This is a genomic window from uncultured Roseibium sp. (assembly GCF_947499295.1).
In the GTDB taxonomy this organism is placed as follows: domain Bacteria; phylum Pseudomonadota; class Alphaproteobacteria; order Rhizobiales; family Stappiaceae; genus Roseibium.
In genome coordinates, this window is sequence record NZ_CANMNP010000010.1 from 57,672 (window position 1) to 173,014 (window position 115,343).

General features: G+C 53.8%; 97 protein-coding genes and 1 tRNA gene (2 of these 98 cut by a window edge). 48 read left to right on the forward strand and 50 right to left on the reverse strand.

The features are described from left to right. Positions 1–231, forward strand: partial view of a tRNA guanosine(34) transglycosylase Tgt gene (gene tgt, locus Q0835_RS16320; protein WP_298962991.1) — the final stretch only. The gene continues 921 nt to the left of window position 1, outside the view; the window shows 231 of its 1,152 coding nt (coding positions 922–1,152); its start codon lies beyond the left edge, outside the window; its stop codon occupies positions 229–231. A 45-nt stretch (positions 232–276) separates the two neighbouring features. Here tgt and Q0835_RS16325 read toward each other — a convergent pair whose 3' ends face one another. From Q0835_RS16325 to galU, 3 genes are all read right to left on the reverse strand, one after another. Continuing rightward, complete coding sequence (locus tag Q0835_RS16325; protein WP_298815496.1) at positions 277–711, reverse strand: DUF4864 domain-containing protein; 435 nt, start codon at positions 709–711, stop codon at positions 277–279. Between the two features lie 183 nt (positions 712–894). Next, complete coding sequence (locus tag Q0835_RS16330) at positions 895–2,199, reverse strand: nucleotide sugar dehydrogenase (RefSeq protein ID WP_298962994.1); 1,305 nt, start codon at positions 2,197–2,199, stop codon at positions 895–897. 105 nt (positions 2,200–2,304) lie between these two features. After that, a complete protein-coding gene (gene galU / locus Q0835_RS16335) occupies positions 2,305–3,198 on the reverse strand; it encodes a UTP--glucose-1-phosphate uridylyltransferase GalU (RefSeq protein WP_298815500.1) in 894 nt (297 codons plus the stop codon). Positions 3,199–3,588: 390 nt separating this feature from the next. On the opposite strand from galU, the gene kdsA reads away from it, so the two are divergent. Together kdsA and eno are read left to right on the forward strand one after the other, a co-directional pair. After that, entirely contained in the window at positions 3,589–4,437 is an 849-nt protein-coding gene (gene kdsA / locus Q0835_RS16340) for a 3-deoxy-8-phosphooctulonate synthase (RefSeq protein WP_298962997.1), read from the forward strand. A gap of 142 nt (positions 4,438–4,579) precedes the next feature. Next, a complete protein-coding gene (gene eno, locus Q0835_RS16345) occupies positions 4,580–5,854 on the forward strand; it encodes a phosphopyruvate hydratase (RefSeq protein ID WP_298815504.1) in 1,275 nt (424 codons plus the stop codon). 76 nt (positions 5,855–5,930) lie between these two features. Here eno and Q0835_RS16350 read toward each other — a convergent pair whose 3' ends face one another. From Q0835_RS16350 to Q0835_RS16365, 4 genes are all read right to left on the reverse strand, one after another. Continuing rightward, the gene (locus tag Q0835_RS16350) at positions 5,931–6,605 is read right to left on the reverse strand and encodes a DsbA family oxidoreductase (RefSeq protein ID WP_298815506.1); all 675 of its coding nucleotides are present in this window, start codon (positions 6,603–6,605) and stop codon (positions 5,931–5,933) included. A gap of 93 nt (positions 6,606–6,698) precedes the next feature. After that, positions 6,699–7,880 carry a hypothetical protein gene (locus tag Q0835_RS16355; protein ID WP_298963000.1) on the reverse strand — a complete coding sequence of 394 codons (1,182 nt, stop codon included), beginning with the start codon at positions 7,878–7,880 and terminating at the stop codon, positions 6,699–6,701. A gap of 9 nt (positions 7,881–7,889) precedes the next feature. Continuing rightward, the gene (locus Q0835_RS16360; RefSeq protein ID WP_298963004.1) at positions 7,890–9,521 is read right to left on the reverse strand and encodes a class I adenylate-forming enzyme family protein; all 1,632 of its coding nucleotides are present in this window, start codon (positions 9,519–9,521) and stop codon (positions 7,890–7,892) included. A 24-nt stretch (positions 9,522–9,545) separates the two neighbouring features. After that, complete coding sequence (locus Q0835_RS16365; RefSeq protein ID WP_298963007.1) at positions 9,546–11,417, reverse strand: extracellular solute-binding protein; 1,872 nt, start codon at positions 11,415–11,417, stop codon at positions 9,546–9,548. A gap of 265 nt (positions 11,418–11,682) precedes the next feature. On the opposite strand from Q0835_RS16365, the gene Q0835_RS16370 reads away from it, so the two are divergent. Then, entirely contained in the window at positions 11,683–12,294 is a 612-nt protein-coding gene (locus Q0835_RS16370) for an invasion associated locus B family protein (protein ID WP_298815514.1), read from the forward strand. An 83-nt stretch (positions 12,295–12,377) separates the two neighbouring features. Here the strand turns inward: Q0835_RS16370 and hspQ are convergent, their stop codons facing one another. The 3 genes from hspQ to Q0835_RS16385 form a co-directional block, all read right to left on the reverse strand. After that, entirely contained in the window at positions 12,378–12,701 is a 324-nt protein-coding gene (gene hspQ / locus Q0835_RS16375; protein ID WP_152501751.1) for a heat shock protein HspQ, read from the reverse strand. A gap of 102 nt (positions 12,702–12,803) precedes the next feature. Beyond that, the gene (locus tag Q0835_RS16380; protein ID WP_298963014.1) at positions 12,804–13,847 is read right to left on the reverse strand and encodes a CoA ester lyase; all 1,044 of its coding nucleotides are present in this window, start codon (positions 13,845–13,847) and stop codon (positions 12,804–12,806) included. Between the two features lie 92 nt (positions 13,848–13,939). Continuing rightward, positions 13,940–14,905 carry a lysophospholipid acyltransferase family protein gene (locus Q0835_RS16385; protein ID WP_298963016.1) on the reverse strand — a complete coding sequence of 322 codons (966 nt, stop codon included), beginning with the start codon at positions 14,903–14,905 and terminating at the stop codon, positions 13,940–13,942. A 228-nt stretch (positions 14,906–15,133) separates the two neighbouring features. Between Q0835_RS16385 and Q0835_RS16390 the strand changes: the two genes are divergently transcribed. Beyond that, positions 15,134–16,084, forward strand: coding sequence for an AEC family transporter (locus tag Q0835_RS16390; protein ID WP_298963019.1), 951 nt, complete (start codon positions 15,134–15,136; stop codon positions 16,082–16,084). Between the two features lie 27 nt (positions 16,085–16,111). Continuing rightward, entirely contained in the window at positions 16,112–16,534 is a 423-nt protein-coding gene (locus Q0835_RS16395) for a DUF1801 domain-containing protein (protein ID WP_298963021.1), read from the forward strand. Positions 16,535–16,549: 15 nt separating this feature from the next. Here the strand turns inward: Q0835_RS16395 and Q0835_RS16400 are convergent, their stop codons facing one another. Then, complete coding sequence (locus Q0835_RS16400) at positions 16,550–17,752, reverse strand: UbiH/UbiF family hydroxylase (RefSeq protein ID WP_298963023.1); 1,203 nt, start codon at positions 17,750–17,752, stop codon at positions 16,550–16,552. Between the two features lie 233 nt (positions 17,753–17,985). On the opposite strand from Q0835_RS16400, the gene Q0835_RS16405 reads away from it, so the two are divergent. The 13 genes from Q0835_RS16405 (at position 17,986) to Q0835_RS16465 (ending at position 33,068) form a co-directional block, all read left to right on the forward strand. Then, positions 17,986–18,906 (forward strand): DUF2182 domain-containing protein, encoded by a 921-nt coding sequence (locus tag Q0835_RS16405; protein WP_298963025.1) that lies wholly within the window; start codon positions 17,986–17,988, stop codon positions 18,904–18,906. A 188-nt stretch (positions 18,907–19,094) separates the two neighbouring features. Next, positions 19,095–19,811 (forward strand): CDP-alcohol phosphatidyltransferase family protein, encoded by a 717-nt coding sequence (locus tag Q0835_RS16410; RefSeq protein WP_298963027.1) that lies wholly within the window; start codon positions 19,095–19,097, stop codon positions 19,809–19,811. Positions 19,812–20,003: 192 nt separating this feature from the next. Beyond that, complete coding sequence (locus tag Q0835_RS16415; RefSeq protein ID WP_298963029.1) at positions 20,004–20,981, forward strand: quinone oxidoreductase; 978 nt, start codon at positions 20,004–20,006, stop codon at positions 20,979–20,981. 66 nt (positions 20,982–21,047) lie between these two features. Continuing rightward, positions 21,048–21,947: a LysR family transcriptional regulator gene (locus Q0835_RS16420; RefSeq protein WP_298815530.1), complete on the forward strand. Its 900-nt coding sequence runs from the start codon at positions 21,048–21,050 to the stop codon at positions 21,945–21,947. Positions 21,948–22,051: 104 nt separating this feature from the next. Then, the gene (gene uraH / locus Q0835_RS16425) at positions 22,052–22,402 is read left to right on the forward strand and encodes a hydroxyisourate hydrolase (RefSeq protein ID WP_298815532.1); all 351 of its coding nucleotides are present in this window, start codon (positions 22,052–22,054) and stop codon (positions 22,400–22,402) included. 3 nt (positions 22,403–22,405) lie between these two features. Then, positions 22,406–23,890 carry a xanthine dehydrogenase small subunit gene (xdhA, locus tag Q0835_RS16430; protein ID WP_298963032.1) on the forward strand — a complete coding sequence of 495 codons (1,485 nt, stop codon included), beginning with the start codon at positions 22,406–22,408 and terminating at the stop codon, positions 23,888–23,890. Further along, positions 23,874–26,210 carry a xanthine dehydrogenase molybdopterin binding subunit gene (xdhB, locus tag Q0835_RS16435; RefSeq protein WP_298963034.1) on the forward strand — a complete coding sequence of 779 codons (2,337 nt, stop codon included), beginning with the start codon at positions 23,874–23,876 and terminating at the stop codon, positions 26,208–26,210. Before xdhA ends, xdhB begins: the two co-directional genes overlap by 17 nt. Next, the gene (gene xdhC / locus Q0835_RS16440) at positions 26,210–27,217 is read left to right on the forward strand and encodes a xanthine dehydrogenase accessory protein XdhC (RefSeq protein ID WP_298963036.1); all 1,008 of its coding nucleotides are present in this window, start codon (positions 26,210–26,212) and stop codon (positions 27,215–27,217) included. The genes xdhB and xdhC overlap by 1 nt, the downstream gene beginning before the upstream one ends. Before the next feature lie 60 nt (positions 27,218–27,277). Then, positions 27,278–28,825, forward strand: coding sequence for an ABC transporter ATP-binding protein (locus tag Q0835_RS16445; protein ID WP_298963239.1), 1,548 nt, complete (start codon positions 27,278–27,280; stop codon positions 28,823–28,825). Continuing rightward, positions 28,825–29,913, forward strand: coding sequence for an ABC transporter permease (locus tag Q0835_RS16450; protein ID WP_298963242.1), 1,089 nt, complete (start codon positions 28,825–28,827; stop codon positions 29,911–29,913). The genes Q0835_RS16445 and Q0835_RS16450 overlap by 1 nt, the downstream gene beginning before the upstream one ends. Next, positions 29,906–30,820, forward strand: a complete 915-nt coding sequence (locus tag Q0835_RS16455; RefSeq protein WP_298963038.1) for an ABC transporter permease — start codon at positions 29,906–29,908, stop codon at positions 30,818–30,820. The genes Q0835_RS16450 and Q0835_RS16455 overlap by 8 nt, the downstream gene beginning before the upstream one ends. Positions 30,821–30,917: 97 nt before the next feature. Continuing rightward, positions 30,918–31,982, forward strand: a complete 1,065-nt coding sequence (locus Q0835_RS16460) for a BMP family ABC transporter substrate-binding protein (RefSeq protein WP_298963040.1) — start codon at positions 30,918–30,920, stop codon at positions 31,980–31,982. Positions 31,983–32,126: 144 nt separating this feature from the next. Then, on the forward strand, positions 32,127–33,068 hold the full coding sequence (locus Q0835_RS16465; protein ID WP_298963042.1) for a patatin-like phospholipase family protein: 942 nt from the start codon (positions 32,127–32,129) through the stop codon (positions 33,066–33,068). An 18-nt stretch (positions 33,069–33,086) separates the two neighbouring features. Here Q0835_RS16465 and Q0835_RS16470 read toward each other — a convergent pair whose 3' ends face one another. Further along, complete coding sequence (locus Q0835_RS16470; protein WP_298963044.1) at positions 33,087–34,736, reverse strand: alpha/beta-hydrolase family protein; 1,650 nt, start codon at positions 34,734–34,736, stop codon at positions 33,087–33,089. An 809-nt stretch (positions 34,737–35,545) separates the two neighbouring features. On the opposite strand from Q0835_RS16470, the gene Q0835_RS16475 reads away from it, so the two are divergent. Next, complete coding sequence (locus Q0835_RS16475) at positions 35,546–36,709, forward strand: EAL domain-containing protein (protein ID WP_298963046.1); 1,164 nt, start codon at positions 35,546–35,548, stop codon at positions 36,707–36,709. A 75-nt stretch (positions 36,710–36,784) separates the two neighbouring features. Here the strand turns inward: Q0835_RS16475 and Q0835_RS16480 are convergent, their stop codons facing one another. From Q0835_RS16480 to Q0835_RS16555, 16 genes are all read right to left on the reverse strand, one after another. Continuing rightward, on the reverse strand, positions 36,785–36,994 hold the full coding sequence (locus Q0835_RS16480; protein WP_298963049.1) for a hypothetical protein: 210 nt from the start codon (positions 36,992–36,994) through the stop codon (positions 36,785–36,787). Next, positions 36,991–37,461, reverse strand: coding sequence for a hypothetical protein (locus tag Q0835_RS16485; RefSeq protein ID WP_298963051.1), 471 nt, complete (start codon positions 37,459–37,461; stop codon positions 36,991–36,993). Before Q0835_RS16485 ends, Q0835_RS16480 begins: the two co-directional genes overlap by 4 nt. A gap of 4 nt (positions 37,462–37,465) precedes the next feature. Continuing rightward, positions 37,466–38,704 carry an agmatinase family protein gene (locus Q0835_RS16490; RefSeq protein ID WP_298963054.1) on the reverse strand — a complete coding sequence of 413 codons (1,239 nt, stop codon included), beginning with the start codon at positions 38,702–38,704 and terminating at the stop codon, positions 37,466–37,468. Next, positions 38,701–39,546 carry an ABC transporter ATP-binding protein gene (locus Q0835_RS16495; protein WP_298963056.1) on the reverse strand — a complete coding sequence of 282 codons (846 nt, stop codon included), beginning with the start codon at positions 39,544–39,546 and terminating at the stop codon, positions 38,701–38,703. Before Q0835_RS16495 ends, Q0835_RS16490 begins: the two co-directional genes overlap by 4 nt. Next, entirely contained in the window at positions 39,543–40,364 is an 822-nt protein-coding gene (locus Q0835_RS16500) for an ABC transporter permease subunit (protein WP_298822539.1), read from the reverse strand. The genes Q0835_RS16495 and Q0835_RS16500 overlap by 4 nt, the downstream gene beginning before the upstream one ends. A gap of 71 nt (positions 40,365–40,435) precedes the next feature. After that, complete coding sequence (locus tag Q0835_RS16505; protein WP_298822540.1) at positions 40,436–41,503, reverse strand: putative urea ABC transporter substrate-binding protein; 1,068 nt, start codon at positions 41,501–41,503, stop codon at positions 40,436–40,438. A 559-nt stretch (positions 41,504–42,062) separates the two neighbouring features. Continuing rightward, positions 42,063–42,248 (reverse strand): hypothetical protein, encoded by a 186-nt coding sequence (locus tag Q0835_RS16510; RefSeq protein WP_298963058.1) that lies wholly within the window; start codon positions 42,246–42,248, stop codon positions 42,063–42,065. 35 nt (positions 42,249–42,283) lie between these two features. Next, positions 42,284–42,892 carry a carbon monoxide dehydrogenase subunit G gene (locus tag Q0835_RS16515; protein ID WP_298963060.1) on the reverse strand — a complete coding sequence of 203 codons (609 nt, stop codon included), beginning with the start codon at positions 42,890–42,892 and terminating at the stop codon, positions 42,284–42,286. A 22-nt stretch (positions 42,893–42,914) separates the two neighbouring features. Beyond that, the gene (locus Q0835_RS16520) at positions 42,915–43,787 is read right to left on the reverse strand and encodes an XdhC/CoxI family protein (protein WP_298963063.1); all 873 of its coding nucleotides are present in this window, start codon (positions 43,785–43,787) and stop codon (positions 42,915–42,917) included. An 18-nt stretch (positions 43,788–43,805) separates the two neighbouring features. Further along, entirely contained in the window at positions 43,806–45,005 is a 1,200-nt protein-coding gene (locus Q0835_RS16525; RefSeq protein WP_298963245.1) for a VWA domain-containing protein, read from the reverse strand. Positions 45,006–45,008: 3 nt separating this feature from the next. Further along, complete coding sequence (locus Q0835_RS16530) at positions 45,009–45,890, reverse strand: MoxR family ATPase (protein ID WP_298822547.1); 882 nt, start codon at positions 45,888–45,890, stop codon at positions 45,009–45,011. Positions 45,891–46,047: 157 nt separating this feature from the next. Further along, on the reverse strand, positions 46,048–48,468 hold the full coding sequence (locus Q0835_RS16535) for an aerobic carbon-monoxide dehydrogenase large subunit (RefSeq protein ID WP_298822548.1): 2,421 nt from the start codon (positions 48,466–48,468) through the stop codon (positions 46,048–46,050). Further along, a complete protein-coding gene (locus Q0835_RS16540) occupies positions 48,465–48,965 on the reverse strand; it encodes a (2Fe-2S)-binding protein (protein ID WP_298822594.1) in 501 nt (166 codons plus the stop codon). Before Q0835_RS16540 ends, Q0835_RS16535 begins: the two co-directional genes overlap by 4 nt. Positions 48,966–48,995: 30 nt before the next feature. Beyond that, positions 48,996–49,862: a xanthine dehydrogenase family protein subunit M gene (locus tag Q0835_RS16545; RefSeq protein ID WP_298963065.1), complete on the reverse strand. Its 867-nt coding sequence runs from the start codon at positions 49,860–49,862 to the stop codon at positions 48,996–48,998. A 422-nt stretch (positions 49,863–50,284) separates the two neighbouring features. Then, on the reverse strand, positions 50,285–51,538 hold the full coding sequence (locus Q0835_RS16550) for an MHYT domain-containing protein (protein WP_298963067.1): 1,254 nt from the start codon (positions 51,536–51,538) through the stop codon (positions 50,285–50,287). Between the two features lie 133 nt (positions 51,539–51,671). Beyond that, complete coding sequence (locus tag Q0835_RS16555) at positions 51,672–52,598, reverse strand: LysR family transcriptional regulator (RefSeq protein ID WP_298963069.1); 927 nt, start codon at positions 52,596–52,598, stop codon at positions 51,672–51,674. A 79-nt stretch (positions 52,599–52,677) separates the two neighbouring features. Between Q0835_RS16555 and tcuA the strand changes: the two genes are divergently transcribed. Together tcuA and tcuB are read left to right on the forward strand one after the other, a co-directional pair. Then, positions 52,678–54,063, forward strand: coding sequence for an FAD-dependent tricarballylate dehydrogenase TcuA (gene tcuA, locus Q0835_RS16560; RefSeq protein WP_298963072.1), 1,386 nt, complete (start codon positions 52,678–52,680; stop codon positions 54,061–54,063). Beyond that, positions 54,053–55,120: a tricarballylate utilization 4Fe-4S protein TcuB gene (gene tcuB, locus Q0835_RS16565; protein WP_298822556.1), complete on the forward strand. Its 1,068-nt coding sequence runs from the start codon at positions 54,053–54,055 to the stop codon at positions 55,118–55,120. The genes tcuA and tcuB overlap by 11 nt, the downstream gene beginning before the upstream one ends. A 9-nt stretch (positions 55,121–55,129) precedes the next feature. Here the strand turns inward: tcuB and Q0835_RS16570 are convergent, their stop codons facing one another. Together Q0835_RS16570 and Q0835_RS16575 are read right to left on the reverse strand one after the other, a co-directional pair. After that, complete coding sequence (locus tag Q0835_RS16570) at positions 55,130–56,509, reverse strand: sensor histidine kinase (RefSeq protein WP_298822557.1); 1,380 nt, start codon at positions 56,507–56,509, stop codon at positions 55,130–55,132. Next, entirely contained in the window at positions 56,506–57,177 is a 672-nt protein-coding gene (locus tag Q0835_RS16575; protein ID WP_298963074.1) for a response regulator transcription factor, read from the reverse strand. Before Q0835_RS16575 ends, Q0835_RS16570 begins: the two co-directional genes overlap by 4 nt. Before the next feature lie 128 nt (positions 57,178–57,305). Here Q0835_RS16575 and Q0835_RS16580 point away from each other — a divergent pair, with 128 nt between their 5' ends. The 6 genes from Q0835_RS16580 (at position 57,306) to Q0835_RS16605 (ending at position 63,668) form a co-directional block, all read left to right on the forward strand. After that, positions 57,306–58,412, forward strand: coding sequence for a tricarboxylate transporter (locus Q0835_RS16580; RefSeq protein WP_298822559.1), 1,107 nt, complete (start codon positions 57,306–57,308; stop codon positions 58,410–58,412). A 76-nt stretch (positions 58,413–58,488) separates the two neighbouring features. Beyond that, positions 58,489–60,516 (forward strand): tripartite tricarboxylate transporter permease, encoded by a 2,028-nt coding sequence (locus Q0835_RS16585; RefSeq protein WP_298963076.1) that lies wholly within the window; start codon positions 58,489–58,491, stop codon positions 60,514–60,516. 65 nt (positions 60,517–60,581) lie between these two features. Then, complete coding sequence (locus tag Q0835_RS16590) at positions 60,582–61,673, forward strand: 4-oxalomesaconate tautomerase (protein ID WP_298963078.1); 1,092 nt, start codon at positions 60,582–60,584, stop codon at positions 61,671–61,673. A gap of 41 nt (positions 61,674–61,714) precedes the next feature. Then, positions 61,715–61,954: a hypothetical protein gene (locus Q0835_RS16595; RefSeq protein ID WP_298822562.1), complete on the forward strand. Its 240-nt coding sequence runs from the start codon at positions 61,715–61,717 to the stop codon at positions 61,952–61,954. Then, complete coding sequence (locus Q0835_RS16600; RefSeq protein ID WP_298963080.1) at positions 61,951–62,922, forward strand: D-2-hydroxyacid dehydrogenase family protein; 972 nt, start codon at positions 61,951–61,953, stop codon at positions 62,920–62,922. Before Q0835_RS16595 ends, Q0835_RS16600 begins: the two co-directional genes overlap by 4 nt. A 206-nt stretch (positions 62,923–63,128) precedes the next feature. Further along, on the forward strand, positions 63,129–63,668 hold the full coding sequence (locus Q0835_RS16605; protein WP_298963082.1) for an N-acetyltransferase: 540 nt from the start codon (positions 63,129–63,131) through the stop codon (positions 63,666–63,668). A 158-nt stretch (positions 63,669–63,826) separates the two neighbouring features. Here the strand turns inward: Q0835_RS16605 and Q0835_RS16610 are convergent, their stop codons facing one another. Beyond that, positions 63,827–65,236: a nucleotide sugar dehydrogenase gene (locus Q0835_RS16610; protein ID WP_298963084.1), complete on the reverse strand. Its 1,410-nt coding sequence runs from the start codon at positions 65,234–65,236 to the stop codon at positions 63,827–63,829. Between the two features lie 480 nt (positions 65,237–65,716). On the opposite strand from Q0835_RS16610, the gene Q0835_RS16615 reads away from it, so the two are divergent. After that, positions 65,717–66,556, forward strand: a complete 840-nt coding sequence (locus tag Q0835_RS16615; protein WP_298963087.1) for a hypothetical protein — start codon at positions 65,717–65,719, stop codon at positions 66,554–66,556. 1 nt (position 66,557) lies between these two features. Further along, on the forward strand, positions 66,558–67,130 hold the full coding sequence (locus tag Q0835_RS16620; protein ID WP_298822567.1) for an NUDIX hydrolase: 573 nt from the start codon (positions 66,558–66,560) through the stop codon (positions 67,128–67,130). A gap of 39 nt (positions 67,131–67,169) precedes the next feature. Here Q0835_RS16620 and Q0835_RS16625 read toward each other — a convergent pair whose 3' ends face one another. From Q0835_RS16625 to Q0835_RS16675, 11 genes are all read right to left on the reverse strand, one after another. Further along, on the reverse strand, positions 67,170–68,660 hold the full coding sequence (locus tag Q0835_RS16625; RefSeq protein WP_298963089.1) for a sigma-54 dependent transcriptional regulator: 1,491 nt from the start codon (positions 68,658–68,660) through the stop codon (positions 67,170–67,172). A 37-nt stretch (positions 68,661–68,697) separates the two neighbouring features. After that, complete coding sequence (locus tag Q0835_RS16630) at positions 68,698–72,195, reverse strand: PAS domain S-box protein (protein WP_298963090.1); 3,498 nt, start codon at positions 72,193–72,195, stop codon at positions 68,698–68,700. 68 nt (positions 72,196–72,263) lie between these two features. Next, positions 72,264–74,228, reverse strand: coding sequence for a hypothetical protein (locus tag Q0835_RS16635; protein WP_298963092.1), 1,965 nt, complete (start codon positions 74,226–74,228; stop codon positions 72,264–72,266). A gap of 11 nt (positions 74,229–74,239) precedes the next feature. Then, the gene (locus tag Q0835_RS16640) at positions 74,240–75,748 is read right to left on the reverse strand and encodes an MBOAT family O-acyltransferase (protein ID WP_298963094.1); all 1,509 of its coding nucleotides are present in this window, start codon (positions 75,746–75,748) and stop codon (positions 74,240–74,242) included. Between the two features lie 3 nt (positions 75,749–75,751). Next, complete coding sequence (locus Q0835_RS16645; protein ID WP_298963096.1) at positions 75,752–76,978, reverse strand: tetratricopeptide repeat protein; 1,227 nt, start codon at positions 76,976–76,978, stop codon at positions 75,752–75,754. Beyond that, positions 76,975–77,190, reverse strand: coding sequence for a hypothetical protein (locus Q0835_RS16650; RefSeq protein ID WP_298963098.1), 216 nt, complete (start codon positions 77,188–77,190; stop codon positions 76,975–76,977). The genes Q0835_RS16645 and Q0835_RS16650 overlap by 4 nt, the downstream gene beginning before the upstream one ends. Next, complete coding sequence (locus tag Q0835_RS16655) at positions 77,183–78,451, reverse strand: hypothetical protein (protein ID WP_298963100.1); 1,269 nt, start codon at positions 78,449–78,451, stop codon at positions 77,183–77,185. Before Q0835_RS16655 ends, Q0835_RS16650 begins: the two co-directional genes overlap by 8 nt. A 166-nt stretch (positions 78,452–78,617) precedes the next feature. After that, positions 78,618–80,228, reverse strand: coding sequence for a glycosyltransferase (locus Q0835_RS16660; RefSeq protein WP_298963102.1), 1,611 nt, complete (start codon positions 80,226–80,228; stop codon positions 78,618–78,620). After that, a complete protein-coding gene (locus tag Q0835_RS16665) occupies positions 80,228–81,817 on the reverse strand; it encodes an HlyD family efflux transporter periplasmic adaptor subunit (RefSeq protein ID WP_298963104.1) in 1,590 nt (529 codons plus the stop codon). Before Q0835_RS16665 ends, Q0835_RS16660 begins: the two co-directional genes overlap by 1 nt. Before the next feature lie 274 nt (positions 81,818–82,091). Next, positions 82,092–83,987, reverse strand: coding sequence for a DUF4114 domain-containing protein (locus Q0835_RS16670; protein ID WP_298963106.1), 1,896 nt, complete (start codon positions 83,985–83,987; stop codon positions 82,092–82,094). A gap of 281 nt (positions 83,988–84,268) precedes the next feature. After that, positions 84,269–84,358 (reverse strand) — tRNA-Ser (locus tag Q0835_RS16675). 756 nt (positions 84,359–85,114) lie between these two features. Here Q0835_RS16675 and Q0835_RS16680 point away from each other — a divergent pair. The 7 genes from Q0835_RS16680 to Q0835_RS16710 all read left to right on the forward strand — a co-directional run bounded on the left by Q0835_RS16680 (position 85,115) and on the right by Q0835_RS16710 (position 91,692). Beyond that, positions 85,115–86,233 carry a septal ring lytic transglycosylase RlpA family protein gene (locus Q0835_RS16680; RefSeq protein WP_298822579.1) on the forward strand — a complete coding sequence of 373 codons (1,119 nt, stop codon included), beginning with the start codon at positions 85,115–85,117 and terminating at the stop codon, positions 86,231–86,233. Positions 86,234–86,380: 147 nt separating this feature from the next. Then, entirely contained in the window at positions 86,381–87,514 is a 1,134-nt protein-coding gene (locus tag Q0835_RS16685) for a D-alanyl-D-alanine carboxypeptidase family protein (RefSeq protein ID WP_298963248.1), read from the forward strand. A 93-nt stretch (positions 87,515–87,607) separates the two neighbouring features. Then, positions 87,608–88,294 carry a dTMP kinase gene (gene tmk, locus Q0835_RS16690; RefSeq protein WP_298963109.1) on the forward strand — a complete coding sequence of 229 codons (687 nt, stop codon included), beginning with the start codon at positions 87,608–87,610 and terminating at the stop codon, positions 88,292–88,294. Beyond that, entirely contained in the window at positions 88,294–89,364 is a 1,071-nt protein-coding gene (locus tag Q0835_RS16695) for a DNA polymerase III subunit delta' (protein WP_298963112.1), read from the forward strand. Before tmk ends, Q0835_RS16695 begins: the two co-directional genes overlap by 1 nt. 150 nt (positions 89,365–89,514) lie before the next feature. Beyond that, entirely contained in the window at positions 89,515–90,321 is an 807-nt protein-coding gene (locus Q0835_RS16700) for a TatD family hydrolase (RefSeq protein WP_298963115.1), read from the forward strand. Next, a complete protein-coding gene (locus tag Q0835_RS16705; protein ID WP_298963118.1) occupies positions 90,318–91,154 on the forward strand; it encodes an MBL fold metallo-hydrolase in 837 nt (278 codons plus the stop codon). The genes Q0835_RS16700 and Q0835_RS16705 overlap by 4 nt, the downstream gene beginning before the upstream one ends. Continuing rightward, on the forward strand, positions 91,144–91,692 hold the full coding sequence (locus Q0835_RS16710; protein ID WP_298963120.1) for a RecX family transcriptional regulator: 549 nt from the start codon (positions 91,144–91,146) through the stop codon (positions 91,690–91,692). The genes Q0835_RS16705 and Q0835_RS16710 overlap by 11 nt, the downstream gene beginning before the upstream one ends. 543 nt (positions 91,693–92,235) lie before the next feature. Here the strand turns inward: Q0835_RS16710 and Q0835_RS16715 are convergent. Further along, positions 92,236–92,661, reverse strand: a complete 426-nt coding sequence (locus Q0835_RS16715) for an Lrp/AsnC family transcriptional regulator (RefSeq protein WP_298963122.1) — start codon at positions 92,659–92,661, stop codon at positions 92,236–92,238. A 127-nt stretch (positions 92,662–92,788) separates the two neighbouring features. Between Q0835_RS16715 and ctlX the strand changes: the two genes are divergently transcribed. After that, positions 92,789–93,718, forward strand: a complete 930-nt coding sequence (ctlX, locus tag Q0835_RS16720) for a citrulline utilization hydrolase CtlX (RefSeq protein ID WP_298822590.1) — start codon at positions 92,789–92,791, stop codon at positions 93,716–93,718. Positions 93,719–93,769: 51 nt separating this feature from the next. On the opposite strand, the gene Q0835_RS16725 is transcribed toward ctlX, so the two are convergent. Beyond that, positions 93,770–94,297, reverse strand: coding sequence for an invasion associated locus B family protein (locus tag Q0835_RS16725; RefSeq protein ID WP_298963125.1), 528 nt, complete (start codon positions 94,295–94,297; stop codon positions 93,770–93,772). Between the two features lie 50 nt (positions 94,298–94,347). After that, positions 94,348–98,559: an autotransporter-associated beta strand repeat-containing protein gene (locus tag Q0835_RS16730; protein WP_298963127.1), complete on the reverse strand. Its 4,212-nt coding sequence runs from the start codon at positions 98,557–98,559 to the stop codon at positions 94,348–94,350. 347 nt (positions 98,560–98,906) lie between these two features. Here Q0835_RS16730 and Q0835_RS16735 point away from each other — a divergent pair, with 347 nt between their 5' ends. Then, entirely contained in the window at positions 98,907–100,694 is a 1,788-nt protein-coding gene (locus Q0835_RS16735) for a helix-turn-helix domain-containing protein (RefSeq protein WP_298963129.1), read from the forward strand. 113 nt (positions 100,695–100,807) lie between these two features. Here the strand turns inward: Q0835_RS16735 and arfB are convergent, their stop codons facing one another. Further along, a complete protein-coding gene (gene arfB, locus Q0835_RS16740; protein ID WP_298821887.1) occupies positions 100,808–101,269 on the reverse strand; it encodes an alternative ribosome rescue aminoacyl-tRNA hydrolase ArfB in 462 nt (153 codons plus the stop codon). After that, positions 101,266–101,946 carry an HTH-type transcriptional regulator RutR gene (rutR, locus tag Q0835_RS16745; RefSeq protein ID WP_298821888.1) on the reverse strand — a complete coding sequence of 227 codons (681 nt, stop codon included), beginning with the start codon at positions 101,944–101,946 and terminating at the stop codon, positions 101,266–101,268. The genes arfB and rutR overlap by 4 nt, the downstream gene beginning before the upstream one ends. A gap of 484 nt (positions 101,947–102,430) precedes the next feature. On the opposite strand from rutR, the gene Q0835_RS16750 reads away from it, so the two are divergent. The 9 genes from Q0835_RS16750 to Q0835_RS16790 all read left to right on the forward strand — a co-directional run bounded on the left by Q0835_RS16750 (position 102,431) and on the right by Q0835_RS16790 (position 112,741). After that, the gene (locus Q0835_RS16750) at positions 102,431–103,777 is read left to right on the forward strand and encodes an aspartate aminotransferase family protein (RefSeq protein ID WP_298963131.1); all 1,347 of its coding nucleotides are present in this window, start codon (positions 102,431–102,433) and stop codon (positions 103,775–103,777) included. Between the two features lie 48 nt (positions 103,778–103,825). Next, on the forward strand, positions 103,826–105,082 hold the full coding sequence (locus Q0835_RS16755) for a Zn-dependent hydrolase (protein WP_298821891.1): 1,257 nt from the start codon (positions 103,826–103,828) through the stop codon (positions 105,080–105,082). Next, positions 105,082–105,861 carry an endo alpha-1,4 polygalactosaminidase gene (locus tag Q0835_RS16760; RefSeq protein ID WP_298963133.1) on the forward strand — a complete coding sequence of 260 codons (780 nt, stop codon included), beginning with the start codon at positions 105,082–105,084 and terminating at the stop codon, positions 105,859–105,861. The genes Q0835_RS16755 and Q0835_RS16760 overlap by 1 nt, the downstream gene beginning before the upstream one ends. A 56-nt stretch (positions 105,862–105,917) precedes the next feature. Further along, positions 105,918–107,375 carry a dihydropyrimidinase gene (gene hydA, locus Q0835_RS16765; RefSeq protein ID WP_298821895.1) on the forward strand — a complete coding sequence of 486 codons (1,458 nt, stop codon included), beginning with the start codon at positions 105,918–105,920 and terminating at the stop codon, positions 107,373–107,375. A 95-nt stretch (positions 107,376–107,470) separates the two neighbouring features. Next, positions 107,471–108,310: an ABC transporter ATP-binding protein gene (locus tag Q0835_RS16770; protein WP_298821896.1), complete on the forward strand. Its 840-nt coding sequence runs from the start codon at positions 107,471–107,473 to the stop codon at positions 108,308–108,310. Between the two features lie 120 nt (positions 108,311–108,430). Beyond that, on the forward strand, positions 108,431–109,300 hold the full coding sequence (locus Q0835_RS16775) for an ABC transporter permease (RefSeq protein ID WP_298963251.1): 870 nt from the start codon (positions 108,431–108,433) through the stop codon (positions 109,298–109,300). Then, complete coding sequence (locus tag Q0835_RS16780; RefSeq protein ID WP_298963135.1) at positions 109,297–110,442, forward strand: ABC transporter permease; 1,146 nt, start codon at positions 109,297–109,299, stop codon at positions 110,440–110,442. Before Q0835_RS16775 ends, Q0835_RS16780 begins: the two co-directional genes overlap by 4 nt. 76 nt (positions 110,443–110,518) lie before the next feature. Next, positions 110,519–111,346: a nucleoside triphosphate pyrophosphohydrolase gene (mazG, locus tag Q0835_RS16785; protein WP_298963138.1), complete on the forward strand. Its 828-nt coding sequence runs from the start codon at positions 110,519–110,521 to the stop codon at positions 111,344–111,346. A gap of 135 nt (positions 111,347–111,481) precedes the next feature. After that, complete coding sequence (locus Q0835_RS16790) at positions 111,482–112,741, forward strand: MFS transporter (protein ID WP_298963140.1); 1,260 nt, start codon at positions 111,482–111,484, stop codon at positions 112,739–112,741. A gap of 57 nt (positions 112,742–112,798) precedes the next feature. On the opposite strand, the gene hflX is transcribed toward Q0835_RS16790, so the two are convergent. The 3 genes from hflX to Q0835_RS16805 form a co-directional block, all read right to left on the reverse strand. Then, on the reverse strand, positions 112,799–114,115 hold the full coding sequence (gene hflX, locus Q0835_RS16795) for a GTPase HflX (RefSeq protein ID WP_298963254.1): 1,317 nt from the start codon (positions 114,113–114,115) through the stop codon (positions 112,799–112,801). 120 nt (positions 114,116–114,235) lie between these two features. Next, a complete protein-coding gene (gene hfq / locus Q0835_RS16800; RefSeq protein ID WP_173006241.1) occupies positions 114,236–114,493 on the reverse strand; it encodes an RNA chaperone Hfq in 258 nt (85 codons plus the stop codon). Positions 114,494–114,680: 187 nt separating this feature from the next. Next, on the reverse strand, positions 114,681–115,343 hold the 3' portion of the coding sequence (locus Q0835_RS16805; protein WP_298963141.1) for a D-amino-acid transaminase. 201 nt of this gene lie beyond the right edge of the window; 663 of the gene's 864 nt are visible here — the last part of the coding sequence; its start codon lies beyond the right edge, outside the window; it ends in the stop codon at positions 114,681–114,683.

The following is a 115,343-nucleotide window of genomic DNA, read 5'->3' on the forward strand; positions in this document are numbered from 1 at the left end:
CTAGATGAAGAGAGCAGCTGTCCTGCATCAAGCACTTACAGCAGGGCCTATCTGCATCACCTTGTTCGCTCTGGCGAGGGGCTCGCGGGCATGCTGTTGACCTGGAACAACATTGCTTACTACCAACAGCTTATGCAGGGCATGCGCGATGCCATTGAATCTGGACGTTTTGACGACTTTTATTCAAAAACCAAAGAGGATTGGGCACGGGGAGATATTCCCGCACTCTAGAGCGGCGTTTTTGGAACGACAGTAAAGCGCTTTTATCAAACGAGGCTAAGCCGAAATACCGTCAGATTTGGTCAGGTAGCAGCCTGATATGCGCCAAGAGCCGTCATCCTGTTTTTCGAAACTATACAGCGCGAGCCAGTTTTTGCCCTTGGGCCCAGTTACATAGACCTCCTGGGTCGGTCCCAACTTCGTCATCTTGGATTGTCCGAAAGTAACACTCTTGGGTCGATACACCGGTTGATATCCCTGACGTACCATTTCCATGAAAAATTCAGGTGTCTGGAATTGTTGCTGAAGGGAATTTGTCGCGAAAGAGAACGCCGCTTTGGCATTTCCGGAGGCAAAGGCTGTCATCTGGTTCTTGATGATTTTTTGCAATATGCCACTGTCTGGCGCTTCCTCGGCCTGCGCGCCACCCAGACACAAAAAAACGCCAAGACCCGCAGCTGCAACTGTCTTCCAGAAATGAGTTTGAGCCATGATCGGTGTCTCCTTTTCTGAACCCGATCAGTATACGGCGCATTTGTTTAACCAGATCGCAAAATGAGAGTAATCCCCGACGTCAACAGGCAGACTTCTTTTGCCAAAAACGAAACAATAGTCATACAAGTGTCAATAAATTACAGATTTTACTCAGTTTCTGATCTAAAAAAGCTTGAAAAATCAAAGACGCCACAGCGTGACGTTGTCGGGCACGGTTTCGCGATCAAGAACAGCCGGTATGTCCGCCACAAGGCCACTGCCGTTCATAAGAACTGAAGTGGCCATTTGCCAGCTGCCATCACCTTGTAAAAATTGACTATGCGGAACTGCCAGAACCACCACGTGTGATTCTCGTAACTGCTCAAGATCGCTCAAGTTGATCCCATACTCCTCTTTAACCTGATCATGGTCGGCAAGCGGATCGTGGACGAGGACCTCGGCGCCGAACTTCTCAAACTCGTGGATCAGGTCGACCACCTTTGAGTTTCGAGTATCTGGAACATCAGCCTTGTAGGTAATTCCGAGAACGGCAATTTTCAGCGGCATTGGCTGACCAAGTTTAACGCTTTCCTGAATAACTTTCCCGGCAACAAATCCAGGCATCGCTTCATTGGTGCCTCGACCGGCCAGGATCACTTGCGGTGTCATGCCGATTTCATGTGCTTTGTGGGTCAGGTAATAGGGGTCAACCCCAATACAGTGACCACCGACCAGTCCAGGCTGAAACGGCAGAAAGTTCCATTTCGTTGCGGACCCAGCCAACACATCTCGAGTGTCGATCCCTATCTGGTGAAACATCATCGACAATTCATTCATCAATGCGATGTTCAAATCGCGCTGAGTGTTTTCGATCACCTTTGATGCTTCCGCCACCTTGATGGAAGGAGCTTTGTGAATGCCGGCGCTGACGACGCTGCCATAGAGGTCTGCAAGCAGCTCTGTTGCTGCTTCTGAAGATGCGGAAACGATCTTGGTTATGTCAGCAAATCCACGCTGGCCGTCGCCGGGGTTTATTCGTTCGGGAGAATAACCAACTTCAAATCCGTCACGCACTGTCAGCTTTGAAACGCGTTCGAGCAGGGGCACGGCAACCTCTTCGGTTGCTCCAGGAAAAACTGTCGATTCAAAAACGACTATTGAGCCGCGTTTCATGTTGCGACCGACCGTTTCCGCTGCACTCTTGAAAGGTGTCAAATCCGGTCGTTTTGCGTCATCCACCGGTGTGGGGACTGCAACAATGAAGACTTCGCAGTGTTTCAGTGAATTCTCGTCTGAGGAAAAAGACAGGCAGTCTTGATTGAGTTCTTCTGCAGAAACCGAGGCTGTACTGTCGTGTCCGGCTATCAACTCATCAAGCCTGCTCTGGCTGATATCAAATCCAAGAACATCATAGCCTTTCCCAGCAAAGGCAACTGCCACCGGTAGGCCGACATATCCGAGACCGATCACGGCTATCTTGAGCTGGGAAAGATTACTACTGGTCATGGAGGTTCCTGAACAAGGGAAGAGCCGAACCACCTGTTGGTGATCCGGCTCTGTCCTAATCCGTTCTTCGAAGTCTTTTCAAGCCCACTGGCAATCAGGAAGCTATTATTCGGCGGCCAGAGGTTGCTGGATCATTTCCTTCATGAATGGAACCAACTCTTCCGCAAGAGCCGGGTCGTCCATTCCGAAGGCGATGTTAGCCGACAGAAAGCCGGGTTTGCTGCCGCAATCGTAGCTGCGGCCTTCAAACTTCAGCGAAGCAAAGGACTGCTCTTTCATCATTGAAAGCATACTATCTGTCAGCTGAATCTCGCCACCTGCACCTTTGGTCTGATTTGACAAGAGTTCAAAAATCTCAGGCTGCAGAATGTATCTTCCGGTGATCATCAAATTTGAAGGTGCGGTACCTGGTGCCGGTTTTTCAACCATGTTTGAGATCTTGCTGGCATTGTCGTTGATTTTTGCGGCGAGCTCGACAATTCCGTATTGATGGGTCTGATCATCCGGCACTTCTTCAACGGCAATGACGTTGCCGCCCGTCTGATCGTAGAGATCAACCATCTGCCTGAGGCAACTGACTTGCGATTTGATGATTACGTCAGGCAACAGGATCGCAAACGGCTCATCACCGATAATATCTCGTGCGCACCAAATCGCATGCCCCAGACCGAGTGGCGCTTGCTGGCGGGTGAAACTTGTAGAACCGGGCTCAGGCCGGTGCTTTTCCAAAAGTTCGAGCGCAGCGTCCTTGTTACGGGACCGGAGAGTATCTTCAAGCTCGTATGCCACGTCGAAATGATCTTCGATGACATGCTTGTTGCGACCAGTCACAAAAACAATGTGCTCAATTCCAGCCGCCCTTGCTTCATCGACAACGTACTGGATGATCGGCCGGTCAACAATTGTGAGCATTTCCTTCGGCACGGCTTTCGTAGCCGGCAGAAATCTTGTCCCGAGTCCGGCCACAGGCAGCACGGCCTTGCGAATTGGCTTTTTCATTTTTGCCTTCCAATGCTTTGCGTCAGCTGTTTTTGAAGCGGAGAGGCCGGTGCACGACCCCATTGTTCAAACTACGGATCTAAAATCGCTAACAAAGGGTTATCTACTGAATGTCGATCTTTGCGATTAAGAGAATATGACCGCATGAGACATTTGTCGATTTCATTTTGTGCAACGCAATATTTTTGCTGGTTGTAAATTTGTCCGCAGGCTTGGAAATGTCGGCATTGCCGGGTTCTCGTTTCATTACATCTTCCAGGCGTTGGCATGTGCGAACCGCAGTTGCAGCAGACGCAAAAGAAGGCTATGCAATGCCGGAATCCTGTCCGAGGCCAACGTTTGCTAAGACAGGCGCGAACCGCGCCTTCTTATGCTAAAAAATGGTGATTGATGTCCGAGCCTAATCGCGAAGTATCTGTTGGAAACGTAACTTTCAGCAATTCTGCTCCATTCAGTCTGATTGCCGGGCCATGTGCAATGGAAAGCCGTGATCACGCCATGGAATGTGCAGAGGCAATCAAAGGAATTGCCGATGGCCTCGGTATTGGACTGGTCTATAAGAGTTCCTTTGACAAAGCCAACAGGACCTCACTCTCTGGAGGTAGAGGCGTCGGACTGAAAGACGCTTTGCCAATCTTTGCCGAAGTCAAAGAGAAATTTGGGCTTCCGGTTATTACAGACGTTCATTCCGCCGATCAATGCGCTTCAGTCGCTGAGGTGATCGACGTGCTTCAGATCCCAGCGTTCCTATGCCGGCAAACGGATCTTCTGGTTGCAGCAGCCAAGACCGGTAAGGCCGTCAATGTTAAGAAGGGACAGTTTCTCGCGCCCTGGGACATGAAAAATGTCCTGGCCAAGGTCACAGGCTCGGGCAATCCCAATGTTCTCCTGACCGAACGGGGTGCCAGTTTCGGATACAACACTCTTGTGACCGACATGAGATCCCTGCCGATCATGGCGCAGACAGGGGCGCCCGTCGTATTCGATGCCACTCACTCAGTGCAGCAACCGGGCGGGCAGGGAGCATCCACTGGTGGCGACAGAACAATGGTTCCCGTTCTCGCCCGTGCAGCGGTTGCCGTTGGCGTTGGCGCCTTGTTCATTGAAACGCATCCCGATCCGGACAAGGCACCATCAGACGGACCGAACATGGTGCCGCTCAACAAGTTGGAAGCGTTGTTAAAACAGCTGCAGGCGATTGATGCCGTCGTGAAATCCCAGGCTGATGCAGCCGAGTAATGTTTGGGCCGCACCGAAAAGTGCGGCCTTATCTTTGGAGCGTCGTTCCGACCCTTAAGCCTTTTATCAGGCGTCCAGCAGTGCCGGTTAAAAGACCTGGCCCAGTATCAATTCAAGTCCATTCCGACAAGGAGTTCTATCCATGACCGCCATTATCGATGTTGTCGGCCGTCAGATCTTTGACAGCCGCGGCAACCCAACCGTAGAAGTCGATGTCTTTCTTGAAGACGGCTCCTTTGGCCGCGCTGCTGTGCCTTCCGGCGCATCGACCGGCGCTCACGAAGCAGTAGAACTTCGGGACGGTGGAAGCCGTTTCATGGGAAAGGGCGTGCAGAAAGCTGTTGATGCGGTCAACGGCGAAATCTTTGAAACAATCGGTGGTCTGGAAGCAGAAGACCAGCTTCAAATCGATCAGGCTATGATCGATCTCGACGGCACTCCGAACAAAGCGCGTCTTGGCGCAAACGCCATCCTTGGTGTGTCATTGGCAACAGCGCGCGCAGCTGCTCAGGCATCCGGCCTGCCTCTCTATCGTTATGTTGGTGGTACATCTGCGCGTATCTTGCCCGTTCCGATGATGAATATCATCAACGGCGGCGCTCATGCGGACAATCCTATCGATTTCCAGGAATTCATGATCATGCCGGTTGGAGCTGAAAGCCTCAGCGACGCTGTACGCATGGGTTCGGAGATTTTTCATACACTGAAGAAAGCTCTCAACGCTGCCGGCCACAACACAAATGTCGGCGACGAAGGGGGCTTTGCTCCAAATCTGGAATCGACCGACGCCGCCATCGGCTTCGTAATGAAGGCAATTGAAACGGCCGGTTACAAGCCAGGCGAAGATGTTTATCTCGCTCTCGATGCAGCCTCGACTGAATTTTTCAAGGACGGAAAATACGTTCTGGAAGGTGAGGGCAAATCTCTCGCCCCCGAAGAGATGGCCAAATATCTGGATGATCTTGTATCGCGTTACCCGATCATCTCAATCGAAGATGGTTTGGCAGAAGACGACTGGGAGGGCTGGAAGGCGACGACAGATCTCGCCGGCAACAAGTGTCAGCTTGTGGGCGACGACCTTTTCGTGACCAACTCGGAACGCTTGCGCAAAGGCATCGACATGGGTGTCGCGAACTCGATCCTGATCAAGGTCAACCAGATCGGAACTTTGTCCGAGACACTAGACGCGGTAGAGACGGCACATAAAGCGGCTTACACTGCCGTCATGTCACACCGCTCAGGTGAGACAGAAGATTCGACCATCGCAGACCTGGCAGTGGCCACCAATTGCGGCCAGATCAAAACGGGCTCATTGGCTCGTTCTGACAGGTTGGCAAAATACAACCAGCTTATCCGCATCGAAGAAGAGCTTGGTCTTCAGGCACAATACGCAGGTCGTTCGATCCTGCGAGGATAGGCCAATTAGGCCAGTTACGAACTCAAGAAACAAAAAGCCCCGCTTGATCGCGGGGCTTTTTACGTCTTGCCGTAGATCAGTTTACCGTTTCGGTTTCCGGAAACGTGCGGGTTTCTTCCGCATGCTTCAACGCTGCGGCAATCGTTTCAGCCTTTTCTGCCCCGGCCAACACGAACCGCCCATCAATGATGAAACACGGAACGCCTGTAATCCCGGACTCTTGCGCCTTGCCGATTTGAGCGATGGTCTTGTCGAGATCGGAATCCGTTTCAAACAGCTGTTCAACCAGATCAGATTCCATACCTGCCTCGTCGGAAATCCTAACGAGAGTTTCGGATTTCGTTAGATCTTCTCCATCAAGGAAATAAGCTTTGAAAAGCCGCTCGACGACTTCGTCCTGCAGATCATCCGCTCTCGACCAGAGAATGAGTCGATGGCAGTCCAGTGTATTTGGCGACAATTTGATGGCATCGAACGCAAAGTCGATGCCTTCCTCAAGGCCAGCTGCCTTGATCTGGCTGTAAAAGGCATTTGCCTGGTCCAGGCTCCCAAACTTGTCACTAAGGTACTGTTGCCGGTCTTTTCCAGTCTTGGGAAGCGTGGCGTCGAGTTGAAACGGATGCCAGCGAACCAATACATCAAGATCCGGGACTGATCTGATCGCTGCCTCCAACCGTCTCTTGCCGATATAGCACCAGGGGCACATCACATCGGAGACCACATCGACGGTCAAAGGGGCAACATCGGTCATTCATCCATCCATCATGAGTGTCATTCACAAAGCCTAACGCCTTAATCGGATATGCCAACCCCAATTTCGGGGCAATCTTGTGGCAAAAGAGCTTCAAAGAACGGTATGACTCAAGATCGAGTTAATACGTTTTTGAAGCCTCTCCGTCCCTGCCTCATTTTTCAAGACGGCCACCGGGCCGAAATCTCGAACCAGACAAACCAGGTCCTCGTCCCGACTTGTTGCATCAGCAACCGACAGAAGGGTCGCATTGATCTCTTCAAGATTGAAATCACTGGACACGGTCAAACCGAAATTTTCCGGCTGAAGTCTCATTTCCCATAGATCAAGACCTCGAACGGCCAAAGCGTTGCTACAGGATTCAAGATAATTGGTGTAATCCTCAACACCGAGACCACCGTGATTGACCTGCTGCCTCAACCAGACGTGGCTTTCCGCGAGAACACGGTCAGCAAGACGGCGCCGTTTTCCAAACCGGATGGCAGCTTTCAGTCTCCTACTCAGGGTTTCCTTACGGTTCTCTCCCGCAAGCACATCCGACGCACCGTTTCGGAACAAAAGGACAAAGTCTTCTTCACGCTCGCAAACGGCCAAGACAGGCAGACCTGCAAAACGGGAATCTCTTCGAATTTGCTGCATGTAGTCGATCGCATCATCAAAGGGAGCATCCACTACAACCGCATCAAATGCACGTTGAGACATAAATTCCACAGCCATATTGCCGTCAAAGGCTCCGACAACTTCAACTTTGTCGTCACTGGCGTCCTGCCATTCCAGAAAACGGCCGCTGAGACCGACAACCATAAGGCTGCTCGTTCCGCTATGGTGCGGGGCGGTTCCAAATCCTGGGATGCGGCCAAATACTCTTCTTCGTAGCTGAGCTTCTTCAGACCGCAGGATTGCGCGTTGATGAATGCAGATCAACATGATCAGTACGTCATCGGGCACAACCCGATCAATAATCGCGGTTGCCGGCAGGTCCTCGGGTAAAACATCTTCGCTGCCGGTCAGAACATAAAAGGGAACTTCGCACGGCAACTTGGCAATTTCATTTAGAAGCCAACTGAAAAACGGACCGCGTTCCGTGTCATCAAAACCAGCGATATCCACCACGATGGCGGCGGGTAGGGCTGTCGGTAGGGCATTGCCGCGCGCAAACATGTCGTGAAGGGACACATCCAGATCTTCCGGATCGTCCCCGACACTGGTTCGCCTTGGACGCCGCCCCGCATACCAATAGGGACCACGCCAGGAAAGCGAAGTTTCAACGTCCATTCCCACTCCCTATGCCACGGCAGCCGGCAGTCGCTGCGTCCGCATGGTCAGCCTATCCCTGCAAAGCGTGCCATCGGCATTTTGAGGCAAAGACTGCAAGATCAGCACGCGATGGGGAATCTTGGCCAGGTCGACGCCCTCAGCATCAAGATAGGCGAAAAAGGCGCCCGCATCAGGCACATTTCCCGGTTCTGGTACGAGCGCCGCATACATTCTGGCCCCCAAAACACTGTCTTCGACGACGAAAGCAGCAGCTTCCCTGATGCCTGGATACCTTGAATAGATCACGTCGATCGTTTCGAGATTTCCGGTTCCAAGCGCATACTGGCCCGGAATGCCGAATCCGGAGATGCCACCTTCTGACATTTCGACCTTGATATTGGTATTCAGATAGCCGGTTCCCTCCCACCGCACACGTCGCAGCTCACTGTTGATCGTGCGCCAACCTATCTCGGGAACCATGGCCCCTTTCACCAAAAGCGTGGGTGTCTGATCTTCCACTTCGTCAGTCACAGAGACTTCAAGGAGGGCTGGCCCGCTTTCGCACCCGTTCGACCCGCTATACTTTCCCAGCGCGGTCGCCTTCATTTTGGCAGACGGCCCTCGAGCCTTGGCCACAAGTGCAAACTCATCTGCAACATGAAGATCAACAAGCCTGCGACGCGCCACAAATGTGGTTGGATGTGGCGCAGCTATGTTCCAGGCTGCGAGTACCGACGTGTTGTTGTTTTCAAGCTTCCGGTCCAAAGTTTGCGCAAGTGGACCAGGTGTCATGACAACATCAGCACCAACTTCATTCGCATGTGCTGCAAGGTTTGCCAGAGATGTCGGGTGGTGCAAATGCAACGTTCCGCCAGTCTGCAGCCAGGGAACGAGGCCGCCTCCAAGTCCGGTCAGCCCACTTAGAGAGTAGGGCACGAGGATGTTGCTGGCTTCCTTGATATGAGCTTCTTGAACGACCATCTGGCCAGCGGCCATCCAATGGTTGTGGCACCTGCTCACAGGAACATTTTCTTCGCCGCTTCTGCTCCAGCAGATCGTGGCAGTATGATCAGCCGGATCCGGACGGTCGCTGGACGAAAACTCAAGGTCGTCTGCCATATCACGCAGCAACGGCCCGAGTTCAATCAGTCCATCCGGAACGTCCTTGCCGAGCCCAAAAACGAAACGCAGTGAAAAGAGGTCGGCGGCAACATCGCGGGCCGCGACACCAACATCTCTGGTTTCAACACGATCAGCCGCAACGAAGCCTTTTGCTCCTATTGAATTCAACGCCTCCAGCACATTCTTTTGGCGCCAATGCAGAGGTAATGGGGATACGATGAGGTTGGCCCTGAAAGCTGCCAAAAGAGCAATCACCGTATCGACCGTGTTGGGCGACTGAACGCCGATAACATGATCGGCGGACAAACCAACAGTACTGTAAAACGCAGCCAGCCGGTCGACTTCACGATCGGCTTCAGCATAAGTCAGCGATCTTGGACCGCCTCCTGTCCAATCGGCCCGGTCGGGTGCGTCCACAAGGGCCAGTCTGTCTGGATGTTCGGAGGCTGTTTTCTTAAGGAGATCGTCAAGCGGCACATCGGACCAAGCTCCGCTTTCGTGGTACTCCTTTGCAAGGCTTTCTTGAGTGACTTTCATATTATCTTTCGTCCATAGGTCCGATCATTGAGCGGTGGCTGACCACCAAGTGTCGAATTCATGCCCGTAAAGGGAGTGCGACTGCGGTGGGATGACCTTTTTCCAATGGGCAACCCAGTCATCTGAAACGTGATACAACGGAACGGCGTAAGCTCCTGAGATGAGCACACGGTCGAAGGCTCTGACGGCATCGACGAAATGCTCGCGGCTGCGTGCTCCAACGATCTCATTGATCAATGCATCAATTGCCGGCTCCCGAGCACCCACAAAATTGAAGGAACCTTCCTGATCCGCTGCTTTCGTCGACCAGCGTCCATATTGTTCTGCACCCGGTGACAACGATGCCCTCCAGGTGTTGAAAACCATATCGAACTCGCGCTTGGTCCGTCGGTCTTCAAACTGCGCCGGATCAACACTTCGCACAGTTGCTTCAATGCCTAGAAGTTCGAGTGTACGGATATAGGCCAGTGCAAGCTTTTCTTCGTCTTCGTTCTTTGCGAGGATCTCAAACGATAGCGGCTTTCCGGTCGCCTTGTTCACGAGTTTCCGGTTATCCAGGCTATACCCTGCCTCGCCAAACGTTTCGAGCGCTTCACGCAGGACTTTCCTGTCCCGTCCGGAGCCGTCCGCATCTGCAGGCCTCCAGGTACCGGCCATGACTTCCGGGTCCACCGCATCAGGGAAGGGCGCCAGCAATTCCTTTTCGCGCTCGCTTGCAGGCCGTCCAATAGAAGACAGATCTGAATTGTCCCAATACCCAGCGGTGCGTTGATAGAGCCCGTAGTAGAGGTTCGCGTTCACCCACTTGAAATCGAAGAGCATGCTGAGGGCTTTGCGGACGTTTTTGTCCGTAAATTGCTCACGCCTGGTGTTAAACGCAATGCCTTGCATTTTGGCAGGGATACCGAATGGAATAGCGAGCTTCTCAACGTCACCGTTTTCAGCCGCCGGAAAGTCAAATCCGGTCGCCCAACGTGCCGGGTCGCGGAACTGGAGCGCATTCACAAGGCCTTTCTTGAAGGCCTCCTGGAGTGTCGTTTCATCTCTGAAATATTCGACCCGGATCTCGTTGAAATTGTCGAAACCGGCTTTGACCGGCAGATCTTTCGCCCAGTAGTCAGGATTCTTTTCATAGACGACCAATCGACCCGCTTCGATCGTCTTGAAAGTATATGGGCCAGACCCGACTGGCGGGTTAAGTGAGGACTTGTCGAAATTCTCGGCATCTGTGTGTTTTTTGGAGAAGATCGGTGCCAGCGCAATGAGCAGAGGCAATTCGCGATTGTCTCCATTTTCAAACACAAGCTTTAGACGGTTTGGGGCGGTAACCTGCTTTTCCTTGATAGCTGCGTACCAGTTACGATAGGGCGGCCGCCCCTTTTCTTCGATGATTTCGAGCGAAAAAATGATGTCGTCAACGGTTAAGGGTGTGCCGTCGGAAAACTTGGCGTTCGGGTTCAGCTCGAACTCGATCCATTCGCGGCTATCGGGCATGCGAACGCGCTGTGCGACGAGCCCATAAAGCGAAAAAGGTTCCGCATAGGAGCGAACGAGAAGGCTCTCCAAGATGTTGTTGCCAAACTGGCGTTCGCGCATCCCTCTTGCCGTTGTCCAACCACCTTGAACAATGAACTGATTCATGCTGTCGAAGGTTCCCTGAACGCCAAGCGTTATGGAGCCGCCCTTGGGAGCATCTGGATTGGCGTAGGGAAACGGTTCATCGGGTCCAAGGGCAGGGGATCCGTGCATGGATATGCCATGAACCCACGGCACGTCTTTATCATCGGCAAAAGCTGTTGAACCCGAAAATGGCACCGCCGAAAGGGAAAGCGCAAGCGCAGCCCCAAGGACACCGTTCTTCAGAAGTGAATGCACAGTACTATCAATAAAACGCATGACAACCGCCCGAGATACCGTTGATTCTCACCCTTTAGCCTAACACAAGGATTGTTGAGACGCGCCCGACGCAAGAAATAAACACCAAGATATTCAGATTTGAATCCAGGACAGGGCCTACGTTGCAAATCGGCCACCCTCTTGCCCTAATTAAGTGCGTTACCATGTTTTCACGGATCAAATGTTCTATCGGGTCTTGCGGTTACATCCGGAATGGCTCAGAACAACGCGAAAGTTTCGCACACGCACGATTGAGGACGTTTCGATGAAGAGTGTTTTGAAAAGAGGATTGTTTGGATGCGCTGCAGGAGCGTTCCTGGCTGTGTCTTCTTTTGCAGGTGCTCCCGCAATCGCCCAGGAAGAAAATAGCCCTTGGACGAAGGCGTGTAACACCAATCCGAAGACGCAGAAGGAAATCTGCTTCATCTCGATTGAACTGCGCACCAACACAGGCCAATTCCTGAGCAACATCGCTATTCAGGAAACGGAAGGCGAAGCACGCAAGAAACTGCTTGTTGCCGTTCCGACGGGTGTTCTTATTCAGCCGGGCTTGCGCATTCAAATTGACGACAGCAAGCCCGTGCAAGGCAAATACAGCATCTGTGCACCCAACGCCTGCTATGCTGAACTTGCTATCGATGAGACTTTCATCAACGCCATGAAGCAGGGCGGCGAAATGAGGGTTGCACCTTACAACCAGCAGGCCAAGGAAATCGTCTTCAAAATGACGCTGATCGGTTTCACCAAGGTCTATGACGGTGATCCGATGAACATTGCAGAACTGCAAGAACGTCAGGAAGAATTGCAAAGCGAGCTGCAAAAACGCGCTGACGAGGCACGTCAGAAGCTGATTGACGCTCAAAAAGCCAGCGAATAGCCACAAGCTTCTGCTTGAATGCACAAAGGCCGGAACAATCGTTCCGGCCTTTTTCTTGTCATTTCACAATGACATAAATCTGTCTAGTGGATCTCGACGCTTCGCGGCAAATAGGAACCGTCGGTCTGTTCCTCAAATATCTCTTCCACCTGCGGGTGCCGCACCGGTTCACCGGTCATGTCAGGTTCGAGATTTTGCTCGCTCACATAGGCGACGTATTCAGTCTCTTCGTTCTCAGCAAGCAGGTGATAGAACGGCTGGTCGCGCTGCGGACGCACGTCCTCTGGAATTGCGTTCCACCATTCTTCCGTGTTGCTGAACGTTGGGTCGACATCGAATATTACGCCCCTGAAGGGATAGATCCGGTGTCGAACGACCTGTCCAATTCTGAATTTTGCCGTCCGCATGGTTACTCGTCCGCCTACTGCATGCAATGCCGGGATACCGTGTCAGCAGCCTGCTTGCAAGCGTTGTGACATTAAACCTTAGACATCGAGCCTTGCGAAAGTCTAAAGACCATAGATTTCAGCAAGCTCACTGTCCTTCGATGACACAAGTTCCGCCAAATCTACAATCACCTTTGCTTGTTTCCATGTGGCATCGTCTTGCATCTTACCATCAATCATGACCGCACCCGTACCGTCTGGCATCGCATCTAGAATCTTCTTTGCAAATGCGACTTCAGCCGGATCGGGAGAGAACACCTTCTTGGCAATATCAATCTGGGTCGGGTGAAGGGACCAAGCGCCCAAACATCCCATCAGGAATGCATTTCGAAACTGGCTTTCGCAGGCTTGAGCATCGGAGAAATCGCCGAAGGGGCCATAGAAGGGTTTCAATCCATAGGACAGGCAGGCATCGACCATCTTGCCAACAGTGTAGTGCCACAAATCCTGCTGGTAGGCTGTCCGTGCATTGCCCGTTTCCTCCGGATCGGCCAGGACCGCATAATCGGGATGACCGCCACCGACACGCGTTGTTTTCATGCCGCGTGAAGCCGCCAGATCTGCCGGACCCAGGCTCATGCCATGCATTCTCGGGCTGGCAGCGGCAATTGCCTCAACGTTTTTTACGCCTTCTGCCGTCTCGAGAATGGCATGGATCATGATTGGCCTGGCAAGACCGGACTTGGCTTCGAGCTGAGCCAGCAGCTGATCCAGATAGTGGACGTCCCAAGGGCCTTCGACCTTAGGCAGCATGACGACATCAAGCTTATCGCCCACAGCAGGAACAATTTCCAGGAGGTCATCCAGAAACCAGGGGCTGTTCAGGCAATTGACACGTGTCCACAATCCCGTTGAACCGAAGTCGTTGTCTTTCGCGAGCTGTATGAAGCCATTGCGGGCATCAGTTTTAGCGTCCGCAGGGATGGCATCTTCCAGGTTCCCAAGCACGACATCGACCTTCTTGATCAGGTCGGGCACTTTCGCACGCATTTTCTCAATATGGGGCGGGACGAAATGAATCATCCGCTCAAGAGTGACCGGCAACTCCCTGAACGGCGACGGTGCGCCAATCGCAAGAGGTTGATAAAACGCGCTCGGGGTCTTCATGTATCAGCATCCTCCACCAGTATGGGAGATAGCTATAGCGCCAATGCTGCGCTGCAACCATCCCCCGAAAGGCGAAAGGCTCAATCAGACGGTCAACCCAAATCTAGCTTGGCAATCGCAGCTTTGCGCGCCTGTTTTTGAGCAGAGGTCTTGCCGGGAGGCGCCCATTTCTTGTGGATCCACATCCACTGATCGGGATATTCGCGAATCCAATCCTCAAACACCGCATGGATCTGTGCGGTTGCTGCCTCGATATCGGCCTGCCGGTTGTCAGTAACCGGGACATGTATAGCCCGACCTTCGACACGAAAGTGAACGCCCTTCTTTCGGACAACTCTTCCAAGGACGATTGGAACATTGCAGGAGCGTGCAAGCGATGCCGGAACAGGATTGGCATAAGCCAATTGTCCGAAAAAGGGCACTTGTATGCCTCTTGTTTCCCGCAAATCTCCCATCATGGCGACGACACCACCCGATTTGAGCGTTGCAAGTATTTTACGCGCCGTCTGGTGGCTTTTGGAAAGCAGGCCTCCTTTATAGAGGTCCCGTCTGAGGGCCCGCAACGCCTTGTCAGCCTCCGGATTTCGGAGAGCCTGATAAATTCCCGTAATTGAAAGTCCATTTTGGACAGCAGGCTGGACACACAGCTCCCAGTTTGCGCTGTGAAGCGAAACGAACATACATGCCTTGCCGCCTTTCAGCAGCTCTTGCGTCTCGTCGTCGGCGTCCGCTTCAAACCGGTTTTTCTTGCGCAAAAGCCTGTCGATATGGAACGTTTCTGCCGCGACCCGTCCTAGGTTTTCCCACATGCCACGAACAATTCTTTCACGCTCTTCTGGCGACATTTCCGGAAACGCCTTTTCCAGATGCCGAAGCGCACGCTTGTGCCTTGCATTCAAAGGAGCGAGCCGGCGCCAGGCCGTGCCCATAACGAAAGACGCAACATCGACCGGAATGAGTCGAAACACCCAAATTGCGGCATGAAGGGCGAGACCTTCGACCCAATTCTGAAAAGCCGTCAGCTTGGGATGATTGCGCTGTCTTTTCTTCCGTGACATTTCGGACAAGTGCTCTCGTTTTTTGCACCTCTTTAATTGGAAGAGGGCTTGTCCCAATCAGGTCCGCTTGAATGTGACCTTGCGATGTGGTTTCAGACCTGATTGGAATGCGGGTCAACGTGTTGACCTTTAAGTCACGCGTCCTAGCCAAGCCAGGCGCAAGATGCAAGCGCCTTCCGACTATTGCCCAGTATGAACCGTCACAGTCTATCGAACTCTGGAAGTTGAATGCAGGACGTCGTTTCACTTGCCTTGCCGTTTTTCGGTCTGATTCTCCTTGGTTTCGGCGCAGGCAAGTTGCGCAACTTGCCCGAAGCTGGGTTGAGCTGGATGAATTTTTTCGTCGTCTATCTCGCCTTGCCTGCCTTGTTTTTTCGTCTTTTGTCGGAGACACCTTTCGAACAGTTGGCAAACGTCTCATTCGTCGCTGCCACAACCTTCACAACCTACATCGTCTTCGCAATTTCGTTCTGTATTGGCGTATTGGCAACTCGCGGAAATATTGGCGAATCCACCATTCTCGGCATCGCCGGAGCGTATTCGAACGTGGGTTACATGGGGCCGGGCCTGACACTTGCCGTTCTTGGTGAACAGGCAACCGTGCCTACAGCACTGATATTGGCATTCGACAATGCTCTGATGTTCATCTTGGCCCCGCTCCTGATGGCACTTGCAGGCACCGAAAACGACAGTTTCCTGGGAACACTGAAGCAAATCGGCACACGCATTTTCACCCATCCGTTCATTCTGGCCACCATCGCTGGCGTGTTGGCCGCAGCGTTGGAATTTCGCCCTCCTCAAGCGGTTGATACACTGTTGCGATACCTCAGTAATGCGGCAGCACCCTGCGCATTGTTCGCAATGGGGGTGAGCATTGCGCTTCGCCCAGTTGGCAGAATTCCGCTGGAATTGCCGGTTGTATTGGCCATAAAGCTGGTTTTGCATCCGGTTCTGATTTTCTTGCTGCTGAGTTTTCTGGGTGGCTTCGACCCGAGCTGGGTTGCCACAGCTGTACTCATGTCGTGCCTGCCGCCAGCAACGAATGTTTTCGTGATTGCGCAACAATATGGAACCTATGTTCAAAGAGCCTCCAGTTTCGTACTGATAGGAACCGCAATTTCCATTGCGACCGTCACTTTCTTCATTTGGGCGATTACGACGGGACTTTTGCCAACTTGAACAAGCTGGACAACATCGGTGAATGAAATGAAAGACAACCCGGATGTCCTGGCGGTCATAGATCGCTATCCAGAAGAGGTGAGGGCTGCAATTCTGAGATTGAGAGCCCTCATTGCCGAAACCGCCAAGTCCAGCGAAGCCGTCGGTACGCTCGAAGAAACACTGAAATGGGGACAGCCCAGCTATCTGACAGTTCGTCCGAAGTCAGGAACCACTGTTCGTATCGACCGGGATACTTCGGATTCAGGTGATTACGCACTTTATGTCAATTGCCAGTCTTCACTTGTATCGGAATGGCGCGGGCTCTTTCCAAACATGACGTTCGGCGGAAATCGCAGCGTTCATTTTCGACTGGATGCCAAGATGCCGGAAGACGAACTTCGGCAGATGATGCTTATGGCACTCACATACCACGCCAGCAAAAACAAACGGAAAGCACCTTCGCCGTGATCGGTTTGATTTCTGCTAACGACCGAACCTGAAGGCAGATCCTGGCGCTAGCCCCTCTCGCATAAGCATGCGGCGGAATGGTCCAACACGTTCAGCCAAATGCATACTTACACTTCGTGCAGCCTGAACTGGCAGGAAATCCGTTAAAAGAGATCGGTTCAGTGCATCAACTGCACTGGTGCGCGAACGAATATCTCTGACACGCTTTGTTTCATATGCCTTGAGCACCGCATCGCGTCCAAGATCCTGATGTTTCATGCGTGCAGACAAGAGGACACCGGAAAGGTCCATGACGTCCCGCAGCGACAGGTTTAGGCCTTGCGCCCCAATCGGCGGGAAGACATGCGCTGTTTCTCCAACAAGCGCCAGTCTGTCTTTGACCAATGTCTGCGCCGTAAGTCCGGACAGAGGAAAGCTCTGCGGTTTCGAAGCCAACGTGAAACGTCCCAGGATGGAGTGCGCGCGCCGCTCCAGCTCAAGCTCCAACTCATGGGTATCAAGTGAAAGAAGGGTTTCAGCTCCTTCCGCCGTTTCGACGCAAACGAGCGAGGATTGCCTGCCAGGCAGTGGAACAAGCGTGTATGGACCGGTTGATGTATGAAATTCAGTTGAAATGTGCTGATGCGGCAAACGGTGCTCTAGGTTCAACACAACGGCGACCTGAGGATAAGACCACCGGCGAACCTGGATCCCGGCGGTTTCTCTAAGGACGGAATTCCGCCCGTCTGCAGCGACAACCAGCTGTGCCTCAATGGCTTGCCCGGAGTTTGTAGTCAAAAGTGCAGTTTCGTCTCCGTATTCAACTTGAGCAACGCTGTCATCCAATTCGGCAACGTTGCTGTGCGCTTCACATTGTTTCTCAAGAACATTGTTAAGTTCGTGGTTCAAGATATTGAAACCAAAGACTTCCATTCCGAGTTCAGCACTGTCAAATACAACTTCCGGCGCACGAATGAGCCGACCTGTGTTGTCAATCATACGCATCTTTTTAAGCTCGCAAGCAGTGTCGGCAAGCTCGTGCCAGACACCGATTTCTTGCAACAACTCGATGGACTTTTGCCAAAGAGCGGTTGTGCGCCCATCCTTTTGCGTTGATCGTGGAGCTACAAGAGCGCATGAAAAGCCATTTTGCGCCAATGTCAGCACAGCAATCCGTCCTGACGGTCCACCGCCTACGATCGCTATGTCAAAGATCTGGGACAAATTTGTTTTCGGCATGATCCAGGCTCACGTGAAAAGGATTGGCTTAAGATCGACCGCAGACAAAAGAAATTCAACGGGACGAAGTTACGCAGCCTGTTTGATACCGCGAACCGAGTTTTCAGCATATGTTGTCCTTGTGAGCGAAATCAAATTCTTCGCATCAAAGTGCTGCTATCCATTCTGACCAAGCAGGTGGCAAATTAGCAGGCTTGCGACAAGGCAAGATCAGCGGATTAAAGGAAGTGACAGTGCCATTGACCACGGCCAGCTACACTCAGATGGACAGTGGATTTCCGCGCGGCTGGCCAATGGTTTTGTTGTTCGTTGCGCTTCTAACGCTATCCGGTTGGGCATATCTGGTTGCCATGGTTGCTGAAATGGTCCCCGTGATGGACATGACCGAAGCTGGTCCCGGAATGGGATTGCTGAACCAATTCAATCTGTTCAAGGGTCTGTCTGCAGACGCAAGAGCCGCTCTCGCTGTCCTTTGTCTGCCAGCGGGCGCCACGTTTGGAATGCCAGGCCCTGAGATGGCTGCAGTAGACGTTTTGAAGATCTTCGTAATGTGGGCCATGATGGCGCTCGCAATGATGTTGCCAAGTGCAATTCCCATGCTGAGGGCCTATCACTTCAAGTTGGGCCAAGAAACAAACTTTAAGACCAATCCGGCGCCTGCCGTCATCAGTGCATCGATAGGCTATGTGCTTGTCTGGCTCGGCTATGCGGCATTGGCAACGTCAGCCCAATTGTTGCTATTCAAGATAGGTGCAGTCAGTGACATGATGGCACCGGCGACGCTTGCGTTGACCACAAGCGTCCTTTTCGCCGCAGGGCTCTACCAATTCACACCTGCCAAAAAGGCGTGCCTCGTGCGTTGCTGGTATCCACGCTGGGTCTTTGCTGAGTCGACTGTGGGCAACCGCATTGCAACCGGCATGAAAGAGGGCGTTGCCCAGGGCTGGGCCTGCCTTGGTTGTTGCTGGGCGGTGATGACAGTGATGTTTGCGGTCGGCCTTATGAACGTCATATGGATCGCAGTGCTGGGTGCGGTGATGGCCTTGGAAAAAACATTCCCGAACCGCGTCTTTCCATATCTTCTTGGTGTTTTCTTCCTGGTGTGGGCAGCGTTCTTGACCACCGTCATCCTTCTTGGAGGCAAGGCTGCCTGAAACCAAAACCTTTAACGACATCAAGATTGGCAATGAAAGTGAGCTGGGGCTGTTTTTTCGGTTCACACTGTCATACGATTGCAATAAAGGTTTCCAACCGCTCCAGCGTAGTGACAGGTTATTCCAACAATTGATCCAGTCCGACCGCTGTCAGCCTAATTCACCCTGGATTGGAGTGAGGACTTCGCGTGACGGACATTCCGACAGGTAAAGACAGAGCCGAACCGGCCCTGTTTCTGATTCATATCCTGACGGCGTCCGGTGCGCCCATTGCCCTTGTAGCACTCTTGGCCGGGGCCCAGGGAAACTGGGCGGAAATGTTCGCATGGCTGGGCTTGGCCTTCTTTATCGACGGGATCGATGGCCCACTCGCTCGTCGATTTAACATAGCTGAAAAGCTGCCCCGCTGGTCTGGCGCTTCCCTTGATTTTGTCATCGATTACGCAACCTACGTTTTTCTGCCTGCGTTCGCGCTCTCCTGGAGCTTGATGTTGTCGCAGCCCTGGAACTGGATTTGCGGCGGTTTGATAGTCTTCACAGGAGCGCTTTATTTCGCTGACAACGGAATGAAAACGCCGGATGGATCCTTCAAGGGGTTCCCTGCCGGTTGGAACATGGTCATCTTCGGGTTGATGGTTCTCTCTCCGTCAGAAGGCTTCACCATCGGATTTATCTTGCTTTGCTGCGCTTTGACATTCGCGCCGGTCCGTTTCGTTCATCCGGTACGTGTGCGACGCTGGCGTGCGCTGACGCTCCCGGTGACACTCCTGTGGATGGGTCTGGCGGCGCTTGCCATTTTGGACAACATGACCTTGAACGCCCCGATGGCAATGCTTTTTACTGCTGCCAGCATTTACCTGTTCTTCGTTTCCGCAGTTCAGCAGGTGCTCGACCGGGTCGATTGAACTGTTCAGGATGAGCACTTGTTGTTCGTCTATCAATTGATCCGTTCGCAAATCAGACTGGCCGGCAAAACGCCGATCAGTTGCTATGTGCCTAAGGTCTTTCCCGATACCATCCCAGTCACTAAGGTTCCCCAAAAAGAAAACCGCCGCGATGCCAACTGTGCTGACCGGCCTGAACGCTGAGGTTCTAAAATGGTTCAAGCGATCTGCATTCACGAAACAGGTGGTCCCGAAGTCATGCGCTGGGAACATGTCGAGGTCGGAGAACCGGGAGCTGGAGAGGCCCGCATCAGACAGACTGCAATTGGCTTGAATTTCATCGATACATATTTCCGGTCAGGTCTTTATCCATCGCCTGACGGAACACCGTTCAGTCCGGGCAATGAAGGTGCGGGGATCGTTCAAAGCGTTGGCGAAGGCGTAAACCATCTCCGTCCCGGTGATCGTGTGGCCTATGTCGGTCCAATTGGCGCCTATGCACAGGAAAGAGTGTTGCCCGCTGACAAGCTGGTTGTCCTGCCGGAAGGCATTGATGAGAAGACAGCCGCCGGAATGATGCTCAAGGGCATGACGGCGCAGTATCTTTTGCGCCAGACCTTTAAGGTTGACAGCAACACGGTACTCCTTTTCCACGCAGCCGCAGGCGGCGTCGGCCTGATCGCCGGGCAATGGGCCGCCCACCTTGGTGCAACCGTCATTGGGACTGCAGGGTCGGACGAAAAGATCGCACTGGCCAAAGATCATGGCTACCAGCACATGATCAACTACCGCACCCAGAATTTTGTTGAACGTGTTCAGGAGATCACCGACGGGAAGGGCTGTGATGTTGTCTACGATTCTGTGGGCAAGGACACGTATCCCGGCTCTCTTGACTGTTTGAAGTCGCGCGGGCTGTGGGTCAGCTTTGGACAGTCTTCCGGTCCGATTACAGATTTCAATCTTGGTCTATTGGCTCAAAAGGGCTCGCTTTTCGCAACAAGGCCGACGCTCTTTAACTACATCGCTACCCGAGAAGCCTTGGAAACGACGGCAGGTGAGCTTTTTGAAGTGGTTCAAAAAGGTATCGTCAAGATAAACGTCAACCAGGAATATCGGCTTGCTGACGCGGTCCAGGCCCATCAGGATCTGGAAGGCAGAAAAACCACCGGGACCACCGTTCTGGTCCCTTGAGGCATATCAGCATTCATGCGATCGGTTAGGGCACAAGATCTATCCAGGAACCTATACAGTCCGGCGATGCGCTACTTTTTGGCGGTCGCCGAAGCTGGCTCCATGCGGGCGGCGTCACGGGAACTCAATGTCGCTTCTTCGGCGGTCAATCGGCAAATTCTCTGGCTTGAAGAAGCGCTAGGATTGCAGCTGTTCGACCGGGTCGGTCGACGATTGAAACTGTCTCAGGCAGGCGAAGTTCTTCTGGCCCACATTCGCCGCACCTATTCGGACTTCGAAGGAACCGTTGCCGAACTTGATGCCCTGAAGGGTCTGCGGCGCGGCACCGTTTCAATAGCAAGCGTTGAAAGCGTTGCTGAAAAACTGCTGCCCGCGCTGATCAGCAGTTTCCGAAAGAGCTATCCGGGAATTCATGTAAACGTTTCCGTATCGTCTTCTCACGAGGCTGCCAGGAAAGTCGAGGCCGCGGAAGCGGACGTCGGTTTCACATTCGATCCGCCGGAAACATCCGCACTCTCTATCGCATTCCAACATGATCTGGGAATTGGCGCGTTGATGACGCCCGATCACCCGCTTGCTAAGTCAAAATCCCTCAGTTTGCAGGAGTGCCTGAAATATCCTGTCGCATTGCCGGCACAAGGGCTTTCACTGCGCACGCGAATAGATCTTGTCAGAAACAGGATACCTGGCGCTTCAAGAACTTATGTCGAAGCCAATTCTTTGCGGTTGATGAGAGCTCTTGCGCGTGAAGAGCAGGTTATCGGGTTCCAAACCCTGATCGGTTGTGAAGATGACTTGGCGTCAGGGATTCTCGTGTTCAAACCCCTGTCGGATGCACCGCTTCAGGCTGACCGGCTTTGTGTGATAACCTCTTCCCTGCGTGCACTTGCCTTGGCACCCGGGATGTTCTTCGATCACGCTGTGCTCACACTTAAGGATCATTTGCCTACTATTGATGCCAAATAGGCATCATAAAGCTCTCAAATGAGCGCTTTGGTTCGGTGCATTTTTAAGGCACATTTTTTCTTGATGGATTTTGCGGCATTTTACCGCAGACAGGAGAGGTTTAGATGGGGCGCCTGACTACGCATGTTCTGGACACAGCTCTGGGCAAACCAGCAAATGGTTTGAAAATCGAACTTTGGACAGCGGAAGACACACCCCGCCATATCTCGACGCACGAAACAAACAATGACGGGCGAGTAGACGCTCCGATTCTTGAAGGAGCGGCGTTCAAAACCGGTTCGTATGAATTGCGGTTTCATGCAGGCGCGTATTTGAAATCCACGACACAGCAGCTCGCCGACCCGCTCTTCCTCGACGTTATTCCAATCCGCTTCGGTATGGCGGAACCCGATGGCCACTACCATGTGCCGCTTCTTTTATCGCCGTTTGGTTATTCGACTTACAGGGGAAGCTGAACCATGCGCGACACCATTCGCTTCCTAAAAGGTGGACAAGTCGTCGAACTCGCCGATGTCGGGCCGAGCGAGACGTTGTTGGATTATCTCCGTCTGCGGCGTATGGAAACCGGCACTAAAGAAGGGTGCGGCGAGGGGGACTGTGGTGCCTGCACCGTGGCTCTCGGTCGTTTGCAGGGGGGACGTATTGTCTACCAACCGGTCAACAGCTGTATTCAGCTTTTGGGAATGATAGATGGAGCGGAGCTGGTAACCGTCGAAGACCTGATCGAAGACAAACGTCTGCATCCGGTTCAGAAGGCCATGGTTGACTTGCACGGATCGCAATGCGGCTTCTGCACGCCCGGTTTTATCATGACACTTTTCACGCTTTACCATGCTGAGGGTGAACACAAGTCTCGTAAAACCGTTACGGAGTGGCTGGCCGGAAATCTTTGCCGCTGCACAGGGTACCGCCCTATCATCGATGCAGCCCTTCAAGCATGCTTCGAAGCGGCAGACGACGCATTTACCTGGCGTTCCAAGCAAACGCGCGAAAACCTCCAGATGCTCGCTGACAGCCGGGATGTTTTCCTGGGCGACAGCAATCAGTTCTTCTCATCACCCGCAACGCTTGACGGCCTTGCCGCGCTTTTCGGCCAGCATCCGGATGCGACCATTGTTTCCGGTGCAACAGACGTTGGCCTTTGGATTACCAAACAACTGCGCGACCTGAAAAAAATGATCTGGCTTGGCAGGATTGAAGGTCTCGATCGGGTTGAGGAGAGCCCTTCAGGCGTACTGATCGGCGCTACGGCAACCTACCAGGCGACTGAAAGCGCGATGAATGCTCTTTCACCAAATCTTGGCGAGCTCTGGAGGAGAATTGGTTCTAAACAGGTTCGCGCCTCCGGCACTGTTGGTGGCAACATCGCCAATGGTTCTCCGATCGGTGACACGCCGCCAGCCTTGATCGCACTCGGGACCACTTTGGAACTTCACTCCGCGGAAGGTTCGCGCGCATTGCCACTAGAAGATTTCTTCATCGACTACGGCAAACAGGACCGGCGGCCCGGAGAATTTGTAACTGGCCTGTTCGTACCGCGCCTTTCGGCCAATCAGGCATTCCGTTGCTACAAGATTTCCAAACGATTTGATCAGGACATCTCGTCAGTCATGGGGGCATTCAGACTAACAGTTGCACCCGATGCCACAATCATTGAAGCACGCGTAGCCTATGGCGGGATGGCTGGTACGCCGAAAAGAGCCCTTGAAACAGAAGCCGCTCTTGTGGGTGTGTCCCTCGAGGACCCGTCAACCTGGGGCACAGCAATGCAATCACTCTTGTCCGACTTCACACCTCTTACCGACATGAGGGCAAGTGCTGAGTACCGGATGGAAACCGCAAGAGCATTGTTGGCAAAAGCGCTGATGGAAATCAGCGGAACTGCACCGGAAGACATTCGCGTTCTTGCAAGACGGGAGGCTGGTCATGACCGCGCCGCTTGACCAGACCAGCCTGGAGCAGCCGCTGAAACAAGTTCGCAGAGCGTTGCCGCACGACAGCGCCGAAAAGCATGTCTCTGGTACCGCCACCTATATCGACGACATGCCGGAAGCGGCCGGAACACTTCATGTCGTTCCTGGATGGGAAAGGGGAGCAACACGGGCGCGCATCCAGTCGATTGACCTGGAAGACGTTCGAAACGCCCCCGGCGTGGTTGCGGTACTGACGGCGGATGATGTTCCGGGGATAAACGACTGCTCCTCCGCATTTGGCGATGATCCCGTTCTGGCATCGGGTGAGGTGCTGTTCTTTGGTCAGGTTATTTTTGCGGTTGTGGCAACGACACGGGAAGCGGCGCGCCGGGCAACACTACTGGCCAAGATCGAAATCTCGCCTATCACGCCAATTTTGACGGTTGAAGATGCCGAAGACGCCGACACCACCGTCTTGCCGGACTATCAGTTTCGCAGAGGGTCTCCGGAAACAGGCATGACGGCATCAGCGTCGCTTCTGGACGGATCCATGCGCATTGGCGGTCAGGAACACTTCTATCTGGAAGGCCAGGTGGCGATGGCCCTGCCGCAGGAAGATGGCGGCATGCTGGTCTACTCCTCTACGCAGCACCCGACCGAAATACAGCACACGGTGGCAAAGGTTCTTGGTGTACCGGATGCACGTGTTACCGCTGAGGTGCGCCGTATGGGCGGCGGTTTTGGAGGCAAGGAATCACAGGCCAACCAATGGGCAGCGCTCGCGTCGATCGCAGCTCAAAAAACCGGAAAGGCCTGCAAGCTTCGGCTCGACCGGGACGACGACATGATCATGACCGGAAAACGTCACGATTTCCGGGTCGACTGGAAGGTCGGACACGACGGCACCGGCAAGATCCGGGCCGTTGAAATGGAATTCTTGTCGCGCTGTGGCTATTCGGTTGACCTGTCGCTTGGTGTCAACGACCGCACGCTGTTTCACGCGGATTCGAGCTACTTTTACCCAGACGCGCAGATCAGGTCGCGCCGGCTTCGTACCGACACGTGCTCCAATACGGCCTTCCGCGGCTTCGGCGGGCCACAAGGCATGTTGGCGGCAGAACGCATGATCGATGCCATCGCGATCAGTGTCGGAAAAGATCCCCTGGAAATTCGAAAGCTGAATTTCTATGACGGTGAGCACAATCTGACACCGTTTGGCATGCCGGTCGAAGAATTCGAGGTCATGCATGATCTCATTGCGCAGCTCGAAGAAAGCTCCAACTACTGGGATCGGCGGGAGGTTGTCACGGCTTTCAATGCCGAAAACGCGGTCCTTAAGAAGGGCCTGGCGCTGACCCCCGTCAAGTTCGGTATTTCATTTACGCTCAAACACCTCAATCAGGCCGGAGCCTTGGTTCATCTCTATACCGACGGTTCAATCCATCTGAACCATGGCGGCACGGAAATGGGTCAGGGTCTCTATCAGAAAGTCGCTCAGGTCGTTGCCGAAGAATTTGGTGTCACTCTCGATAAGGTTCACATCACGGCAACCAACACATCCAAGGTTCCCAATACCGGTCCAACGGCAGCGTCTTCGGGCACGGACCTGAATGCCATGGCGGCAAAACTGGCAGCCAAGGAAATCAGGAACCGGCTCACCACATTCTTGTGCGAGCAACATCAGTGCGGCCAGGAAGCGATACATTTCGGAGACAACAAGGTTCTGGTCGGAGATCAGAGCTTCCCATTGGCAGACGTTGCCAAACAGGCCCATATGGCCAGAATCCAGATGTCTCATGCAGGCTTTTATGCAACGCCCGGAATCACTTGGGACAGAGACAGCGCAACGGGCCGGCCTTTCTATTATTTTGCATTTGGCGGAGCATGTGCCGAGGTTACGATCGACACCATGACCGGTGAAATGACCGTAGACCGGGTCGATATACTTCACGACGTCGGTCATTCTCTCAATCCGGCCATAGACCTTGGTCAGATTGAAGGTGGGTTCGTGCAAGGAATGGGTTGGCTGACCACGGAGGAGCTGATCTGGGACGAGGCCGGTCGCCTTAGAACTCATGCGCCTTCAACATACAAGATCCCGACAGCTTCCGACATTCCCGAAGACTTCACAGTCAACCTCTATCAAGGGTCGGGAAATCCTCAGTCAACCGTGTACCGTTCCAAGGCGGTCGGAGAACCTCCGGTGATGCTGGCAAACGCGGTTTTCTGTGCCATCACGGATGCGGTTGCAAGTCTCAATCCGGGTGAAGTTCCGGCTCTCGATGCACCCGCAACGCCGGAAGCGATCATGAAAGCCGTCCAGGACATGCGCCGGAGAAGGGCAACTTGATGAAAACCTGGGCACAGATTGCCAGTTTCCTGAAAGAAGGCGATGCCTGTGCCCTCGTTACCGTGTCCCGCGTTGACGGTTCCGCACCAAGGGAAGCTGGGGCAAGAATGGTTGTTGCCCCCGACATGAGGTTTTCCGGAACAATTGGAGGAGGCACGCTCGAATTCGAGACAATTCGGAATGCGGCCATGGCCGCTCGAGCAGGTATGGCCGTTTTCCGCCAGCAAAACGTGTCTCTGGGGCCTGATCTTGGCCAATGTTGTGGCGGCCGAGCACAGATCACGATTGAAGTTCTGACCAAAGAAAGCTTGGGCTTGTCCGAAACACTTGCAGCCCAGGAAGCTGAACTGGGCATGATTGCAACCCGGGCACCTCTTGACGACGAGAGCGTTGGTAACCGGCGGGTATCGTGCCAATCACCTGAGTATCCTTTTGCCATTGAAACAGGCGCGGATGGCCTTCAGCAGCTTGTCGAAGTCTTTGGGCAGGTTCGGCGTCCTATTGTGCTCTTCGGCGCAGGCCACGTTGGAAAGGCGCTTGTGCTTGCGCTGGCACCGCTTCCCTTCGAAGTCTCATGGATTGACGGCCGTCCAGATCAGTTCCCGGGCGCTGTTCCGGCGAATGTCCGGAAAATCGCCATGACCGATCCGGCAAATGCATTGGAAAATGCCAGGGATGGCGCGTTTGTTCTGGCTATGACTCACTCGCACGCACTTGATGAAGAGATCATGGCACGTGCTTTGCTTCATCAACGCTTCGGCTATTGTGGTGTTATCGGATCCAGAACCAAGAAAGTGCGGTTTCAAAAGAGGCTTAAATCCAGAGGGATTGCCCCGTCGCTGATATCGCACATGGTCTGCCCGATCGGCAGCACGACAATAAAGTCTAAAGCCCCAGCTACCATCGCAGTCGGTATTGCCGCCGACCTGCTGGAACGGGACGAGGCACTTCATCAACAAGCCGCTGCAGGCGAGGGGCTTGCACAAAATATACCACATGGTCAATAAAGCGGCATTCGCCTGGGGGACAGCGTGTCAGATAACAGCCTTTCACAGAACGGCAACAGCATGGTTCAGCAACCAAGATCCGGAAAGGACACCTTGTTGGACGCTCGCGGGCTTACGAAACGGTTTGGCGATATCCTGGCCAATGACCGCGTGGACCTTGTCATAAACAAGGGGGAGATCCACGCTCTTCTTGGCGAAAACGGTGCTGGAAAGTCGACACTCGTCAAGATGTTCTACGGGTCATTGGAACCCGACGGTGGCGACATTCTTTGGCAAGGCACACCAGTCACCATCGGCAACCCGGCCGCGGCACGCGAATTGGGTATCGGTATGGTGTTCCAACACTTTTCGCTATTTGAAGCCCTGAGTGTCGTTGAAAACATTGCGCTCGCATTGCCGAACCCTGGACGGATGACCGAACTTGCCAAACGGATCGAAAACGTTTCCCGGGATTACGGTCTGCCGCTCAACCCGGCAGACATTGTTGCCGACCTCCCGGTCGGTATTCGACAACGGATCGAGATTGTCCGCTGCCTTCTTCAGGAACCCCAGCTCATTATCATGGATGAGCCAACTTCTGTGTTGACGCCCCAAGAGGCCGACCAGCTTTTCTTGACGCTTGATCGTCTGGCGAACGAAGGCTGTGCGGTCCTTTACATCAGCCACCGCCTGGAAGAAGTGAAGCGCATTTGCCATCACGCGACTATTCTGCGCCACGGCCAGGTGGTGCGTGAGTGCGACCCAACCAAAGAAACACCTGCATCACTTGCCAGCATGATGGTGGGTGCGGACGTTGCGTCGGTCAGCGCGAGCGAACAGAAGCCACAAGTCGGAGACGTACGCTTGGGGCTGAACGGTCTTTCCGCGAAGGCTGCAACACCATTTGCCACTGCGCTCAACAGTATTTCACTTGATCTGCGGGCAGGCGAGGTAGTTGCGATTGCCGGCGTTGCCGGGAACGGTCAGGGAGAACTCTTTGACGCGATTTCAGGTGAAATGCCGGTCGAGGCCTCAATGGTCCAGGTCGATGGGAAAGCTTGCGGCAAGAAAAATATCACCTGGCGGCGACGGCAGAACGCCGCGTTTGTTCCCGAAGAACGGCTGGGCCATGGCGCTGTTCCAGGCATGAAGCTTTCACAGAACATCGTGCTGACAAGGCATTCGACTGGAGACAAACTGGTTGGCAACGGCTTCGTCTCGAATGCTCAGGCCGGGGACATGGAAAAACGGATCAAGCAAAATTTTGATGTCCGCATGTCGCATGACGACCCTGAAGCGCGTTCACTCTCCGGCGGAAACCTACAGAAATTTGTGGTCGGGCGTGAGCTTGACCGCAAACCCGGTGTGCTTGTGGTCAATCAGCCGACATGGGGGGTTGATGCCGGTGCAGCTGCCCTTATTCGCCAGGCCCTTATCGACTTGGCCCGTGAAGGTTCCGCGGTCCTCGTGATCAGCCAGGATCTTGATGAAATCTTTGAAATTGCGGATCGGATTGCAGTGATCTCAAGAGGCTTTTTGTCTGAAGCAGAACCGGCAGAGGACATGACCCGCGAGAGGGTCGGACTTCTGATGGCAGGCGGCGCGGAAGCCCAAGGGGAGGTGGCATGATGCGTATTGAGCTGGTCAAACGCAAAGAACACAGCCAGCTAATGGCTATGCTGTCCCCTCTCATTGCAGTGGCGCTAACCGCACTTGCCGCCGGAATCATTTTCTCAATTTCCGGTCACAACCCGTTGGTTGCTCTCTATAAATTCTTTATTGAGCCTTTAACACAGCAATGGTCATTTGAAGCCACCATCGACAAGGCGACACCGCTCATCCTGATCGCTTGCGGACTATCGGTCTGCTACCTTTCCAACAATTGGAACATCGGGGCAGAAGGTCAGTTCGTGATCGGAGCCCTGTTCGGCTCGATCTTGCCTGTGCTCTTTCCTTCGTTCGAAAACGCAGCAACGTTACCGCTCATGCTCATCTTCGGTGCGATTGGCGGTGCTCTCTGGGCGCTTGTTCCGGCACTCTTGAAGACGCGCTTCAATACGAATGAAATTCTCACCAGCCTCATGCTCGTTTATGTCGCTAGCCTCATACTCGACTATCTTGTGCGCGGGCCCTGGCGTGACCCCGACGGATACAACTTTCCTGAATCCAGAATTTTCTCCGATGCGGCAACCCTGCCGGAGGTTTTTGGCGGCGCGATGAGCCTGTCAGCTCCCATCACCGTCCTGATTGCAATCATCTTGGCGATTGTTCTGGCGAAAACGCTTAAGGGTTTTGAAATTCGCGTTATGGGTGAAAGCCCGCGTGCGGGCGGTTTTGCGGGCTTTTCCGCCAAAGGGTTGACGCTTTTTTCCTTTGCGCTGGCCGGAGGCCTTGCCGGTCTCGCGGGCACAATGGAAGTGTCGGGCGCCTTGAACCAGTTACTGCCCTCCATTTCACCCGGATATGGGTTCACGGCTATCATCGTTGCCTTTCTGGGACGCTTGAATCCTATCGGGATCATCATTGCTGGCTTCGTTCTCGCGCTGTCCTATATCGGAGGTGAAGGCGTTCAGTCAGCCATGGGTGTGACCAATGAAATAGCGAGCGTTATCCAGGGGTTGCTGTTGTTCTTCGTTCTCGCATGCGACACCCTCATTCTCTATCGGATCCGCTTCGTCTCCCGCCATGGTTCACAAGGGGAGGCGTCCCATGTTTGAAGCCGTTCTTTTGACTGTCATCACCGCTGCAACACCGCTCCTGATTGCAGCTCTCGGCGAATTGGTCGTCGAAAGATCAGGCGTTCTCAATCTTGGCGTTGAGGGCATGATGATCATGGGGGCTGTTGTCGGTTTTGCCGTCGCAAACCAGACAGGATCGGGCTTTCTGGGTGTGATTGCGGCAGTTGCTGCCGGTATGGCCATGTCCGCGCTGTTCGGCTTTCTGGTGTTGGTCCTGGTCACCAATCAGGTTGCAACAGGCCTGGCGCTGACAATTCTTGGTATCGGGTTTTCCGGCATGATCGGTGAAGCTTTTATCGGCGTCCCTGGTTTGAAGATACCGGAACTCTATATTCCGATCCTGTCGGAGATACCCTTCTTCGGTCCGGTCTTTTTCCAGCAGGATTCGATTGTCTATATAAGTTTCGTACTCGTTGCTGCCGTTGCCTATTTCCTGTTTCGGACAAGGCTCGGTTTGGTGCTGCGTGCGGTCGGTGACAATCACGGCTCCGCCCATGCCCTTGGATACTCTGTCATTCGCATCCGCTTCTCCGCCGTGCTATTCGGCGGCGCCTGCGCAGGCCTTGCCGGAGCCTATATGTCTCTTGCCTACACGCCACAATGGGTAGAAAACATGACGGCGGGCAGGGGCTGGATAGCTTTAGCCCTGGTTGTTTTCTCATCCTGGCTGCCCTTGCGCGTTGTCGTCGGCGCCTACCTTTTCGGAGCAGTGAGCGTCCTGAACCTTCACGCGCAAGCCGTCGAGCTGGACATCCCGTCCCAGCTGCTGTCCAGCTTGCCTTATCTTGCGACTATTTTGGTGCTTGTGCTCATATCCGCAAACCGCAGACTGACACTTGTCAACACACCAGCTTGTCTGGGCAAACCATTCGTTCCAGACCGGTAGCTTCGCCATCCGGTCTCCGGGATCCAACGCGATCGGAACCCAATCCAATCAACAAGATCGCAAAACAGAGAGATCAAACAAGAGGGGAATGAACCACATGAAGTCTCTATTGAAAGCAACCGTGGCAGCCCTTGCCTTTGCCGCAGCCGGTTCAACGGCTCAAGCGGCCGATGTCAAGGCTTGCTTCATCTATGTCGGTCCTGTCGGTGATTTCGGCTGGTCTTATCAGCACGATCAGGGCCGGTTGGCCGTGGAAGAACATTTCGGTGACAAGGTCGAAACCGCCTATCTTGAAAGTGTGCCGGAGGGTCCTGATGCGGAACGCGCCATCGAGCGTTTCGCGCGGGAAGGCTGCAACGTCATCTTCACGACCTCTTTCGGCTACATGAACCCGACCATCAAAGTGGCCAAGAAATTTCCGGACGTGAAATTCGAACACGCCACGGGTTACAAGACCGCCGATAACGTTGCGACCTATAATTCAAAATTCCACCAGGGCCGCTACATCATTGGTCAGATCGCCGCAAAGCAGTCCAAGTCCGGTGTTGCAGGCTACATCGCTTCGTTCCCGATCCCTGAAGTCGTATCCGGTATCAACGCCTTCCTTCTGGGCGCTCAGTCCGTCAACCCTGATTTCAAACTGAAGGTAGTTTGGGTGAACACCTGGTTTGACCCGGGCAAGGAAGCCGACGCCGCAAAAGCACTGATTGACCAGGGTGCTGACATCATCACCCAGCACACTGATTCCACAGCACCGCTTCAAGTGGCTCAGGAACGCGGAGTTCACGGCTTCGGTCAGGCGTCCGACATGGTCAACTTCGCCAAGGACGCGCAATACACCGCCATCATCGATGACTGGGCACCTTACTACATTCACCGCGTACAAGACGTTCTTGATGGAAAGTGGGAAAGCGGCAGCTCCTGGGAAGGCCTTGCGGAAGGCCACGTCGTAATGGCGCCTTACACAAACCTTCCAGCGGATGTTGTCGAAATGGCAAAAGCCACAGAGGCCAAAATCAAAGACGGCTGGGAACCATTTACGGGCCCAATCACCAAGCAGGATGGCAGCGTCGCAGCTGAAGACGGTGTCAGGCTGGACGACGGCGCGATCCTCGGCATGAACTGGTATGTCCAGGGTGTCGACGACAAACTGCCTCAGTAAGGCAACAGCGATCGGGCCGGAGGATATCTTCCGGCCCGTTTTTTTAAAAACGATTGACCTTCTCCGGTATCTCGGCACGCTGTTCGCTGCAAGTATTTCACTTGCTGAGCACAATCATACTGCTAAAAAGCAACCGGTGACCCCATGATCCAGAGAAGAGATTTGATGCTAGCCGCTGTCTCGGCGGGAACCGGCACACTGACTGGCATCGGAGCAGCGACAGCTCAAAGCTCATCTCGAACCACCGAAAAGATCCATCGAAAGTCCGAAGCCTTTGCGCTTGCTCTGGGTGGAGGTGCAGCCAAAGCTTTCGCCCATATTCCAATCCTTGAAGCGATGGATGAACTTGGCGTTCAGCCCGTCGAAATTGCCGGCACCTCCATGGGAGCAATTCTGGGCGGATTTTATGCCAGCGGAATGAGCGGTAAGGAAGTCAGGGAAATCACCGTCGACCTCTTCACGCGCAAGGCCCAACTGTTTCAGAAACTGTTCCTGAAGGACGGCCGGACCTGGTCTTCGTTGTTCAATGTCGTCCGTCCCGCCATCATTGACCCAATTGTGCTCTTTGAAACGGTGTTTCCGGCAGGCCTTGCCTCGGATTTTGAGAATCTTCAAATTCCGCTGAAGATCATTGCCACTGACTTCTATACCCAGTCCCAGGTCGTGTTGAGCGAAGGCGCTCTGCTTCCTGCAATTGCGGCGTCTTCAGCATTGCCGATGTTGCTGACCCCAGTCGAAATCGATGGAAGAGTTCTGATTGACGGCGGGTTCGTGAACCCGACTCCATTTGATGTGCTGGAAGCGGACGGGTTTCTCACCGTCGCAATAGATGTCACCGGCAGTGAGTTCGGTCAGGGCAAGGGGTTACCGAGCGGAATTGAGACCTGGATTGGCTCCTTTTCGATCACGCTGCATTCACTAGTCGCGGCAAAACTGGCTTGTTCGAAACCTGATCTATTGATCGAGCCACCGATAGGTCGTTTCAAGACCATGGATTTCTTCAAGATCGAAGACCTGTTGCAAGCTGCAGAGCCTGCCAAAGACGACTTCAAACGCGGATTGTCTGCATTGCTTGATGCCAACTGAATTCACACTGGTTCATTTTCAGAAAGGTGCAGGGCGGCGGGAAAAGATCTCCTTCAGTTCAGCTGCCCGGTCTTGTGACCAACCTTCGGGTTCGAGAACCGCGGCCCATCCGTCAATATAGTCCGGGGCAACGTAGTAATGACCAAACCTCTCGATATCGAGCGCGAACATGGAATCCAAGACCAACTGCAACATGGTGACAATCGGGAACCAGGAGAGCTTGTCTGAAACATCCGGTGCCCTCGGCTCCGCAAGCCATGCAGGCGCGCGGATAGCGCTGTCAAAGGTGAAATTGACGATCGGGTCGCTGCCGTAATTCAAGAACACCGCCCGGATCGGACCCCAAGGCAGGAAATCGCCTTCAAGACCGCCATATTGGTTCATGACCCGGATCAATGACCCATTGCCATAGTCGGGCCTCCAGGCAGGGCTTCCGGGGTTTCGTTGATCTCTGACCTCAGCCCAGTACCTGGAAAAGAAAGGAGACCCTGCCCAGAAAGCCCCATGTATCGGATCGCGGAGCATGTCCAGAAGAGGTAGGGTCGCCTGAGAGTTGAACGCCCCCTGACTGAGGCCGTGTACATAAAATCTAGGCCTTTGATCCTTGGGCAACGTTGTCCAGTGGTCATAGATGGCATTGAACAAGGCCCGGGCCTGATCGACGCCGTCATCCGGATGTGCAACAAGCGCCAGCATACTGCTCAAATAAGAATATTGAACCGCGACCGTGGCCACATCGCCGGCAAGTATGAAGTCCAGAGTGTCCTGAGCCCCAGGGTCCATCCAGCCAGTACCTACGGGAACCATTACCACCAGCACCGACCGCTCGAAGCCACCGACACGGATCATTTCCTCCAGCGCCAGCTCAGCGCGGTCTTCCGCAGTGTCAGCAGATCTGCGTCCGACATAAACCCGAATGGGATCCTGGACTGGTCTTTTCTGAAACTCCGAGATCTCCTTGACCGTGGGCGCAGTAGCAATGAACTGTCGTCCACGTCGCCCGATTTCGGTCCACTTGACCAGGGAAGCCGAACTGCCTGTTTTCAAGGGGTCTTCGGGTTGAACAACGTCTGGTTCCATCAAGATGTCGGCAGCAAGAAAAGACGCATCAGCAGCCTTAAACAGGGTTCTGACCAAAGCTCCATCGACCAACGCCCACAAGAGCCAACCAACAATCGCAACTGACAACACCACGCCTAGACGGCGCGGTATCATTCGCTCCAACTGCAAAGCAACAAATTGGCGAAGAACGCCCGCCAACCGGAACAGCAGCCACAAGCCAAGGGCGATAATGGAGCCTGCAAGAAAGATATAGACAGGTGCCGCACTTTCCAGCGGCATCATGCCGATAGCTGCACGCGTCGCATCCTGCCAACTTGCTGCCTTGGTCAAAGAATATGCGATGATGGTCAGGCTTGAAGTTAGAGCCGCCCAATTCCACCAGGCAGCCGGTCTGCCGTCAATTTCCGGCAATTCCAGATAGCGCCACACAGCACGAAACAGAAGCACTGTTTCATACCCAAGAGCCGCTGCGAAACCACATAGCGCCGCCTGAACCAACGGGTCTCTTGGCATCAGGGAAGGGGTCAGGGCTGCCCCAAAGAAACTGACAGCAAGCACCAGTGCAAAAGCCGACCATCCTGCCTTGGCAGTCTCCCAGATCTTCATGAGTGCCGCTCCAAAAAATTTTCACCGACTTTATCTTCCGGTCAGCCATCGAGCAAAAAACTCATTTCAGTCAGAGCCTTGCCGGACGAGGACGCCAAATCAACGCAATTTTCAACCAAAAACTGTTAGGTTTCCAGGTCTACAATTTAGACGGTTTTAACGGTTCCCCACCTAAATGCTGTGTTTGTGACGCATGTGATTATTCTCAAGTGCGCGACGCTGAACTTCAACAGCTTCCATTCATACCTCATCGGTGAACAGGACCGTTCCGATGGTGAATAGGCAGCAGAGGATCAGAAGATCTCATACCCGAATTTTTGATCGGGCTGAGTAGTCTTTATGAGACCAACCGGGGGGCGCCGGTTAGTCCGCGACTTTCAACCGGCGATATCAACCGCGCATTTCCGAGCGATCGGAGATGCTCAATTGACCATGCGGGTGAACCGAGCGGTATGTTTGTTTTTCTGGAACGTTGGGGCCCCTTACTGTGCATTGTTGTTGCACTGCTTTCCCTGTTGGCCAGCGGATTGGCTAACCCGTCGACTTACCTCCTACCTGTTTTGTGTTTGGTTATTCTATGCCTGTTTTTGCTGGTCCAAACAAAAAACAACTACTTCCGCAGTACAAGAGAAACTCTGGAGAGACAGTCTGATCGCCTGCACCTGCTCAACACTCGAGACCTGAACACCGGACTGCTGAACCGTCAACAATTCATACAGCTTGTTAAGAAGGCCGCGTGTCGGTTGAATGAGGCCCAGACCCTCGCAGTCCTCAGGTTAAGGTTTAAACCAACGAATACGGAAGTTCTTGTGGTGGAGAAATCGGCGGAAGATGCCATCCAGGCCGCCGCTGCAGATTTGCTTCGCCACTATACTCTTGGATCTGAGTTTGAGACATATCTCGCGCACTTGAAGGGAAACGACCTCGTGCTCGGCGTCGCTCTAATCGAAAACCATGAACAAGCTGCGTTGGAGACCGCAAAGCAAATATCAGATCTTTTCCGCCAGCCATTTTTAACCGCTTCAGGGTCGTTAGGGGCAAATCTCGCAATTGGAGTGGCGGTTGCTGATCCTTCCGATTGGAACCCGGAACTCATTCTAGAGAACGCAGAATTGGCGGTGGAAGACGCTTGCGAGAAGGAACTTCGCCAGATCTCCCTCTTTGTACCGTCAATGCGAGCAAAATACGAACATCGGGAAAGGATCCGGTCATCTTTGACTGCGGCCTTTGAGAACGACGAATTCGTTCCGCATTTTCAACCTCAGTTCAATCTTAAGACGGGCAAGATCATCGGCATCGAAGCGCTTGCAAGATGGAAGCACAGTAGATTTGGCTGGATCAGTCCTGCCGAATTCATTTCAGCGGCCGAAAGTACGGGCGACATCAACAGACTGGGCCGCTCCATTCTTGAAAAATCGTGCATGCAATTGCGGAGACTGCCTGATGAAATGACGTTGTCCGTTAATCTCACTTTGTCTCAGATCCTGGACGAGAGCCTGCCCGAAATGCTGCTTGAGTGCCTCACCGACACCGGCATTAAGGGGTATCGGTTGAAGATCGAGATTTCCGAAACGCAGCTATCCAAGAATCTGGACAAGATCTGGCGCGTACTTTCCGAAATTCAGGAATGTGGTATCGCCGTTTCATTGGACGATTTCGGCACGAAGTTCGCTGCGTTGCGCCATTTGACTGAATTTGATTGGGATGAAATCAAGATCGACGGGAGTTTTGTGGACCGGGCCTTCAACAATGAAAAACATGCGGAAATGCTTCTCGCCACCCTAAACTTGATCGCTAATATGGGGATCAGCACGGTAATTGAGGGCGTCGAAACTGTTGAACAACGCGACGCACTCGTCGAACTTGGCTGCGGTCTTGGCCAGGGCTATTTGTTCAGCGGTCCACTCGATTTCGATGACTTGATGACGCTGTTCTTTTCACGTCCCCAGCTGGAAGAACTCGTGAGTGTATAAATTCCCGTTTCAAAAAGATCTTGTGAAAGAACAACGCCGCCAGACACGCTATAAAAATGCCGGCGGCGTATTGGTTCAATCCTGTGTCTTACGAGCGAAGAACAGGTAAAGCACTGCGGCAAATACCGAAAGAACGGTACCTGTAAACAATGCTGTATGGAATGGAGAGTCCAGGAGGTGGCGAACATAGGCGCTCAGACCATGCACATCATGGTGAGGGCCGGGATGCGCCAACGCAGATGATGTCAGCAGGCTGAAAAACAGCGCAGTCAGTAGGTGTCTCATTCGGCAATGTCCCCTTGTTTTAGGCGGTCGGTCAGAATTTCGATTAGATCAACATCAGAGCGCTCGGTCAGCGACACGTATGTGAAAACCATCGTCTCCCGTGCCTGCACCATGGAGCCGGGAAAAGGCAGATAAGCCAGCTCCCGGGATGCGAAGGCAGGAGAGGCGGTTCCGATTTGCCAGTTGCTTTCTATTTTCGCATCAACGAGATGCTGCACCAGCCCGTCGGCACCGTGTCTGTGAAACGACACTCCTGCAAGGCGGAGATAGCTTGTCTTGTCTTCGGCAGACCGAAATCCGTCAATGAAGCTTGAACTAAGCGCTTGCAATTCATCAACTTTGTCCGCGTCAGAAATGCCGTGGACATGTGAATGCAGATGATCGTGACCACCGTGATTGTGTCCATGCATGTGAGCATGCACATGCTCGTGGTCATGATGATGAGAATGAACGTGATCCGTATTCATGCTGTCACTCCACTTCCGGACCAGCTGGGATGGATACCGGCTTATCTATGATCGACCGGTGAGAACCCATTTTGCCATGTGAAACCAGCGTTCCTAAAACATCGACAATCACGCGGGTTGCAAGCAGTGCGGTGATGTCTGAACAGTCGTAGGGAGGTGACACCTCGACCACTTCCAGACCGCAGATACCTTCTTTGGCGACGAGCGACACAAGTTCAAGCGCCTCGCGTGGCAGGAAGCCACCCGGTTCCGGCCAGCCCGTGCCAGGTACGAAGCCGCAGTCGACACTGTCGATGTCGAAGGAGATATAAACCGCATCGGCATCTTTCCAGGCCAGCTCAAGGGCGCGTGCCGCTGTTTCGGCCAGACCAAGCTCTTCAACATCACGCATCGTGAAGATGTTGGTATTTCGCTCGCGGGCAACTTCCACCCCTTCGCGCGGGACCTGCCAGCCGCCAATGCCGATCTGAACAAGATTGACCGCCGGAACATTCACCAAATCCGTCGCATGGAACCACGGTGTTGTGTGCATGCGCTCGTCGAGGTCTTTCTCCTGAATATCTATGTGCCGATCGAAATGCACGATACCGATACGTTTGGATGTGCATTGCGCAATGCCGCGAACACACGGGAAACCGATAGAATGATCACCGCCGATCATGATCGGCAAGGCGCCAGAAGACGCCACATGTGAAACGGCCCGCGTTATCTGGTCGAACGTCTTTTCGATATTTGCTGGAATTGTGAAAATGTCTCCGACATCGCAAAGCGTCATCTGTTCACGAAGGTCGACACCCATTTCATAGTTGTAGGGCGTGTAAAGAGCTGAAATGCGGCGCACACCCTGAGGACCGAAGCGGGTACCCGGACGATAAGTCGTTCCCCCATCGAAAGGAATTCCGATTACGGCAGCGTCATACGCGCCAACTTTCGTGACGTCTTCGATATAGGGAGCCTTCAGGAACGTGTTGATGCCAGCATAGTGGGGCAACTCACCGCGCGCGAATGTCGGGATAGACTTGTCAGTAAGGCTATCAGAACCGGTCAACCCCATTCTGAGAGCCCATGCCTTTTCTTTTTCCCAGGCAGCGCTTGGCAAAGCGCTTTCCTTTTCAGCGGACTTCCAGCCGCGCAACTGAAGCTTGTCGAAATCCGGATGGTGTTGCCTTGTCGTGGGGTCTCGCCGGACCGGACCTGCTGCTCTTTGCAGCGTTGCCGGGACAGATCGATCGAACAGGCTCATGGGCGTTCCTCGTACGTTTTGGGTGTTTGAGTTTTTTGGGGGGTGTTTTGCGCAGGCTGACGGATCGCGCCTGCGATATCCTCCGGCAGTTTTTCCGGTGCGGTTTCCGGGGACGACAATGGCAGGTCGTAGGTGATGGTCGCACCATAGGCATCCGGAGCCTGAGGATCGTGACGAACCTTGTCGAATACCAGCAGACGGGTGCCAAGTTTGAAGGCTTCATGGATGTCGTGTGTGACCATGAAGATGGTCATGCCCAGGTCTTTCCAAAGCCCCAATAGCAACTCGTGCATATCAACGCGGATGCCTGGATCCAGCGCGCCGAAAGGTTCATCGAGCAACAGGATATTGGGCTTCTTGATCAGCGCCTGTGCAATCGCCAGCCGTTGCTGCATACCTCCTGACAATTGCACAGGATAACGGTCTGCAGCTGCCTTCAGGCCAATACGATCCAGAATTTCATCAATGTCATCCTTCGCTCGACGGCGGGACTTGCCGAAAAGCCGGCCCGACAATGGAGCACCCGCGAATTCCGCTGCGAGGATAAGGTTCTCCGCGACGGTCAGATGTGAAAACACTGAATACTTTTGAAAAACGATCCCTCTGTCCGGTGTCGGTTCATCGGGAAGGGGGGCACCGTCAAGGAGAATTTGTCCGCGTGTGGGCAACTCCTGGGACAACAGCATGCGCAGGAACGTGGATTTGCCACAGCCGGATGCGCCGACGATCGTGCAGAACGATCCGTCTTCGACCAGAAGGTCAACACGTTCCAGCACAGGTGTCCCGTCATATGACTTGGTAAGCCCTTGAACTGAAAGTTTGGGAGTTGCGACAATGCTCATAGCGCGTCACTCCCAAGATGGTTCCAGCGGAATGCTCGTCGTGACAGCAAAAGAAGCAGGCGGTCGAGCAGGAAAGCCAGGAGAGTAATCCACACGACATACGGGAGGATCACATCCATCGCCAAATACCTTCTGACGAGAAAGATCCGGTATCCGAGGCCGGTGGTCGACGCGATCGCCTCAGCTGAAATCAAAAAAATCCAGGCGGGCACCAGCCCCAATCGCAGCGCAGTGATGAGTTTTGGCAATACCTGAGGCAAAACCAGCCGTGTCACCATCTGCCATACGGATGCTCCGAGCGTTTCGGCCTTGATGATCATTTCCCTTGGAATGTCGAGAACAGCTTGCGCGGTCGAGCGCACCATGATCGGTGCCGTACCGATAACAATCAGGGCAATCTTCGAAACTTCTCCAAGTCCGAAGGTAATAAAGAGTATGGGCAGGATCGTAATCGGCGGAATTAGCGAAAATGTTGCGATATAGGGAGCCAGCGCGCTTCGAATGTGCGGTATGAACCCGATTGATATTCCGAGTATGAGTGCCAGGAGCGTTGAAACAGCCATACCGGTGCCCAATCGCCAAAGGCTGTCAAATGTATCCACCCACAAAAGAAGATCACCGGAACGCCTGTCCGGGACAGCTGCCATGCGCCAGAACGCCTGACCCATGCTGTCCAGGGACGGCAGCAATTTGTCGGCTGGATTTTCAAGCCGACGATAGTGGCTCGCCACGGCATAGACGAGAATTGTCGCGATGAAGGGCACAAGCCCGAGGGCAAGGGTAAGGAGCCTAGAAGGCCGCCGGTTGATAATGCGCATGAAACGCCCCGCCTGATCCTGGAAGAAGGACCGGCACCAAAACGCCGGCCCACAAATGCAAAATCGGGAGTTTAGAGAGCGCCTTCAGCGGCCATCGCCATAAAACTCGGATCAAACCGGAGTTTCACGTTGTTCTGGTCGCCATAGACAGAACCATCGGCAAATGCGACACCGACGAATTCAGGACTTGGGGCACCTTCGCCGAGTATCCCCTTGTCGAACAGAAACTCTGCGACGAATTTCATCGTGCTCGGGAGTTCTGCCGATTTCGTGAATTCAACGGCATCAGCCGGTGTGAAGAACATCTTTGTTGTGGCAAGCTGAGCATCATATCCGGCAAGATCCGTGCCCGAGGCTTCAGCCATGGCAGTACGTGCTGCAATGCCTTCGTCGCTGTCGGTCGACATAATCCCCATGAGTTCATACCAGGCGCCGACGAGCGCCTTGCCGAAGTCTGGATTGTCAGCCAGCGTTTCGGTATTCACCATCATCACATCAATGATCTCTCCTGGAATTCCGGAGCTGTCGAAGACCTTGGTGGCATTCGGCTGAGCTTCGATTTCAGACAGAAGAGGGTTCCATGTGACCACAGACGTCACATCAGGTGTTGCATAGGCTGCAATCATATCCGCATCAGATGTGTTGACGACTGTCAGGTCCCTTTCACTGAGGCCCACAGTGTCAAGAGCGCGCGCCAGCAGATAGTGGGAAACCGACAGCTCAACCAAGTTGACCGTCTGCCCTTTGATGTCCGCAAGACCAGTCTTGTCTTTCAAGATGATCCCGTCATTTCCGTTGGAATAGTCGCCGACAATCAGCGCCGTTGTATCAACACCGCCACCTGCAGGAATCGACAAGGCATCCATGTTGGTCATGGAACAGCCGTCATACGCGCCTGCCGTATACTGGTTGATCGATTCCACGTAATCGTTGATCTGAACAATTTCGACATTGATGTCATATTTGTCGGCCCATTTTTTCATGATGCCGCTGTCTTGAAGGTATCCCCAGGGCATCCAACCGACATAGATGGACCAGCAGACTTTAAAGTCGGTTTTCTCCTCCGCCTGTGCGGAAAAGGATAGTGGCAGCGATAGTGCGGCTGCTAGGAGTGAAGCTCTAGCGAAGGATTTCAACATCTGTGCGCGTCTCCTTAATTTCCCCCGACAGGGAAGTCCAATCGGGCGACCATCATTGAGGTTTGCGCACGTCCGGGAGCAGGTTCGCGCGCGCGAAACCTCGTGCAGTTGTCTCCCGGGCTTTTGTCCCGCCGTGTCACCGGATTATGTCGGCGGAAGCGCCAAATCATCCGGCTTGCACCTCTCGGTCCTGCGTCTTGTCAGACCGGATCCCTAGGCGCGCTGCACTGGATAGGTATTAGCAAGGTTGGTGCCAGTCTCTGGCACAGAGAGTATTTTAATTATAATTCAATTACTTATTAAAAATACCAATCCAGGCGCAGAATGACACAGTTTGAAAGAAAGCTGAAAATGACTAAAAAAGCGGCAGGCCTGAACAGTTCGCAACCACATTTTGCAAGGCCTGTCTGGCAGGCATGCTCATCTTCATCACCTTGAGGATTGGAGAAAGGTGCGGGTTTTCAAAAGGACTGGAAACCGTATCTCAAAACGCTTGTAATCTTGCGAGCGCCAAAAAAACGCAGGGCGCTCGCCATTTGTCGGCGAAGTCAGTCCTGTGTCAGCCTGCAAAGGAGCAAATCTGCAAAAGTGGCGCAAGGTGTTGATCGACCAGGCCAATGCAACAGGAATGGGCAACCAGCAGAAACGCTGTCAGCAGTGATCCTGTCCCGAGTGCCATCAGAAGAGACGGGTCCCGGGACAACTCTTGAAGACAGGTTTCTTCGCGAAGTTCAGCATTGGTCATCTCAATTCCTCCTGCTTACTTGTTTGAGCCTAGGCTCATTCGGCCGCATTTTCGAGCTTGTCTTCATCGGTCTGTTGTTTTTTCTTGCCGCCGAACAGCCCCCCAAGCCATCCCTTTTTCTCTTCACCCGCAGATGGGTCTTGCGAAGCGTCTCCTAGAGTTTGATCTACCTCGTTAGAGGAAGCAGCCTCTGTTTCGGGGCTCGGAGCCACTTGCTGTGCAAAGGCAGCAAAGAACTCTCCAGCAAGTCTCTTTGACGTTGAATCGATCAGCCTGGCACCGAGTTGGGCGAGCTTGCCACCCACCTTCGCATCAACGTCGTAGTGAAGGATCGTTGCATCCGGCCCGTCTTCTTCCAATCGAACAGTCGCACCGCCGCGCGCAAAACCTGCAACACCGCCAGATCCTTCTCCTTCGATTTTGTAGCCGTTTGGCGGGTCGAGGTCGTTCAGAGTGACTTTTCCCCCAAACGTTGCCTTGACCGGCCCAACCTTGAGCTTGACCTTCGCTTCCAGCTCCGTGTCAGAGTGTTTGATGAGTTCTTCACAGCCTGGGATCGAAGCTTTGAGAACGTCCGCGTCGTTGAGTGCTTCCCAGACTTTTTCACGCGAAGCTTCAATCCGCTGGCTATCTGTCATTTGCATGAATTCGTCTCCATTCCTGGTCTTAAACGTGTTGTATTCGGGACAGCCGTTGGTTCTTGCGACGGACCATCAAAAGTTCAGCGAGGATCGAAAGGGCGATCTCTTCAGGAGTGATTGCACCGAGATCCAGTCCTGCCGGGCCCTTGATGCGCTCCAGAGCGTCGAAACTGACGCCCTGATCCTTCAGCTTTGATTTCAGGGCTTCGATTTTCCGTCGGCTTCCAACAAAACCCACATGCCGTGCTTTTGTTTTGACAGCAGCTTCCAGTGCCGCCAGGTCGCCTCGACCTTGTGTGGAGATGACGATATATGTGTCTGCACTGTTTGAAGTGATGATATTGAAACCGTTGTTCCTGCGCATTTCAGCAGGAAAACCATCTAAATCTTCAAGAGGCCCGCAAATGGTGACATCAAACCCTATTGTGGGCCCTTGATTTGCAAGAGCCAGAGCAACTGGACTGGCTCCGAAGACGGCAAGTTGCGGGCGAGGCAAAATTGGCTCGATAAATATGTCCATGGTGCCCTGGCTGGGGCACATGTTTTTGGCAAACTGTACACCTTCGCGTTCTTCGCCAGGCTCAACACCGAGTTCAGACAAGAGATCTGCCGGCTGAATGGATATCAGCCGGGCTTCACCATCATCAAATGCCGTCTTTGCTGCCTTGATCACTGCCGATTTTGCACAACCGCCACCGATCCATCCGCCGACAATCTCACCCTCGCTGGAAATGACCGCCTTGGCGCCTGCCTTTGCAGCCGTGACTGAGATTGTTCGGACCACAGTTGCCAGCACGAAGGGTTCCTTGCTGGATTGCATCTGGTGGATCAAATCCACCAGATCACCCGTCAAATCTTGTCCGGCTCTTGAACCTGAAATTGTGCCTGTATGCTTCATTGGTGCATCCCCCATGGATCAAAGCCCGGCCAGGTAAGGTTCAAGCGCTGCAAGACTTTCAAGATTATGCGCAGGCGCAAAGAGATCGACATGCGGCAATGCTGCCTGCATACCGCCCGCTGAGGGCTCATAGCCCTCCCAACCGATAAGCGGGTTGAGCCAGACGATCCGTCGACAACGGCGTCTGAGACGCGCCATTTCTTCTCCCAGAACATCGGGAGCGCCCGTGTCGTATCCATCCGACAAGATCATCACGCAAGTTCGCGAATGAATAACCCGCGCAGCGTGCCAACGATTGAAGTCAGCCAATGCTTCACCGATTTTGGTACCACCGCCCACGCCTTGCGCCATCAGCCCCAGGCGATCCAACGCCCGACCGGCATCTCGCTCTGAAAGCGCAGACGAGACATGGACGAGGCGAGTGTGAAACAGGAATGCTTCGGCTTCGCGAAAATTGTCCAGGATACCGTGCACGAAACGGGTGAAGACGCCTGTATAGTTGTTCATGGATCCGGACGCATCCAACAGGACCACAAGCCTGAGCTGCTGCTGGCGCGGTCCTTTTCGGATCAGTTCGAGAGGCGTACCGCCATGAGCGATGGAATGGCGGATCGTCCGGCGCAAATCCAGGCGACGCGCCTTTCGTTTCTGACGGTCTCTCCGCGTGAGCCGCACACGCATGGACCGCGACAGTCTTTCCGCAAGTTCATGAGCCTGTTTCAAGGCTTCGGGATCTTCTATCTTCCTGAAGTCTATTTGCCCGAGATTTTCAGCGACGCTTGCACCTTCTCTCCGGCCAGAAGGCGTTTCACTGGTTTCTTCATCTTCCTCGCCGGGTTGACGTTCGACATCTCCAGCGATTGTGTCCTGCCGACAGCCTTCCACATCAACCATCTCTCGGATGGTTTTCATACCTTTGCGCGGGCTGGAGCCACTGATTTTCACACCGGATTTCACGCCTCTGCCAACCCAGTATGCGTCGAACAGTTCGTCGAACTTTTTCCAATCCGAAAGACGTCCGCAAAAAAGTGTGCGGAACGATGATTTCAACCTGTCTTGCCGGTGCACGAAAGGTGACTGAAGAAGACGCAATGCATCACTTGTCTCGGCCAATCCCACCTTGAAGCCGCTGTCGCGCAATGACCGGACAAACCCCGCAAGCCGTGCACGCAAAACAGCTCCAACGTCTTCACGTGTTTCAAGGCGCAGAGCGTTCATCACTCAAGCCACCTTTCCAAGCAGCCTGTCGGTAACTTCAACTGTCACCCGAGACTTGTCTTCACGGGTTTTCAAGACACAGGTCAAGGTGTCGAAAACCAGCTCTCTGTTTTTGTGCAGGTCTTTCGCTCCCAGTCCCAGAAGCGCCGCCGCCCAATCGATCGTTTCCGCAACGCCGGGGATCTTGACCAGATCTTCCTTGCGCAGTTTGCCCATGAGTTCAGAAATCTGAAGTGCCAACCGGGCATCGAGGCCGTCGACCCTTGAAAGCAGAATTCGCGCTTCGCGGTCAGGCGTCGGATAGTCGACATAGTGATAAAGACATCTGCGCCGCAGCGCATCTGACAATTCCCGCGTTCCATTTGAAGTCAGCACAACACGCGGGATCGTGACGGCCTCGACCGTTCCCAATTCGGGTATCGAGACCTGATAATCCGAAAGAATTTCAAGAAGAAACGCTTCGAACTCTTCGTCAGCCCGATCTATTTCGTCGATCAGCAGAACAGGCGGTTCAGCCTGTCTTATCGCCGAAAGGAGAGGGCGTTCCAGAAGATATTTTTCTGAAAAAACAGCTTCCTCGACACTGTTGGCGTCATCTCCAGATCCTTCCCTTGCCTTTATTGCAAGGAGCTGTCGCTGGTAGTTCCATTCGTAAATGGCATCGGACCGGTCGAGGCCTTCGTAACACTGCAGACGGATAAGGTCTGTTTCCTCCAGACGTGCCAGCGCCTTGGCGACCTCCGTTTTCCCGACGCCGGCTTCACCTTCAAGAAGCAAGGGGCGACCCAGCATTTCAGTCAAAACAAGAGCAGTCGCCAGTCCCTCATCGGCGACATAGCCCGTTTTTGCCAATGCCTCTGCAATTTGGTCTTTGGTCTTACTCATCCGATTGCACTTCGTTCGAGTTGAGGAGATGAGGAGCAGACTTCACTGTCCTCGAGATCTTCCGGACAGTGAACTTGGTCGGAGGTTCGATCGGCAATATCCGATAAAAGCCTTCTTGGGCCGCATTCTTGCGATGCGGCCCAAGACGTCAGCAACCTCAGCCGTGAGCGCCGAGTTCTTTGGCAGCCTGCCAGATCCGCCACGCATCGTGCGGCATCTGGATATGGGTGCTCCCAAGAAACTGAAAGGCGTCGTTCACGGCGTTCGAGAAAGCCGGCACACCGCCGACATTGGGGCTTTCACCCACGCCCTTTGCGCCGATCGGATGATGCGGGCTGGGCGTTACCGTATGGTCGGTTTCCCAATGAGGTGTTTCAACAGCCGTTGGAATGAAGAAGTCCATGAAAGACGCCCCCATAACATTGCCGGTTTCGTCGTAGCGGATCTCCTGACCCATTGCGATCGCGAATGCCTCTGTCAGTCCGCCATGCACCTGGCCCTCGATAATCATCGGATTGATGCGCGTGCCGCAATCATCGAGTGCGTAGAAACGCCGGGTCTTGGCCACGCCTGTATCAACGTCGATATCCATGACGCAGAAGTAAGCGCCAAACGGATAGGTCATGTTGGGCGGATCATAGTAGCTGACCGCTTCGAGACCCGGCTCAATTCCCTGAGGGGGTGCATGATAAGCAGCCCAGGCGATTTCCTTCATGGACTTACGGGCTTGCGGATTGCCTTTTACCTGAAAACCGTCGACATCCCATTCCAGATCATACTCGGACACTTCCAACATGTGCGCCGCGATCATTTGAGCCTTGTTGCGGATCTTGCGCGCTGCAAGAGCAATTGCCGCACCCGCAACAGGTGTCGACCGGGAGCCGTATGTTCCAAGGCCATAAGGTGCCGTGTCGGTGTCACCTTCTTCGACCATGATGTCATCAGCCGGAATGCCGATTTCCGTCGCGATGATCTGGGCCCAAGTTGTCTCATGACCTTGACCCTGCGACTTGGTCCCCATTCGCGAAATCACCGACCCCGTCGGGTGGACACGAATTTCTGCGCTGTCGAACATGGCAACGCCCAGAATATCGCAATTCTTGGATGGTCCAGCGCCGACTATCTCCGTGAAGAAAGATACGCCAATCCCCATGATTTCCCGGGTCTCGCCGCGCTTGAACGCTTCTTGCTTAGCCTTCTGTTCCGCGCGCAATTCTCGATAGCCGATCGTATCCATCGCCTTGTGCATGGCGGTATGATAATCGCCGCTGTCGTATTCCCAGCCGAGCGCCGACTGATAGGGGAACTGTTCCGGTTTGACGAAATTCTTGATCCGAAGGTCAGCAGGATCCATACCGAGCTTCTGGGCCAGAATATCCATGCCCCGTTCAATACAATAGGCTGCTTCCGTCACACGGAACGAGCACCGATAGGCAACGCCACCCGGTGCCTTGTTGGTATAGACCCCATCAACTTCAAGATGAGCTGTTGGAAAGTCATAGGACCCTGTGACGATGTTGAAGAAACCTGCCGGCCATTTGGACGGATCGGCACACGCATCGAAACCGCCGTGATCGGCAAGAACATGAACTTTCAGACCGGTCACCGTACCGTCGTTCTTTGCCGCGATTTCCGTTGTCATATGATAATCGCGGGCAAACGAGGTCGTGGAGAGGTTCTCCATTCGATCCTCGACCCATTTGACCGGAACGCCCGTTACGATTGAGGCAACGATCGAGCAGATGTAGCCAGGATAGGCGCCAACCTTGTTACCAAACCCCCCACCAATGTCCGGTGCAATCACGTGGATCTTGTGCTCAGGTATGGTGGACAGCAGCGACGCGACCGTTCGAATGACGTGCGGTGCCTGGAACGTCCCCCAGACCGTCAATTCGCCCTTCACCTTGTCCATGGAGGCGACACACTGACAGGTCTCAAGCGGAGAGGGGTGCGTACGGTGATAGGAAATCATTTCCTTGACCGTGACATCCGCTTCCGTAAACGCTTTTGACGTTTCGTCCTTATCGCCGACTTCCCACGTAAAGATATGGTTGTGATGTTTGCGCGGTCCGTGCGCACCTTCCATCTTGCCGTCCAGGTCCGGTCTGAGGACCGGCGCGTCTTCATCCAAGGACTTGAATGGATCGGTCAGTACGGGAAGTTCCTCGTATTCGACTTCAACCAACTGTATTGCGTCGTCCGCAATGTAACGGTTTTCAGCCACGACAAAGGCAACTTCCTGGTTCTGATAAAGCACCTTGCCGTCTGCCAGCACCATCTGAACGTCACCGGCAAGCGTCGGCATCCAGGCCAGGTTGACACCCTTAAGGTCTTCAGCCGTTAGAACAGCAATGACGCCGGGCAATTTCAGAGCCTCGGACGCGTCGATCTTGGTGACCTTCGCGTGGGCATAGGGAGAACGAACGAAATCGCCAAACACCATGCCGGGGAGTTTCAGATCGTCCACATACTGGCCTTTGCCTTGTGTGAACCGGATGTCTTCTACGCGTTTGCGTTTGCAGCCCATGCCTTCAAGTGCTGCTTCACGCTGTTCCCGTGTCGGGGTCATGTCGTTCATTCTGCAGCCTCCTGAATGTCAGTGCCGTTCAGCTTTGCTGCGGCGTACTGGATGGCCTTGACGATGTTCTGATATCCGGTGCAACGGCATAGGTTGCCGGAAATTCCCATACGGATTTCGTCTTCCGTCGGGTTGGGATTTTCCTTCAAAAGCGTGTGGGCGCGCATAATCATTCCAGGGGTGCAAAAACCGCACTGAAGACCATGCATCTGGCGGAACCCTTCCTGGAGCGCAGAAAGCGTTCCATCCGGGTTGGCCATGCCTTCGATCGTGGTTAGCTCTGCACCATTTGCCTGGACGGCGAAAACAGTACAGGTCTTCACCGACATGCCGTTCATCTCCACAGTGCAGGCACCGCAATGGGATGTTTCACAGCCGATATGCGGCCCCGTCAGATTTAGATCTTCGCGCAAAAAATGGATAAGAAGCGTGCGTGGCTCCACAAAGCGTTGCACTTTCTTGCCGTTCACGGTCAAGCTGACCGGGACCTGTTCAATATCACTCATTTGTCTCTCCCAAAATCCTGATCAGCCCTGAGCCCGCTCGGCCGCACGTGCGAGCGCGCGCTCCAGCATGACACCAGCCATCTTGGTTCGATATTCGGCAGGTCCACGGCCATCTGAGGCCGGTTCCGTGATGGCTTCCGCGGCTGCGACCGCACGCTTGATTGTGTCGCTGTCAAGCGATGAACCCGTCAGTATTTCGCCAGCTTCCTTCGCAAAAAGGGGCGTGTCGGCGACGTTGGTGAGCGCAACCGAACAAGTGCTTACTGCCCCGCCAGACATTGTAAGTACGACTGCAGCGGCAGCGGTCGCATAGTCTCCGACTTTCCGCTTGAGTTTCTCGTAGGCATAACCATGTCCGGACGGTGGTACCGGGATCCTGATGGATGTCAGGATCTCTTCGGGTGCAAGAGCGGTGAAATAGGCGGCTTCATAAAAATCCCGAGCCGGAACGCGCCTGTCCCCGTCCGGACCCGTCAATACGTAATCGGCGTTGAGGCACTGCATGAGTGCCGGCATGTCGTTACCCGGATCTCCATTGGCGACATTGCCGCCAAGCGTACCAAGATACCTGATTTGCGGATCGGCGATCAGTTCCGACGTCTCGCGGACAATCGGCAGTTTCGCAGCGAGCAACTCTGAGGCGATCAAGTCGCTCTGGGTGGTCATTGCCCCGACGGTGATCGTGTCGCCGTCTTCAGCCACACCCTTCAGATCAGCGATCCCGCCAAGATCGACTAAATGTTCAGGAGCAGCCATCCGGAGCTTCATCATCGGAATGAGGCTATGCCCACCTGACAGCGGCCTTGCTTCATCTCCATGACTAACCAGGATTGCAACTGCTTCGGCCACCGATGATGGCCGGTGATAGGTGAATTCACCAGGTATCACGTCCGTTTCCTCCCTCAACCGGTTCTGAAAGAGAACCGAAGCCGAACACCTCAACGCGTTAACAAACGCCTGGGCCGGCCAGACCGTGCACCGCCTCCAGGAGTGGTGGCAGATTGTCACATGCTTGAAGGTTGGGAAAAGGTGCACCGCACACTCAAGGCACCATGCATTAACAGCACCAGCTTATGCACAAACGACGCAATCACTTGCACGAAATACGGCAATAACTCTTACGCATTTCATCGGACCGGCAATCCAATTTCCCAGGAAAGTGACATAAAATCTGAGCTTTAACGCAAGGAATACTATTCCTATAAACGATTGAGGAATTGACCATCCGTTCGTGCAGGCTTGCACGAACGGCGACAATTTCGAGCGAAATTGCACTGCACAAATGTAGGCAAAATCTGAGGATTGACGAGTTACTGAGCGACCGCAGTGTGTTCTGTTGCGGCTTCCGCCAATGCAGACAGGCGGGCTTTAACACGTCCCCAACGAGAACGGCTCACGGGCACAGTTTGTGCATCTTCTCCATCCAGAACAAGAACGCCGCCATCGCCAGCGCGTTTGTAACTCGCCACACGGCTGATGTTGACAATATGACTTCTGTGGACCCGGTTGAAGGTTTTGGGATCGAGCTGTTGTTCGGCTTCGCTGATGGACAGAGGACAGAAGAATTCGCGAGACCCGTCATAGAGCCGCGTGTAGTGCGCATCAGCATGAATGGCGTAGATTTCCTTTATGCCGATCTGGCTCTTCTGTCCGTCTTTCTCGATCGGGATCGTTCGTTTTGCCAATGCAGACTGGGCGCGCGCCGCAACTGTTGCAGATTGTAATCCGGCAGCGCTCTTTCGAACAAGTTGCGACTTTTGTGATGAAGGCTCTTCAGAAAAATGCGCATTCGCAAACTCGGTTTCGTCTGGCAGGGAGGTATCTTTAACTGACTCCACTTCCTCAATTGAGGATTCAGCACCCTGCGCCGGAACCAGGGCAAGCAAAAAAAGACCCGAAACGAGAAACGCCACACAGCACACGACAATCGCCAGAACACCAGGACTGAAAGAAGGCCCGACGGTTCCAGCCAACGTCTGCTTCATTTCATAAGTCAGACCTGTCATCGCGGTGTAGTGCATGGCGGAAATTGCAAGCGCGAGCACAGCGGCTGAGAAGACGATCGGAGGACGACGTCCAAGGCCGAATAGAAGCCACATCGCCAGACCTGCCGCGTTAAAGGCGACCAGAAAACTTGCAAGCACATAGGCCGGTTCGTGAGCCATATTGAGCGATTCATGAAGGGCATACATACCCAGGTAATGCATCGTACAAATGCCGCTTCCCATCACGAAAGCGGCAAGTCCAAGCCTAAGGGGAGTCAGCCGCGAATTGCTGGCTGCAAAGACCGCAATCCCAACCACAAGAACACAAACAAGAAACGAAAGCAGCGTTGGCAGCACGAGGAAGTCGACGGCTATCGGCAATCGCGCCGCAAGCATGCCGACAAAGTGCATGGACCAGATGGCCAGGGCGAGTGTGAGTGCCGCTCCGGCCAAAAGAAACCGCCGACGCGGATCGACAGCGTTCCTGACTTGAACCGCCAGGCTTAGTCCGACAAAGCTTCCCTGAAAGGCCATCACAAGGGATAGCGCCACGAGCCAGGGCTCGTGCGTCACCGGCATGTTGCTCTGAACCTCCCATAACATCCGGCGTTGAATCGCACCGGTCTCCTCATAGACGGGATGATATGCCAAAGGAGCGGGTGCGGCAAATAGTCAAGGCAACGAGGTCCAATGCCGAACTCACGCAAGGTCTTCAAATTGCGGACTCATTGGGATTCACTAACACTGCGCGCAGCAGGTTCATCAAAACTTCGGCGGGCTTGCTGATTGAAACACCAGCTCTTGTCAAAAGACCGATCGCGCGTCTGACGTCGAAATCCACTATCGATTTGAAAGTCAGGTCCTGACCCATATGAGACCGGATGGTCGATTGCGGCAACAACCCAACGCCAAGCCCACCAAGAACCAGCTCCATAGCCGTCGTTGACCGTCCCACCTCGAAGGTCCACTGAGCGGACAAGCGTCGACTGGCCAAAGCTTCATCGATCAACACCCGGTTTCCCGTGCCGCGTGCCGGAAGGATGAACCTTTCCGTTGCAATATCCCGCCACCGGATGACTTCCCGCTCCGCGAGGTGATGATTTTCGGGCAGGGCAAGCACAATGGCGTCGTCGAGTAGAGGGTCAAAATTCGTGTTTGGGTCCAGCGCGCCTATGGAACAGACCCCAAAGTCCGCATCACCTTGAGAGACAGCTTCCGAGACTTCGTTGGCCGCCGCGTCAAAGATGCGAAATCGCGGCGAAAAGCCTTGTTCCTCAAACGCTCGAATGGCAGGCAGTACAAAATTCGGGATCACAGTCGGGATGGCGGCAACCGTTATCAACGTGCTGCGCTGATGAGCAAAGGCAACGCTCTCATCGCGCATTGCACGGGTGGTATCCGCTGCTGTAACCAGCATATCCGCGGCTCTAGCCTGCAACCTCTTGGCAGCAAGTGTCGGCCGCACCGCCCGGGTCGTGCGTTCAAAAAGCACTGACCCAAGTGCCTTTTCCAACTTTTGAACCCGTCGGGTAACTGCTGATTGTGAAAGGTTCAATCGATCAGCCGCATGATGGAATGAGCCAGTTTCCAAAACCGCCAGAAAAACTTCAAGATCGCTGAAGTCGAATTTAATGCGCATTACGCAACAATTATTCAAAATTGATCATTGGTCAAATCAATAGGGTGCCTGATAGACGACACTCGAGAGGAAGCACCCCATGACATCTGACATCGACATCGTCGTAATAGGCGGCGGCAACGCAGCTCTCTGCGCAGCGATGACTGCGGCGGAACAAGGGGCAAGTGTCTTTGTCCTTGAGACTGCACCCAAGTCTTATCGTGGTGGCAACTCCAGGCACACACGAAATTTTCGCTGTATGCACAAAGGGCCCCACGGGCCTCTTGTCGACGACTATTGCGAAGAAGAGTATTTCAACGATCTTTTGAAGGTCACCGGAGGCAAGACGGATGAGGGATTGGCCCGTCTTACCATCCGAACCTCACAAGAGTGCCTGACCTGGATGCAGGATCATGGCGTGCACTTTCAGCCTTCACTCTCCGGCACCCTTTCGCTTGGCCGGACAAATGCGTTTTTCATGGGAGGAGGAAAATCCCTCGTAAACGCCTACTACCGCAGAGCTGAGAGTTTGGGCGTGAGAGTTTACTATGAGGCCCATGTTACTCATCTTGAACTGGTTGACGACAGGATCGCGTATGTGGACTTCACGCATGAGGGAACAAAAAAAAGGCTGGAGCCGAAAGCAGTCGTCGTCGCTTCCGGGGGGTTTCAGGCGGATACTGACTGGCTGACCCGCGCCTGGGGGCCGCCGGCGAAAAACTTCCTGATCCGCGGAACACCTTATAATCGAGGCGTCGTCCTCGCAGACCTTCTGGACCAGGGGGTCAGCTCCGTCGGCGATCCGACTCAGTGCCATGCCGTCGCCATCGATGGACGCGCTCCAAAATTCGATGGTGGCATCGTGACCCGATTGGACTGTGTGCCGTTCTCCATTGTGGTCAATAGAGATGCGGAGCGTTTTTATGACGAAGGAGAAGACGTCTGGCCCAAGCGTTATGCAATCTGGGGCCGGTTGATTGCTCAACAGCCTGATCAGGTCGGGTATGTCATCATCGATGCAAAATCGCTGGAGCTCTTCATGCCATCGGTTTTCCCGCCGATCAAAGCCGACAGTTTGGAAGAACTTGCAGAAAAAATGGATCTGCCACCGGGCAAACTTCTGCACACGGTTGCAAATTTCAACCAGGCTTGTGGAAACACCTCACGTTTCCACCCGACCGAACTTGATGGTGTCGCAACTTCCGGTCTGACCCCCGCCAAAACCAACTGGGCACGCCCGATAGATGAACCACCGTTCTATGGGTACAGCCTGAGAACCGGCGTGACTTTTACCTATCTCGGTTTGAAGGTGGATGAAAACGCCCAATGCAGCACCGGGCAGGGGCCTATTCACAATTTGTGGGCAGCTGGAGAAACAATGGCCGGCTCAATTTTGGGACAAGGCTATCTTGCTGGGTTTGGCATGACCATTGGAACCGTCTTTGGCCGGATCGCGGGCAGGGAGGCAGCAAATTATGCAAACTGAATTCTTGCAGGAAGCCCGGCGCCAGGCCGAGATTTGCAACGCCTGCCGCTATTGCGAAGGCTATTGCTCCGTCTTTCCTGCACTTCACAGCGAACGATTTTTCAGTGACGGCAACCTCACCCAATTGGCCAATCTGTGTCACAACTGCCGCGGTTGTTACTACGCTTGTCAGTATACGTCCCCGCACGAATTTGATCTGAACTTACCCAAGGCCCTGGCAGAGGTGCGTCAAGACAGCTGGGATCGCTTCGCGTGGCCCATGGCGTTCGCGAAACATTTCCAAAACAGCGGTTTGATGATTGCACTTGCGTCCGTTCTTTGCTTCGCCGTCCTCTTTCTGACTATACGCGCGCTTGGATCGGCTGACGGTGAAGGGTTCTATGCTGTCCTGTCCCATTCGGCCATGGTCTCGATCTTTCTTCCTGCCTTCCTGTTTCCCCTTTTCAGCCTCGCCATCAGCATGCGCCGATACTGGCGCGCAACGGACGGAGAACCTGTGCAATTCTCGCATATCGTCGAGGCTTTTGGTTCCGCCGGTAGAATGAAAAATCTGGCAGGCGGTCACGGCGATGGATGCAATTTTGAAGAGGAAGACCGGTTCAGCCAATCCCGCCGATTTGCCCACCAGGCAATCATGTACGGTTTTCTGCTCTGCTTCGCCTCAACTTCGGTCGCGACCATCCTGCACTACGTATTTGATGTACCCGCACCTTATCCGATCTGGTCATTACCGAAACTTCTTGGAATACCCGGCGGTATTTTCATGGTCGCGGGATCCCTTTGGCTGATGGGCTTGAAGTTGAAAGCGGATAGGAACCTGGGTGCACCTTCCGCATGGGGTGGAGAAATGGCTTTTGTCGCCCTTCTATTTCTGGTCGCGTTGAGCGGACTGCTGCTCTACGCTCTGGGTAGCACAGGTCTGATGCCGCTGCTCCTCGCAGTTCACTTGGGTTCAGTTCTGAGTTTCTTCCTACTCACGCCATATACAAAGATGGTCCACGGGTTCTATCGATTGGCTGCACTGATCAGGGATGCGCAGCGCAAGCCAGCCATGTAAGGGCTCAAACTATCTTTTGCCGGAAGGGCTGGCTGGCAGCGAAATTTGAGCCGTTAGTCCTGGCTGTCTCGCTGTCAGTTCCAATGATCCGCCATGCCGTTCAGCAACCCGCGACACAATTGGCAACCCAAGGCCGCTGCCGTCACTATTTGCAGACACCTGACCGAAGCGCTGCAACGCGGTCTGGATTTCTTCCGGGTTCAATCCTCTGCCATCGTCCTCGACAAAGATAGAAAGGAAACCTTCGTTCCTTTCGCAAGAAACCGATATCTTTGAGAGTTTTGGCCCGCCATGCTTCAACGCATTGTCGATCAGATTGGCAACTGCTTCCCGCACCATCGTCCTGTCTGCGGTGATTTCCAGGACTTCGTTGCCTGGTGAAGCTTCTAACTCAACGCCGCGATGCGGCATTGACTGAAATTCCGAGACAAGTTCGGCGATCAGGTCCCGCAATGAAAAGTGTTCCTTTTCCGAAGCCGGGCTGATCGACTTCGTACGCTCGTAGGTCAGGAGTTTTTGCGCAAGCTGGCTTGTTTCCTTGGCCGCCTTTACGAGATCGTCAGCCCGCTCCCGCATGGCAACTTCTGATCTTGCCGAGCGGACCGACTCGGCCAGCGCGAGCACGCCGGCCAGGGGATTTCGAAGTTGATGGGCCGCATTTGAAATGAATTCACCTTGCGTCGCCATGGCATCGGAAACCTGCCCAAGCAGCCGGTTAAGTGTCCAAACAATACCCTTAACTTCCACTGGAACCGCGCGTTGGATAGGTTTCAGCTCATCGCCGGATCTAAGGTCAATTGCTTGTTGCAAATCGTTCAAAGGCCGCAGCCCGATCCTGACGCCGAACCAAACGATAAGAGTAAGCGACAGAATAATCGACGAAATGACAATCAGGGACCTTAAAATCAGCGCACGAACAAAGGTGGAGCGGATCTTGACATCCTGCCAGACGGTCGTAGTGAAGATCCCGCTAAAGCCATCCACTTGCATATGAGTACGCATGCGATAACCGCGGACTTCACGCCCCAGATACACGCCGTTGAAATAAACGGCATTGAGATCTCCGTCTGCCGCGCTCGGAATGCCTGCTGGTGGTGTCGCATATCCGGCTACGATGACGCCGTCGGGTGCATAGACATGATAGTAAACGCGCCCACCGGACGTGTCGGCAAGGATCTTGCGCGTTTCGATCCCAAGCGCATCACCGCTGGAAAGAGCAACGTCATTGGATACGGCAAGAGCAGCCGATTGCAAGCTACGGTCGAAAACATCCCCGGCGGTAAGGCGTGCGTTGTTCAACTGCCAGAAACTCGCTGCACCGGCAACGAAGAGGAGGGGGATGAGAATGATAAGGGTTAGGCGGATGCGAAGAGAATAAGACCTCTTCATGATGTGGTCCTGTTCAGGGAATAGCCGATACCTCTGTGAACCTGGATATTGACACCGTGCGGGCTCAGCCTTTTGCGAAGTCTTGAAACATAAACCTCGATGACCTTTTCATCGGTTTCGCTTCCGGCTCCATAAAGCTGGTCGAGCAGGCTGGCTTTAGAGACGGTGCGGCCATTGGCGTTCAGGAGCGCGGCAAGTAACGCAAGCTCTCTTCTCGGAACTTCCAGAACCTCGTCCCGATCGAGAAGCTGCATCGAGCCTATATCGAACTTGAGCGTACCGATATTTGCCAGTTGCCGAGGCGCCGTGGCTTTGCGCCGGCCAAGTGCGCGAATGCGGGCAGCGAGCTCTTCCATCTCAAATGGCTTGACGAGATAGTCATCCGCGCCCGCGTCAAGCCCCAGGACCCTGTCCTGTGTTTCAGAACGTGCAGTCAACAGGATGACGGGACGGGGGTCTTCCCGCTCTCGAAGTTCAGCCAGGAGCTCAAGCCCGCTCTTGCCTGGCAAATTGATATCAAGAATGATCAAGTCTCCATCTTCCTGTTTCAGGAAGAACTCGGCATCCTCTCCGTCATGGAGAATGTCCACAGAGTGCCCCGCATCCCTTAATTGGTAGGCTATGCCTTTGGCGAGGCTCACATTATCTTCGACCAACGCGATCCGCATATTTTTTTCTTTTCGATGAAAGCTTGCTGCAAGCTTCGCAGGGAAATCTGGATGCATCAAGCCGCCTTTAGGGCGGTCTGAACGCGCAGCAGTTCAAACCAGATTGACTGCGCCATTGGGAGGAGAAAATGGTTCTTAAAAATCTAGCGCGCAAGCTCGCGCTGAGTGTCATGTGCGCAGCTGGTACTATGGTGCCAGCGCAAGCAATTGCCGAAGATCTTGATCTGTCAGGGAAAACTGTAGAATGGGTAATCCCGTTCTCCGAGACAGGAGGTTCGGCAAAATGGGCAAACTTCTACGCCCCCTTGTTGAGTGAAGCGCTGCCAGGCACCCCGACAGTCGTTGTCAAATTCATGCCGGGCGCCGGTTCCACCAAGGGTGCCAACTGGTTCCAGAACCAGAAATTCGGCGACAGTGAAGGCACTGTGATATTCGGATCCTCCGGTTCGACGCAATTTCCCTATCTGCTCGGTGACCCCCGGGTCCGCTACGAGTACAAGGATTGGAATGTTGTCCTTGCATCAGGAACGGGCGGTGTAGCCTATCTCCCCCCGGACCTAGCCGGTAAAATGAATGGCAACGATGCCGGTGCGCTTCGTGAAACGGACTTCATCTACGGCTCTCAGGGAGCAACGCGGCTTGATCTTGTGCCTTTACTGGCGTGGGAAATGCTCGGTTTGAACGTGGAGCCTGTCTTCGGCATCAAAGGCCGGGGCGACGGACGGCTTATGTTTGAACGCGGTGAAGCGAATATCGACTACCAGACGTCTTCTTCCTATCTGAAAGGCGTTACACCATTGGTTGAAGCCGGAACTGCCGTCCCGATGATGAGCTGGGGTGCATTGGACGCAGAAGGCAACATTGTCCGCGATCCAACTTTTCCGGATATGCCGACATTCAAGGAAGTCTGTGAAGCGACAGATGGTTGCGAAACGTCTGGTGCCAAGTGGGATGCCTGGAAAGCCTTCTTCATTGCCGGCTTCCCGGCTCAGAAAATGGTGTTTCTTCCAAACGGCGCTTCTCAGGACGCCATCGACACCTATTCAAAAGCCTTCGAAGCCGTCAAGGCACGTGGAGATTTCGCCGAAATATCGTCGGGTCGCCTCGGAAAATACCCGCAAATGACCGGTGCCGAAGCGGACGGGGCTCTGAAGAGCGCGACGGAAGTTCCAGATAGCGCCAAGGAATTTGTCGTTGGCTGGTTGCAGGAGCGCTACGGCGTCTCGCTGAAATAGGCCGAACGGACCCTCAGCCCGCCCGGACTTGACCGGGCGGGCACTCCAGAATTTCTTTCAAATCAGAGACGATCCAGTGGACATTCTCGGTACCGCTATGCCGGCGCTCGCCCAGGCCTCAGCGATGATCTTTCAGCCAGCAGTTCTCGGATACCTCGTCCTTGGCGTGGTAATGGGCTTATGCATCGGTGTCTTTCCCGGGCTGGGGGGCATTGCCGGCTTGTCGCTGCTGCTTCCCTTCATGTTCGGCATGGACCCAGTTCTTGGCCTTGCGCTGATGATTGGCATGGTCGCGGTTGTGCCGACATCCGATACGTTTGCCTCCGTGCTTATGGGCATCCCCGGATCTTCCGCGTCTCAGGCAACAGTGCTTGACGGTTTTCCACTTGCGAAAAAGGGCGAAGCAGCACGCGCCCTGTCTGCAGCCTTTGCATCGTCCCTGTTCGGCGGTCTGGTTGGCGCTGCGTTCCTCACGGTTTTCATTTTGGTTGCAAGGCCCATTGTGCTTGAATTTCGCACACCTGAGCTGTTGATGATCACATTGTTTGGTCTGTCGATGGTCGGCATTCTGGCCGGACAGGTGGCCATCAAAGGCATCGTCGCCGCCGGCCTAGGTTTGATGGTTGGCACGATCGGCGAGGGCGACAGCGCCGGTGCCCTGCGCATGGCCACGTATGACATGCCCTATCTCACTGATGGCCTGAAACTCGTCATCGTTGGCCTCGGTATTTTCGCCATCCCGGAAATTGTTGCTCTTCTTCGCCAGGACCGCGCGATTTCCGAGCGCTCAATGCTCGGCGGCGGCTGGCTGCACGGCGTGCGTGACTGGTTTGCCAATATCTGGCTCAGCGTGCGCTGCTCTCTCATAGGCGTCACGGTCGGCGTCATCCCGGGGCTCGGCGGTTCGGTGGTTGATTGGATCGCCTATGGCCACACCGTCCAGACGTCGAAAGACAAATCAAAATTCGGCAACGGTGATGTGAGGGGGGTCATCGGACCGGAAAGCTCCAACAACGCCAAGGAAGGCGGCGGTCTGGTGCCGACATTGCTCTTCGGAATACCCGGATCGGGATCAATGGCGGTTTTCATCGGTGCTGTTGCATTGCTCGGCTCAGGTCAGATCGAGGTAGGCCCCTCGATGCTGAAGAACAATCTTGACGTCACCTACGCGATTGTCTGGCTTCTGGCTCTGGCAAATGTAGTCGGCACGGTCATCTGCATTTTGGGATCCGGTGGCATAGCACGATTGACCACCATTCCCTTCGCTTTGCTTGCCCCATTCCTGTTCATGATCATTTCGTTCGCCGCGTTCCAGTCAGGTCAGAACCTGATGGATCTGGTCGCGCTTTTCGCCATAGGTCTTCTCGGCATCCTGATGCGGCGTTTCGACTGGTCACGGCCGGCGTTCCTGATTGGCTTTGTGCTCTCCAACCCTGCGGAAACCTATGCCAACCAGGCAGTGCAAATTGCCAGTTCGAGATTCCGCAAAGGGTTCGCAGAAGGCATGGAATATATTTTCTCGCCCATCGTGATCATTCTCATTCTGGTGACGATCGTGTCCGTCGTGGTCGGATTGCGCCAATCGAAGAACATCCGCGCCGAAGGTGATGTTTCGACAGGCACGAAGCGCGCACCCCTGATCTTCCTGATGGCCATCCTTGGTTATCTCGCATTTGCCTTCACCAATGCATCGCTGATCCCGGATTACGCGTCAGCAGACAGGGTATTCCCGCAATTCATCGGACTGGTCTCAATCCTTGGATGCATCATTTTGCTGTTTCAAATGCGCGGTGCGAGCGAAAGACACGCGCTCTTCTGCGACAGTGAAGCAGGAAATTCGGAAGACAACCGACACGGGCTTTGGAGCACACTGGCATGGTTCGCCGGCCTGCTGATCCTGACTTCGCTCATTGGTTTTATTCTCGCACTTGCCGTTTTCCTGGTTGCCTTCATCCACTATCGCGCAAAACGCAGCTTTGCTTACGCCGCCACCTACGGCGCCTGCGGCATTGCATTCATGTGCTGCATGGCCTGGCTTTTAAACCGCGATTTCCCGCCGGGCCTATTGCAGTCCTTCGCAAAACTTCCATGGCCACTGACGTGAAGACGACCAGTCGACACTCCGGTGCAACCGGCCAATGCAGTTGATCTGATCAGGGAGACGGCCGAATGATCCAGACATCTACCCCTTTCATTTTCATGCGCGGCGGTTCTTCGCGCGGGCCTTACCTCAAGCGAAGCGATCTGCCACAGGATCTGGATGTCCTGTCGAAAGTGCTGACCTCAATTGTTGGGTCCGGACACCCATTCAACATCGATGGGATTGGAGGAGGCACGGCCGTCACGACCAAGGTTGCCATGCTGTCAAAATCCGACGACGAGTGGGCAGATGTCGACTATTTTTTCGCACAGGTTGGTGTTGAAGAAGAGCTGGTCGATTTCAGACCCTCCTGCGGAAATATTCTGGTGGGTGTCGGCCCTGCAGCAATCGAAATGGGCCTGGTGGATCCGAGTGGCGACGTGACAGAAGTAAAGATCAGAGCCGTCAATACAGGAATGCTTGTTTCCGAAATCGTGCAAACCCCCGGTGGCGTCGTTCAGTACGACGGCGATGCTGCAATCGACGGTGTTCCGGGTACCGCAGCTCCGATCCAGCTTCAATTCATGAAGGTTGAAGGAAGCCTGACCGGAGCCTTGTTTCCGACAGGGCATGCACAGGAAATCATCAATGAGGTCCCGGTAACTTGCATGGATGTTGCCATGCCTATGGTCATCGGTCTCGCACGTGACTTCGGCCTGACAGGCGAAGAAAGCGCGGAAGATATCGACAAGAACACGGGCCTTTTTGAGAAGATGGAAGCCGTCCGGCTGATTGCCGGGGAGCGCATGGGTCTTGGAGATGTCCGAAAATCCGTGACGCCGAAATTCGGATTGCTGTCGGAACCAAAGCACGGCGGAACGGCATCAGTACGCTACTTCATGCCCTGGAACTGCCACCCCACTTTGGCTGTCACCGGATCCCAATGCCTGGCTTCCTGTCTGTTAGCTCCCGGCACGGTCGGCGAAAGGCTCCTCACTGAACGGCCGGCCACACCAGCAACATTGCAGCTTGAGCATCCGATGGGCAAAATGGAAGTGCTCATAGACTACGAAATTCAGCAGGGGCGATTCAACGTCAAGTCGGCGGGATTGCTCAGAACCGCGCGCAAACTGGCGACAGGTGAGGTGTTTGTGCCGGCAACTGTCTGGTCTCGAAACTGACGAAATTGCCAATCATCGAGTTCCTCAAACGGGTGCACAGCATGAAGACCGAATATGATGCACATATCGAGGCCGCAACACTTGCACTTCAGATCGCGCGACAACAGATTACCGATGAAATCAAGAACTACCCAACGCCTGTTGCCGGTTGCGACCTTCAGTACAACGTTCTTTTGTCCAAACGGATGCAGGTGACAAGGGCGCTGCATGCCATGAGCTCCGAGGTGTTTGTTCCCACTCCAAGAACCCTTGTTGCAGGAGGCGGCGTGGAAAGTCGATGAAAGTACATATTCTTGATGACTGGTTTGACACACTGAGCAGCTTGCCCTGTTTTGACAAACTTGACGGCCATGACGTCACTGTCTGGACCGATCATGTTGAAAACGCCTCAATCCTCGCTGACCGTCTTCAAGAGGCTGACTGTCTAATGCTCTTCCGCGAGAGAACCAGGATTACCGAGGAGCTTCTAAACAAGCTCCCGAACTTGAAACTGATCTCCCAGCGAAGCGTTTACCCACATATCGATGTCTCCGCATGCACACAAAATGGCGTGCTTCTTTGCTCCAACATGCATTCAGACACCCCGTCTTATGCCGCGGCGGAACTGACGTTGGCCGTGATGCTTTCAAGCTTTCGCCAAATTCCGGAACAGGTTGCTTCCATACGCCGTGGAAACTGGCAAATGGGCGTTGGTCGAACCCTGCGCGGTCGCACGCTTGGGCTTTATGGGTATGGGCGTATAGCAAAGGCGGTCGCCACTTATGCGCAAGCCATTGGCATGAATGTTCAATGGTGGTCGTCCGAGAATGGCAGAGAGCGGGCTAGGACAGACGGTGTTCAACTCGCAGAAAGTCGGGAAATCTTTTTTTCAACGTCGGATATCGTTAGCCTGCATGTCAGGCTGAAACCTGAAACACGCGGGATCATTACAGAGCAAGATCTGGCATCCATGAAACCGCGCTCGCTTCTGGTCAACACGTCCAGATCAGGCCTTATTGCACCGGGCAATCTGGAAACCGAGATTGCCAAAGGCCGCATCTTTGCGGCAGTTGACGTCTTTGACAGTGAACCGCTGACGGATATCGACAATCCGCTTTTGACCTCACCAAACGTATTGCCAACGCCACATATAGGCTACGTCACCGAAGATGAATTCGACCTTCAGTTTTCTGATATTTTCGATCAGATCGTCGCATATGCGGAAAACAAGCCCATTCACATGATCAACCCGGAAGTTTGGATATCCTGATGGTGTAAACGAGACTTCATTGGCCTCGAATTCCAATTCACAAGCTTCGATATTGGTCTCTTGCTGGATACCTGGCTTAGGATATCCCGTCCTGATTGCGGCACCCGAGGACTTTAGGCAAAATTCAAATCTACGGACTCGACTGATATATATTTTGAACCGGTTCGATTGCAGCAACTTGGTATGACCTGAGCAGAGGGCTTCCAGTGGAGTTTTTAATAAACGCGCGTGGCCGCGAAAGCGACATTTGCAATCTCTTCGGCAACGTTTTTGCAGAAGCAGAAGGGGCTGAAGAAGGCGAACTGATCGGGCAACTGTCGCGTGATCTCATGCAGGAAACTGCCTCGGATGACCTCCATACGTTCTATGCCGTTCACAAAGAAGAAGTCGTCGCTGCTATCATGTTCTCCCGGATGGTCTTCGACCAGGATGAGCGCCATGTATTCGTGCTAGGGCCTGTCGCGGTTGCGACCGCACACCAAGGTGAGGGGATTGGTCAAAGTCTCATAAGCTTTGGTCTAGAAACGCTCGCACAAGCCGGTGTTGAGGTTGCTTTGACCTACGGTGATCCGAAATTCTATTCTCGGGTCGGCTTCGAACCGATTACCGAAGAAGATGTGGCTGCGCCATTCAAGCTGCAATATCCATTCGGTTGGCTTGGGCAATCCCTGACGGAAACACCTCTGACGTCCATCAAGGGATCTTCTCGGTGCGTTTCAGCGATTGGAAAGCCGATCTATTGGTGAATCCCGGTCATTGAAGAGCGGTCCTGGCCAATTGGACCTCGTGAAACCGCAAGCCGATGTGATGACAGCTTTGCCAGGCGCTTGGCCTGGCAAAGAGTATCCGCTCCCTTTCTTAAGTGGGCGATGGGGCGAAAGGGAGCGGATGGGAGTGTGCGGTCCTACCAACCAATTCCCGTGTAATTGGAAGAGGCAGGGAGCGGAGCTGAAATGCGGACAAGGTCCACAATCACCGCGTCTTCTTTTTTGGACTCCAGCACACTCCGAAGACCTGGAATTTTTTGCGATACGATGATCGCATCAGCTTGTTCGACTGCTTCTGCGGCAGCCTCTTTCAAAAATTTCGGCAGGTCTTCAACGACGTCCTTAAGGTGAGGAGCTGCATATTGCATGTAGTCGAATTGCTGCTTGATATGCGCTCCCGGCTGAATTGCAGGATCAAAAGCAGTGACTTCGACGCCTCTGTTCTTGAGTTTCGCAATTACCTCAAGTGCCGGGCTTTCCCTTAGGTCGTCAGTGCCCGGCTTGAAAGCAACGCCCAGGATCGCAACCTTTTTCGCACCGCTTCGTTCAACAAGATCCACCGCTTCGTCGATTTGTTTCTGGTTGGAGGGCATCAACGCATCAATCATTGGCAGGTCCACACCAAGTTTGTTGGCCAGGTGACTGACTGCCCGAACCTCTTTGGGAAGGCAGGAACCGCCAAAAGCAAATCCCGGCTTCAGGTAGTAAGGAGAAAGGTTTAGCTTCGTATCCTGAACGAAAATGTCCATGACGGCGTGACTGTCGATGCCCATTGGTTTGCAAAGCCGGCCAACTTCGTTTGCGAAACACACTTTTGCAGCATGCCAGACGTTGTCGACGTATTTCACCAGCTCGGCGACTTCAACGGTTGTCACAATAGGGGACGTGTCGACCGGCTCGTAGATCTTCGACAGAACCGCTGCGGTCTTGGTATCCGTAACCCCAATCACAGTTTTGGGCGGCTCATGAAAGTCTGCGACTGCCGTGCCTTCCCGCAAGAACTCCGGATTGAATCCTATTCCAAAGTCAATGCCGGCAACCTTGCCCGAATGCCGCTCGATGATCGGCTTCATGATGTCCAGTGTGGTGCCAGGTGGAACCGAACATCGAAGAACCACCACATGAAACGCGGTTTTGTCAGCGAGTGCTTCACCAATCCCTTTTGCAACTGCCTCGATCGCTCGCGTATCGCAGCCACCGTCCTTGCTGGTCGGCGTGCCAACGGACACGAAGGTTACATCCGTTTCACGAACAGCTCTTTGAAGGTTGGTCGTTGCAGACAGGAGGTCTTCAGAAACACCGCGCGTCAAGAGTTCGGAGAGGCGGTCTTCATGAATTGGGCTATTGCCCCAGGCTATTGAGTCGACTTTCTTCTGGTCGATATCGGCACCAACAACACGGTGTCCGAGAGAGCTGAGACAGGCGAGGGAAACCGCACCGACATAACCAAGCCCAATCACACTGATCGAAGCTTTTGGCTCTGCAATGCTGAAAGGGAGGGTGTCGATTTTCTGAGCTGTGTTGAGGTTGCCGATATACATGTTCATCTGTTTTCTCCTGGAAACATCGTTCTGGGATACAGAGAACAAGGACCGTGCCAATTCGAGTGAATCCTATTTTCATTCTTAAAAACAGATAGTTATATTTTTTCAAGATGATTGAATAGATGTTGGCACTTCCGAAAATCAAAAAATACGAATTCGATTTTGCGCAAATTGAAAACTTTTAAGGGCAGCCGAGTTCAGACGTCAGTACCGATCGATAAATAGGTCTTGTTCCACAGCCGCCATACACACGCGTATTTATAAAGAGCACCGCAAATGCATGCAGGCCGTTCGTGCTTTGCAAATTCAGATGACGCAATTGCCGTTTCGCAAAGTCAAAAATCATACGACCACAATAAACAAAAGCCAAAAACAGCTTAAATAATTGTTTTAATTTAGCTTTTTAGAATTTTTTTTCCAATCAAATAACTGGCCAAGTCCTTGCAACTGCTTCAACAAACCCTTTCTAGAGGAGAAGCAAACATGTTTCCGAAACCAGTATTCGCTCCAGTCGGCCGTGTGTCCGGACCGGTCACAGGCACCGCAAACCGACTGAATGATGTCTTTCTTTTGGATTTGGACGCGCTGGTAAGAAACGATCAAGCGCACTTAGAGTACGGCCTGGCAAACTATCTCGATGATTTCGCAAAGTTGCGTCCTTGTTATCTGCTGAGCCGATCCAGCTACAACGATGTTTTGCTGCGCTTACCTGAAAGGCTTATCAGGTCATTGACCGGCGTCTTTGCCAACTCCGGCGCGGAACTCTGGTCTCAAAACGAAGTCATGATCAGGCATGAGCATGACTTTTCCGACGATCTCTTCGAATTCGTTGCGAAAGTTGTGCAGCAAAGCAATTATCCAGCCAAGAGAACGCCAACAATAGAATGCGGTCCGGCATCACTCCGTATTTGCCTTGCGGGCACCAACAGCACTGCCAGGCAAATCGAGAATTACAGGATCTGGGAAAGCGAGCGCGGTGAACTGACGGTCATTTTGGACGAGTTCAGTGCCCGTTTCCCGAACTATGAAGTCTATAGGGATACAGACCACAGCCTATTGATCATGCCGGGCTCATTCAACAGCTCGATCGTTCGCAATCATCTCATCAAGCGGCACAAATCAGCGCGCCTGATTGCTTATCTCAAGCATCGCTCCGTCAGCAGCTTTGCCCGGCCATTGCACAGCTCATTTTCCGGTGCAGACATCAGCACGGTCGTTGGTGGTCCCTGCGACGTCAGTCAGCTTTTGAGCTACGAAAAACGCTGTATGTCCGGACACGAATACCTCTGCAAGCTACCGACTTCCATTCTCGAGGAGGCCTGAGATGCGTGCCTTGCAGCCCAAAACCCGCGGCATGACCGGTTGGTCTATACTGGACAGCCGAAAGGTCTTTGAAGCCGGCGACCGCCTTCGCGTGCTACGCCAGACGATCAGTCTGCCGGACAGCCGCATCGTAGACGACTACTATCAGATCGATCTGCCGTCGTTTGCCAGCATCTATGCTGTCACGGAACAAAATGAAGTACTCATCCTGAAGCAATACAAACACGGAGTGGGGGAGACATGTCTCACTTTGCCTGGCGGTCAAATTGATGCCTGTGAAGACCCTGAATTTTCGGCGCGACGGGAATTGCTTGAAGAGACCGGTTACGGTGGAGGAAAATGGGTTGCGGCGCCCACAATGGTGCTCCACGGCAATCAGAAGATCGCCAAATCGCATGTCTTCATAGCCAGTCACGTAATCAAATTGAGTGAGGCAAACTCGGGAGATCTGGAAACGTCGACATTGCTGACTGTTCCTCGCAAAGAAGTCAAACGGTCGATGCTGAGCGGAAAAACTCCAATCGCCTCACACGTCGCTGCAATCGGTCTGGCGGAAATGTATCTTGATGACTAGCAATCAACGGCTAAACGGGAACTGACAGTCAACCGACAGTCAGTTCTCCATTTCCTGGGAGACTGAACCTTCGCCATCATTTGCAAGGGACTGAGTTTCCTCATCTTCCTGAGTTGCCCATATTTCCTTCTTCCTGTAGAGCGTTGACGGACTGACCTCAAGAACTCGAGCCGTTTTCGGCAAACTACCGCCACAAGCATCAATTGTTGCTTCTATGAGCTGCCGCTCAAGAGTTTCGTAGGACTGCCCGAGCAAAAGCGTGATATTCGGCCAGTCGCCGGTTACGCCGTTTTCTGCAGTAAAGGACCGGTTTAGCAATTGTGGTGCCTGACGAGGAACGACGACAGTCTCACGAGCAGTATTGGGAACGCGGCCAGCCAACGTAGACAACATATCGGCTTCGACGATCGGTCCCTCGTTCAAAACAACGAGGTTGCGTATCGTGTTCTGCATTTCTCGAACATTCCCGGGCCAGGAATGACCCATGAGCATTTCTTCCGCTTCGACCGAAAATCCCTCGAATGCCTTCTGTTCTTCCTTGCCAAACTGCAGCAGGAAATGACGAGCGAGTTCCAATATGTCTGCGCCTCTTGCACGAAGCGGAGGCAGACCGATCGGCAACACGTGAAGCCGGTAGTAAAGATCTTCACGAAAGCGGCCTGCTTCGACCTCTTCCAATGGATCTCTGTTTGTTGCACAGACAATCCGCACATCAACCTTCTTCAGCGTGTCGCTACCGACTTTCTGCACCGTACCGCTCTGTAAGAACCGAAGAAGTTTCGCCTGGAGGTTCAGTTCCAGCTCGCAGATTTCATCCAGAAACAACGTTCCGCCATCAGCCCTTGCCGCGGCACCATCCCGGTCTGAGGTCGCGCCGGTGAACGCCCCTTTAACATGGCCGAAAATCTCGGACTCGATAAGATCCTTGGGAATTGCAGCGCAATTGAGAGGTACGAAAGGCCTTTTGGCACGTGGGCTGGACTTGTGGATGGCCTCGGCACAAACTTCCTTGCCAGTTCCGCTTTCACCGGTGATGAAAACAGATGCGTTTGAGCGGGCAACACTCTCGATCATCTTGTAGACAGCCGTCATGGGCAGGGATGAGCCGACAAACCCGTGATTGGTTTTCTGGGTCGTTGGCTTCCGGACTTCTTCGACGACTTCGGTTAGCGTTTCACGCTCAAGCGCATTGCGTGTCGTCGTTACCAATCTTTCTTCGGCGACGGGTTTGACCAAAAAGTCGTAGGCTCCAGCCTGCATCGCCTCGACAGCCGTCTTGATCGAGCCTGAACTGGTCACGACAACCACTGTGACGGGCAATTGTTCGTCACCAATCATAGTCAGGACATCATGTCCGTTCATGTCCGGTAACTGCAGATCCAGAAGGACAACGCTGATACCGCCCTTGCGCAATCGGTCTATGGCATCCCGACCGGTTTCGACATGTAGCGTGTCAATACCTGCTCGAGACAGTTGATGGCCATAGACAGTGGCCAACGGGAGTGCATCTTCTACGATCAGAACTTTCAACTCACACTCCTCCGGGCGAACGGGACACAAATAGCTTTCAAATGGATAAAGTGATGCCCATTTCGTCAGCTAAAGCTTTCACTTCCCCTAACGTTCTGTCACATGTTTCTTCCAGTTCATCCAACCTGGACATGGCAGCTGATGACTTGTTGTCTCGTACGAGGGTGTTGATTGCCGCTGCAATGTTTGTCAGATCGCCTGCACCAAAGGTTCCAGCAACACTCTTGAGCGCGTGGGTCGCGCGTTCAAGTTTCTCCAAATCATCATTCTCGACAGCCAGTTTCGCAGCTTCACGTCGCTTGGAAGTATCCTCTATGAATTGGGTGAGAAGCTTCTTTTGCAGTTCTTCAGGCATGGTGCTCAGAATTTCACGGGCAGCCGACAGACTGCTTTCATCGTTGCCTTGAATATCATCAGCTCCCTGATCTCCACGCGGACCGACATTTGATGAAATGCAGGCGAGCAAGTCTTCTTTCTCGACGGGCTTGGCCAGAAAGTCCGTCATCCCGGCCGCTATGAACCGCTCGCGATCACCCCTGAGAGAATAAGCGGTCAAGGCAACGATGGGGGTGTTGGCGTTTCGGCGCCCGCTCTTGATCAGTTTGCTTGCTTCCAGACCATCCATTTCGGGCATCGAGATATCCATCAAGATGCAGTCATAGTCCCGTTTTTGTGCGGCTTGCACGGCTTCCTTGCCGTTGTTGGCAATGTCTATGTCGCACCCTGCATTTTCCAGCGTGTGACTGACAACAATCTGATTTGTCGCATTGTCTTCTGCCAGCAGTATGACCAGCCCCTCGGGAAAGTCTGTTTCTGGATTTTCATAAGAAGTCTCGTCAATGGCCGTCTGATCATCAGCAAGTTCTATTGGAATAGCGAAGTGGAAAGTGCTGCCGGCCCCCGGCAGACTTTCTAACGTCAATTCACCGCCCATCAACTGGGTAATCTGATTGCAGATCGCCAACCCTAGGCCCGTGCCACCCTGTTTTTTGGTATAGCTGCTGTCGACGGTGACAAATTCGGCAAAGAGGCTTTCGTGCTTGTCTTTCGGAATTCCGATGCCTGTGTCTTTGACAGAAAAGCGGAAAGTCGGGCGACGCACATCGTCTGAAGCAATTTCGACAGTCACCTCAACTGAACCTATTTCGGTAAACTTGATCGCATTCGAGACGAGGTTCAAAACAACCTGCCGAAGGCGGCCAGCGTCGCCAACCACAAGAACCGGCACATCTTCTGGATAGTTCAGGAACAGTCCCAATCCCTTGTCCTGAGCAATCGGTTTGAAAAGATCCATAACGCTCTTGACCAAAGTGTTCAGGCGGAAGGGGGCATGCTCCAGCTCCATGCGTCCGGCTTCAAGCTTGGAGAAGTCGAGAATATCGTTGATGAGCTCCAGCAGTGAGCGCCCAGATTCTCTTGCGGTTTTGACATAGGTTTTCTGCGACGGATCAAGATCGGTATCCCGCAACAAGCTCAAAATACCCAGCACTCCGTTCATGGGTGTGCGAATCTCGTGGCTCATCATGGCCAGGAACTTCGCTTTTGCCTCATTCGCAGCCTCGGCCTTTTCCTTGGCGTCCCTCAAAGCGGCATCGGCAGCCTTTCGTTCGGTGATGTCGCGCACATATCCCAGGAACAACGGCCCTTCGGCTCCCTTGGTATTGCGTATAGCCAGTTCCACGATGATTTCGTGACCCTCTTTGTGAAGCCCTTCAATTTCGATTCTTTTGCCGAGAACCGGGCCTTCTCCTGTCTCCAAAAAACGTTCCAGTCCGGAATCATGCATCTGTCTGTATTTTTCTGGAATGATGTAGTCGGACATCTTTTGACCAATGATGTCATTGGCCGACCAACCGAAAACGTCCTCGGCTGCCGGACTGAAATCCAGGACAATGCCTTCGCCGTTCATGACGATCACGCCATCGAAGGAAGCATCCACGACGTTGCGCAGAAGGTCCTGACTGCGCCTTAGTTCTTCTTCGCGTTTTTTGAGTTCTGTTATGTCGACACGAAATCCGACAAGACCACCTTCGCTGGTACGCGATTCAATCACGCGAAGCCATCGTCCATCATCCAGATGCTGCTCCATGGGCGCGCCAGGGTTACGATGACGTTCCATGCGCAAGGCAACCCATTCCTCTAGCACATGGTCGGACACTTGATATTGACCGCGCTTCGCGCCGCCTCGGATAATGTCTTCGAACTTTTTGCCTGGCTCGATCAGATCCGCGCTTCTGTTGTAGAATTCCTTGTATTTGCTGTTGCACAAAACAAGGAGATCATCGGCATCATAGAGAACGAAGCCATCTGGAAGAGACTCGATTGCATCGACGAGCCGGGTTTCAGCCTGCTTCAGCTTCTCGGCTGCTGCCTTTTGAGCCGTCAGGTCTCTGAGGATTGCCGTGTAGATGTTCGCAGAACCGGATCTGGACTTGGTGAGAGACAACTCTACCGGCGTTTCTCGCCCGTCCATGCGTTTGCCAATTGATTCAAAACGCATTCCGGCTGCAGCAATCTCAAGGGGCTGTGTGCCCTTGTTGCAGCATTCAAATGGAAGGTCGGAGTTTTCGGTGTCGGGTAGAAGATCGCAGATTTTCAGGTCGACAAGTTCCGCAGGTTGCTTTGCTCCGAACATGTCACAGGCCGCCGGGTTTACACTCAGGATCTTGCCATCGGTCCCGATAGAAAGAACGCCTTCCAGCATGGTCTCAAGAATTGCACTGACCTGTGCTTCACCGGCCTCTGCACGACGGGTAGCCGCAACGAGGGCTTCGTTTTTCTCCCTTTCTGCGGTCGCCATGTCCGAAAGACGCTTGGTTGCCCGCTGTCGTTGATTTGAGAGCACAAGTGTCAACGCGACGGCGGCAACAAATGCAACTGCAAGCATGAACATCAAATTGTTGATGGACGTGAAACCTGTTCCAAAAAGAGCACTCGCCGGTATGACGACTTCCTGTAATCCTCGAATGTCACCAATTTCCCAGTCCTGTTTGGGCGATTGAGGATGTGTGTTGTGACAGGCAACGCAGCTTCCTTCCATGCGCACTGCCGTGGCACTCCGGAAAACTGCGCCGAAGTCCCTCTGTTCGAGCCGTTGAAAGGGTTGATCCGGATTTTCCTGCAGCGCCTTCAGCGCTTCTCTTTCAAAATCATCCAATTGACGTTCAGTGCGCCAGGGCCACGGATATTCGGAGAGCATCCTTATTGTGCTTTCCGACCCCTGGCGGCTGAGCTCCTCTTCAAGGGCCAGTGTCATGGACACCGGGGCAGGTATCGTCAGTTCCTTGTCGTGATACTCATGACTGACGCTGACGTCAGATGAATAGAGTTTGTCGATGACTTCCCGGGAATAAAACGACCGGGTTGCGGTCAGAAGATCAGACTGTGCTTTTGCCGCCGCTGACAGGTCCGCTGTTCGCGTCTTTTGCCCGAAATCAACCGCAAGCACGTAAGCCGCGATGGCAGAGGCGGAGATGAAGATCAGAACCAGCCAGAATGTTGCATCTTGGCTCATCTGTTTAATCCAGGTGCGCATGGTTTTCGTCCTTCGCTCCGCCGTCTTCGAGCCCGCAACCTTGGGAGGGCTCTGGGGATCATGCCTGCTCATGGTTTATAAAAATTCGATTTTTTGAAAAATTCCCCAGGCGTGATTGCACTTTCACTCCGTGCCTCTGATTGTCGAAGTTGAAAGAAGGGATTCTCGGTCAGATAAGACTGCCAACTCTCATAGGTAAGTTGCCGTTCCCGCCGGCAAATATCGGCACAAACGAAGATGTCCACTGTCAGGTGAAACGGCTCATCAGGGTCGAAAAGCGCCACATAAGCGTAGAGAGCGTCGGCGGAGCGCGCGCCAGGCACCGGGCCCTTCATCGCTGCCTTGAAACGGTCGGTTGCAAAGTTCGCCCAACCACCGGATGGAAACCATCGACCGGAGCGCGGGCCTTTGCCGTCAAGGTCGCGAGGCGTGTCCGTGCCGAATGACAGCAGATAATCAAGACGATCTCCGACCGAGCCTTTACCGTCTATCAGATCTTGATCCACAAGCCGGCCAAGGCTCAGCAGACTAATGCCGGCATGGCCGGTGTCTTCAAACCGTTGTTTTCGAAATTGCTCATCATCCAAGCCCTTTTCCCGGTAATAGGCATCAGGCCAATATCGCCATAACGCCCCGTTCGAGGTGGATTTCCAGGAATTCAGGTACAGCATCGCGATCTCGTGGGCGCGCAATTGCAGGGCATCATCGTTGATACGGTCCAGAACCTCGGCAAAGGCAATTTGCCAATTCCAGGGTGCGACGGAACCTGCAAAACGGAACCCGTCATTCTCGTCGATCCTGTAAAGGCCGGTTTCTGCGTCCAATTGAGGTTCGAAGTGTTTTACGAGGCACATGGAAGCTGCGGTTATCCGGTAAGCAAGATGTGTTGGACAGGCAGACCCAAGGAGGTCGCAGCTGGCAGAAAGAGCATTTGAAATCATGGCCTGATTGATCATAAGACTGAGCCGTTTACCCGGCTCTGAGCCATAAATCGTTGAACTCCAGCCGCAAGAAGGATTGTTGGATCCTGCGCGCCCGGTCTTGCCGTCGCTTGCTGAAAGGCTCAAGCGGATCGACTTGCGAGCCAAGTCGGAAAAAACAGATGCACCTGTCTTGGCATAAAGGGTCGCCAACGCTCTCAGCCGATAACTTTGATTCCAGCTTTGCAGTCCTTCCGCATCAGACGAACACGCTCTCACTTCGCCTGTTTGCGAAAGCAGGAGGCCATTCAGAGCAAAGTGAAAGTATTTGGCAGCAGATGTACCATCTACGACAGCGACAGTTTCCCCCTCGCTCAGCTTGAATTCCTTGGGTATCGTTACAAAGTCCGCATCGGGATCGGAAATTACTGGCAATCCAATCTCGCCTGATTGCAGCGAAATACGGTAGATGCCTTTGCGATCGTCACCATCACAGTCAAGCCAGGACCAAAGAATATTGTCCTTGAGACGCAATCGACCGGGCTTGCAACTCCCGAAGTCCACAAGCTCTTCCCGGTCGGTCGTAATGTCACCGTTTGAGTTCCGGCGATATCGGAAAAGTTTCGTCGCCTGGTCTGTCCGCTCTTCAAGAACAGCCACATCTCCGGTCCGGACCTGGAGCAACTTGACTGCAGAGCCACGTTTCCAGGACAGCACAACCTGACCGTCTTGCAGCAACTCCGTCTGCTTATCACCGGTTTTCCATTTGCGAAGTGCAAACAGAGAGCCGCCTCTTGAAAGCTTGAGGCTGCCCAGTCGGGCCTCGCCAGCAATGGTGCTGATCCATGTGACGGGGATCTTGTTCAACGTGACTGCCGGCGCATCATCACCAGGCATTTTCTCAACAACCAGTTGATGGTGACCTGCTTGTGACACTTGTTCAAGACACTGGCCGGAGACGCCTTTTCTCGACACCTCTCCAGACTTCAGGTCAACGCTTATCCCTTGAGCGGGGAGGACGAGCTTGTCGGCTGCTGAACCCTTATAAGGTTCTGCTGCCCAGGAAGGACAACAGAACATCAGGATCAATGGAAACAATAAGCAAATTCGCATGTCTTGCTCCATCAGAAGTTGAAGTAGATGAATTCGGTCATTTCAGCCAAACGATAGGTCTGGATGAGAGCAACACCGAACAGAATGGAGACAGCAGCAGCCCACCGGGCGTTTGGTTGCCAGCGCACCGGAAAAAACCCTTCGCTGCGTCGCTGAGCGGCAAACTTCTTGAGGCCGAGAATAGGGTTGTACTTTTCCGTGAATTCGATGGAATTCGGGAGCAGAAACACTATCGCTGCGAGACAGATCAGACCGGCCCAAATCGGTGCGGTTCCTGTTACCAGACCTTCCCACAGCTTGGGTTCGTAGACCGTCGACAACCCGGTCATGCCGTGAAGAATATTCGTGGCACCTGCAAAGCTTTCCGCACGGAAGAACACCCAGGCGACGACAACGGCCAGCAAGGTAAGCGCTCGGGAAAGAAAGAGACCGACCGGCCGAGGCAGCACATTCGGTACATAGCCCTTTTCTGACAGTGCAGACCAGCCGTGATTGATAGCAAGATAGGCTCCGTGAAGGCCGCCCCAGAAGACAAATGTCCAGCTGGCACCGTGCCACAGTCCGCCAAGCAGCATAGTGATCATGAGATTGGCATAACGACGCACCGGACCAGAACGGTTTCCGCCAAGTGGAATATAGAGGTAATCCCGCAGGAAATGGGAAAGCGTGATGTGCCAACGACGCCAGAAGTCGGAGATGCTGGTCGCCTTGTAAGGGGAGTTGAAATTCACCGGGAGACGAATCCCGAACATTCTGGCAAGGCCCAGTGCCATGTCGCAATATCCCGAAAAATCGAAATAGAGCTGGAACGTATAGGCCAGTGCACCGATCCAGGCCGCTTCGAAGGGCACACCGCCGGTTGTTTCCGCAAGGTTGAATACGCCATTGGCGTAGGGTGCAATGCCGTCTGCAAGAACAATCTTCTTGAACAATCCAATAGCGAACAGCGTGCCGCCAACCGCGAGGTTCAAGACCAGTTTGTTGCGGAAGACCGGCAGCCTGAACTGCGGGATCGTTTCTTTCTGCATGACGATCGGACCGGCGATCAGCTGCGGAAAGAAAACGACAAACAGCATGTAGCGTGGAAAGTCACATTCGGAGATTTCGCCCTTGTAGGTATCAACCAGAAAGGAAATCTGCTGGAAGGTGAAGAATGAAATCGCGAGCGGCAGCGCAAGATGCAACAGCGGAATATCCGCGCCGGACATCAAGTTCGCATTGCCGATAAAGAAGTCGGCATATTTGAAAACCGCGATGAGTGCCAGGTTGAAACAAATGCCGGCAACCAGGATGAACTTGTCGCGGATCTGCCTCAGGATGCGGTGAAATCCGTAGTTGATGACCACGGACCCCAAAAGGAGGGGCAGGTATATGGGTGTCCACCACGCATAAAACACGAGTGATGCGATGGTGAGCCACCATATGATGCCGTTTTCCCAACCCCAATGCCGCAGCAAAAGGTAGCCGACAAGAACCGGCGGCATGAACAGATACATGAATTCCAATGAACTGAAGACCATGATTTAGCCCTCCGTCTTGCTTTGATTGGGTTGGGGTGAACGCTCGATAACCGTGAGATTTGCCTCATCGGTTTTTTGAATTTCCTTCAGGAGACGAGCGCTGCCTTGATGTCCTCGGTCCGCGCCTTTGCCTGCGAGTTCCAGGGCTTTCGTCCGGTCTTGCGGAACATGTTGCCCAACGGCGTAAAGCCTGCCGAGTTCTTCCATTGCACCTGGATGTCCGACATCAACACCACGCTCGAAAAAGTCGACTGCCTCTTGGCTGGGCAATCCGTAGACTTCCCTCAAATGCAGTCTGCCAAGCGCGGTAAGTGCTCCGCCATGCTCAGCCTTTGCTGATAACCGCAACCAATTGAGGGCGTTTTGAATGCTGTCCTCATCAGGGTCGCTAGCCAGGATCATCTGGCCCAAGTCGTGCATTGCGCCTGCATCCCCGAGATCGGCGGACCTCAAGAACCAGTCTTTCGCCTGTGAAAGATCTGCCGGCAAAAATTCTCCGTCACGGAAGATGCGGCCAAGCGTCTTGGCTGAGCTAGCAGATCCGTCCCGAGCTTTCTTTTCCAGACCCTCGATTGCTCTGCTCGCCCAAAAGGCGGCTCTTTCCGGGTCGGCAATGGTGCCGTATCTGCCAGTCAACAAAATACGAGCATAGTTGATGGTGGAAGACGGATAACCGTGAATGGCAGCCTGTTCGTAGTGGTCAAACGCTGCAGGAAGGTTTCGCTCGGTGCCGATGCCACGCTCATAATGCTTGGCAAGCTGTACATGCGCCTTGGGATAGTCCCAGACCAACGCCTTTTTGAACCACTGCAGGGCTATCTCCGCACAGCGCTCCCCTGAGGAACGCTGAAAAAGGCGCCCCAGCTCATAAGCGGTTTCACCCCTGAAGCTGAAGGAATACCGAACTGCTTCCATAAAGATCAACCGAGCCTGTGCAAGGTCCGCGTCAACGCCCCAGCCGTTTTTGTAAGCCCGGCCCAAGTGATAGAGCGCAACTGGGTGTCCATCATTGGCAAGCTGCGTAAGCAGGTCCGCTGCAGCGTCCCATCGTCCGACTTTCTGCAGTCCACGCGCTTGCTTGATCATTTCATCTATTGTCGGGTCGATACGCTCGGACTTGACCTTCGCCGGTACAACATCGCCGGAAAGGGCAATCGCACCTGAAACGCCGAAAACTGTGCCAAGCAGCATCAGTTTCCAGATCGACAATCTCTTGGTGGTCCTGGTCATTTTTGCATCTCCGGATCAGCAAAGCGGTCAAAGTTTCCGGTGCAGGACTGGCATGACATTGCGTTTGATCTGTCGAAAAGCCATTCGACTTTTTCTGGCACCAGGTGGTCATCGTCTTGACCGGCAACGAGAAATGAAACAGTTGCGGCTCCGATCATGAAGCCGGTGAAACCGAACATCAGATCGCTCATGAGATTGAGTTTCTTACCCATTTTTCCGCCTCCAGATCCGGCAGGAGCTGCCTTCCAGAAGCGTCAGGGTTCCTTCGCTGTGGCTGTTCTTGACGTCATTGCTGGAGACGGGACACGCCAGACCCTTGCGGCGCCCGATCGCTTCGGCCTTGTGCTCGCCGCCACTGCTCGTCAAAAGAACAAGCTCGCCGACAATCTTGCGCGCGGGATCAGAACCGAAATGATAAGCGTCGGTGAAATTGTTCAACTCCCGCGTGAATGGGGCGTCGAAATCAAAGTCGACAACCATTGCCAGTTCGGACAACCTCTCCCTGAACTTGTGGTTTGCTGTCGACAGTCCGAAATCGGAAATCCTGCGCTGCATTTCAGCAATGGTCGGAGGGATCAAAAAAATGAGTTCGACGTCATTTTCGGTGCTCCAACGAGCGATTTCCTCAACCTTCTCCCAGAGATCGTCCGATTGCTTGAAACGCCTCCAATCAGCGGCTCCGTTGGTTCCGACCTGTTTTGCAAAGAGCTGAGGAAGATCACGATCGATGGTGATCTCCGGCCAGTATCTGGCCCAGTGTCCAAACCCGAGGCCGCCATGGCGATGGATCGCCGGCAGAACGAGTGTTCCGTTCGGTGTGGTGAGAACGCATTCGTCACAGAGCGCTGGATCAAGCAAGGCTTCGACACTCAGCATGTCACGCCCGCCGAACTCGGCAGCGTTCGCGCTTTGGACAGGCCAAAGGGAAATGTCGTTCAATGACGTGAAGACAGAAGGATATCTGTCCTTCAGAAGCGTCCAGCCGGTTTTGGCGACAAACCAGTTCGTGTAGTAGGCGAATGGATTGTTCGCTATCGAAATTGCTTCTGGAACACGGTTCATGCCACCTTTGAAACGCGCATCCATGCTGCGCAGGGGCAGGCTGACAATCAGTGTTTCGAGTTCGACGTTGTTCCGCAGGTAGTCGAAAGTGTCGTAGATTTCGTAGACGGTCGCACCGCCATAGGCAAAATTGTAGACATCGTTGCGCCCCAGCTCTTGCCAATAGCGGTCTTGCAGTGCTCGAGCGCGGCTGTCGCCCAGGACAACCGTTGAGGCCTTGATGCGTGGATACTCGATCATTTTGTAAAGCGGGTAATGCGCCTTGACGCTGATTTCCTGCTTGTCGAGCCCCAGGTCGAACGTTCTGTTGTGATCATAGGCGTCAACAACCGTATTGAATGCAACGGGACCAAGGGCAACGATGCCGGTTAGTGCCAATGCTGCGGTGTAGACTTTCGGTCTCAGTTTCATCTGAAGGCCTCCGAATTAAGTTGCTGCCACTACAGAAACAAAACTCAGGCCACTTTCGAGCGAGGCAAAAAAAATGTTATTATTCAAAATGTTATTGGATCGTTTGCAATTTGCAGCCCTGTTTCGCTTTCGGATTTGAAAAGGGCAATTTGCATTTTGGGAAACGTCAGGACATCGGTTGAGGCGATGAAAACCCGAGCACGTTCGTGACCATGCCACTGCTTGGTGGATCGATGAGCCCGGCCATCAGACAAACGCCGACAAACAGCATTGTGACGTAAAGCACCGTCAGATAACTCGCCATCAGGTTCTGCAATCTAGCGATCAGCCCATCTCCTTCACCGGCGCGTTGGTCACCCCGATTGGACCAGCGCTGCTTCGACAGGCGGAAGATGCAGTAGACCTTAACGGAGGCATTGATGAGCTGGTTGAAATAGAGAATGAACGGATAGCTGAGGTCTACCTTTCGTGCGTAGCCATAAAGGAAAAGCGACAAGAGCATGCGCGTGATGCAGATGAAGACGACATAGCCGAAAATGTAATAGGGGTCGTACAGTACCGATGTGCAAATCGCCAACACCGGACTGACAAGCATCGTCCACATGGAAACCCTCTGGTCCAGAAGGCACCACCAGATGAAAAAAGGCATCCTGTGCGGGCCGAGGGCGAGGGCGCGCGCACCGTTGCGCAGCATGTTACCTGACCAGCGGCGGAAGTTCTGCACCATCCGGTCCATACCGGAACCTTCAATGACCTCAACGGTGTATCCCATCGCATCGGGCACGTAGAGCATGCGGCATCCTGATTGAAGCATGTAGTACCAGGTGCTCTTGTCATCTCCGGACAGAAATCTGAACTTCCCCCAGAGCCAATGCTCGAGATGGTCCGCCTCCAAAAGCCGGATAAACTTGAGTTTCAAAAGATGATTGGCACGAAAGACCGACATGCGGCCGGTTAGTGTCAAGACGCGGCCGGACAGCGAGTGTGACTGCATGGCCAGACGCCTTTGGGCAAAACGCATGGTCAGCCAGTTGGCAATCCACCTCGGCCCAATGCAAAGCACTTCCTCATCCGTCGTACATGCCTGCAAATCCGGATAGAGCTTGAACAATGGCAGACAGGCTCCAACTGCGTTTTTGGCGAGAATGAAATCTCCGTCCATGAAGATGATCAGATCATCCGCTTGAACATCGCCGCGGCTCATCGCTCTCAAGACCAGACCGATGGCCAGTCGTTTGCCGGGTTGGTTCTGTCTCACGATGTGCAGGGTTACATCCAGATCAGACCACTCTCGCTCTAACAGTTCAGAGATCAGTTCCTCGTCGAAACGGTCGCCCGACCCGAGCCAGATGGTACCTGGAACACCCGCATCGCGAATTTCCCGACAGATGGATCTGATAACCTTTTCAGTGATGTCCCGATGTTCCTTGTAGGTTGTCATCATGAAATGAAGGTGCCGTGGCCGCCAACCATCATCCCAGACCTTTCGACCGGCATCCCGCATGGAAGGATAGACAAAGCGACCATAGATCCATGCCCTGACGGCGTGGGTGAACCACCAGCCGTACCGCCAGATGCCGAGCAGCCCGATGACGAAAGTTATTTCCCGGGTTGCCGGACTGAAAAAGACATTTTCAAAGGTTGTCAGACCGATGAAACAAAGTCCGAAATAGAGCGTGATCTGAAAGATCGAGAAGGGTGTCCACTTCGCCCAGCCTCTGGGACGGTGCGTGATTTCATCGACGTCGTAAGGGTTTGTGATTTCGCGACTGTCCATCAGATCGCCTCGAGGATCTGTTGCGCCGTGCGAAACACCAGATTGTTTCTGTATCTTTGAAAATAGACGGTCGCCGGCGTTCCGCTGGCGGGCAGGTCACCGGAGACCTGGGAAAGGGTCACCTTTGCCGACCGGGCGTCCGGCGCACGGAAACGATGCGTTTCCGTTACCTCATCAACGAAACCTGCGGTTCTGTCAATCGCAGCGACTTCCACAGAAATCCATCTGTTTTCGGTTGGCAGGAAGAGATTGGCGGGGCTGCCGATGCGAACCTGTGCCGCTTCTTCCTGCGTCAGAAATGCCGTGACGGTTTCCGCACCGGTTTCTTCGAACACCAGCAGCGGTTCGCCTTGTTTTAGGATATTTCCCGAGGCAGCAAGGGTCTCGACAACGCGTCCGTTGAAAGGAGCCACGATTTTCTGGTCGGTGTCCTTTCCGGCCAGCTCCGTTTCCAGATGTGCATAGTGCCCCTGAAGCGCCGTCAAACGGGCTACCTTCGCCTTCAATTCAGCGGTTCGCCCGGCAAAACTGTTCCCCGTAAACAGGCGGACACTTGCGCCGCCGTCAATCAGCTCCTTGAGCTCCTCAATGTGTATCTTCTTACGCTCAAGGTCCGAAACCACCGATTTGACTTCAAGTTCAGCTGCCTCAACATCATCGGTGCGCACTAGACCTTTTGCGGCCAATCCCTGGACACGCTCCAACTTGAGCAACGCGTTGTCTCTTGCAAGCGCCAATCCGGACAATTGAGATTCTGCCTGGCGAACATTGTTCCTCGCCACCAGCTCATACCCCTTTGACCGACGCTCTTCTTCTTCGAGCATGACTGTTGTTTCAGCAAGTTCGGCTCGGGTTTTAGCCAGATCCGATCTGACACGTTGTAGGTTGGCGTTGTGACCCGTATCCGCCATGACGGCCATCAGAGCACCGGCTGCGGCCTGCGCACCCTGACGATGGCTCAGCTCCAGGAGACGTCCGTTGAAAGGAGCAGAAATCTCGATCCGCTGCGCACTGATAACGGCAGACTGAATTTCAAGGCGGAAGAGCGTCGCAAACACATATATGCCAACATAGCCGAAAACCACTGCACCGAGCACAAGGTAAAAGCAGGACATGACTATTTGCCTTATCGGCCAGCGTCGAACGGGAATATCGTTTGCGGGATTTGGGTCGGGTTTGACAGGAACAGGCGTTACCGGTGTGTCGATGCGCACGATTGTATCAGCAACATCGGTCATCTTGCCGCGAACCAGGTCTTCGACAAAATGCTGCATCAAAGCAGTTTCACGCTCTCCCAGCTCCGTGAAACGAAATGCCAGCTGATTTGCATCCTCGTGACGGCGCACTACTTCGGCTTCAGCTTTCAGAGTGATATTGAAACCCTGAAACGGCAATGTGCAGAAAAGCGTGTGGTGAGAACCGATATCCGGCTGGTCACCAGAAAGACCGGAAATCCGGCATCCACCAAGACCCCAATCAACAGCATCAACAGTCTGCTCGCCAAATGTCACGCGCATCGGCGCTGTCACCCGGTAATGCAGCCTCTGGCTGGGTCTTTCGTGAATAATCTCCAACTGAACAGTTCCCATTGGTTTTCCGATGACCGTTACAACGCAAAAGGAATGCCAATTGGCTTCGTGGAGATGTGAGTATTGAATTAGGTTTAGGAAGCTTATATAAGATACTGTTTTTGCTTAATTTTTGATTGGAAGTGGAAATCCATGTTCTTGTCGGTTTTGCAAAACTGAAATTCGTTGCGGCCGATGGTTGTTTCTCGTTTTTCAATTTTGCAAATGAACAGACAATCTGAACAAGAAGGAAACCGGATCGCATTTGCCAAAATGCAATCCGGTTCAATCACCTTTAGAAGATGAAGCAGTTGCTATCGAACAGGGACGTGACCGACTGATTGTCGACATTGTTCAATGTGCAAATGTCCTGGTAGGTCCCGTTGTCCTGAAGATCCACCGAAAGGGTCGTATCTCCATCAGCACTCGTGGATTGCAAACGTGCCAGGAAGGTCTGGTCATCATCCCGACCGGCGAGGTGGCTGAAATCCAGAAAGTCGAGACCGATGGTGAAGTCCGTGATCTCATCAACACCGACCAGGTCATAAGTTCTGAACACGAACGTATCTGCTCCGTCGCCGCCCGTCAGCGTGTCACTGCCTCTGAGCGAACGGATCTGGTCGTTGCCTGCGCCGCCGTCAATCGTGTTCACGCCGGACGTTCCCTTCAGGATGTCATTGCCGCCACCTGAGACAATATTGTCGACAAAGTTCAGGCTGTCGGTTCCGATCTCCTGTCCATGGGCCCGCTTGTTGTGCAGCAGGATCGACAGATCGACGTCAAAGTCGGAATAGTCGACCGTGTCATTGCCGCGACCGCCATGGATGTAGTCATTGCCGGCATCACCGTAAAAGACATCGTCATCATGACCGCCGTAAAGCTTGTCGTCCTGATGCCCGCCTCGCAGCTCATCGTTCCCGGCGCCGCCTTTCAATATGTCTTCACCATAGCCTCCGATGAGTACATCGTCGCCGGATCCGCCAATCAGACTGTCGTCGCCGGTACCGCCATCAAGACTGTCATTGCCGGTTCCGCCATTCAGATCGTCGTTTCCGGTTTCGCCATAGAGCGTGTCGTCTCCATTGTTGCCGTTGAGGTCATCGTCATGTTGGCCTCCGTAGAGGACATCATCTCCGGAATTCCCATAGAGGCTGTCATTGCCGGAACCGCCGTCGAGCACATCGTTTCCGCTGCCTCCGTGAAGGGAATCATGACCATTGTTGCCATAGAGTTGATCGTCGCCTGAACGGCCGTGAAGTTCGTCCGCTCCGGAGCCACCATGCAAGACGTCATTGTCGGTCCGTTCAATCACGACCGGCTGGTCGCCGCCATTGCCTTCAGGGTCTGTCCCGCCATTTTCCTGCTGATAATGCGCGTTGAGAAGCAAGGCGTTGGCCAGACCGATATCAACCGTAAAGACGCTGTCGTCAAAGTCACGGTCGCCACCATTGAAGAGATCTTCAAAGCCAAGTGTGATCGTGCCTTTGTCCGTCTTCAATACACCTGTCGTGTGCAGGATGTTGTCCGGATTGAGCCCGACCGTGTCACCATGGGCGGCTGTGTGGTAGGGATCATATTTGATAAGGGTCTGAGTACCGTTCTGATCAAGGTGATAGAGCCGCGGACTGTTGCTGTTCAGCGTTGCCGCTGACCCGTCGGCATTCAGGAAATGCAGTGAACCGTTTTCCAGATCGAGACCGCTGTAACCGTTGTTGCGGCCATATCCGTTTGAAACGATGAAGAAGGCAATCTTATCGCCCGCTTGCACATTCAGATATTCCCGGGACTGTCCCTGGATCAGGCTGCCGCCGCTGCCCTGCAAGGACGCGTTCGGCCAGACAAACTCCACATCATAAATGGTCCCGTCGTCGGCGACCTTGTAATAGCCGAATGTGTTCCGGTAGCCGGCGGTTTCGCCTTCAAACACAACTGACACCGGATAATCATCGGTGATTTCCATACTGGTGACCTGAACCAGGTTCGGACCGCCGGATCCATAAAGGATGTCGTTGCCGTTGTTGCCGTAGAGCGTATCGTCGCCGGTACCACCCCAAATCTCGTCATTGCCACCTTGGCCGGTCATGAGATCGTCGCCAAAGCGTCCGGACATCACGTCCGAATGCCTGGTTCCGTTCAGCACATCATTTTCATTGGTCCCGATCATGGGACGCGTTGCGGGCAAACTTGCCATTTTTCTCTCCTTTGTCTGACTCGCCGAAGCGATGGTCAACGAAGGAGTTGCAGGCACCGGGCCAACCGGACGGAAACAGGAATCTCTATTTTAACAAGTAAAAACAGATAGATAGAGATCTGTCATTTTAACCTTGTTGAACAGATTCGCGAATTGGAAAGTTCAATTTTCAATTTGGAAAAAGACGGAGCACAAACCAGACGATCACTCGACAGCAGTTTGTTTGCACTTCAAACCTGACCCGAAAGGACAGGTGTTCAATTCAACATTTATAAGAAAAATGGCGGTGAGGGTGGGATTCGAACCCACGGTACGCTCTCACGCACGGCGGTTTTCAAGACCGCTGCCTTAAACCACTCGGCCACCTCACCATTTGCAGCTGCGAACCATGTTGGATGCGCGGTTGCTAATTCCCTTTCGTCGGTATTGAACGGAAAGTCAAGGCCGTGTTTCAGCTTGAATCTGCTGAAAGCCGAAATTCGTGTGGAAGGAGCGCTGAGGAGAACGGAGATCCTTGGCATGTTCCGGTCCCGTCGCTTTCAGGGGTAGGGGCAGGACGTGCGACCGGCACCGGAACATAACCAAGATAGAGGCCGCCGGTCCGGTGTCGTGGGCAGGGTTTTGAACCGGCGGCCGAAGCTGGAGGTGGGGTCCAGCACTGCTGTGACAGGGCGGTCATCAGCAATGAGTTCAACCTAGGCGGATTTGACAGGGGTGGATGTGATGCACATCACAAACTGAGTGTTTGACATTTTTTCCGTCACTGTGCCTGGGGCGCAACACACATAACCTTCGGAAATCCCGAGATTTTTCCCATATATTACAATATGTTACAAAAGCGCCGCGAAGGCTCTGCAACCATATTGGCAATTTATGCGGTGCAAAGGCAGATTTCACGGCGAAAACTCCCTCGACTGAGGGTTTACTTTGAAGTAACACGTTTGAGGTTTAACAGGGCATTCGTGGGACGTGCAGCGGGGGCAGTGTGTCATCACGGGGACTGATCGACGAGATCAATCAATATGCTTCAAAACCGGCACAGCTGATAAGCGCCGGGTAAAGCGCGTGAGTTGCGGGGCCGCCAACGCGTCAGTGAGTAGGACGGCAGTATGCAAGGGACAGGCGAAATGACCTGCAAATCAGCGGGATCGTCTTTAGGGGTACCTGAAAAGGATGACCGTCCGGCCAGATCAATCTGGTCTCAGGTTTGCGCCGGGTTGGTGACCCTGGCAGCTGTATCGGCTCTGGCCGCCTGTAGTTCTGCCCCAACCGAACAAAAAGCAAAGTTCAGCCCCAAGAAATATGGTGTGAAAGCCAGCCCGCGGATGGTTGCGCAAGGCAAGCCAGTACCAAAGGGCGGTGGACGCTATGTTGTCGGCAAGAAATACAAGATTGCCGGAAAATGGTATTATCCGAAAGAAGATCCCAACTATAGGAAAACCGGACTTGCCTCTTGGTATGGCCCGACTTTTCACGGCCGCAAGACGGCCAATGGTGAAATCTTCGACAGGAATGCTCTTACGGCCGCGCACACGACGATGCCGCTTCCTTCTTATGCCCGCGTAACGAATGTCGCTAATGGGCGGTCAATGATTGTTCGTGTCAACGATCGCGGACCTTTCCATGGAAACCGCGTTATTGACCTTTCCGAACGTGTCGCAACCATGCTCGACACCAAAACGTCCGGCGTTGGCAAGGTGAAGGTCGAATATGTCGGCCGTGCACCGCTCCATGGGCAAGATGAAGAATACCTGATGGCGAGCTATCAGGGTCCAGGTGCCGTACAACCAGGTGCAACACGTCCAGGCACCTTGCTTGCACTTGCTGAACCTCAGGCAACGCAGCCGGTCGTTTTCAGTGGAAGCGTTCCGGCGCCAGGTCCAAGACCTTATCTCGCCCCCACAACCGTCACGGCTTCACGCACCTTCCCGGCACAGCGGGTTGCCGTCGCCTTTGATCCTGCAATTGCTTTTGAATCCGGCAATCAGACGATCAAAGTTGCGTCTAACAACAGCTTTAAGCCTGTTGAATCTGCTTATTCGCCATCAGGTGCACCTGCAGCCGGTACGCTCGGCGTCTTGCGTGTGCCGGCACCCGCACAGCCGACAGGTCTCGTTGGCGGCAGTGCAATTTCTTCATTTGCTGCAAACAAGCGGATTTCAGACGCGCACGCAGCACTGACGCATGTATCAGGTCAAGGTCTGACCATGCGCCAACTGGCAGCCAATACTCGAAACGGCAACTAGCTAGGACACCCGGCTGGTGTATCACCAGCCGTTTTCCGCTTGAGACCGTTTTGCCCAAAAAGAGCAAACGGAATTATGTTGCTTAGGCTCATCCAGACCTGTTTCCCGAATCCGATACGTTTTCCCTTTCAAGCGCTTGTACTTGCATTGCTAGGAATCCTGACTGGTTTTCCGGGCACTGTAAGTGCGGCTGAAACAATCGTCACGAAGGCGCCGATGGCGTTTTTGTTCGAGCCCGGATCCGGAACAATTCTCTTTGCAAAGGAACCGGACAAGCCTTTTGCGCCTGGAGCGCTGGTCAAGGTCATGACAGCTGCAACAGTCTTTAAAGCGCTGAAGGACGATGAGCTCAAATTAGAACAAACGTGCAAGGTCAGCGAACACGCCTGGCGCAGCGGGGGCGCTCCGTCCGGACGCGGCGCAACCATGTTCGCAGCCATCAAGTCGGAAATCTCGATAGAAGACCTTCTGAAAGGTCTTCTGGTCCACAATGGCAACGATTCGGCGATTGTTCTGGCTGAGTGCCTTGACGGCTCCGAAGATGCCTTTGCGAAGCGCATGACCGATCTGGCTCAATCGATAGGAATGACGAACAGCAAATTCGCCAATCCCACCGGTTATCCCGAAGTACCGAGCCAGACCACTGTACGCGATCAAGCGCGCCTTGGAGAATACATCGTCGAAGAGCACGATGACCTCTACCCCCTGTTTGCGATACCGGAATTCACCTGGAACAAGATCTTTCAACGCAACAAGAACCCGCTTCTGGGCGAAATTCGCAATCTCGATGGACTGGGCGGAGGTAACGATCCCAACGACGGCTATTCCGGCCTTGGGTCGGTTGACAGAAACGGCCGGCGTGTCATTGCGTCCGTCGCAGGTCTGACTTCTGACAAACACAGACTTCAGACTTTGAAAGAAGTCCTTGAAGGTGCCTGGGACTATTTCATCATCAAAACGGTGTTCACCGCCGGTGAAACGATTGCCGACGGCCGTGTCCATGGCGGCGTGGAGAACACTGTTCCGCTTGTGTCTACCAGCGACATCGATGTGCTGTTGCCAAATGGCGAAACACTCGAATATCGCATTCGTGTCGTCTACGAAGGACCTCTGCAAGCGCCCGTGGAAAAAGGAACCCGGGCGGGCGAAATCAGGGTTATCGGCAAAGACGGTATTGTCTATCGCGCTCCGGTCGTGACCGGGCAATCTGTTGCTGAAGGCACGCTTTTCTCTCGTGCTATAGACGGATTGCAGGAGTTGCTGTTCGGCTGGATCGGATAATTTCAGCCGACCCGTCCACACACTTCAAATTTGCTGTTAAAAGACCACCGAAGAATATTTCACATCGACACAGTCTGTGGAGCCGGAGCCAAGGTGGCAGGACACTTTATTACATTCGAGGGCGGTGAAGGGGCTGGCAAGTCAACTCAGATTGCCCGTCTGAAGACCTTCTTGGAAAGCTACGGAACAAAGGTTGTGGTGACCCGGGAACCAGGGGGATCTCCGGGCGCAGAGAAAATCCGCGCACTTCTGCTTTCCGGCGAAGCCAGGGAACTCGGCCCCAGAGGTGAAGCCATGCTCTTCGCGGCCGCCCGTGCAGATCACGTCGATACGACCATAAGACCTGCCTTGGAGCAGGGAACCTGGGTGTTGTGTGACCGTTATGCCGATTCAACGCGGGTTTATCAGGGGGAAGCCGGTGTTGATCCTGACTATCTCAAATTGTTGGAAACCGCCGCTGTTGCAGGTGTTTATCCCGAATTGACGATCCTGATCGATGTCCCTGCTGAAGTGGGCCTCAAAAGGGTTGTCCAACGCTCTGAGACGGACGCCAGTGGCGGACCTGACCGTTTTGAAGGCGAAGCGCTCACGGTGCATGAACGCAGGCGGCAGCTTTTTCTGGCCCTTGCAAGGGAAGAAGACTACCGATTTGCGGTTATTGATGGTCAGCAAGATGCTGATCAGGTGGAAACAGCTATCCGAGGCGCCGTTCTGAACGCTTTCCAACATGAACTTGAGCAAACCGCAACCGCCGCCAATACGGCGGAGGCGGCTTTCTGATGGCGCGTAGAAACGAACCGTTAGAGTTGCCTGAAGTTGATGCGATCTCAGGGTATCCTTTGCCCCATGAACGAGATCGGCTGATCGGGCACTCAAAGACCGAAACAGCCCTCCTGGAGGCCTATAGGTCCGAGCGTTTACACCATGCCTGGATCCTCAGCGGACCAAAAGGGATCGGTAAAGCCACGCTGGCTTTTCGGTTTGCCCGTTTCGTCATTGCAAATCCTGACCGTTTCGGACCGTCGGTAATATCCGCAAAAGATCTGTCTGTGCCAGAGGACAATCCCGTTTCCAGGCAATTGGCGGCAGGCGGCCACCCGAACATCCTTCATTTGCGCAGGCCCTGGGACGAAAAGGGAAAACGGTTCAAATCCGACCTTCCCGTTGACGAAGTCAGGCGAACCGTTTCGTTTTTCGGCACCACTGCCTCTGCAAAGGCCTGGCGCATTTGTATTGTTGACGCGGCCGACGACATGAACATGAGTTCTGCCAACGCCTTGCTGAAGATACTGGAAGAGCCACCGGCGCAATGCCTGTTTCTGGTTCTAAGTCATGCGCCGGGTCGTTTGCTGCCGACAATCCGTTCGCGCTGCCGCAGGCTGGACCTCGCAGCACTGTCTCCAGAAGAAATTAGAAGTGGCCTGGAGAATCTTTCACCTGATCTTGTTCCATCGTCGGGCGAGGATCTGGCAGAACTGGCCGCGGCTGCCGACGGAAGCCTGAGGTCGGCGATTACGCTTTTGTCCGGCGACGGACTTGCGATCGCCAAGGGCATGAAGAAACTCGCAAATCAGGGTGCTCAGATCGATCTCGCGGCCGTTCACGCCTTGGCTGACGTCGTGGCAGCACGCGGGCAGGCCGACAATTGGGAGAGTTTCCAGCACATTGCTCTTGCTTGGCTTCACGAGCGCATGCGCCAGGATCTCAGTTCCAACGTTCGAAACGCATATGGATTTGTTGAACTCAGCGAGAAAACACACCAGGCAATACGAGATGCAGATGCACTCAATCTCGACCGGAAACAGGTCGTTCTGGATTTCTTTCTTTCTCTAAGGGCGGCATCTGGCTAACGAAATACGTCCTCATCTTGCCGTTTGCAGCGCCAAGTATCGTTCGTAACCATTGCCAATTCTGCCTCTTGGGATCTTGCCTGTTTCCCTGTATCAAGGCCTGCTGAAACACCGTTTTGCGACTTCTAAAACAACCTTCTTGGAATTTTCATGCTTGTTGACAGCCATTGCCATCTCGACTTTCCCGACTTTGACGGTGAACGCGCCGAACTGATCACGCGGGCAAAGGCCGCAGGCGTCGAATTGATGGTCACAATCTGCACCCACGTGCGGAAATTTGATCAGGTGCGCGCCATTGCCGAAGAGTATGACAATGTCTACTGCTCCGTCGGTACGCACCCTCACAACGCTGGCACCGAACGCGGCATTCCGGTTGATGAAATTGTGAGACTTGCAGCTCATCCAAAGGTGGTCGCGATCGGAGAGGCAGGTCTCGACTACTTCTATGACAAGGCGCCGCGAGATGCGCAGGCTGAAGGACTGCGCATCCATATCGAAGCTGCGCGGCAAACAGGGCTGCCGTTGGTCATTCACGCAAGAGATGCTGATGAAGACATGGCCGCTATTCTGCGTGAAGAAATGGGGAAGGGGGCATTTCCTGCACTTCTTCACTGCTTTTCGTCCGGGCGCGACCTCGCCCTAACCGGCATTGAACTTGGACTTTACGTTTCTTTCTCCGGTATCCTCACATTCAAACGATCAGAAGAATTGCGCGATATCGCGCGCGATTTGCCAGCAAACCGGTTACTCGTTGAGACCGACGCGCCTTATCTGGCGCCGCAACCCAAGCGCGGAAAGCGTAACGAACCGGCTTACACTGCAATGACCGCCGCTGTTTTGGCCGAAACCCGAGGTGTTTCTGAAGGCGAAATTGCACGCCAAACGACCGAAAACTTTTTTCGTCTGTTCAAAAAGGTCCCGAATCCTGCAAAACTCACCCAAGTAGCCGCTCAATGACGGTGACAGCGACCATCTTGGGATGCGGGTCATCCGGCGGCGTGCCGCGCGTTGGCAACGACTGGGGTGACTGCGATCCTGGCGAGCCGAAAAATCAGCGTTTGCGTTGTGCAATGCTTGTGGAAAAGCGTGTGGACGACAAGTGTACAACTGTGTTGATTGACACTGGACCGGACCTGAGACAACAGCTCCTGGCAGCCAATGTTCAGAACATCGATGCAGTCCTCTACACCCACGCTCATGCCGATCACGTGCACGGAATTGACGACCTGCGCGGATTCTGGGTCAGAAACGGAAAAAAAACTAACGTTTTCATGGACTTGGAAACGTACGAAAGAGTATATTCTGCGTTTTCTTATTGCTTTGAAACGCCCAAAGGCTCCAATTACCCACCCATACTTGAGCATCAGCCCATTCAAATCGGAAAACCAATAGAAATTACCGGCGCTGGTGGAACTCTAAACTTTGAGCCAATTGAAGTCATTCACGGCGAAATCAATGCCCTGGGTTTCAAGACGTCCGGCCTTGCATACGTCCCAGATGTCTCTGACATCCCTGAAAACAGCGAGAAGGCCTTGAAAGATCTGAACATTCTGGTGCTCGACTGTCTGCGCAGGCGGCCGCACCCAAGCCATTTCTGCCTTCAGGACTCGCTTGAATGGACTGATCGACTGGCTCCAAAAAGGGCTGTTTTCACCAATCTACACAATGACTTGGATTACGCGACATTGCGCGCTGAGGTGCCGGCAACCATAGAACCGGCATATGATGGTCTGCAGCTGGTTTTGGAAGAGACCCACGACGACATCGTGCTCTCGGACTATGCAAGCTAGTCGGCGCTATAAAAAACCGACCGAAGAACGGCTGAAGCGTTCAGCGCTTCATTATCTGGAACGTTACGCGTCATCCGCAGCCAATCTTCAAAAGGTTCTTCAAAGGAAGGTCTTCAAGGCCTGCCATAGTCTTGAGTTGGATCCGGAAGACTACGACCCGATAATTGACCGCGTTGTTGCACTGTGTGTCGAGACTGGCTTGATCAATGATCTACACTACGCTGAGACCAAGGCTGCCAGCATGCGACGGCGCGGCGGATCCAAACGCAAAATTGAGGCTAAGCTGATTGCCAAGGGTGTCGACCGAGACACTCTGCAAAACGTGCTTGAAAGTGACGATGAAGTCGAGCTTGAGGCAGCTATTGCATTTGCGCGTCGACGACGTCTCGGTCCGTATCGCAAATCTTCAGATCGTGAGCTACGCCGGGAAAAAGATCTGGCTGCGATGTGCCGTGCTGGATTTGCGTTTGAAGTCGCGCGACAGGTCATAGACACGTCGGATGAGATCGAGCACAGTCTAAGTGGCTTTTCTGATTGATCGTGATGCGTTGCAGGGATCGTTGTGTCGCTGGCAACAATAAGCCCTTGGTTTCATGACTATTCCTGATCAGATAAAAAAGTTCCATAATATTGATTATGCGAAATTAGCATGCGGCCATCCATTTGCTGCTCTACGGGTGTCGGTCTTTTCAAGAATGTCTGACTTCCCGCTTTGTTGAGCCCTAGGAGATTGCGTATTAGATGGGTGTCGACGAGCGAGCATGTCTGAAAGTGGATTGAAGTTCTTGCCTTTCAAGATCGAGAGAATGTCGAGCAAACATCGAATGTATTGACGTGACCAAAATCAAGAACTTTATCTAGTAGCAGGATCTTGGCCCGTGCCTTCTCTTCCAATGCGCATAGGTTCAGCTGAACGCATTGGGTGCTAACTGCTACGGAAAATGGCGGAAGCCGAATGTCACATTTCCAACGGACTTCGAATATTGCACCTGCATCCGGTTTTAGCATTAAAAGCGATGAATGCGGTTCCGCTCATCGTCTTGACTGTCTCCCGTGAACGAAGAAGTTCGCCAGACACAAGTCAGACGGAACTCAGCAAGATTGATGTTTCGCTGTTTGTGATCCCGTCAACGCCTCGGACATCTCTGAGCACTCGATCAAAGTCCGTGAGATTGACGGCGGTCAATTGCGCGACGAGATCCCATTTGCCGTTGGTCGAATGAAGTTGTCGCAGTTCCGGCAGACCGCGCAACTTTCGAATGACGCTGGTTGTCGACTTGCCTGAAACTTCGATCATCATGATTGCGTGCACACCATCTGGACCGTGGTCTTCTCTTGCGCGAATGGTAAAGCCCAGAACGGCACCGCTGTCCAATAGCCTGTCGAGCCGGTTTTGCACCGTCGCCCTGGAGACGTTGAGGACCGTGGCAAGCTTGGCGACGGGTGCCCGCCCATCCTCTCTCAAAATCGCAATCAGCTGGCGATCGAGTTTGTCAAAAACATGCATTGCACTTTGCTCGTCAAGGGATAGCATTTTGCTCAGATGTAGCTGACATAATGTATAACTTGGCTATAACATTTGCAAATTCGAAGGCTTATCGTTGCGCAGGCACCTGAAGTCGCCGGAGAACTAGATGCACAACATTTCGATACAAGCGCCAAAATCGGTGGTGATGATCAGGCCTCATCATTTCACACCAAACATCCAGACAGCCAAAGACAATACGTTTCAGGGACAGGCTGCCGGCAGCACGGCGGAACAGACCGCTTCGCAAGCTCATAGTGAGGTGACACAAGCCGTCAGCGCACTGTCAGATTCTGGTATCAGGGTTCATCTATTTGAGGATAAAAGCGCCGCAACGCCGGATTCAGTCTTTCCAAACAACTGGTTTTCCACGCATTCAGGCGGCCATGTTGCCGTCTATCCAATGTACTCGCCCAACCGACGATCAGAACGCCGGCACGACGTGCTGGAGCTGCTGAAACAGAGATTTCGAGTTCAGGACATCAGGGATTATTCCGGTCTGGAACAAGACAGCCTCTTTCTGGAAGGCACGGGTGCCATGGTCATCGACCATCTGGAACGTGTCGCCTATGCGGCCCGGTCCAGACGAACCAGCGAAGTCTTGCTGGAGCGCTTTTGCGCGCACTTCGACTACGAACCAATGGTTTTCGATGCTTTCGATTTGTCAGGAACGCCTATCTATCACACCAACGTTTTGATGTGCATTGGAACCGGATTTGCGATGATAGGAAGCAATTGCATTTCAGACAGGGTACGCAGAAAGGAAGTCCTTGACCGTATCCATGGCGGACATCGCGAAGTCATCGAACTTTCGCAGCAGCAGATCGCTGATTTTGCGGGAAATGCAATTGAATTGTCCGGCTCAGATGGCCCGGTACTGGCCTTGTCTCAACGAGCCCTGGCATCGCTGAATGCGAGCCAGAAAGCACTTCTTGAAGCTCATGTTTCACTGTTGCCGCTCAACATCCCGACCATAGAGCTTGCCGGTGGCTCCGTCCGTTGCATGATCGCAGGCATTCATTTGAGCGAAAGGCCCTGAGTGGTTTGAACACCTGATCTATCTCAGTCTTTCTGTGCCTGATTGCAGCGTTCATCGGTCCATGAGCGCCAGGGATCCGGAGAAACCGGTCAGTGAAAGTTCCATTTTTGCACTTTGGTTTCCGACGCTGACAACCCCAATCCGCATCACCTGCCCCGACTTCATTTCTGCAATCATTCTGGTTGGCAGCGCAACCCGCACGTAAGCGCCGTGTTTGTCGGCTGTCCTAAACGGGTATCGAGTTGCCGTTCCGTCATCAATCGAGACTGCTACACCAGAGGTCAAATCGAGACCATGAGGAAGCAATAGCCCCATGGCCCAGGCCCCGCTATCCTTTACAATAGTAGCGCTGACTATCCGTTTTCGCGAATGAGTTTCAAGAATAGTCTGTGACATGGTACAAAATCTGGTCGCCTGCCCGCTCTGATTGCCGCAATTCACAATCCAGTTTGAGCCGTTTTTTCCAGCTTCTGTGTTGGCTTTCGTTTGCGCCAAAGCAGGTGGAGTACAGGCAATTGTCACCGCGATCAAACTTGACGGTAGGAGAGCCCACGCTGAACGGTGGCTAAGCTGGTTCATAGTCAAACTCCTTTTTAGATTGGAAAGGCTGGATTGACGGCGAGGCCGCGTTAGAATTTCAGCGAAGCTTTGATGAAACCTCCATGCTGGCGCGTACCAGGTGACAAGCGGCCCTGATAGCCGAATTCGAGAGATGTGTTGCCGGCCGACAGCAACGTCACGCCGGCTTCCACATCGGCAAGAACGTTGTCCACGTCAGACGTGCTCTCAAAGCCTGGCGCGCCGGCCGGAGCACCTGCAAAATGGGCGTTCAGAGAGTTCTGGTCCTGCGAAGAAAGCGTGACACCGGCCTTGAGGCGCATGCGGGCTGTCCAGCCATTGGGCAGCGCATGATCGCTTCCGATTTCAATCGCGGGCGTGACCGAAAAATACGTCGCTTCGGAGCTGTCCACACTGAGAGCCGTCGCAGAGTTGCCGGTCTCTGCGAAGCCGTCACGGTCAAGATAGGCAAGATACAGATCCACCTGCGGCTTGGCGTAAAAACCGCCTTCTTCCAGCAGATAGGCAGCACGCATCTGGGCACCTGCATAGGAGATGTCGTAGTCGCCATTGTTGACCGCACCAAGACCGCCGAAGTTGACACTTCTGGTGGTTTCATAAGCGCCGATGCCGCCGGAAACAGCCCCTGCGATCAACAGAGCACCATGTTGGTACTTCAGCGTGCCCCCGAGATGAAAGCGGTCGCTCCGGGCACTGGCACTGGCGTTGCTGTCCAGGGTGCCCTGCTCGTATCCAAGCCCGAACCCGGCGTGCCAGTCTGTCCAGACCTGGTACTGCCCGCCAACGGAAACGCCTCCGACGCGTTCCTCAAAGCCGATCCGTTCCACTGTTTCGTCAACACTCAGAAGACGCCCCTGCGGGCGTAGCCAAAGGCAATCGCCCTCGCGTATGAACGCATGGGCCCCGCCTTCAACGGGACACGAGAACAGACTGTTCGTAAAATTAGCCGCGGAGAACAAAGAGGCCGTCTCGGTGTTGAGCGCGATCTCCGGAGAAAGCTGATTGAGGGCTGTCCTCATTTGCTCGACAGATCCCAGATTGAACAATCCCTGGATTATCGGGCCAGTCTCGCCGGTATCACCGCTGTTGATCGCGTTGAGCGTGGTCAGGGTGTTTGTCTGGTTCGAGTTGAAAGTGCCTGCCTCGGCATTGAAGCTGAAGTTGAGCGCCACATCGTTCGCGTTTGGGTAGACCAGTTGAACCTCGGTCAGCGGATTGGTGAAGGTCTGCATGGTGCCGAGCGCAAGCCCGCTGTCGGTGACCCCTCCCCCTGCACTGACGATCGTAAAGAGTCCGACAGGATCAGCGCCTGTCAGATTGAGATCGACGGTACCGGCCAGATCTGCCGTGCCGGTGACCGTTACACGATCATTGGTGCTGCTTGCCCCGTCCACATCGACAACAAGAGATCCATCGGCCGCCTGTACGAGATTGCCGTTGATGGTGACCGCTGCAATAGCCCCGCTGCCGCCTGTCGAAATGACACCCCCGTTGGTAAAAGCACCGTTGATCGTGCCCGTCGCATTGAGGGTGCCCCTGTTGGTCACCGCCCCATTCAACGTCCCAGTGGTCGTGAGCGTCGCGCCAGTCGCGTTGGTCAAGCCGCTGGCCGCGGTCAGCGTTCCCGCATTGGAAAGCATCGCGCCTGTGCTGTTGACGATCGTATCGGCCGACAGCATCCGCCCTTCTCCAACCGAGACACCGGACGTGGCTGTGGAGGTGTTGGTCAGCACGCCGATGCCGGTCATGTCACCGCCAGCGACATCGAGCTGTCCGCTGCCCTGATTGGTGAGGTTGCCCGTCACCAGAACATCGCCGTCGACGACATTGATGGTGCCGTCATTGAAGATCGAACCGGTTGTTGTTGAGGCAAATGTGGCTGTGCCGCCGGGGCCATTGAAGTTGATGACGCCATTGGCCAGATTGTTGATCGCTCCGGCATCGCTCACCGTGCCATTCGTGGCAACATCAATGAGAGAACTGTTATTCAGTGTATTGCCGGTGCCCTGAAGCGTCGCATTTTCACGAACTCGGATCGTGCCGCTGGAATTGGTGATGACGGCTGCGGAAAGCGTGTTGCCCGCGCCAATTGCCACCGTCCCCGCATTGATCAGTGTGTTGATCGTCTCATCACCCTCAAGCTGAAAGGTACCGCTATTCACCTGAACACCGGCCGTGGCCGCAAGCGATCCGCCATCGGTGGACAGCGTTCCGCCGTTGACGGTGACGCTGACAGACGAAAGTGTACCCGTCCCATTCACATTCAGCTGTCCACTGCTGACAGTCGTGTTGCCGACAAGCGTTCCGCCTGCGTTCTGGTTGAACACACCGCCCGAGACGACAAGCGCGCCGCCAATCGCCCCGGTGTTGGTTGTCGTGCCGTCGCTGTTGGAGGCGCCTGCGGCAATCGTTCCCGTGTTGGTGAAAGTGCCACCGGTGTTGATCAGAGACGCAATCGTGCCAGCATTCGATCCTGTGCCGGCACTGGTTACCGCCCCCGTCGTGGCCCCGGCCTGATTGGTGAAACTTGCGTTATTGACAACAGCCCCGGCTATTGTGCCCTGGTTGGCGAGCGTGCCCGACGTCACCGTCGTGCCGCCGGTGTAGGTGTTGGTGCCTGTGAAAACCAGCGTACCGCTTCCCGCCTGGGAGACTCCCCCTGAGCCGGATATGACTTCGGAAAATGTGACGACATCAGAGCGATTGAAGCTCAGTGTAGCGTTGCTGATGATACCACCGATGACGCTACCGGTTGTCCCGCCGTCGCCAAGCTGCAGGGTTCCCCCATTTACCGTTGTGCCGCCGGTATAGGTATTGTCGCCCGCCAGCACCAATGTACCGGTGCCTGACTTTGAAATCGCCCCGGTTCCAGCAATCGCATCGGAGCCAGCCAACGCCCGGGTACCAGAATTGACTTCCAGAGTCGTCGTTCCCGCACCATCAAGATAAAAAATCCGGCCCAGCTCCTGACCAGCTGTCGCGCTGCCAGTGCCGCCAGTGCTGCCTGCCGTTACATTGTAGGTACCGGAAAAGTCGGTGTCAGCGATCGTCAGGCTGCCGCCATCGCGCACGAACACTGCACCGCCCAGGGCCGCGCCGCCGCCCCCATCAGCGCCCGTACCGACTCCACCTCGCCCGGCAAAGCGTCCTGCCAGGCCAATGCGGTCACCACCGCCACCGCCACCGCCGAAGCCTCCGTCTCCCCCACCGCCCATTGACCCATCTGTATTTGAACCGCCGCCGCCGCCGCCAAAACCTCCGTTCCCTGCGTTAAAACCACCGCCGCCGCCGCCAAAGTCACCACCATCGCCCCTGTTCGACGCGGCAACAAGACTTCCACCACCGCCGCCGCCACCGCCAACACCGCCAATACCGCCAGAAAACAGTTCTGTACCACCACCGCCGCCACCGGAGAACGCGCCATTACCTCCTGTTTCATTTCCTCCTCCTCCACCGCCACCGAAGGCGGCTGCGTCTTCGCCCGAACTGAAGTCACCGCCATCGCCACCTTCAGCTCCACCGCCTAGGCCGGCTGAAACACTAGCGTTCATTCCGTTCGCAGTCGCTCCGCCACCGCCGCCGCCAGTTTTGAATGCACCGTCGCCGCCATTGCCTTGTTGACCGCCACCGCCGCCACCACCGTCACTGCCCAAACCAGTACCACCGTTGCCACCGTTGCCAAATTCACCGCCACCGCCACCGCTACCGTCACCTAGGAACCCACCGTCCCCACCATTCCCTTCGTAACCACCACCGCCGCCGCCGACACCACCAAAGCCGCTTGCAGCCAGACTACCTTGTCCCCCATTTCCGCCAATTCCTCCGCCGCCTCCTCCGCCGCTGTTGTCATTGACACCACCATTTCCACCAGCTCCACCTGTTGCCGAGGCATCGCCGACGTTGACACCTGAGATTGTTACGACAGCGCCAGTGTTCACAAAGACAGCTGCACCGGCACCAAGCCCGCCGCCGCCAGCGCCTGCGTCACCATTCCCGCCAGCACCGCCCTGAGCAACGGCGTTGTTCACCGTCACGTTGCTGATTGAAACCGTACCAGCCTGGACGAAAAAAACGCGGCCATTGCCGTTGGCATCAATAGTGTTGCCGTTCCCATTGATTGTCAGATCACCAGTGATCATCGGAAGCGACTGAGTCAGTGCGTTTGACCCGGCAAGATTTCCAGACAGGTTGATCGTATTGTCCGCTTCACCATTGGTGTTGGCAGCAAAGATCGCTCCACGCAGTTCCGCCTCGGTTGACACATTGAAATCCGCCGACACGCTTGGCGCGGCTGAAACACCGAGTAGAATTGCTGCGCCTAAAATGATCTTAGCCCGGCACCTGCACGCAGTCGCGAATTCCGGCAACGGCAGCGCTGCCGCCGTTATTGTCAACACCGAGAGATGTCTCGTGCGATGTCCAAACATATAGAAGGTCAAATCAAGCCGCTTCATTGTCACAAAGTCATGTTGAGTGCCCGCTGAATGATGCTGAATGCAGCAGCGGGTCCGGAGCAGTCAGGCTTTGTGACAAGCACGTGCAATGTTTGGAATATGACATCCGTATTTTGACGGATATGCGCTTGCATTTGTCCGATATGCGCGCGAATGTGCAAGCTGCCGGTCAGATCGAAGTTCAGAGGTTCATGAAGAGATATAAACTGCGAACTGCGCTTGTGTTCGCCACACTATTCTTGATCTTCATAGCGACTGTTAAGTCAAAAGCTGAAGATCCCGGAAACACATGCGCGACCGGTTTTATCAATGGACTTGAAAACACTCTTTCGGAAAATCAAAGCGATCAACTGCGCTCACTGAACGCGGAATACTATATTGATCTCTCAGACTCTCTGAAGACCGGTGAGATTACCCAAAAGGAGTTTACCAGACTTCCCTGTGCCACGGCGCTGCAAGCGCCTTTGCCCGGCCAAACCCTATGGCTCCGCTTTGCTGTAAACAACGACCATGAAACAAGAAAACACTGGCTGGTCGCATTTGCTGAAACCATTTTCGATGACGTAATTATTTATGAACAAACCCGAGAAGAATTAGTCTTCATAGCTCGAGATGGCCGCACCGTTCCTCAATTGGAAAGAGCATCTCGTTCCATGAAGCCCGGCCTGCCTCTTGTTGTGGGGCCAGACGAGAGAAAAGTTTTCTATCTTCGTGTTGCCGGAACCGTTGAACCGACTTTGAAACCGGTCATCATCACGCCGGACCTGTTTGCAGACTGGTCCACCGGCATGATGATATTGAATGCATTGTTTTTGAGCTATGTGTTATCAATCACGATCTTCAGCCTGATCATTTTTCGTCAGATAGAAACCCGTTTTTACAAATATTATTCGCTCTATCTCGTCAGTCAGTTTTTGTTCTCGTTTCTCTATGATGGGTGGCTTCATAAAATTCTGGGCATCACCCTGCCCGTATCGGTGATGTCGCCGGTCATGTTCTTTTTCACCGGGGTCGCGGCCTTTGCAAATGTCCAATACTGCAGAATTTTGCTCGAGGTTGATGCAGGCCAGAAACGCCTGAGGGTTTTGTTTTCCGTCTTGTCTGTGACCACCATTATCTCAACTGTTCTTGCGGTCCTGGATCCATGGACACTGGCAGTGCCATTGCATGTTATTTACTTCTTCTGCCCCTTGGTTCTGTTGATCGTCGCTCTGCACAAAATCAGAGAAGGATTGCCACAGGCAATGCCGATTGCTCTTTCGTTATTGTTCTTTACCAGCGGCCTGGTTGTCGCGGTCTACTTTTTCTCTTTCCCACTTGAAATTACCAACGCCACCTACGCCTACGAACTCATCATTCGCTACCCAATTTCCTGGGGCTATTACATTGCGATCATTGGGGAAACGACATTCATGCTAATTGCGATTTCCGTCATGGTCAAAACCATGCAGAGCCAAAAGCATGCTGCGATCATGGAAGCCAACCTATTGCGGAGCGATGTAACCGTGCAGGCAGCGGCCCTTAAAGACACCGGTGCACGTATAGACGCATTGGAAACGATTTTAACGGAAGATCCGACCAACAAGCTATTGGCGCCGGCGGAAAAACGATTTCTCGAACAGGCTACAGATTGTGTTCAGGATCATATTGACGACGAGAATTTCGGCGTCAAAGAACTGGCAGCGGCTCTGGCTACGAGTGAAAAGACACTGGGCAGGCGAATAAAGAAGGTCAACGGTTTGACTTCAGCAGCCTTCATTCGATCGGTACGTTTAAAACAAGCTCGGGATCTGATCCTTATGCGTCAACACAACACAATAGCGGAAATCGCCCATGCATCCGGATTTTCGAGCGTCAGCCATTTTTCGAAAATGTATCGTCAGGCGTTCAACGAATCTCCCGGTGACACGCTGAAAAATGCAACGGCCGATCCTCAAAAATGACCGTCGACCTGTCAGATCTCCAAATCGAAATAATTGTTTGAACAGCGCTTTGCTCCCAGCTGCATTGCGATCAAGCGTGACGAGGTAACTGAAGCGACGAGCAGACTGAACACTTAGTCATCCTGCCGTCCTGCCCGGCCCCGCATCTTCTTGATATTGCCCCGTTGTTTCTTTGCTTCCAGGCGGCGCTTCTTGGACGCCAGGGTTGGCCTGGTCGCCTTGCGCGGTTTTTGCCTTTCGGTCGATTTTCGCAACAATTCCAGCAGGCGCTCCAAAGCGTCTTCACGATTGCGCTCCCGGGTTCTGTATCTGTCGGCCCGCAGCACGATTTCGCCACTTAGTGTCAGACGACTCCCGGCCAACCTTGCAGCGCGCGATTTGATATCCTGCGGCAGTGTCTCGTTTCCAGCCAGGTCAAAGCGCAGCTGCACAGCGGTCGATACCTTGTTGACATTCTGACCACCGGGCCCAGAGGCCCTGATGAAATCCTCCGACAGATCTTCCTTCAATATATGGTATCGACTTGTCACAGCGATCCGTGAACTGTCTGGCAGATCTGAAGGTTCATCTGTCATTGGCTTTGATCGTTTGCATCCGGCAAGGCCAACCCGACACCGTTCAGGATCAGAGTTGTAACGGCCTGAACCGTTTCCATATGAAATTCGGGATCGCTCAAGTCTTTGCCGGTCAACGCCCTGATCTGAACGGAAAAATCCGCATAGTGTTGAGTGGTTGCCCAGATAGTGAAAATCAGGTGAAGCGGATTGACCTTTCGCATTTTTCCGGCAGAAATCCAGTTCTCGATCACCTGGCTCTTTTCTTCCACAAGACGCTTCAAATCCGTTTCCAGAATTGGGAGGATCTGTGGGGCGCCCTGCATCACTTCATTGGCAAAGAGTCGCGAAGCCTCTGGAAATCTCGCCGACATTTCAATTTTTTGCCGAATATAGTCGGCAAGTTCTGAAGCAGGTTCACCATCAGGTTTCAACGTCTTCAGCGGTGCGAGCCACACTTCCAGAATATGTGCCAATGTCGCGCTGTAGATCGCTTCCTTAGAAGAAAAATAATAAAGAAGGTTGGATTTGGACATGCCCGCTTCCGCTGCAATTCGCTCCACGGTAGCGCCCGAAAACCCTTTTCTGGAAAACTCACTGAGCGCAGCTTCCAGTATCAATGTCCTGTTCTTTTCCTGAATGCGGCTCATGCCACCCGGTTTCAGTGATGCCGTATCCTGCCCGCTCAGACCTGTCATCAAATTCGTCCGTTTCGGCCCTTGTGGGCGCTCTTCTAGATATCCGCAAAGTAAGCTGATTCCTCTCTTGGAAGCAGCCTGTATGGACCTGGTGCTGCGCCTCGCATCGGCATGTGACCACAAATTGGTCATGTCGAATGGATTTGCATCTTGACCATTTGGTCAAATCCCTCCTAGGGTAAATTGACCAGATGGTCAGAAGGCTAGTCGATCACAAAAGCGCCCGCAATGGGCAACTCTTGAACGTTCGGCAGCATCTGACCATCATGGTCGTGATCCGGCGGCAAGCCGTGACTGGCCATGGGCCATCCAGAAAGAAGGATCGTCAGGAAGAGGCAAGAGCCCGCCCGAGGATCTTGAGGGACAGTGTGGGGAGAGGATCTGATCGGCGTTGCATTGCCACAAATGCGCCGTTGCTCATCATCCTTTCTTTTTGAGATCAACAGTCGACCTTGAGCGCAGCAATGGGTCGCAAGGAGGACGCATGTCATCACCGGCATCTCCGGCAGCATCGAGCCACGCTGCCACAAACAATCTTGAAGCATTCTGGATGCCGTTCACGGCAAATCGTCAGTTCAAGCAAACGCCGCGCATGTTCGTTTCGGCCAAGGATATGCACTATACGACCGCAGAAGGACGTCAGGTGCTTGACGGTACTGCCGGTCTTTGGTGCTGCAACGCAGGCCACTCACGACCCAGGGTCGTTGAAGCCGTGCAAAAACAAATTGCGACACTCGACTATGCGCCTGCCTTTCAGATGGGCCATCCGAAAGCATTTGAGCTTGCTGCCCGCTTGGCCGCGATGATGCCCTCCCCCCTCGATCACGTCTTTTTCACGAACTCCGGCTCGGAGAGCGTCGACACAGCACTGAAGATCGCCTTGGCCTACCAGCGTTCCATCGGTCAGGGCACGCGAACACGTCTGATCGGGCGTGAGCGCGGCTATCACGGTGTGGGCTTTGGCGGCATCTCCGTTGGTGGCATCGTCGCGAACCGTAAGACATTTGGCACCATGCTGGCGGGTGTCGATCATATGCGCCACACGCACGACCCGGACCGCAACGCATTTTCACGGGGAATGCCTGAAAATGGCGCGGAATACGCGGAGGATCTCATCCGCATCATTCAGTTACACGACCCGTCCACGATTGCGGCCGTGATCGTTGAACCCGTGGCCGGTTCAACAGGAGTACTGATACCGCCTAAGGGCTATCTGGAACGGCTTCGCGAAATATGTACCCAGCATGGCATTTTGCTGATTTTTGACGAAGTTATCACCGGATTCGGCAGGCTTGGCTCTCCCTTCGCGACAGACTTTTTCGGGGTAACACCTGATCTGGTCACGACCGCCAAGGGTCTGACCTCAGGTGTTGTGCCCATGGGCGCTGTATTCTGCTCTGCAGAAATCTACAACGCTTTCATGACGGGCCCGGAACACATGATCGAACTGTTCCATGGCTACACATATTCCGCTCACCCGGTCGCCTGCGCTGCGGCTCTTGCTACCCTTGACACATATGAAGAAGAAGGCCTTCTGACGCGTGCAGCGGAGCTTGCCCAGCACTGGGAAGACGGATTGCATGCATTAAGGGACTGCCCGCATGTCATCGACATCCGCAGTCTTGGTCTGATTGGCGCAGTGGAACTTGAACCGATTGCCGGAGAGCCAACCAAAAGAGCATTCTCAGCTTTCCTGAAGGCGTATGACGACGGTATCCTGATCCGCACCACCGGCGATATCATTGCCCTGTCACCACCCTTGATCATCTCCAAGGGCCAGATAGACGAGTTGTTCAGCAAATTGCGCAGTGTTTTGAATGCGATAGACTGAACGACAGGCAGTGAACGCGACACCGACATATTTCTAGGAGGCATGCATATGGCCGCTCCAGGCGAAAATTTGAAGATCAATCCGGACAGGCTCTGGGACAGCTTGATGGAGATGGCAAAGATCGGTCCGGGTGTTGCTGGCGGAAACAACCGGCAAACGTTGACCGATGAAGATTCGGAAGGCCGGAAACTTTTTCAGAAATGGTGTGAAGAGGCCGGACTTTCCATGGCCGTTGACACCATGGGAAACATGTTCATGACCCGGCCGGGAACGGATCCCGACGCACTGCCGGTCTATGTAGGCTCTCACCTCGATACCCAGCCTACCGGAGGTAAATACGACGGTATCCTCGGTGTTCTCGGCGGGTTGGAACTTGTTCGCACAATGAACGACCTTGGTCTCAAGACCAAACATCCGATCGTCGTCACCAACTGGACCAACGAGGAAGGCACGCGTTTTGCGCCTGCCATGTTAGCTTCCGGTGTCTTTGCAGGTGTTCACACCCAGAACTGGGCCTATGACCGCGAAGATGCGGAAGGCAAGAAGTTCGGTGATGAATTGAAGCGCATCGGATGGGTGGGCGACGAAGAAGTCGGCGCTCGCAAGGACAAGATGCACGCCATGTTCGAACTTCACATTGAGCAGGGTCCGATCCTCGAAGCTGAAGGCAAGGACATCGGCGTTGTGACACACGGTCAGGGCCTTTCCTGGACGCAAGTGACCGTAACCGGAAAAGACAGCCACACCGGCTCGACTCCGATGCCGATGCGCAAGAATGCTGGCCTTGCCATGGCGCACATTCTGGAATTGGTCGACGAAATCGCCTGGTCTCACGCTCCTCATGCTGTCGGCGCGGCCGGGCACATCGACGTCTATCCGAATTCACGCAACGTGATCCCCGGCAAGGCCGTCTTTACCATCGATTTCCGGTCACCTGATATCGCCGTCATCAAGGATATGGAAGATCGCCTGAAAATCGGCGGCAAGAAAATCTGCGACGAGATGGGACTTGAAGTCGAGTTTGAAAAAGTCGGCGGTTTTGATCCGGTGGAGTTCGATCAGGGCTGTGTCGACGCAGTCAGAAATGCTGCCGAACGGCTTGGCTATTCCCACCAGAATATCATTTCCGGCGCTGGACATGATGCGTGCTGGATCAACAAAGTCGCCCCTACAGCAATGATCATGTGTCCTTGTGTTGATGGATTGTCGCACAATGAAGCTGAAGAGATCTCGAAGGACTGGGCAAAAGCTGGTGCGGATGTTCTTTTCCATGCCGTGGTCGAAACGGCGGAGATCGTCGAATAATGCGATTTGCCGGAAAAGCCATGGCTCTGGTAGGCAGCTTGCTCATGCTGTCCCTGCCCGCCCTCGCCTTTTCCGTTGGCGACAGTTGGGATTGGCAGTTGACGGAACCTGTTGATCTCAACAGGTCCGTTGAAGTGCTGGACCTCCACCCAGACATTGTATCGCCAGAAGACGTGGCAGCCCTGAAATCCAGGGGCATAAAGACAATTTGCTATGTCAGCGTTGGTACGCTGGAAAGAACATCACCTGACAGAACAAACTTTCCGGCAGAAGTCGTCGGCAAGACTTATGACGATTGGCCTGATGAACGCTTTCTCGACATTCGTCGGCTCGATGTCCTGTTGCCGCTGATGGCAGCTCGCTTTGAAAGTTGCAAGGCTATGGGTTTCGATGCGATTGAGCCGGACAACATGGATGTCCATGACAATGACAGCGGGTTCCCGATTACAGAGGAACACACGGTGGCCTATATTCGCTTGCTTGCCGGCACGGCACGCGGTCTCGGCTTGAAAATCGGACAGAAAAATGTACCGGACCTGACTGAGAATCTGATTGACGTGCTCGACTTTGCCATCGCGGAAAGCTGTTATCAGGACCGAACCTGCAAGGCTTACGCAGCCTACAATGACGCCGGCAAAGCCATCTTTGATGCAGAATACACCGACAAGCCGATACATTTCACCAAAGCGTGCGTCATTGCCGAAAAATACGGTATCTCGATGGTCCTCAAAGACCGCGACCTGACGGCCCCGGCACTTTGGTGCCCTGAAACCAATTGAATGACCAACCAGGCAAACTTGCCGGTGAAACGGATGTGAACGAGAGGGAAACGACGATGGCAAGCAAAGTGATCAAAGGTGGCACGGTTGTCACTGCCGACCTGTCCTATGAAGCCGACGTGAAGATCGAAGACGGCCGTATTGTCGAAATCGGCCCGAACCTTTCAGGTGACGAAACCCTGGACGCGACCGGTTGCTACATCATGCCGGGCGGCATTGACCCGCACACGCATCTGGAAATGCCCTTCATGGGCACCTTCTCATCAGACAATTTCGACAGTGGAACCCGGGCGGCCCTTTCCGGCGGTACGACAATGGTCGTCGACTTCGCCCTGCCCTCACCTGGTCAGTCGCTGCTCGAAGCGCTGCAGATGTGGGACAACAAGTCCACAATGGCGCATTGCGACTATTCCTTCCACATGGCCATCACTTGGTGGGGTGAGCAGGTCTTCAATGACATGCAGGAAGTGGTCCAGAAAAAGGGCATCAACACGTTCAAGCACTTCATGGCGTACAAAGGCGCTCTGATGGTGAACGATGATGAAATGTTCGCCTCCTTCCAACGCTGTGCGGAACTTGGCGCACTGCCGCTGGTCCATGCCGAAAACGGCGACGTGGTTGCAACGCTTCAGCAAAAACTGCTGGCGGAAGGCAACAACGGACCGGAAGCGCATGCCTACTCCCGTCCACCTGAAGTGGAAGGCGAAGCAACCAATCGCGCCATCATGATCGCCGACATGGCGGGCGTACCCGTCTATATCGTGCACACCTCCTCAGAGCAGGCGCACGAAGCGATCCGCAGGGCGCGTCAGAACGGCATTCGCGCTTATGGTGAACCGCTGATCCAGCACCTGACCCTTGATGATGGCGAATACAAGCACGCCGACTGGGATCACGCCGCGCGGCGCGTCATGTCGCCGCCGTTCCGCGACAAGAAGCACCAGGACAGCCTTTGGGCGGGCTTGGCCTCCGGGTCCCTGCAGGTTGTTGCGACCGACCACTGCGCTTTCACAACCGACCAGAAACGAACCGGAGTAGGTGATTTTACAAAGATCCCGAACGGGACCGGCGGCTTGGAAGACCGCATGCCAATGCTTTGGACTTACGGCGTTGGAACCGGGCGTTTGACTCCAAACGAATTTGTCGCAGTTACTTCAACCAATATTGCAAAAATCCTGAATATCTATCCGAAAAAAGGCGCAGTTTTAGTAGGAGCAGACGCTGACCTTGTGGTTTGGGATCCAAACAAGGAAAAAACAATCACGGCTGCCAACCAGCAGTCGGCGATTGACTACAATGTCTTTGAAGGCAAGGCCGTCAAAGGGCTTCCGCGTTACACTCTCACACGTGGACGTGTTGCGGTCGAAGACGGCACGGTCAACCACAAGCAGGGTCATGGTGAATTTGTTGCCCGCGAACCATTCCAGGCTGTGAACAAAGCACTTTCCACGTGGAAAGAACTGACCGCTCCGCGCAAAGTGGAACGCACGGGAATTCCGGCCAGCGGTGTTTGACTGAAGACTTTCCCTCCCCGATTGGGGAGGGAACCGGGTTAGGGGAAAGCCGGTTTTCCGGCAAATTGCCCAATGGCTCGTAAGCGAGGAAATGAATGACTGCTCTTGCCAGCGCAAAGGACACCGGAACGGTGGAACAGACGACCAGCGCCAGCCCGAAACGCGTTATCGACATCGACAATCTGTCGCTTACGTTCGAAACCAATGACGGGCCGGTTCACGCCCTTGCCGACATCGACCTCAAAATCGATGAAGGCGATTTCGTTTCGTTTATCGGTCCATCCGGTTGCGGCAAGACCACGTTGTTGCGCGTGATCGCCGATCTTGAACGACCAACGGCAGGATCGATCACAGTCAACGGCGTTTCACCGGAAGAGGCGCGCCTGAACCGCGCCTATGGCTATGTCTTTCAGGCAGCAGCTCTCTATCCCTGGCGCACGATCGCCAAGAATGTCGCTCTGCCACTTGAAATCATGGGACTGCCCAAAGCCGAACAGCAGGATCGCATCGCCCGGAACATGGATCTGGTGAACCTTTCCGGATTTGAAAAGAAGTTTCCCTGGCAACTCTCCGGCGGAATGCAACAGCGTGCCTCCATTGCACGCGCATTGGCCGTTGAACCTGATCTGCTCCTTATGGACGAGCCATTCGGTGCCCTGGATGAGATCGTGCGCGATCACCTGAATGAACAATTGCTTCAGTTGTGGGCTAAAACCAACAAGACAGTCGTTTTCGTGACTCACTCAATCCCGGAAGCCGTTTTTCTCTCGAGCAAAATCGTCGTGCTCTGCCCCCGCCCCGGCCGCATCTATGACGTTATCGACAGTGATCTGCCGCGCGAAAGAAACCTGGACATTCGCGAAACGCCCGAATTCCTGAAGATCGCTCACCGGGTGCGCGACGGCCTACGTGCCGGTCATTCCTATGAAGACTGAAGCAACCATGGCTGACGAGACAATAGGCACGCTTGAAGAAGACATGACCGCCTGCGGAGCGAACCAATGACCGACGTGTCTCTTCCTACCACCCGCAGCAGCAACCCCTTTGCCGGCCTGATGTCCGGAACCGTTGGCCCTGTTGTAGTTGTCGTCTCTGCTATTCTAGCGATCTGGTACATGGCCGCCGTGGCACTCAACACGCCCTTTCAGCAAGAGATCTATGAGCGCGCAAGCCAGACTGATGTTCCTCTCAGTCAGCTGGTCACCGACACGCTTGCCCAGGAACGGCCTGTACTGCCTGCGCCTCACCAGGTTGTCGTTGAAATCTGGAACACGACAGTCGAAAAAAAGATCACGTCCAAACGATCCCTGATCTTTCACAGTGGCATCACTCTTTCTTCGACCCTGTTGGGCTTTCTGATCGGAACGACTCTCGGCATTTTGCTTGCGATCGGCATCGTTCATTCCCGGGTTCTCGACAAATCTCTGATGCCCTGGATCATATCTTCGCAAACAATTCCGATCCTTGCCATCGCACCGATGATCATCGTCGTTTTGAATGCCGTCGGGATATCCGGATTGCTGCCCAAGGCTCTTATCTCAACCTACCTGTCCTTCTTTCCTGTCGCAGTCGGCATGGTGAAGGGGTTGCGGTCACCTGAAGTGATCCACATGGATCTGGTGCACACCTATTCTGCCTCCCGCGTTCAGGCCTTCTGGAAGCTCCGCCTTCCCTATGCAGTGCCGTTCCTTTTCACGTCCATGAAGATCGGCATGGCTGCTTCACTGGTTGGAGCCATCGTTGGTGAACTGCCGACCGGCGCTGTTGCAGGGCTTGGGGCAAGACTTCTTGCTGGTTCCTACTACGGCCAAACCATTCAGATTTGGTCCGCCTTGCTCATGGCGGCCTTCCTTGCCGGTTCTCTTGTCGCGCTGATCGGAGTTCTGGAAAAACAAACCCTCAAGCGCATGGGGATGGCAAGATGAGCATACAAACGGCCGCCAAGCGCAGAATTGATATGCCAGCCCTTCTTGCCTGGTTTGTTGTGCTCATGGTGATTGTCGGGCTTTTCAGCCCCATATTCGGCCCTGACTACGGTGTCATGGACGTTCCGAGCCTGGCTGTTTGCCTCGTGATCCTTGCGATTGCCGGTGTCCGGTATGAACTCGGCTTCATGCGCAACTTGATAGGAGATCTCATACTCGGGCTGGTCGCGGCGACTTCAGCCTGGCTATTGGTTTCAACGGTGTCGCAACATGTCGGGGAAGCAAAACTGGGTTTTTGGGCGCTGGTTGTCGCGACCTGGGCCGCCTCCTGGCTTTTTGTAGAAAGACTGGCGCTCTGGAAAAGCCGCTCGCAGAGCTTGGCCCGTATAGTGAATTTGGCGATACCAGCCATTTTCGGCATTACGCTACTAGTTCTTTGGCAACTCGTGGTAACTGGTGCAGGCGTGCCGAAAGTGCTGTTGCCTGCTCCATCTGAAATCTGGTTGCGGCTCATCAATTCAGTGCCAACGCTATGGGCTGATTTCCAGCAAACCTTCCTGAAAGCGGTTCTCGCAGGCTACATCATCGGCTGCGGTTCAGCGTTCCTGATCGCAATCCTCGTTGACCGGGTTCCGTTTCTTAGAAGGGGTCTCTTGCCCATTGGCAATCTGGTATCGGCCCTTCCTATCATCGGTGTTGCACCGATCATGGTGATGTGGTTCGGCTTCGACTGGCCATCCAAAGCAGCCGTCGTCATCATCATGACGTTCTTCCCAATGCTCGTGAACACGGTAGCAGGCCTTGCTGCGTCGGATGCCATGCAGCGTGACTTGATGCGCACCTATGCCTCCAACTACTGGCAAACTCTCTTCAAACTGCGCCTGCCCATGGCTATGCCGTTCATCTTCAACGCGTTGAAGATCAATTCGACCCTTGCCTTGATCGGAGCAATCGTGGCCGAATTTTTCGGCACACCGATCGTTGGCATGGGGTTCCGGATCTCAACGGAAGTCGGCCGCATGAATGTTGATATGGTGTGGGCGGAAATCGCCGTTGCCGCTCTTGCAGGATCTTTGTTCTACGGCGCTGTGGCTCTGATAGAGCGGGCCGTAACGTTCTGGCATCCGTCCATAAGGGGTTAAGTCCTTGTGAGCCGGCTTTAAGTGTGCAAATCAGAGGCACCTATTTTGGTGCCTCTCATTGTTTATAGGTTTGCCAATGACACCCAGCCGCAACATTTCCCGCCTCATCGAAATCATGGCGGCCCTGAGAACGCCCGTAACCGGATGTCCCTGGGATCTGGAGCAAAACTTTTCGACTATTGCTCCCTATACGCTCGAAGAGGCTTACGAAGTTGCAGATGCAATCGCAAAAAATGATCTTCTGGAATTGCGAGAAGAGCTCGGCGACTTGTTGCTCCAGGTGGTCTATCACGCGCGCATGGCCGAGGAAGACGAGCACTTTGATTTCGGCGACGTCGTTGAAGGCATCACCAAAAAACTGATCCGTCGCCATCCTCATGTTTTCGGCGATGAAAACGGTGAAAAGGCGGAACACGTCAAAGGTATCTGGGAGCGGATCAAAGCAGAAGAGCGGGCTGAAAAGCAGGCCGAACGCGAAGCTCGCGGACTTGCTGAGCCGAGCAAAGGCTATCTTGACGATGTTCCAACCGCTTTTCCAGCCCTACAGGAAGCCGACAAACTGCAGCGCCGGGCCTCCAAAGTCGGTTTCGACTGGAATGATGCCAGGCTCGTGCTGGACAAAATCCGGGAAGAAACGCACGAGCTGGATGCAGAACTTGCCAAAGGTGACCCTGATAAGGACCGCATGAGCGACGAACTTGGTGACACCCTGTTTGCACTCGCCAACCTCGCTCGTCACCTCGACATTGATCCCGAAGAAGCCTTGCGCCGGACAAACAGAAAATTCCGTACCCGGTTTGCCGCAATTGAAGACGTGGCAAGCCGAACTGGCACCACGCTTCAGGACATGACACTCGAAGAAATGGAAGCGGCTTGGCAAGAAGCAAAGCAGAGACAGTCATGAACTTTAGAACCCCAGGATGGTCTCCTATTCAGCTTGGCTAACCTGGTTCTTGAAATTCGAATTGCTTTTTTCCGTGCCGACGACAAGATATCCTTCAATTGTAAGACGTGATTTTCGATCCGGAGCTTGTGACAATTGGCCGTCATTGCATCTTCAGCGGAAAGACGAACTTTGTCTTTGCTGGCCGGGCAAACAAGTCTGGCACAAACAGCCTGGACAATGGCGAGCCCGTCGATTGTCATCACGTTTCTGGCGGTATCAGTCGGAATGCCAGTCTTTTTGGTTGGTGCCCTCGTGTCTGTTCGACAACTTGCCAGCTCGCTGACCGACATCTTTCTTTTTGAGAGAATTGCCAAGATCAGAAATCGAAAGTTGGCGTTGTCTCTGTGTGACATGATCTTAGCGCTCTGCTTTGGCGCTACGATTGTCTCTGTGCTTTTCGGAACTCAGACCCAGACAAGTATCGTCTTTGTTGTCTGCATTTTCACAATGGGAGTCGCCGACGAATTTCAGCATTTGCTGATGACTGACTTTCTGGCAGACAACTTGCAATCAAAATCGCGTTTGTTGCTTCAATACACGCAGATGGCGATTGGTGGCGGATTTGGCGTTGCCTTGGCCTGGATCGCGCATGAGCTCACACTGGAATTGCCCCCACTTAGTCGGCACTCCATTGTGGTTACGATCGGCATCGCCTGTTTCGCTCTATCAGCACTTACAATATTGGCCGTGGAAGACAGTGCTCCAACCAACGCAGCACGGCCATCGGCAACGCGGTCTCCGCTTAGATTGGCCAGAAACTACTATCTCAACGTGCTGGCCATGATGAATCAATCATGGTTTCGCCAGTATGTGGTCATCACGACAGTGTTTTCAGCTGTGATACTCGCCGTTCCGTTCTTCGCCCTTATTGCTGCAGAGACCCACCACACGACGAGCAAGGGGCTGACGGCAATGGTCACCTCCTATGCCTTAGGCTACATCGTGGCAGGTCCGCTTTGGGGTACCTTGAATAACGTTTCACACCGGATGGTAATGATAACCTGTTCACTTCTGGTCGGCTTTTGCGGTTCCATTCTGGCAACACTTCATATGTTGAACCTGCAACACGATTTGAGAATACATGCCATCGCAATCTTCGTGGTCACTTTGGCAGTCCGCGGAATAGTAGCGGTCTTGCAAGTCTATTTTATGGAAATTGCGCCAAAGGGTCAGCGCGTCAAAGGAATTGCGGTGGCAAGATCGTTTAGCAGACTTACGATGATTTGCCTTTCAGCGCTTTTGGCAGCCGTTGTCCACCTGCAGGAAACCGTTTGGGCAATCTTCTTCATTGCCTTTGTGAGCTTCGTAACGGCCACAATTAGCTACTTCTTCGCCAGGAAATTCGAAAATTAGCTTAGACTCGATGCGCACAATCAAGCGATCTTCCACACAGGTGCCATTTTGGAAACGTCAGTCTTCGGAGCCCGTGTCCAACTGGCCAGCGAGATCGACAAGATATTCCGAAAACAAGTCCCGGAAGGGCCCACGTTGTTTGTCGGAAACACGCACCTCAGCCGTCACGAAGTCTTCCGCATCTGAGCGTTCCAGCACTTCAGACATCTGGTAAAGCTTTGCCAGAAGAGCGCCTTCCGCAACCGGTATCTGAATGGAGAAGATATCGTCGTGCTTTGCCATGAACGCGTCGATGCGATCAGACAAGCCATCGATACCCTCACCCGTCAAAGCCGACAGAGAAACAGGCCCATCATGGCCGACATCCTCGAGTAATTTTTCCCGAAGCGCCGGATCAAGGCAGTCGATCTTGTTCCATACTTCAACGACCGGAGCGCCGTTTTGGGCGTCAACGCCGAGATCGTTCAAGGTCTTTTTGACATCCTCCGCCTGCGCATCCGTATCCGGGTGCGAAATATCACGGACGTGCAGAATAAGGTCGGCCTCCAGCACCTCTTCCAGTGTTGCCCGGAAAGCAGCAACAAGATGGGTCGGCAAATCGGAAATGAAGCCAACCGTATCCGACAGGATAACTTCCCTGCCATGTGGCAGCTTTATCTTGCGCAACGTCGGGTCAAGAGTTGCAAACAAGAGATCTTTGGCAAAGACATCTGCCTCGGTCAACCGATTGAAAAGTGTAGACTTTCCGGCGTTGGTGTAGCCGACAAGCGCCACAACAGGCTGCGGTATCTTCTTGCGTTTCTTACGGTGGAGATCACGTGTTCGACGGACGCTTTCCAGCTGCTTCTGCAGCGCAATGATGCGCTCTTGTATCTGGCGACGGTCTGCCTCGATCTGCGTTTCACCCGGCCCCCCCATAAAGCCGGCACCGCCCCGCTGCCGCTCTAGGTGGGTCCAGGACCTGACCAATCGGCTCTTTTGCCATGTAAGATGTGCAAGATCGACCTGCAACTTGCCTTCCTTGGTCCGTGCCCGGTCGCCAAAGATTTCCAGAATGAGTCCGGTACGATCAATCACCTTTGTCTTAAGGCGTCGTTCAAGATTACGTTGCTGAACAGGCGTCAATGGATGGTCGATGACGACAAGGTCGAGATCTTCGCTGGCAACAATACCCGCAAGTTCGGCTACCTTGCCTTCACCAAAGAGCGTCGCTGGCTTGGGATTGTTGACCCGAACAACGCCTGAGTGAACGATGTCGAGGTTAATGGCAGCGCTTAGGCCAACAGCTTCTCCAAGCCGTGCCTCAGGGCTTCTATTGCCACGCAGTTCGCCGGAACCCTCCGCCCGCAATTGGAGGACTGGCTCTAGGATGATCGCACGAAAAGGCTGAGGCAGACGATCTACCCCAGTGTCTTTCACGCGAAGTGATTTCTGGCCCGGCTCTTCAGTACCGTTTGATTTTGAAAAATCGTCTGCCCGAGACTTCGGTTTCAATCAGCTTGCCTTTTCAGCGTTTTCCTCTGCCTGATCGAACAACTGAACAGGCCCGTTTGGCATAATTGTGGAAATCGCGTGCTTGTAGACAAGCTGAGAATGCCCGTCGCGACGAAGCAGGACACAGAAATTGTCGAACCAGGTTACGACACCCTGCAATTTTACACCGTTGATCAGGAAAATTGTCAGAGGAGTTTTTTGCTTGCGAACGTGATTGAGGAAAGTGTCTTGGAGATTTTGTGCGCGCTCAGCCATCAGTCTTTTTATCCTATTTGTCCCGGATGCGGCCGAGCATCCGGCGTTCCACAGCAGCTTACCGTCAAAAGACGTTCAAGTTCAAACGCTAAGGTTTGACAACCGCTCGCTTTTTGCATTGCCCACCAGAAGAGCTGTCTGCCCCAGCTCTATATTGTTTCGAATTCGCCGCCCAACAAGGCCAATCGAATCATACCGCCTGCAAATCAGTAGCAGTATGGAACAATTCGCGCAATCGGGTTGCAACAGATCCCGGATGGCCATTTCCGATAACCCGGCCATCAAGACGTGTCACAGGCATCACCACAGTGGTTGCCGCGGTGACAAAAGCCTCCTTGGCCTCGAATGCCTCTTCCAGACTAAATGGCCTTTCTTCAAAGGTCATCCCGTCTTTTTGAACAAGTTCCAGTACGACAGCTCGGGTTATACCACGCAATATGCCGCTTTCCGCCGGCCGGGTAACCAGAACGCCCTGCTTGGTGACAATCCAGGCATTCGTCGACCCACCCTCGGTCACGTTGCCGTCCTTGTCGATATACCAGGCTTCTTTACCGCCGTGTTCCTTGGCGTTCTGTTTGGCCAGAACATTGGGAAGCAACGCAACCGTCTTGATGTCCACTCTTGGCCAACGGTTTTCAGGATAGCTGACGACGCCGATACCCTCATCGGCCGAGGCTTGTGCAGCAGCAGGATCACTGGAGCGGGCCGTCACGACAATGGATGGTGCGACGTCTTCGGGTGGGAAAAAGTGATCCCGTTTGGCAACGCCGCGTGTGACCTGAATATAGACGAGGCCATTGCGTACTTTGTTGCGCCTCACAACCTGATGAAGCACAAATTGGACAGCGTTGCG

What these genes read in the sequence shown, in the direction of transcription:
- Q0835_RS16420 (WP_298815530.1), top strand. Translation starts at nt 21,048, where the DNA reads ATGCGCTACTTTTTGGCGGTCGCCGAAGCTGGCTCCATGCGGGCGGCG.
- Q0835_RS16385 (WP_298963016.1), bottom strand. Translation starts at nt 14,905, where the DNA reads ATGTCACGGAAGAAAAGACAGCGCAATCATCCCAAGCTGACGGCTTTT.
- Q0835_RS16455 (WP_298963038.1), top strand. Translation starts at nt 29,906, where the DNA reads ATGTTTGAAGCCGTTCTTTTGACTGTCATCACCGCTGCAACACCGCTC.
- Q0835_RS16710 (WP_298963120.1), top strand. Translation starts at nt 91,144, where the DNA reads ATGCAAGCTAGTCGGCGCTATAAAAAACCGACCGAAGAACGGCTGAAG.
- xdhA (WP_298963032.1), top strand. Translation starts at nt 22,406, where the DNA reads ATGCGCGACACCATTCGCTTCCTAAAAGGTGGACAAGTCGTCGAACTC.
- Q0835_RS16610 (WP_298963084.1), bottom strand. Translation starts at nt 65,236, where the DNA reads ATGAACATGTATATCGGCAACCTCAACACAGCTCAGAAAATCGACACC.
- Q0835_RS16760 (WP_298963133.1), top strand. Translation starts at nt 105,082, where the DNA reads ATGCGATTTGCCGGAAAAGCCATGGCTCTGGTAGGCAGCTTGCTCATG.
- Q0835_RS16770 (WP_298821896.1), top strand. Translation starts at nt 107,471, where the DNA reads ATGACTGCTCTTGCCAGCGCAAAGGACACCGGAACGGTGGAACAGACG.
- Q0835_RS16390 (WP_298963019.1), top strand. Translation starts at nt 15,134, where the DNA reads ATGCAGGACGTCGTTTCACTTGCCTTGCCGTTTTTCGGTCTGATTCTC.
- rutR (WP_298821888.1), bottom strand. Translation starts at nt 101,946, where the DNA reads ATGACAGGTCTGAGCGGGCAGGATACGGCATCACTGAAACCGGGTGGC.
- Q0835_RS16520 (WP_298963063.1), bottom strand. Translation starts at nt 43,787, where the DNA reads ATGAAGCATACAGGCACAATTTCAGGTTCAAGAGCCGGACAAGATTTG.
- Q0835_RS16465 (WP_298963042.1), top strand. Translation starts at nt 32,127, where the DNA reads ATGATCCAGAGAAGAGATTTGATGCTAGCCGCTGTCTCGGCGGGAACC.
- xdhC (WP_298963036.1), top strand. Translation starts at nt 26,210, where the DNA reads ATGAAAACCTGGGCACAGATTGCCAGTTTCCTGAAAGAAGGCGATGCC.
- eno (WP_298815504.1), top strand. Translation starts at nt 4,580, where the DNA reads ATGACCGCCATTATCGATGTTGTCGGCCGTCAGATCTTTGACAGCCGC.
- Q0835_RS16525 (WP_298963245.1), bottom strand. Translation starts at nt 45,005, where the DNA reads ATGAACGCTCTGCGCCTTGAAACACGTGAAGACGTTGGAGCTGTTTTG.
- tcuB (WP_298822556.1), top strand. Translation starts at nt 54,053, where the DNA reads ATGCAAACTGAATTCTTGCAGGAAGCCCGGCGCCAGGCCGAGATTTGC.
- Q0835_RS16365 (WP_298963007.1), bottom strand. Translation starts at nt 11,417, where the DNA reads ATGCGTTTTATTGATAGTACTGTGCATTCACTTCTGAAGAACGGTGTC.
- Q0835_RS16450 (WP_298963242.1), top strand. Translation starts at nt 28,825, where the DNA reads ATGCGTATTGAGCTGGTCAAACGCAAAGAACACAGCCAGCTAATGGCT.
- Q0835_RS16490 (WP_298963054.1), bottom strand. Translation starts at nt 38,704, where the DNA reads ATGAGCCTGTTCGATCGATCTGTCCCGGCAACGCTGCAAAGAGCAGCA.
- Q0835_RS16550 (WP_298963067.1), bottom strand. Translation starts at nt 51,538, where the DNA reads ATGCCGGTGACGCACGAGCCCTGGCTCGTGGCGCTATCCCTTGTGATG.
- Q0835_RS16650 (WP_298963098.1), bottom strand. Translation starts at nt 77,190, where the DNA reads ATGGGTAAGAAACTCAATCTCATGAGCGATCTGATGTTCGGTTTCACC.
- xdhB (WP_298963034.1), top strand. Translation starts at nt 23,874, where the DNA reads ATGACCGCGCCGCTTGACCAGACCAGCCTGGAGCAGCCGCTGAAACAA.
- Q0835_RS16590 (WP_298963078.1), top strand. Translation starts at nt 60,582, where the DNA reads ATGATCCAGACATCTACCCCTTTCATTTTCATGCGCGGCGGTTCTTCG.
- hydA (WP_298821895.1), top strand. Translation starts at nt 105,918, where the DNA reads ATGGCAAGCAAAGTGATCAAAGGTGGCACGGTTGTCACTGCCGACCTG.
- Q0835_RS16755 (WP_298821891.1), top strand. Translation starts at nt 103,826, where the DNA reads ATGGCCGCTCCAGGCGAAAATTTGAAGATCAATCCGGACAGGCTCTGG.
- Q0835_RS16635 (WP_298963092.1), bottom strand. Translation starts at nt 74,228, where the DNA reads ATGCGAATTTGCTTATTGTTTCCATTGATCCTGATGTTCTGTTGTCCT.
- Q0835_RS16470 (WP_298963044.1), bottom strand. Translation starts at nt 34,736, where the DNA reads ATGAAGATCTGGGAGACTGCCAAGGCAGGATGGTCGGCTTTTGCACTG.
- Q0835_RS16330 (WP_298962994.1), bottom strand. Translation starts at nt 2,199, where the DNA reads ATGACCAGTAGTAATCTTTCCCAGCTCAAGATAGCCGTGATCGGTCTC.
- tcuA (WP_298963072.1), top strand. Translation starts at nt 52,678, where the DNA reads ATGACATCTGACATCGACATCGTCGTAATAGGCGGCGGCAACGCAGCT.
- Q0835_RS16515 (WP_298963060.1), bottom strand. Translation starts at nt 42,892, where the DNA reads ATGCAAATGACAGATAGCCAGCGGATTGAAGCTTCGCGTGAAAAAGTC.
- Q0835_RS16535 (WP_298822548.1), bottom strand. Translation starts at nt 48,468, where the DNA reads ATGAACGACATGACCCCGACACGGGAACAGCGTGAAGCAGCACTTGAA.
- Q0835_RS16780 (WP_298963135.1), top strand. Translation starts at nt 109,297, where the DNA reads ATGAGCATACAAACGGCCGCCAAGCGCAGAATTGATATGCCAGCCCTT.
- Q0835_RS16620 (WP_298822567.1), top strand. Translation starts at nt 66,558, where the DNA reads ATGCGTGCCTTGCAGCCCAAAACCCGCGGCATGACCGGTTGGTCTATA.
- Q0835_RS16715 (WP_298963122.1), bottom strand. Translation starts at nt 92,661, where the DNA reads ATGCATGTTTTTGACAAACTCGATCGCCAGCTGATTGCGATTTTGAGA.
- Q0835_RS16700 (WP_298963115.1), top strand. Translation starts at nt 89,515, where the DNA reads ATGCTTGTTGACAGCCATTGCCATCTCGACTTTCCCGACTTTGACGGT.
- Q0835_RS16595 (WP_298822562.1), top strand. Translation starts at nt 61,715, where the DNA reads ATGAAGACCGAATATGATGCACATATCGAGGCCGCAACACTTGCACTT.
- ctlX (WP_298822590.1), top strand. Translation starts at nt 92,789, where the DNA reads ATGCACAACATTTCGATACAAGCGCCAAAATCGGTGGTGATGATCAGG.
- Q0835_RS16570 (WP_298822557.1), bottom strand. Translation starts at nt 56,509, where the DNA reads ATGAAGAGGTCTTATTCTCTTCGCATCCGCCTAACCCTTATCATTCTC.
- arfB (WP_298821887.1), bottom strand. Translation starts at nt 101,269, where the DNA reads ATGACAGATGAACCTTCAGATCTGCCAGACAGTTCACGGATCGCTGTG.
- Q0835_RS16580 (WP_298822559.1), top strand. Translation starts at nt 57,306, where the DNA reads ATGGTTCTTAAAAATCTAGCGCGCAAGCTCGCGCTGAGTGTCATGTGC.
- Q0835_RS16655 (WP_298963100.1), bottom strand. Translation starts at nt 78,451, where the DNA reads ATGAAACTGAGACCGAAAGTCTACACCGCAGCATTGGCACTAACCGGC.
- Q0835_RS16530 (WP_298822547.1), bottom strand. Translation starts at nt 45,890, where the DNA reads ATGAGTAAGACCAAAGACCAAATTGCAGAGGCATTGGCAAAAACGGGC.
- Q0835_RS16325 (WP_298815496.1), bottom strand. Translation starts at nt 711, where the DNA reads ATGGCTCAAACTCATTTCTGGAAGACAGTTGCAGCTGCGGGTCTTGGC.
- Q0835_RS16350 (WP_298815506.1), bottom strand. Translation starts at nt 6,605, where the DNA reads ATGACCGATGTTGCCCCTTTGACCGTCGATGTGGTCTCCGATGTGATG.
- Q0835_RS16445 (WP_298963239.1), top strand. Translation starts at nt 27,278, where the DNA reads ATGGTTCAGCAACCAAGATCCGGAAAGGACACCTTGTTGGACGCTCGC.
- Q0835_RS16670 (WP_298963106.1), bottom strand. Translation starts at nt 83,987, where the DNA reads ATGGCAAGTTTGCCCGCAACGCGTCCCATGATCGGGACCAATGAAAAT.
- Q0835_RS16615 (WP_298963087.1), top strand. Translation starts at nt 65,717, where the DNA reads ATGTTTCCGAAACCAGTATTCGCTCCAGTCGGCCGTGTGTCCGGACCG.
- Q0835_RS16415 (WP_298963029.1), top strand. Translation starts at nt 20,004, where the DNA reads ATGGTTCAAGCGATCTGCATTCACGAAACAGGTGGTCCCGAAGTCATG.
- Q0835_RS16400 (WP_298963023.1), bottom strand. Translation starts at nt 17,752, where the DNA reads ATGCCGAAAACAAATTTGTCCCAGATCTTTGACATAGCGATCGTAGGC.
- Q0835_RS16575 (WP_298963074.1), bottom strand. Translation starts at nt 57,177, where the DNA reads ATGCGGATCGCGTTGGTCGAAGATAATGTGAGCCTCGCCAAAGGCATA.
- Q0835_RS16680 (WP_298822579.1), top strand. Translation starts at nt 85,115, where the DNA reads ATGACCTGCAAATCAGCGGGATCGTCTTTAGGGGTACCTGAAAAGGAT.
- hspQ (WP_152501751.1), bottom strand. Translation starts at nt 12,701, where the DNA reads ATGCGGACGGCAAAATTCAGAATTGGACAGGTCGTTCGACACCGGATC.
- Q0835_RS16380 (WP_298963014.1), bottom strand. Translation starts at nt 13,847, where the DNA reads ATGAAGACCCCGAGCGCGTTTTATCAACCTCTTGCGATTGGCGCACCG.
- Q0835_RS16480 (WP_298963049.1), bottom strand. Translation starts at nt 36,994, where the DNA reads ATGAGACACCTACTGACTGCGCTGTTTTTCAGCCTGCTGACATCATCT.
- Q0835_RS16665 (WP_298963104.1), bottom strand. Translation starts at nt 81,817, where the DNA reads ATGGGAACTGTTCAGTTGGAGATTATTCACGAAAGACCCAGCCAGAGG.
- Q0835_RS16395 (WP_298963021.1), top strand. Translation starts at nt 16,112, where the DNA reads ATGAAAGACAACCCGGATGTCCTGGCGGTCATAGATCGCTATCCAGAA.
- Q0835_RS16725 (WP_298963125.1), bottom strand. Translation starts at nt 94,297, where the DNA reads ATGAACCAGCTTAGCCACCGTTCAGCGTGGGCTCTCCTACCGTCAAGT.
- Q0835_RS16370 (WP_298815514.1), top strand. Translation starts at nt 11,683, where the DNA reads ATGAAGAGTGTTTTGAAAAGAGGATTGTTTGGATGCGCTGCAGGAGCG.
- Q0835_RS16705 (WP_298963118.1), top strand. Translation starts at nt 90,318, where the DNA reads ATGACGGTGACAGCGACCATCTTGGGATGCGGGTCATCCGGCGGCGTG.
- Q0835_RS16750 (WP_298963131.1), top strand. Translation starts at nt 102,431, where the DNA reads ATGTCATCACCGGCATCTCCGGCAGCATCGAGCCACGCTGCCACAAAC.
- Q0835_RS16695 (WP_298963112.1), top strand. Translation starts at nt 88,294, where the DNA reads ATGGCGCGTAGAAACGAACCGTTAGAGTTGCCTGAAGTTGATGCGATC.
- galU (WP_298815500.1), bottom strand. Translation starts at nt 3,198, where the DNA reads ATGAAAAAGCCAATTCGCAAGGCCGTGCTGCCTGTGGCCGGACTCGGG.
- Q0835_RS16355 (WP_298963000.1), bottom strand. Translation starts at nt 7,880, where the DNA reads ATGGACGTTGAAACTTCGCTTTCCTGGCGTGGTCCCTATTGGTATGCG.
- uraH (WP_298815532.1), top strand. Translation starts at nt 22,052, where the DNA reads ATGGGGCGCCTGACTACGCATGTTCTGGACACAGCTCTGGGCAAACCA.
- Q0835_RS16600 (WP_298963080.1), top strand. Translation starts at nt 61,951, where the DNA reads ATGAAAGTACATATTCTTGATGACTGGTTTGACACACTGAGCAGCTTG.
- Q0835_RS16485 (WP_298963051.1), bottom strand. Translation starts at nt 37,461, where the DNA reads ATGAATACGGATCACGTTCATTCTCATCATCATGACCACGAGCATGTG.
- Q0835_RS16500 (WP_298822539.1), bottom strand. Translation starts at nt 40,364, where the DNA reads ATGCGCATTATCAACCGGCGGCCTTCTAGGCTCCTTACCCTTGCCCTC.
- Q0835_RS16775 (WP_298963251.1), top strand. Translation starts at nt 108,431, where the DNA reads ATGTCCGGAACCGTTGGCCCTGTTGTAGTTGTCGTCTCTGCTATTCTA.
- Q0835_RS16555 (WP_298963069.1), bottom strand. Translation starts at nt 52,598, where the DNA reads ATGCGCATTAAATTCGACTTCAGCGATCTTGAAGTTTTTCTGGCGGTT.
- Q0835_RS16495 (WP_298963056.1), bottom strand. Translation starts at nt 39,546, where the DNA reads ATGAGCATTGTCGCAACTCCCAAACTTTCAGTTCAAGGGCTTACCAAG.
- Q0835_RS16510 (WP_298963058.1), bottom strand. Translation starts at nt 42,248, where the DNA reads ATGACCAATGCTGAACTTCGCGAAGAAACCTGTCTTCAAGAGTTGTCC.
- Q0835_RS16360 (WP_298963004.1), bottom strand. Translation starts at nt 9,521, where the DNA reads ATGAAAGTCACTCAAGAAAGCCTTGCAAAGGAGTACCACGAAAGCGGA.
- kdsA (WP_298962997.1), top strand. Translation starts at nt 3,589, where the DNA reads ATGTCCGAGCCTAATCGCGAAGTATCTGTTGGAAACGTAACTTTCAGC.
- Q0835_RS16640 (WP_298963094.1), bottom strand. Translation starts at nt 75,748, where the DNA reads ATGGTCTTCAGTTCATTGGAATTCATGTATCTGTTCATGCCGCCGGTT.
- Q0835_RS16660 (WP_298963102.1), bottom strand. Translation starts at nt 80,228, where the DNA reads ATGGACAGTCGCGAAATCACAAACCCTTACGACGTCGATGAAATCACG.
- Q0835_RS16460 (WP_298963040.1), top strand. Translation starts at nt 30,918, where the DNA reads ATGAAGTCTCTATTGAAAGCAACCGTGGCAGCCCTTGCCTTTGCCGCA.
- Q0835_RS16645 (WP_298963096.1), bottom strand. Translation starts at nt 76,978, where the DNA reads ATGACCAGGACCACCAAGAGATTGTCGATCTGGAAACTGATGCTGCTT.
- Q0835_RS16505 (WP_298822540.1), bottom strand. Translation starts at nt 41,503, where the DNA reads ATGTTGAAATCCTTCGCTAGAGCTTCACTCCTAGCAGCCGCACTATCG.
- mazG (WP_298963138.1), top strand. Translation starts at nt 110,519, where the DNA reads ATGACACCCAGCCGCAACATTTCCCGCCTCATCGAAATCATGGCGGCC.
- Q0835_RS16630 (WP_298963090.1), bottom strand. Translation starts at nt 72,195, where the DNA reads ATGCGCACCTGGATTAAACAGATGAGCCAAGATGCAACATTCTGGCTG.